Genomic DNA, 114,468 nt, shown 5'->3' with positions numbered 1-114,468 from the left:
CCGCACCAATTCGCGCATCGAAGACCTGTCCACCCGCGTGGAGGTGATAGGGGAGGAGGAGCTGGTGGAAGAAAACGGCATCAAGCCCGGCAACATTGCCTCGCTGCTCGGCGACATTGCCGGCACCCAGATTCAGCCTACCTCGCCCACCACCGGCAACGCCGACCTGCGCATTCAGGGCCTGCCAGGGCGCTATTCGCAGATTCTGCGCGACGGGCTGCCGCTACTTGGCGGCTACTCCGGCTCCTTCGGCATCCTGCAAATTCCGCCGCTCGACCTGCGCCAGATTGAGCTTATCAAGGGCTCTAGCTCCACCCTTTACGGCGGCGGCGCCATTGCCGGCCTGGTCAACCTGGTGAGCAAGTCGCCGGTGCTGAACGACCCGCAGCTCACCATCACCGCCAACCAATCGACCCTTAAGGAAAGCAACCTCAACGGTTTTGCCAGCGCCCGTAATCAGCGGGTGGGCTACTCGCTGTTTGCGGGCGGCACCCGCCAGCAAAGCACTGACGTAGACGGCGACGGCTTCGTGGACGTGCCCCGGCTGCGCAACTTTACAGTGCACCCGCGCTTGTTTTATTACCCCAAAAACGGCCAGCTGGCCCTTGGCTACACCGGCACCGTGGAAGACCGCCAGGGCGGCGACGCCCGCGTGGTGCAGGACCTCAGCCGCACCCCCGCCGACCGGTTTTTCGTCACCAATCGCACCCAGCGCCACTCCGCTGACCTCATCTATACCCAGGACAGCCTGGCCGGCGGCAGCCTCACCGTGAAAGGCACCGCCAGCTGGTTCCGCCGCGGCGTGAGTACCAACACCGTGGCCTACGTCGGTCGCCAGCTTTCCTACTATTCCGAAGTGAGCTACCTGCACCGCTACGGTTCGCACACGTTGGTAGGAGGACTAAACGTGCTGGGTGAGGACTTCCAGCCCCGCTACGCCGAAAGCCGGACGCGCATGCAAAACGACTACACTTACGCCACCGTGGGCGGCTTTGTGCAGGATGACTGGCAGCTCACCCCCGCCCTGAGCGTGCAGGGTGGCCTGCGCTTCGACCACCATAACACCTACGGCAATTTTGTGCTGCCCCGCGCCGCCGTGCTCTTCAAAGCCAGCCCCGACTTCACGCTGCGCCTGAACGGCGGCTACGGCTACCGCGTGCCCGTGCCCTACGTGAACGAGCTTGATGAGCGGGAAATCCCCCAGGTGCTGCCTCTCCAGCTGCTCAACCCCGAAGCCGAGCGCAGTCAGGGCCTCAACGGCGACGTGAACTACCAGCACCGCTTCGCTTCGGGGCTCAGCCTCAACCTGAACCAGGGCTTCTTCTATACCCGCTTGCAAGACCCGCTCATCTTCCGCCCGGTAAGATTCCCGATCGGGCCCAGTGCTACCGGCGTCGGCCTGGGATGGCTCAATGCCGGGGCTCCCACCGTCAGCCAAGGGCTGGAGAGCTACGCCCGCCTGCGTTACGAAGGTACCGAGTTCTATCTCGGCTACCTCTACACCTACGCCCGCCGCCGCTACGATGCCGCCAACCCGAACGTGCCCCTGGCCGCCCGCCACAAGCTGGCTACCGTGGCCACCCAGGAAATCGGCGAGCACCTGGCCTTGGGCATTGAGGCCAGCTACACCGGACGTCAGTACCTCGACAACGGTTCCTCCCGCCCCGACTACCCCATTGTGGCGGCCCTGGCCCGCTACCACATCGGCCCGTGGACCTTCATTCTCAACGGCGAAAACCTGTTTGACTACCGCCAGACGCGGCGCGAAGCTGTGGTGCTGGGCGACCGCACCAACCCAGCTTTTCCCGAGCTGTGGGCCCCGGTGGAGGGCCGGGTCATCAACGTATCGGTGAATTGGAAATGGCTGCGGTAGGGGAGGGCGTACCGCTTTGCAATGATTTCGAGCGAGAAATATCTTGTCAGGATAACCACCCCCAACGCTGTCCCCAATGCTGAACGCGCCCCCCGAAGACCTGTTACGCCTGCGCCAGCACATTGCCCGGTTCGTGACGCTCAGCGACGACGATTGGAACTTGCTGCTACCGCATGTGCGGCTGGTTACCATCAAAAAGCACGGCCTGATTGCGCCGGAGGGGCGGGTGGCAAACGAGGTGGCCTTTGTGCTGGAGGGCATGTTCCGGCAGTTCTACACCAAAGATGGCGAGGAGCGCACTACCTATTTCTTCTTCGAAAACCACTTGATGAGCGCGTACATGAGCTGTCTGACCGGCCGGCCCTCGCTCGTCACCATCGAGGCGCTGAGCGAAGGGCGCTACCTCAGCTTTCCCTACGCGGTGCTGGTTGGGCTGTTTGAGCAGCGCATGGCCTGGCAGAAATTCGGGCGGGTATTGGCCGAATACCTCACTCTAGGCCTCGAAGAACGCATGGTGGGCCTGCTGATGCTCAGCCCTGAAGAGCGCTACCGCGACCTGCTGGCCAGCAACAAAAAGAAAATCCTGGAACGGGTGCCGCAGCACTACATCGCCAATTACCTGGGCATCACGCCCGTCAGCCTAAGCCGCATCCGCAACCGGGTTGCTCGCGGGGCGTAGCGCAGCATTCGGGATGCACTTCGTTGATTTCTTATCTTTTGTTATCGTACGAGCCTGGCCAGCGGGCGGAATTTTGGGTCATTAATCACCTCCCAAAAACCTCTGTGTCATGAACGTACTCATCAATGCCAGCGCCCCGGTCAAAACCCACCAACGCATCGTTATCGAGGCCAGCCCCGCCCAAGTGTGGGCCGTGCTGACAGACATTAACCAGTGGTCAGCCTGGCAGCCCGATATTCAGCGGCCCCAGCTCAACGGCGCCCTGCAGCCTGGTACCAGCTTCGATTGGAAATCCAATGGGGCGGGCATTCACTCCACGCTGCACACCGTCGCGCCCGCCACTAAGCTGGGCTGGACCGGCAAGTCCCTTGGCGTGTACGCCATTCACAACTGGACCCTGACGGCCGTACCCAACGGTACCGAAGTCGTCGTCGATGAAAGCATGGAAGGGATACTGGCCAGCCTGTTCCAAGGGCCGCTCAACCGCGGTCTGGCCAAGGGCACGCTGCTCTGGCTGGAGCGGCTGAAAGCCGAAGCTGAGAAGCTGCCGGTTCTTGCCGCCGTCTAGTGGCGAAGACTGCTATGCGGCTACTCCCGCCCGTCCGGTGTAGAGACGCTACCCTTGGCGTCTCCTCGTTGAACGATGACGTTCAGACGACATCCGAACGGCGCGGACGACGAGCGGCCAAGTGTCGCACTCTTGCAGCATTCTGGCTAATGCAACTCGCTTCTGAGCATTGTCTCACGCTTCGAGCGGCAGCTCCGTGGCAATGGCAATGCGGTTCCAGGCATTGATGGTAGCAATGGCAATGATAATCTGCGCCAAGTACTGCTCGTCGAACACCGCCGCGGCTTGCTGGTAGGTAGCCTCCGAAACGCGCTGGCCGATGCGCGTCACTTCCTCGGTGAGGGCGAGCAGGGCACGTTCCTCGGGCGTGAAGAGGGTAGTTTCCTGCCACACCGGCAGCAGATAAAGGCGCTGTTCGGTTTCGCCGCGCTGGCGGGCTTCGCGGGTGTGCAGGTTGATGCAGTAGGCGCAGCCATTGACCTGCGAAGCGCGCAGCTTAATCAGGTCGCGGTGGGTGGGGCTGAGGCGCGAGCCGTTCAGGTATTTCTCCAAGCCGAACATGGCTTTGTAGGCTTCGGGCTCGGTTTTCTGGATGTTGGTGCGCATCTTCTCAGTTGATTATTGGGTGAGTGATGCGACAAAATTCCGGCTCAGCCTTCCGGGAAAACTTAATCTAGTTCAAGAAACGCTTTTGCCTACGTCTACCCCACCCGGGCCCGGATTTTACTCAAGAACTCGGGCGTAAACCCCAGGTACGAAGCCAGCATGTACTGCGGCACCCGCTGCACAAACTCCGGAAACAAGGCATTGAAATGGTGGTAGCGCTGCTCCCCCGACAAGCTGAACATCAGCTTCACCCGAAACTGTGATGCAGCTACCGCCCGCTGCAAAATGAGGCGAAAATACCGCTCCAGCTGCGGCAGCCGCCCGAATACCTCTTCCTGCACTTGCTGGTCGAATACCACCACTTCCGTATCCTCCACCGCCTGAATAAAGAATTCCGACGCCCTGCGCGAATCGAGGCTGGCATAGTCCGTCAGCCACCAGCCCTCAATGCCGAACTGAATAGTTTGTTCGGTGCCCTTTTCGGTGGTGAGGTAGGTGCGCAGGCAGCCCCGCAGCACGAAATAGTTGGCGGGGCACACCTGGCCCTGCGCCAGCAGAAGTTCTTTGCGGGCAACCGGCTGCCGCCGCAGGTAGCCGATGAGCAGGTCGGCTTCGGCCGCGGTCAACGTCACGTAGCGAGCAATGTGAGCAAGCAGCGGCGCGTACATGGGGTCGGTTGGCTAAGGAACTGTCTACGTAAGCTTGGATGGTGCAGGGGCGTAGCCGGCGGGGCCGTACTTGGTAAGGCTGTATCCCAAGGGGCACGATTCCGCACCATCCACAGCCGTTTAGGCTGTGATTCGTGTGAACTGACGCGTACTTCTCTACAAGCGTTTTGGGGTACCAACCGACTCAGAACGCGCTAGTTCTTGGTGCCGCATTCGCCGCAGAACTTCTGCTCGGGCTTCAGGCCCTCGCCGCAACCGGTGCAGAACCGCTCCTGAGCTTTGGCGGCGGGGTTGGGGGTGCCGCAGCTGGGGCAAAACTTCTGGCCGGCAGTCAGCCTGGCCTGGCAGTTGGGGCACTGGAGCAGCGCGTCCCGATTGAGGAAATCGAGGCTTTTGGTGTAGTCCTGCTCGCGGGTTTTGGTGCGGATTTGCTCGCTGGTGGCCTGGGCCTGCTGGGCGCGCAGCTCTTCCTGCTCATCCGGGGCGCAGTCTTCGCACAGGCCGGCGCTGTGGTTCCAGCAGGCGTCGGGGCACACCCAGTGGCCGCAGCGCGTGCACTGCTTAAACTGCTGCTTGCCCTCGCCCACGGCCGTTTCCAGGGCCGAGTCGTGGGCCTTGCCACCCACGGCGCGCTGGATATGGTAGGCCGCGCGCTCCGCCCCACCAAAGCTACCAAACAGGCTGCTGGCCGCCTGCAAGAGGCTTCCGGCAATGCCGATGGCATTGGGCTGAAACCGTGACATATACCCGTTGCGGCACCGGTCGCAATGAAACTTGAACTGGAAACCCCTTATCGGTGGAAAGGTCGTCGTAGTTGGCAACGAATTGAATCAGCGAGCTCATTGGAAGCGGGGGCTTGGAAGATTATGAGGTAAAAGTAAGGCCAGATAGTAGGATGGGATGATGAAGTGCTTCGCCCAACAACTCTGGGCCAAGTGCTCAGGTTTGCACAACTGCCGGCTCCCGGTACGCTTGTGAAGGAACAGGAGCGTGGGCGGTTCGGGAGATTGGGCTACTGAGTCATTTGATTTAGGTAATTTCGACCATGCTCAAAATTCAGACACTCGAAGACTTTTACCGCCTCAAAGCAGACTGGATGCCCGAAAACCTGCGTCAGGACATCGGCCATTTCAACGTTTTTCGCCTCGATGACTTCGTAGGACCCGCCGCACAGTGCCTACCCTACAGCCGGAAGGACTTCTACAAAATTAACTTCGTAGTAGGCCAAAGCACCTACCACTACGCCGATAAAAGCGTGGTTATTAATGACAACGCCCTCTTGTTCGCCAACCCCCTGGTGCCCTACGAGTGGGAACCGCTCAATGAGCAGCAGACCGGCTTTTTCTGCATTTTCACCGAGCATTTCCTACAGCAGAACACCAGCATGAAGCTGGCTGATTTCTCGGTGTTTCAACCCGATGGGCAGCCCATTTACTTTCTGAGTGAAGCTCAGCAGGCCCACGTGCGGCAGCTGTTCCAGAAAATGTTCGCGGAGCTGGATTCGGACTATGCCTACAAGTACGACTTGCTGCGGGGCTACGTGTTGGAGCTCATTCACAGCGCCATGAAGCTGCAGCCGGCCACTACGCTCTACCGCGAGAGCACCGCCGCCACCCGCATTGCCTCGCTCTTCACCGAACTGCTGGCCCGGCAGTTTCCCATTGAGGTACCGGGGCAGCGCGTGAAGCTGCGTACCGCCCAGGACTTCGCCAAGCAGCTGGCCGTGCACACCAATCACCTCAACCGCGCCCTCAAGGACGTGACCGGCAAAACCACCACCCAGCTTCTGGCCGAGCGCTTGGTGCAGGAGGCGCAGGCCCTGCTCAAGCACACCGACTGGCCAGTGGGCCTCATCGCCTACAGCCTCGGCTTCGAAGTGCCGGCTCATTTCAACAACTTCTTCAAGAAGCACACCGGGCACACCCCCACGGCAGCACGGGTTGTTTGATTTTCGTAAGTACTGGTTTGAATGGGGTAAATAGGCCGGCATGGGTCTATTCTACTTTTGTGCTGTACAAAAAGCACTCATTATGACTACCTCAAAAACCTGGTTTATTACCGGCGCCTCGCAAGGCCTGGGCCTCATTCTGGCCAATCAGCTGCTGGCCGCTGGGCATCGGGTGGCGGCCACCTCGCGCCACCTCACCGGCCTCACCCAAGCCATACCGGCGGATGCCGCCACTTTCCTCCCCCTCCAAGTCGACCTGACCGATGAGGCCAGCGTGGCCCAGGCCGTGCAGGCCACCATCAGTACCTTCGGCCGCATTGATGTGGTAGTGAATAATGCGGGCTATGGCCAGTTTGGCAGCATCGAAGAATTGTCGGATCAAGAAACTCGGCAGAATTTCGATATCAATGTATTCGGGCTGCTCAACGTGCTGCGGCACGTCTCACCGCATCTGCGGGCCCAGCAGTCGGGGCAGGTGTTTAATATTTCCTCCATTGGTGGCTTCTTCGGCAATTTTCCCGGGTGGGGGATATACTGCGCCACCAAGTTTGCCGTCGAAGGCCTGACCGAGGCCTACGCCGCCGAAATGGCTGGCTTTGGCGTGAAGGTAACCGCCGTTATGCCCGGTTATTTCCGCACCAATTTTCTCTCGGCTGGCTCCTTGGCCACGCCCCACACGTCCATTGCGGCTTATCAGGACGTGCGCGATTCCCTGACCACGCACCAGGAGCAAATCAACGGTCAGCAGCCCGGCGACCCCGCCAAAGCCGTGGCGCTACTCATCGCCATGAGTGAGGCCCCGCAGCCCCCGCTCTACCTCTTTCTTGGGGCCGATGCCTATCAGCTGGCCGCGCAAAAAATAACCGCCGTGCAGCGCGACATGCAGCAGTGGCAGTCCCAGGCCACGGCTACTGATTTTGCCGCTGAAGCGATTTAACGCAGCTCTGAGAAGGAGGCCACGGGAAAGCGTCTCCAATCAGGCCCGCGTCAACTCATTAGATTCGTGCACCCGCACGCCGCCGCCATCGTCTGCTGCGGCGTGCAGCATGGCGGCGGCCACGGTAGCGGCCGTCACGGGCCGGTATTTCTGGAGGGGGCCACGCAACAGCGGCCGGAACATCCGCAGCACTATCGCGCTCAGCCGCTCGCCTATGCGCGGCTGCTCCCGCTCGCCCAGCAGCAGCGACGGCCGGAAAATATGGATGGCCCGGAACGCCGTCTGCCGCACCGCGGCCTCCATTTCTCCCTTTACTCGACTGTAGTATATCCGCGACTCAGCATCGGCCCCCAGGCTGGAAATAACCAGGAACTGCGATGCGAAATTGCTGGCTGTGATTGCCGCCAGCGTCACCACGTACAGGAAATCGACCTTGTAAAAAGCCTCCTTGGAGCCGGCTTGCCGCATGGTAGTGCCCAGGCAACAAAATATGTCGTCGGCAATGAGTTGCAGGCGCACGTCTTCCAGCCGGTCGAGGTCTGTTACCACCTGCGTCAGCTTGGGGTGCAGCATGGGCAGCGATTTCCGGCCTACCACAATCACCTTCGAATAGCGCTCCGATTGCAACAGCAGCGGCAGGAGGTGCGAGCCAATAAGGCCCGTGGCCCCGGCGAGTAAAGCAGTTTTGCTCATAGAAGAAGGTAAAAGAGACCGTCAAACTCCCCTCCTTACCAAGGAGGGGATGTTCGCGCGCCAGCGCGAACGGGGATGGTTAGGGCGTTGAACGGGGATAGAACGACTATTTCAGGCCGAGGTTGAAGCAAACGTAAAAAGACTGCCAGCCACAACACCGCTGGCCGCATTCCAGCGGAGAAAGCTACGAGCACGTTGTAGAGACGCCACCCTTGGCGTCTCGTCTTCCGCGCCGTTTGCCTTTCGTTCTTCAGCGAGGAGATGCCAGGGGTGGCGTCTCTACAACGTGCTGGTTAATGCAAGTAGCCTGTTGGCTTCGTTGGTTTCCGATTCAACGCCCACAACCACCCCGGTTCGCGCTGACGCGCGAACATCCCCTCCTTACTAAGGAGGGGAGTTTGCTGTTCTACTACTTCAGCTGCGTTGCTTCGGGCTCCAGGACTACCAGGCCTTGTTTAAAAAGGGACCCCAGGGCCTTTTTAAACACCTTTTTGCTCATGCCTACCCGCCGGTACACGTCTTCGGCCAGGCTCTTGTCGCCCAGCGGCAGGCGGCCTCCGGGCGCGGCGCGCAGGGCAGCGAGCAGCGTATCCGTAGCCGATTCCACTTCGCTGTAGCCCTCGCGCTGCAGGCGCACATCGAGTTTACCGTCCTCGCGGACCTGGCGGAGGAAACCAGGGAGGGCCTCGCCCAGGCGCAGGGGCCGGAATACTTCGTTATGAAACAGCAGCCCCTGGTGCGTGTCGTTCACGATGACGGGGTAGCCCAGCTCGGTTTCGTCGGCCACGAGCAGGCGCACCGCGTCGCCGGGCTCGCCCCGGAACGGCTCGTTGCTCAAAAACTGCTTCCACTTGGCAGAGGCCACCAGCCGGTCGCTTTCCTCGTCGAGGTATACGTACACGAATACCCGCTCGCCCACGCGCAGGTCGCGGCGCTGGTTGCGGTAGGGTAGGAGCAGGTCTTTTTCGAGGCCCCAGTCGAGGAAGGCGCCGGCCGGGCCATGGTCCCGCACGGTGAGGGCGGTAAAAGAGTTGACCAGCGCCAGCGGCCGCAGGGTGGTGGCAATGAGCCGGTCTTCGGAGTCGCGGTAGACGAACACGCGTAGGATGTCGCCCACGCGGGTTCCCACGGGCACGTACTTTTCGGGCAGCAGCAGGTCGCCGTCGTCGGAGGTGAGGTAGAGGCCAATGCTGGTTTCGCGGGCTACTTCGAGGTCGTTGTAATCGCCGAGGTTCATAGTAAGATGGTGTAATAGGGGGCGCTACGCCGCTACAGTCAGCAGTGGGTGCGGAGGAAATCGGAAAAACGTTTGGCGTGAGGCGAGCGTTGCCGCGTATTGGTAGCTACTGAGGTGGCTTCCTTAGGTTGCTCCGCCATGGTATCTTCTGGTTTAGCTGGTGGGAGGGTAGTTACAGCTTGAGGGCCGGGCAAAACTACGCCGGCGGCCGTTGGCTGTAGAGACGCAACCCTTCGCGTCTCGTCGTTGAACGATTGGCAACGGGTGCAGTTCTGGAGACGCGAAGGGTCGCGTCTCTACCTCATTCAGTTTTGCTCCAGCACCAACTACTTCCCCTCCGACCCCAATCAGTTGCCGAAAAAGCACAACCAGTTTCGGTCAGGCCCCAACCGGTTGCCCAAAAAAAGCAACTGGTTGGAGTTTTTGGTTAAGCCTTTGCTATTTTCTCCTTGCGCTCGCCCTGGTCAGCGAAACGGGGTTTCAACTCGGTCACTGCCGTCTGGGCACCGGGCTGGTTCAGCTCGGCGGCCGTTTTGAGGGCGCTGTAGGCTACTAGTGCGGACGTGTAGCCCTCGGAGCCAGCTTCTATTCGAGTGCTGTCCACGTCAATTATGAAGGTGTTGATTTTCAGTTAGAAATGCGATAGGTTGCTATTCACACTAGAATCAATCAAGAAGGCCACCACGTCGAGGTACTGTGGCATGAGGGTGCCGAGGCTTTGGGCATACTCGGCCGCTTTGGCCGCAAGAAACTGCGACTTGTCACCCATTTTGGGTAGGGCGGCGCGCTCCTCGGGTGTGAGCGAAATGAGGTGGGGGCCAGGACCGCACGGGCATCACGAATGTGTTTGAGGCTTCGGCGATGACCGTGGCCGGGATAGCCTCCGTAATGAGGTTTGCCATTGGGTAGAAATGATTGGGAAGCCCCGCACCTGCCGGGCCCGCGTGCTCCGTTGCCAAGAGGATGTCGGTAGCCGCAGTCGGTTCACAAGATATAGAAATTAGTTAGTTACAACGCTTATCACTCCAGCTTCTTTTAGCAGCGCCAGCACCTGCCGCTCCACCAGGTCGCGCACCTGCCGGAACTCGGCGGGTGCGAGGTGTTTGGGGTCGGGAATCTGCCAGTCGCGCCGGTGGCGGGCGACAATAAACGGGCAGGCATCGCCGCAGCCCATGGTCACCACGTAGTCGAAGGATTGGTCACGCACCTCATCAAGCGACTTGCTGGCGTGGGTGCGCAGGTCGTAGCCCAGCTCGGCCATGGCTGCCACCGCCTTGGGGTTAATCATCCCCGCCGGCCGCGAGCCCGCGCTAAAGGCCTCCACCCGTCCGCCCCCGTGCAGGGTCGCGAAAGCGTGGGCCATCTGGCTGCGGTTGGCGTTTTCGATGCACACAAAGAGTAAGCTTATCATATTAAGAGGAGGGAAGTTGCTCGGGTGAGAAGGGTGGTTTAGGTGGGTATTATGTAGTGTATCAATTTGTTGTAATGGAAGAGCCTCGCGCTGAAAGAATGCCCTGGTCATCTGGCAGCCGCGGAGCCTAAGCATCACATGTGCCATTATTTAGTTACAGCCATTGCCAAGTTGGTATAATGACTTTTCAGCTCCCTTCTCCTTGGGAGAGAGGCCGGGGGGAGGTTCCCTCGGTCGCGCCAAGTACATCAACTCCAAACCTCTTTAGTGCACCTGCTCGCCGGTCAGGAGTCGGTCGGCTGCCACAGCTAATAGTGCGCCGGCCAGCGGCCCCACCACGTACACCCAGGCCTCCGCCAGGTGCCCGCTCACTAGCGCAGGCGCTAATGAGCGGGCTGGGTTCATGGATGCCCCACTGAGCGGGCCAGCCACCAGCGCCTCTAGCCCCACAGTAGCGCTGATAGCCAAGCCGGCCAGAATCCCTTCTTCCTTCGCGCCGGCCGTGACGCGCAAAATCACCAGCATCAGCCAGAAAGTGAGTACCGTTTCGATGACCAGCGCCGCTACCGCCGAGCGCGCAGGCAGCGTGGCCCCCAACGTAGAGCCCGGCGTGGCCAGGCACCACACCAGCCCGCTTCCCACCAGCGCGCCCACTAGCTGGGCCAGTACGTAGGGTAGCACCCGCCGCCCTGGAAAGCGCCCCGACGCCCAAAAGCCGATGGTCACGGCCGGATTTACGTGGGCACCACTCACGGGCCCCAAGCTCTGAATCAGCATAAATACCACCAGCCCAAACGCCGCGGCCACGCCGCCGTGCCCCAGGCTGTGGGTTTGCTCATCTACCACCACCGCCCCGGTGCCGAAGAGCAGCAGCCCGGTCGTGCCCAGGACTTCGGTCAGCAGGCATCGTCGTAAGGATGAGCTCATGTAGTGCTCGGTGTTGCCCCCACGATGGCACTCCGCCGCTCCAACAGTAGGGTATCGCGCCACTGCCCACCCAGCTGGCCGATCCGCTCGCGGCGCCCCACCAGCCGGAAGCCCGCCGCCTCATGCAAGCGTACGCTGGCCCCATTTTCCGGAAAGATGCCGGCTTGCAGCATCCACAAGCCGTGCTGCTCCGATTCGGTAACCAAGGCGGCCAGCAGGACCCTGCCCATACCCTGCCCCCGGGCAGCTGCCGCTACGTACACGCTTACTTCGGCCACTCCGCCGTACACGCAACGGCTTGATACTGGCGAAAGGGCAGCCCAGCCCAGCACGGTGGCCGGCGCGGCGGGCGGCAGCGCTACCAGCCGGGCAATGGCCAGGTGGCTCGCATCCCAATCGGCCCAAGTGGGTGCATCAGTGACGAAAGTAGCGTTGCCCGTGGCAATGCCCGCCGCGTAAATGGCGCGCACATCGGGCCAGTGCGCGGCCGTCATCGGTTCAATAATCATGAGCAGAAGCGAGTCAAGCTGGTATAACTGGGTGGGCTGGCGGACTGCATTAGCCTGCGAGCGACTCCGAAAATTGCGCTAGCAGCACCCACCGTCTGGCGCGCAAGCTGCGGCTGCGGGGGCCGAAGTATCTACCAGTGTGAAGGCCATGGGAGCGGTGGTCAACACTATTTCCGCCGCTGCCGGGGCAATGCAGCACTGGCTGCTGGCCGAGTCGTATTCTTCCTGGTAGCGCGGGTCGTTGAACTCGGCGTCGGCGTGGAAGTAGTACACTTCCCACTCCACGCCGTCGGGGTCGTTCACCCAAAACTTGTCCTGCTTGGCATAGCAGCAGTTGGTACCCATTTCTTCCCGGCTCACCAGGCCGGCTTTGTGGGCCAGGGCTAGTCGCTCGTCCAACTCCTTCACCGTTTCCACCTGGAAGCCAAGGTGGCCGAAGTGACTCTGCACCCGCTCGGGGTTCTCCACGAACGAGATGATGAGCGAAGGCTTATCCAGCACGTATTTGGCGTAGCCGCGCTTGATTTTGGTGGCTGGCTGCCCAAAGAAAGCCGTGTAGAAATTGACCGTTGCGGTCAAATCGGATACGTATAGCGAGACGTGCATCCGGGGGAAATTAGCAGATTCCATAAATACGATATAGGAAAAGTGGGGATGAGGAATTGAAAAGAGAAGAAAGGTAAATGCAGCAGCAGTTTTATCGCCTGACTAAATCAGCAGGCGCATCCGGTAGTGGGCACCGGTAGCTCGGCCAGCAAGTCGCCGAGGAGCTGGCGGGCCCGGGCCCAGCCGGCCGGGTCGATACAGTAGCACACGCGTGGACCGTCGACCTCGCCTTGCACGAGACCCGCCGTTTTTAACCCCTTTAAGTGCTGCGACACGGTGCTCTGCGAAATCGGAAGTTCCAGCACCAGCTCGCCGCACACGCAGGCTCGGCGCTGGGTCAGCAGCCGCAGGATAGCCACCCGCGCCGGGTGCCCCAGCGCCTTAGCGATGACGGCGAGCTCTTGCTCAGCGGTAGTAAAATGTTCGCGCTTGTGGGTTGCCATTTGGTTAGTTTTTCGTTTATCGTCGATTTACGATTATAAAAGTATGAATGACTGAACGGACGAGCAATAGAATCTAAGGGTACTATTAGTATTATTAAATAAAACCCTCAAGATTATCGTTGAGTAAAGGGACTAGTAAGTACAAATCAACAAATAGATAAGACATATAAAGGGCCTTTTTATGAGCTATATTGCGCCATCAATGAGTTTTTGCTGAATTGCAGAGTGTATTTAACGCTATTGATCAATATGGTATTGGTATTTAAATATTATTAAAAAAGAACAATTTAACAAAACCTGCTTGCTGAATAATATCTGTTATTTGCCTAGGAAATTTCTCGCGCTACTAATCTTCTTCTACTACCCTCTAATCTTTCATCTTACGCTCTTTTTAAAGTGCTCCATTCATTACGCCTGCATGCGTTGCTCGCGTCCCTTCTTCTAATGGGGGCGGCAGCCAATGGCCAAAGCCTCTTGCAAGCCGACCAAAGTATCACGCCCGCCGACACAAGTGTCACCACCGCGCCCGCTCATCCGCTTAGCGCAGCCTCTCTGCCTGCACTCCTTGTGAAGCCGGATTCGGTGTATATCAACCCCGAAGTACTTCCGCATTTTGTGGGCGGCGACAAAGCCTTTATGGCCTACCTGAGTAAGTCCATTCGCTATCCGCAGCGGGCCTTGCAACAGCGCGTCTCCGGGAAAGTGTTCGTCAACTTCATACTCGACGCCACCGGCAAGGTGCAGGATGCGCACGTCGTCAGTGGTCCCGGCAGTGGGCTCAACGACGAAGCCCTGCGCCTCGTGTGGCTAATGCCGCCCTGGGAGCCCGGCCGCGTAAACGGCCAGCCAGTCCGCGTATCCTGCACCGTACCCATCTCCTTCACTATAGAGCGGTAGCGCAGCCTTTCTTTTTGCTCCGTGAGCATTGAGTGCAACGTAGGGTTATAGCGTAAAGCTTAGCTCCGCGAGGCATCGTACACAACGGTAGTCTGTAGCGCGGAGCCTTTGCTCCGTAAGGCATTGAGCGCTTCCAGCGCAGTAAAACGCTTTACGCGCTACCTCACTGGTACACTCCCGTGCCAGGCTGGCCCAGCCCAAAATCATTAAAGGTGACCGTTTCCCGGCTCGATTCAAACAAGCGTACGCCATTGGCAGCGTTCAGGCCGCGCGGGTAGTAGCCAACCAGTATCTGGAAAGTGCGCAGAGCCGTGAACTCGTTGCGGAAGCGCAGACCCAGTCCGAACCCGGTGTAGGGCGAGTTGCGAAAGGGAGGGCCGCCACGGGGCTTGTCGCTCACCCAGGCGGCATCGGCAAAGGCGATGCCCGCCAAGCGGAAGCCTAGCAGCGATAAGGGCGTGAAAAGAGTGGTTTCGTAGTTGAGTGTGAAGCGGCTGGTTGCCAAAATAGGCTGAGCCGGAGAGAAGCCCCGCAGGCCCCGGTCGTTGGTAATGCCCTGGAGCAAATCGCCCGGCCGGCGTTTTAGGCCAATGGTGCCCTTGCTGCTAAGAAAGTGCCGGTACTGCCAGTTGCCAAAGTGGTAAAGCTTGGTAAACGAGGTCAGTTCGGTAGTAAGCAGCCCCTGCTCCCACCTGCGCTTCTTGTTCATCAATTGATACGAGCCCAGAGCGACTGCAGCGTATAAGTACCCGCTGCGCGTGCTGAAATTGGCTGTCGCCAGGCGCACATCAAAGTAACGGCGCGGCATGGCACTATTCGTCTCATAGCCGCCCGTGAAGCTAACCAGTGTACCGGTAGGGATGTCCTCGGTGCGGCCAAAGCCGAACAGGTACCGGTCCTTGTAGTAACGGCGCACGGAGTAGCCCACTGTGCCCAGTAGCAGCATGCCGTTGCGGTACTCGTTTTTATAATCGGGTATGGTGATGGGGCTGGGATTGGGAATGGCACCGTAGGCGGTATTGAGAACGCGGGCAGATACGATAATGCGCCCGGGGTTTTCATAGCCTAAGTCGTAGGAGCGTAGGCGTAGAGCCCTCCCCACCCAAACGTCCTGCACCGTGTACCTCAGCGGATAATAGATGTAGGGCTCCCCCTCCGGCGGGGCTTTCAGCGTCACGTTCAAGTCATAGCTGTTCAGGTTGAGTGCCCCCGCGTAGTGGGCGCTGGGTGAGTAAAAGTCCCGCTGCACCGACACTCCCCCCGACCGGTAGTTGTATTCGTTGCGGTAACGGGCCTGGGCATACACAAAATGACGAAACGGAGCCGTGTATCTGCCTTCGTATGACCATTGTTGGGGCCTCTCGTTAGAATTTGAGCTCAAATTCCGTCCGTATCGGTAAGAGTTTCGCAACTGGTGACCCTGGCCGAGAAAGTTGTCGTCGCCAAATGAGATACGGCCCGCCGTAGCCGACCCCACCTCATAGCCGCCCCTAATGCTGAACACGTCGGTAGTGAGCACCTCAATATCCACGCTGTCGCGGGTGGTCGTAACTTCGTTTACCAGCACACGAGCATCCAGAATTTCAGGGGTTTGACGCAACAGGCGTTCCGATTCGGCCAGGGCCTGGGGCTCCAGGGCCCGGCCCGGCCGGAACAGCAGCACCTGCCGAATGCGCGAGCGGGTCGTCTTAATGTGCAGTGCGTTACCCGACTTTTCCAGGAAGGTGCGCGGCCGTCGGGTCGAGTCGGTGAGGCTGTAGCCAAAAGCGTCCAACCTACGGATTTCGATTCGACGCACGATTTTAAAGTTGTGCCGGTCAAACTGCCGGTCCAGCAACACGGCATCAAGGCCAGCCTGCTCGTCTTGACGCTGCGTGAACCTGAACAGTGCCGAGGCCGCCCGTCCAACAATGGTTTTACGCCGCGAGTAAGCCTTGAGCCGGGTTATCAGGCGGGCTTCATCGAAGCGCTGGCGTAGTGAGTCGGGGCGCTGGGGCAGCGTTTCCAGGTTCGCGTTCAGAGAATCTGGTGGTACCGCCAGGCGCGGGTCAAACGTCTGCGCCCGCACTGGCCAGACCAGCGGGACAAGCGAAACAATCACTAACAGTAACCAACCACGAAAGCTCATATCAGGGCGCAACGCTGCAAATTACAAAAAGGAGCCTGCAAAAAACACACTCGCCGCGGTTTAGCACGGAGCGCGTGAGGACCGGCTGAGCAGTGAGGTGTATCTGCCACTCACCGCGGCGCAGCCATCCGGCAAAACTGCGTTAGCGCCCTAGTTTATGGCTGGGGCTAATTACCGCACTGCGGCCATGGGTTGCGAACTCACCTTACCACTTGGCCGGCCCTTACACGCTCCACGCTAAACTACGGCCAGGAGAAACTATTTCTAAAAAAATTAGCTTAATACATTGCGCCTATTTGGCCGCTGTTCATTACTTTTAAGCCCGAAAGCAAGCCCTTCCTCATGAACGAGCGCATTCAAGAGAAACTAAGCATATTAGCCGATGCCGCGAAGTACGATGCTTCGTGCAGCAGCAGCGGCGGCAAGCGCAAAAATGAAAACAAAGGCCTCGGCAATGCTGAGGGCATGGGCATCTGCCATAGCTATACCGAAGACGGTCGTTGCGTGAGCCTGCTGAAAATTTTGTTGACTAACCACTGCATTTTTGACTGTGCCTACTGTGTCTCGCGCCGCTCGAACGACGTGAAGCGTGCCGCTTTCACCGTGGACGAGGTGGTAGACCTGACTATCAACTTCTACCGTCGTAACTACATCGAGGGTCTGTTTCTGAGTTCCGGCATCTTTTCCAGTCCGGATTATACCATGGAGCGGCTGGTGCGTATTGTGAAAAAGCTGCGCACCGAGCACAAATTCAACGGTTACATCCACGTCAAAACCATTCCCGGGGCCTCTGAGGAGCTTATTCAGGAAGCTGGCCTCTACGCCGACCGTCTCAGTGTAAACATTGAGCTGCCTTCGGAGCTGGCCCTGACCACGCTGGCCCCGGAAAAAAACTACCAGGAAATTCTGACCCCGATGAGCCAGATTCGGGACAATATTATTCAAAATAAAGAAGAGAAGGCGCTGTTCAAAAAAGTGCCCGCCTTCGCAACGGCCGGGCAGACTACCCAGCTCATTGTGGGGGCCAGCGCCGAGACGGACCTACAGATTATCAAGCTCACCGACTCGCTCTATCAAGGCTACGGGCTGAAACGGGTTTACTACTCCGGCTACATCCCCGTGACGGACGACGCCCGCCTGCCGCAGGTCACGCAGCCGCCCGTCATTCGAGAGCACCGCTTGTACCAAACCGATTGGCTGATGCGCTTCTACGGCTTCCAGGCCGATGAAATTCTCGACCCCGCGCACCCGCACCTCGACCTTGAAATCGACCCCAAACTAGCCTGGGCTTTGCGTAATCGCCACGTATTTCCGGTGGACGTGAACACGGCCGATTACGAAATGATACTGCGTATTCCCGGCGTGGGTGCCCGCTCGGCCAAGCGCATTGTAGCCGCCCGCCGCTTCGCCAGCCTCAACATGGAAACCCTGCGCCAACTGGGTGTGGTGCTGAAGCGGGCCAAATATTTCCTCACCTGCCAGGGCGAGTACCAGCCCGCCCTCGGGGAGCTGAGCGAGCAGCAGGTGCGCCGTCAGATTCTTTTCGGAGCCGGTTCGGTGCGCTCGGCCCTCGTTACCCAGCAACTCGATTTATTTGCCCAAGCCTCTTAATCAAATGTTTCACGAGTCCTTTTTCTCGAATGGCCAACCTTCGCTGCGGAAGAGCAGCCTGGGCGGTGTGCAAGAAGAAATTTTCTTTTCCGTCATGAAAATCATTCACCGTCAAGCCCAGCCGTTGCGCCCGGCCCAGTCTGATAAAGTAGCCCGTCTCTCGTGCTGCTGCCGCATCAGCGAACTAATGCCGTTGGTGCGCCAGCTGCACGACGATGCCCGCGCCCAGGCCCGCGCCAGCCAGGATACCCAGCAGGCAGCATAAGGGGATCTGGCCCAGGTACTGAGGCGTCCGTTTAATTGTTCTGCCTTTTACCTCGTGCGCAACTTCTGCGCGGCCTGGCCGATACAGCCAGGTATGTCCTATGCTCTCGAACACCACCGCGTGCCTACCAACGGCCTGCACCTGCACGTGGTGCAATGCGGGCCCCTTGATGGCCCGCTGGTAATTCTACTACACGGCTTCCCGGAGTTTTGGTACGGCTGGCGGCACCAGATTTCGGCATTGGCCGATGCCGGATTTCGCGTCTGGGTGCCCGACCAGCGCGGCTACAACCTCAGCGATAAGCCCCGGCGCGTGCGCGACTACACCATCGACCACCTCGCCGCGGACATTATTGGGCTGATTGACGCCGCCGGCCACGCGACGGCCGCCGTAGTTGGCCACGACTGGGGCGCTGCGGTGACTTGGCACTTAGCCGCGCATTATCCCGGCCGCATCCGGCAAGCTGCCGTTCTGAACGTGCCGCACCCCCAGGTATTTGGTCCGGCGCTACTTCGCAAGCCAGGTCAGTTGCTGCGGAGCTGGTATGTTTTCTTCTTTCAGCTACCATGGCTGCCCGAGGTGCTGGTTCGCCTGCGTGGGTGGTGGCTGGGCCGGCGGTTGCTGCGCGGCACCAGCCGCAAGGGTACATTTAGCGATGCTGATTTAGCTCGGTATAAAGAGGCATGGACGCAGCCGCGGGCCATGCGCAGCATGATAAACTGGTACCGGGCGGCGGTTCGCTTTGGAAGGCGGCTGGGGGCAACGGGCCGGATAAAGATTCCTATCCATATCATTTGGGGCGAAAACGATGCCTTCTTAAAACGTGAGCTAGCCCGCGAAAGCCTAGCTTATTGCGATGGCGGCCAGCTTACCTATCTGCCGACTACGCACTGGGTCCAGCATGAAGCAGCGGCGGCTGTAAATAAGTTGTTGCTGGCGTTTTTGTCCTAAGCTTTTATGAGCAAGCTCACCCCAACTCGTTATGCTACTGCGGTGACTGCTGCGGCACCCGCTGCTCGTCGGCCCGCACCGGAACTTACGGCCGCACGCCGCGACTACACGTACGATGGCACGTTTGAGGGCTTACTCACGGTCCTGTTCACCGTTTATGATTGGCGGGCGGCGCCCAACAGTATTCAGCCCGAGGCTACCGCCCAGACTGGCCTTTTCGCTCAGTCTGCCCACTGCGAAACCAACGAAGCCTTAGCTGCCCGCGTGTGGGAAGGCCTGCTGCGCACGATGGACCAGGAGGCCCGTACCCGCCTCTACCACGTTTTTCTCAGCGAGGATGCGGAACGGGAACTGCTGATTTTCCGCTACGTGGACTTGGCCCTGCGCACCGACCGCGACATCTCCGAAAACTACGCCAATGCGGACGTGCGCCGCATCCAGCGTCTGGCTCAGCAGATGTTCCGCGAAAAGCACCGCATGGAAGCCTTCGTGCGCTTCGAGAAAACCACCGATGAGCTGTTTCACGCCACCATTTCCCCCGATTTCGACGTCCTGCCGCTCATTGCCGCGCATTTTACCAAGCGCTACGCCGACCAACGCTGGCTGATTTATGACCGGCGGCGCCATTACGGCCTATACTACGACCTTACGCGTACCGACTTAGTACAGTTTGAGGCGGACCAGGCTCAGAATGCCAATAGGTTATCGGCCACGGTGCTTGATGAGCGGGAGCCACTGTTCAAGCTGTTGTGGCAGGCTTATTTTGACCACGTCAACATCCCCGAGCGCAAAAACCTGAAGCTGCACCGCCGCCACATGCCCCTGCGCTACTGGAAATACCTGAGCGAAAAACAGCCCCGGGAGATGCGTTTTGAGCCCATTAAGAACAAGCGCCCGCCAGCAGAGCCTAACTTGCGGCTCGAATAACACAACCGCAGCATACTTTATGGGTACCGTACTGGTTTTTGGCGCCTCCGGGCAATTGGGACAATGCTTGGCGCATGTGGCGCGGGAAAGAGGCACCACGGGATTAGAGTTTCTACCCGAGGAGCAGGCGAACATTCTGGACCTAAGCGGACTCAAGTCCCTTTTTGAGCAATATCAGCCAGCGTATTGCATCAACTGCGCTGCCTACACAGCCGTTGATAAAGCAGAAGACGAGTTGGAACTGGCTCGCAAAATCAACCGGGATGGAGTGGAAAACCTGGCCCGCCTCTGCGGCGAATACGGCACAACTCTCATTCAAATTTCGACTGACTTCGTCTTTGCCGGCACCGGCAACGAGCCATTGCTCGAAACCGATGAGGCGGCGCCCATCAGCGCCTACGGCCTCACCAAGCTGGAAGGCGAGCAGGTGATAGCAGCCCACACCAAGCAGTTTTTTATTCTGCGCACGAGCTGGCTGTATTCTGAATATGCCAATAACTTCGTAAAAACCATGCTCAAGCTGGGCCATGAGCGCGATGAATTGCGCATCATCTGGGACCAATTGGGTACGCCCACCTACGCCATCGATTTGGCAGGCTGCATTCTCACCATCATCGAAACCCAAAGCCAGGAGTTTGGCCTCTACCACTACAGCAATGAAGGCGTGACTTCCTGGTATGATTTCGCCACGGCCATCTTCGAGCTAAGCCAGACTAGTGTAAGAACCGTGCCCATTCGCACGGCCGAGTACCCCACTAAGGCCACCCGCCCGGCCTACTCCGTGATGGACAAAACCAAAGCCAAAACTCAATTGGGCGTGGCCATTCCGCACTGGCGCGTCAGCCTGCAAGTATGCCTCAGTCGGCTGGCTGAAGCGCGGTAGAGGGCTCACTAGTTAGCGCCGTTTTCGCGTGGACCCGTCCCCCGGCCCCTTTCTAGGACGAGGGGGGCGGGTCCACGCGAAAACGACGCTATGTATCTTGTATGAATGGACTGTCTACATCCGGTAGAAGCGACTAATCAGGTAAGCGAGCCCGGTTAGGCTTGCGCCCAGCAGGCACACGCCGGGCCAGCCGCCGTGCGTCCAGGCCAGCCCGCCCAGCACGGAGCCCAATGAGCCGCCCGTGAAGTAGGCCGTCATGTATACCGTGTTCAGTCGGCTGCGGGCCCCGGGTACCAAAGCAAATACCATCGATTGATTGGAGATATGTGTGGCCTGCACGCCCACATCCAGCAAGATGACGCCCACAACCAGCCCCGCCATGTAGGTGCCGCCGAAACCCAAGATGGCATAGGCTACCAGCGCCAGCCCGATGCTCAGTCCGATGGTGTAGTCCGGCCCTTTCGTATCAACAGTTTTGCCGGCTAGCGGCGCGGCCAAAGCCCCGGAAGCGCCAATCAACCCAAAGAAACCAGCTATATCACTGCCATAGTGGTAGGGCGCTCCTTCGAGGTAAAATGTCAGAGTAGTCCAGAATACGCTAAACGCGGCAAACAGGCTCGCTCCTACTAAAGCCGCCCGCTGTAGCGGCACTTGCTCACGGGTGAGGGTCAGCAAAGACTTCATGAGTGAGCCGTAGGAGCCGGTAAAGGTGGGCTGGTCGGTGGGCAGTTTCCAGATGAGCAGGCCCACAAGCAGTACCATCAGCCCGGCTCCGATTTCGAACATGGCCCGCCAGCCCAGGTGTAGCCCCACGTAGCCACTCACCGTGCGCGAGAGCAGAATACCGATGAGCAGCCCGCTCATCACTCTCCCCACGATGCGGCCGCGACTTTCCTCCGGCGCCAGGTGCGCGGCCATGGGTACCAACAGTTGCGGCACTGCCGACAGGATGCCAAGGAGCACGCTGGCGCTCGCTAGCACCGCAAAGCTGGGGGCCCAGGCCGCCAGCGCCATGCAGCCGGCCGCACCTAGCAGCATGGACATTATCAGCCGCTTGCGTTCCAGCTTGTCGCCCAATGGCACCACCAGCAGCATGCCCAGCGTGTAGCCCACCTGGGTGGCAGTAGCCACCAGGCTGGCACTGCTATCCGGCAGGTGAAACGTGCGGCCGATGGCGGCGAGCAGTGGCTGGTTGTAATAAATGTTGGCCACTACCAGCCCGCAGGTAATGGCCATCAGCCACACTAGGGCAGCATCTAGCTGATGCGGAGCCGCAGTTTCGTTGGGAGGAATAGTAGAGGATGATAATGGCGGATTTCCAACGAGAGACGGTTTCATAAAAGCTAACAGAACGATGCTACAAGCCGCGTAAGACGCAGCCTGGTCTAACAGCTGAACCCCCGTGATGGTTACACCCACCGGATACCCCACGAACTTAAGAAGTAGTAAGTCTGTGATAGGTACCGTCTGGGCCGACGGGTTGAGCGTCAGGAGTTGGAGTAAAATAGAGCCCTTTCCACGCTATATGCATCATTTTAACATACAAATTGTGGCCGTCGCCTGCGTCAGCGCGTAACTTGGGCTGCCGTGCTACCAAATCTGGCGCTGGCTGCTTCACATGATTCTGTATAAATCAACTGATTGGTGGGAAGCCCTGCGCCATTTGGGCTCATCCCCCATTATCCGCAGGCTGCTAAAACGCGTGTTGTGGGTGGGGCTGTATGCCACCATTATCACGGCTGTTGCCGTCCATTTTACGAAGTTTAATATTGCCGTTGACAAGGAGTTTTTCTCCTTTATGGGAATTTTGCTCGGCCTGTTGCTGGCCTTCCGTACCAACACTGCCTACGACCGGTTTTACGAAGGTCGTCGCCTCTGGGGGCAACTCGTCAATAACTGCCGCAACCTGGCTGGGCTCCTTCATGCTCGCCTGCCCGTTCACGACCAACCTAACCGCACCTATCTGGCTGGGCTTCTCTCCAACTTCCCCATTGCCCTAGATGGCCACCTACGCAAAGGCGTGCGGTTCGAAAAGCTGGAGGAAGTCGAAGTTGGCTTTATCGAGCAGCTGCAAAATCTCGACCACGTGCCCTCGCGCCTGGCAACCCAGCTGCAGGAGTTTTATGAGCGGCTGCTGCACCAGGAGCTTATTTTACCTACCCACCTCATCACCATTCAGCGGCACCACGAAGCTCTACTTGATGTGGCCGGTGCCTGCGAGCGCATCAAGGCGACCCCCATCCCGTTCTCCTACAGCTACTTTATCAAGGGATTTATTACGGTATTTATTCTCATCATGCCGTTCAACCTGCTCGATACCTACCAATACCTAACGGTTCCCATTACCATGTTTGGGGCCTACGCTCTGCTCGGCGTTGAGATGATAGGCGACGAAATAGAAGACCCGTTTGGCAAGGACAGCAACGACCTGCCTCTGACACAGATTTCCAACCGCATTCGAGCCAATGTGCACGAAATCCTGGGTGTGGACCTACACGAGGATATCCGAGCGCTGGCCGACACGCCGTATACCGTAGTATTTTAGAACTTTACTCTTCAACCCCCTCTCCTGCGGGGAGGGGAATTGGCTCTGATCTGAGGAGTGCACGAACAAAAGCCCGCTACTCGGCGGGCTTTTGTTCGTGAGAAAAAGTACGGCTTGCGCTTGCGCTTGCGCTGAGCTGGTGCCCCTCTTCGCAAGAGAAGGGGTCAGGGGGTGAGATGGAGCCTCTTATACGTCCCTGGCGTGATGCCCTCATACCTCTTAAACAGCGCCTGGAAATACGATAAGTTATTGAAGCCCGCTCGCAAGCACACTTCCGCCACGCTTGCTAAGGGCTGACGCAACAAGCGCTTCGCCTCGCCCAGCCGCTCGCGGATAATGAACTCGACTGGTGTAATCCCAAACTCGCGCTTGAAAACGCGGAAGAATGTGGCCTTGCTCATGCAAGCCAGCGCGCTCAGCTTGTCAATGGAAAGGTTTTCCGCCAAGTGCTGCTTGATGTAATCGACCACGGCGGCGAAGCGGTGGGTGGTCAGGTAGCGGGCGTAATCGTGGAAAATGAGCTGGCGGGCCTGGGTCTGCATCAGGCGCACCAGTAATTCTTGCAGAGTGAAGCTGGCTAGCACGTCCTTATTGATATCGGAAGTGCGCGACACAGCCATTAGGCGGCCCAGCGTATCGGTCAGCTCCGGGGTGTTGGTGAGGTGGGCATAGTCCGGCGCCCTGATGGCCCAGGGTTGGTGTGCTTCGGCCTTGGGGTACCGCTCATTTAGCAAATCCACGGTGTGGCGGATGGTATCGGGCGCTATTGCTACGGCCAGGCACTGCGTGGGCTGGCAGAGGCAGGCCTCCGGAAAGTCGATTTCCATCAGCTCGTCCTTATCCACGACCACCGACTCGCCGGGAAGGTAGTCAAAGGCTGCGCGGCCGGGCAGATGCATCACTTTTTTGCCGCGCAGCATGGTGGTCAGGGCCAAGCCATCAAGGCGCAGGGGCACGCGGTGGGCGGCGTGGTGGGTTTCGAACACGTTCAATTCAAAGGCATCCAGGGCGTACACCGTTCGGTTTTCGACCAGGGAGTGCAGGCGCTCGACGGCGAGCGGAGCTACGGCAGCAGGCAAATGGACGCGCGAGGACATGGTGAGAACTGGCTGGGTGAGGAAGTACCCACTCATAACAGGGGCGGTGGGCAGGACTGTTTAGCAAGTTGCGACAATTCTCGCACTCTTTGCGATAATACCACACCCGGCCGGCCGGTTACAGAAGAGACCTTTACAGTCTCTCTATTTCACCTAATTCCCATCCTCAAAAAGCCATGGCTGAAATCTTAGAAGAAACCACTACCGTAGTGGCCCGCCCGCAGTTCAAAAACCATTACGACAATTTCATCGGCGGCAAATGGGTAGCGCCCGTGAAAGGCCAATACTTCGACAATCCGTCGCCCATCGATGGCAAGGCCTTCTGTAAAGTAGCCCGTAGCACCAGGGAAGACATTGACCTGGCGCTCGATGCTGCCCATGAAGCCTTCAAAACCTGGAGCAAAACCTCGGCCACGGAGCGCAGCAATATCCTCAACAAAATTGCCAACCGCATTGAGGAAAACCTCGCTCATCTCGCCGCCGTGGAATGCGTCGAGAACGGCAAGGCCATCCGCGAAACCACCTACGCCGACATGCCGCTGGTCATCGACCATTTTCGGTACTTTGCCAGCGTAATTCGGGCTGAGGAGGGCAGCGCCACCGAGCTGAATGCCACCACAGTATCACTAAATATCTCGGAGCCCCTGGGTGTCATCGGCCAGATTATCCCCTGGAACTTCCCCCTCCTGATGGCCACCTGGAAGCTGGCCCCCGCCATTGCAGCTGGCTGCACCGTGGTGATGAAGCCCGCCGAACAAACTCCCGCCAGCATCATGGTACTCATGGAACTGATACAGGACTTGGTGCCCGCCGGCGTAATCAACGTCGTGAACGGCTTTGGTTTGGAAGCTGGTAAGCCACTGGCCTCCTCCTCCCGCGTGCAGAAAGTGAGTTTCACCGGCGAAACCACCACCGGCCGGCTCATCATGCAATACGCCTCCGAAAACCTGATTCCGGTGACTATGGAGTTGGGTGGTAAGTCGCCGAATATCTTCTTCAAGTCGGTGATGGATGCCGATGACGACTTTCTCGACAAAGCCATCGAAGGTGCCGTGATGTTTGCCTTGAATCAAGGCGAAATCTGTACCTGTCCCTCGCGGATGCTCATTCAGCAAGATATTTACGACGAGTTTATTGCCCGCGTCATTGCGCGCGTAAAGGCCATCAAACTCGGCAATCCGCTCGATATGGAAACCATGATGGGTGCCCAGGCCTCAAACGACCAGTTCGAGAAAATCCTGAGCTACCTCGAAATCGGTAAGACCGAAGGGGCCGAAGTGCTGGTCGGCGGCGACGCTTATCATCAGGAAGACGGCGCACTGGCCGAGGGCTACTACATCCAGCCCACCATGTTCCGGGGCCACAATAAGATGCGCATCTTTCAGGAGGAAATTTTTGGCCCGGTAGTATCGGTCACCACTTTCAAAACCGTGGAGGAAGCCATCGAAATTGCCAACGACACGCTCTACGGTCTCGGTGCCGGCGTCTGGACCCGTGATGCCCACGAGTTGTACGAAGTGCCTCGCGCCATCCAGGCCGGCCGCGTCTGGGTGAACTGTTATCACGATTATCCCGCCGGTGCGCCCTTCGGCGGCTACAAAGCTTCTGGTTTTGGCCGCGAGAACCACAAGATGATGCTCTCGCACTACCGCCAGACCAAGAACATGCTCATTAGCTACAGCCAGCAGAAACTGGGCTTCTTCTAGGCTATCTGGACCGGTGCAGTACTTTGCGGACAAACGCAGAGTACTGCACTCGGGCGGCCGCGCTTCGGCGTTCCGCGTCATGAAGGCGTTGGTAAGTAAAACGCATGATACTTCCTGAAAATCGAGAAAAATTTGGACTTGCTGGCCGTTGCGACACCTCACTTCAGGTAGTCGGGTTGGTTCGAAACGAAAGCAAAAATCGAAAAAGCGCCGCGGCTTTTGGAATGGCGCTCTGTGCTGCAAACGTTGCCAAAGCAAACGAAGAGAGTTACTACTACAATAGCATTCGTCTGCTCGACGAGTTAGCCCGCGCCAAAGCTGAATTAGATATTGCCGGTTGGCACCTGCTGGAAGTGTCACAAACCACTGCCGCGATTCTGATGGCTGTCCAGGTTTATTTTGAGGAGGAGGTTATTCCTTGTACGGAATGGCCAACCCCTCCTGAACTTGCCGGTTTCGTCCTTAACTCGGAGTGTGAGCAGGGGCTAATTTCCTGATCAAGGTCTGATTGAAAAAATGGAATAAGTTGAATACAAAATTGTTTCATTGAGGCATTGGTAAAATGAGGTACTGTTATCGCATGTTGCCTCAAAACAAGTAGAGACTCATGGCCACACCCCGCGTTCTAGTTACCCAAGCTGCCGAAGCCACCATTGACCTTTTGCGCGATGAGCACGGCCCACTCATGTTTCACCAAAGCGGCGGATGCTGCGATGGCTCCTCGCCCATGTGCTTCGCCAAGGGCGAGTTCCGGGTAGGTGGCAGCGACGTCTGGCTGGGCCAAATTCATGGCTGCGACTTTTTCATAAGTAGAAGTCAATTTGAATACTGGAAACACACGCAGCTTACAGTGGATGTAGTGAAAGGCCGGGGCGCCAGCTTTTCGCTGGAAATTCCCCTCGGTGTACGTTTCCTAATTCGCTCACGTCTGTTTACAGAGGAAGAATCCCAGCATCTGGAGCCCGTGCAGGAAGGCGATGATTATCTGCTCCTACAGGCGGAGAAGGCCTAGAAAGGTTGTCACATTATCTGACCTGTGGTCAACTATCAGAAACGAAGATTTATCGGGAGACGAGGTATCTCGATACCTCCCTTCTCAAACTAACTAGATGAAAGACAATGTTTAACTGGCTGATAAATTTTGTAAGGGAATAGCCCTTACGCCGCCCTTTATAGGAGGCCCAGAGTAATAGAGTGGCTTGTACGACGGTTAAACAGTAATTATTTAATTTTTATTATTAATATGATTTTAATAATCAGATTGAATGCCATAATCGAGTTGAATAATAGAGGGGGAGCGACGACGTGAAAAATGGCTTGGCTCGTTGGGAATATCTTGCTAGAATAGCTGACAAGTTAATTTATCAATGAAAAATGTAACTAAAATACAAATAATTTAGTTGTATTTAGTTGAGTTCAACACTATGCTGTAGTTTGGATTAATGCTTTAATTTTAACAGGTAATCTTAAAAAAAACGCGACATTGTAATTATGAACTTATTGGCTATGTTGATCTTGTATGAGATATTGGAAAGAAATGTAAAGATTAGGAAAAGGTGACGTCACCGTAGGGAAATGCTTTTGAAGTCGGTATTCTATGCTTCATCTATTTTGGATTAGACACAGAGGTTTGAGCGTCAGTAGTTAAAAGAGGATTTTCCGTGGCTGGTGAATAAGAACATCCGTCTAACAGCAGGTGCCTAATGATTGAGCTCCTATTCAGCCGCCTCGCCCAGCAAGCCGTTCTGAATTTACCTATCAGCGTCTGTAGGTTGATACTCGATATCACGCCCTGACAGGCATATTCGCTGCCATTCAAGGGCAGGAGCAAGTTCATGCCATCGGTCCGGGTGTTTGCTGCATGCACTTGTGGCAATAGCGCAAACTAGGAAGGTGTGTCGAGATATCGAGCAACAGTAACGAGTGAAGATAGTCCGGGTTTTGCCGTGCGAGCAGGTGGAGTTTGATGACTGACAAACCGGGCTTAAAATCGCTGCTAGTCCCTGGTCAATTCTAAATTAATTCTTCACGTGCAAATAAAGAATCCGTTGTTGTTATACCGCTTAATGCAACCTAATTTTGTAGATTATTAGCCATTAACTTTTGTTTCTCACCTTATTGATGTACACTTTTCGCTTTACTGCATGAAAAAAATCCTACCTCACATTCTTTTTCTGCTTCTGTCTTTAGGGTTGCTGGCGCGAGTATCCGCTCAAGCTCAAAGCCGCAGCGTTACTGGTCGCGTTACAGACCGGCAAACGGGCTTAGCTATCCCTGGCGTGACGGTACTGCTCAAAGGTACCAGCAATGGCATTTCGACCAACTCGGAAGGGGAGTATGCACTTGATATTCCCGAGACAGAGGGCACACTGGTCTTCAGCTCCATCGGCTACGTAACCTTGGAGCGAGCCGTCGGTAGTGCTTCGCGGCTCGACATGAGCATGTCGCCTGACAGCAAGCAACTCAGTCAGGTCGTAGTAACGGCTCTCGGCATTGAGCGCCAGCGTAAGTCGCTGGGCTACTCGGTAGAAACGGTAGAAAACCGTGATTTTTCGCGGGCCAGTGAGCCGAACTTGATTCGGTCGTTACAGGGCCGTCTAGCCGGGGTGCAAATCATGGGTGCCACAGGAGCGGCTGGTGGTGCCACGCGGGTGGTTATCCGCGGGGCACAGTCGTTTACTGGTGACAACCAACCGATTTACGTGGTGGACGGCAACGTTATCAGCAACGCTGCCCTGAATACCTACTCTACTACCGGTGGCGACCTCAACAACGGCGTAGACATTACCAACCGGGCCGGCGACATCGATCCGAACATTGTGGAATCGTTAACCGTACTGAAAGGCCCGGCCGCGGCGGCACTATATGGCGCGCGCGCCGCATCAGGAGCCATCATCATCACTACCAAGAAGGGGCAGAGCCTGCAAGGCAAGCCACAAATCTCGGTGAGCAGCGCCGTGATGTTCGAGCGTGTGAACCGCCTTCCCGATTTTCAAAATACGTTTGGAGCTGGCTTCACGGCGACCCTGGGGCCGCGAGTTGGCCAGCAGCTGTACGCACCATTCTTCAATCAAAGCTGGGGTCCGCGCATCAATGGGCAAAATGTGGCCGACTGGCGCACTGCCCGGTTGCGGCTAGCCGAAGGCAACCCTGCCGACTCAGTGGCCTTGACTGCGCACCCCAACAATGTGCGCGACTTTTTTGAGACCGGAGTAACGTATAATAATGCCGTGTCAATGGCGGGGTCTAACAACGTATCGAACTACTACGTTTCGGTGGCTGACGCCCGCACCAAATCCTTCATCCCCAATACAGACTACACCCGGACAACCGTGAGCCTGAATGGTGGTACCCGCTTGTTTGATAAGGTAACGGTAAATGGTACGGTAAACTACATCAAATCGGGCGGTGACCGGGGTATTCAGGGGCAGTCGACAGCTGGGATTATTCAGAGTATCGTCAATATTCCTCGTAACAATCAGCTTACCGATGCTAAAGACTATAACGACCCACGCTACAACCTGACTGGATATCATTTGGGTAATTTCCGTAATAACCCCTACTTCCTGCTCGATAGAAACCGTCTCACCGATAATGTGGACCGGGTCCTGAGCACGGCTGAGGCTAGCTACACCCCTATTTCGTGGCTGACGCTGACTTTCCGCCAGGGGCTCGACTTCTACTCTGACCGTCGTCGTCAGCAAATCGTGCCGGGCACAATTAATAACGCCGCCGGCCGCTACATGGAAGATATCATCTACAGCCGCAACACCACTACCGATTTTCTGGTCAACGTTACCAAGCAACTGGGAACCGATTTCGCGGTTAAAGGCATTCTGGGTACCGATTACCAGGACCAGTCGCTTGAGCGCAACGTTGCCGACGGCACGGGCTTAGCAGTGCCCGACTTCTACGACATTAGCAATACGCTCAACGTATTGAATACGAAGGCGACAAACCGTACCCGCCTGTTCGGCACATTCGCTGACGTGCAGCTGGCCTACAAAAACTACCTGTTTCTGGGTATGACGGGCCGCAACGACTGGACCTCGACGCTGCCCGTTGGCCAGCGCTCTTTCTTTTACCCCAGCGCCAACGTGGGCTTCGTGTTCACGGATGCCTTCAACTTACAGAGCAGCGTTCTGAATTTCGGCAAGCTACGCGCCAACGCGGCGCAGGTGGGTAAGCCTGCTGTAGCCTATGCTCTGACTAACGTGTTTTCGCGGGCCGGTATTGACGATGGCTTTAAGGCGCAGTATCAGTTTCCGCTAGCTGGAGTGCCAGCGTTCAACGTAGGCAATATTTTGGGCAACAATGGCCTACGCTCGGAGAAAACCCGGGCTTATGAAGTAGGTACGGAGCTGCACTTTTTTGAGAACCGCATAGGTTTCGATGTTACTTACTATCAATCGGAGAGCAAAGACATCATTGTCAACGTGCCGCTGTCGAGCACGATAGGCTATACCTCTCAGACTGTCAACACCGGGGCAATGAAGAACCAGGGCGTGGAACTGGCCTTGAGCGCTATTCCCGTGCGCACCAAAAGCGGTTTTATCTGGGACCTGAGCTTAAACTACACCCGTAACCGCAATGAGGTAACGTCCGTGACGAGCACGACTTCCAACATCATTACTGGAGGTTTGGGCAGTGTGACACTTGATGCTCAAGTGGGCCAACCCTACGGCACCTTCTTCGGCACCAAGATGTTGCGTGACCCCGAAGGGCGCATAGTGGTGAATCCGGCTACGGGCTTTCCGAGAGTGGACCCCAAGCGTCAGGCGCTGGGCAGCATTCAGCCCGACTACTTGGCTGGTCTTTCCACCACCTTTTCTTTTAAAGGCTTGGCTCTGAACGTACTGTTTGACGCTAAACAGGGTGGTAAATTTTATTCGCAAACCATTGCTGCTGGCTACTTTGCGGGCACCCTGAAGGAAACTGCCGCCAACGACCGTCAACCCTTCGTCATACCGAACTCAGTGGTGCAGAACTCAGACGGTTCGTATGCGCCTAACACTCAAATTGCCAATGGTGGTACCAAAAAACCGAATGGTGAAGATTTGTGGGATAATGGGGCCCTGTACTGGCAGCAGGTAGAAACCATCGGCGAGAACCTACTGTTCGACGCCTCTTACGTGAAGCTGCGCGAAGCCAGCCTGAGCTACACCCTGCCTGCGAGCTTGGTGAGCCGGCTCCGCCTCACGGGTATCCAGTTCTCGCTCATTGGTCGTAACCTGGGACTATGGACGCCTAAGTCGCAGCCCCACCTAGACCCCGAGGTTAGTTCCTTTGGTACGGGCAATAATCAGGGGTTCGAGTATTTCTCCTTTCCCACCACCCGCTCATATGGTGCCAGCCTGCGGCTGACGCTATAATCGCGTTGTTCTTCTCATTCGATATTACTGTATGAAACTATATACTCTACGCTGGCTGACGGCCGCGGGCTTATTGCTGGGCTTGGGTGCCTGCAAAAAGGATTTTCTGGACATCAATACGGACCCCAACAATCCCCCAAGCGCCGACATTAGCCTAGTGCTGCCGTCGGGTCAGGCTAATGTGAGCTTTGTTGTGGGCGGGCAGTACAACATCCTGGGCGGAATTCTAGCCCAGCACATGGGAGCTGGTACCGCACAGTTCCTCAACTACGACCAATACAACATCACTTCGAATACTCTCGATTCGCGGCAGTTTCAGGCTTTATATGCTGGTGCGCTCCAAGACTACGAATATGTAATTCAGGAAGGTACCAAGAACGGTGAGTTCCGAATGGTTGGCATTGCCAAAATTCTCAAGGCGCACACTTACCAGATTCTGACGGACCTGTACGGCGATTTGCCCTTCTCGGAAGCCCTGCAACCGGAACTGACCACTACGCCCATTTACGACCGACAGCAGGCTATTTACGCTGGCCTGCACGCGCTGCTGATTGATGGGGTGAAGGATATTCGCCGACAGCAAGGACGCTTTCCTGGTGCCGCCGACCTGAACTACAAAGCCAGCTCGACTATCGATATGGATAGGTGGATACGTCTGGCTAATACCTTGCAGCTTAAGTTATACATTCGTACCAGTCAGGTCGATGAGGCCGGCTCGAAAAAGGGTGTAGAGGAATTAATCACAAGTATGGCGGCGACAGGGTCAACTTTTATGCGTGCGGGAGAGGATCTTCAATTTGCCAACGGCGTCGTGGCTAATTCGGAAAATCCTTTCTACCAAGCCAATTTTCAACTGCCTGCCTCGTTAGTAGCCAGTCAGACGTTTGTTCAATTTTTCATCGATATTCCTTTCGACCCCCGCTTTAGGGCTTATTTCGTAGATAATGATCTGCAAAACACCGGCCAGTTTGGGCACATATTTAGAATATATGGCAAGGCGCCGGGGGCCAACATCAACGACGTCTGGTCTTACCCAGGAACGTATTTTATTGGCCAGCACTTCAACCTGAACGGTCGCCCGGGAAGCAGTTTTCCTGGTGTCATTGCCACCGACGAGCCCGCTAAGGCCCGACCCACATTGCTGCTCACGTATGAAGAAAGCCTGTTTTTACGTGCGGAGGCTGCCGTCCGCGGTTGGTCAACAGAAAATGCTCAGATGCGATACAATGAGGGCGTATTGGCGTCGATGGGCCGCTATGGCGTCATCCCATCCTTCTCCTCCTTCTACTTGTCACGCCCGGAAATCTCCTTAAACGGCATTTCCACGGAAGGGAGAATTGCCCGTATTGCCCGCCAAAAGTGGATGGCGCTGTATGGCACGAACGGGATTGAAGCTTGGATTGAGGCGCGTCGCACGGATGGCTACCGGACCAATGGTCGGCCCGGAATTCCGCTGGAACTGCCACAGGTCAATGCTCAGGGCAGAAGTTTCGTCAAACGCCTACCGTATCCAGATTCAGAACTACAGCGGAACCCAAATGTGGCTGCGACCGGCTTAGTCCCTGGCGACGTTACTACCCCCGTGTGGTGGGATGTTCCCTAAGCTAGCTCTAGCTTGAAGAAAGGCTTGGTGTCAGCTGACACAGTTTTTCATAAAAAGAAGCCCTGGCTCTTGAGCCAGGGCTTCTTTTTATGAAAACATTGGCATAATAGAAAATGGTGCCGCGTTGATGAGTGAAACTAGTCAGCCGAATGTAGCGAGCTTGGCTTTAAGGGCAGCGTCATAATTCATTCAGCTTCGAGCTCATTTCAAGGCTGCGCTGGTGTTTTAATATCTACTTCACGCAATAGCCGCGGAATATCCCCGATAAGTCGTTGCACTTCCGCCTGGTCCAGCCCATTATATAGGCCCCGGATATGCCCTTGTGGGTCCACGAGGGCAAACGTGCCGCTGTGGGCAAAGCCACCGGGTGCGTTGACATCCTGCTGAGCGCCGGTCATATAGCTGCGGGCCAGAGTAAAAACGGTATCGCGGCTAGTGCGGGCAAAGTGCCAGCGCGTAGCATTTGGCACGCCCAGGCGTTGCGCGTAATCGCGCAGTACCGGCAACGAGTCGTGGGCGGGGTCGATGGTGTGCGAGAGGAAACTCACCCGCGGTTCCTTGGCAAACCGCGTGAACACGGTGAGCAGATGGTGCTGCATTGGCGGGCAGATGCTGGGGCAGGTGGCGAAGAAGAAGTTAGCCACGTAGACCTTGCCCGCAAAGGTGGCGTTTGTAACGAGCTGACCGTCTTGGTTGAATAGCCGGAACGGCGGCACCACGGCCGGTACCGTGTCGGGCGCGGCCTGACCAGGGCGGTCTACCACTTGTGGAAAACCCAGAAAAGGTAAGCGGGGCGGACTCGCGGCCGCAGGTTTGTTGGGTGAGGAACAGGCAGCTAGGGCCAGCCAGCTGCCCAGGAGAATTACTATCGAAGCTTTCATTCTGATGAACAGGAATTAGCGGATGGTGCGGCTTGAGTCTAAGGCAGCGCTGGTCTTGGTATAAATCTGTCGGAGATACCGCTGTTGCATGGCCCAGAAGTCGGCGTACTGGTGAGCCGACAGGCCCACGGTATCTACTTTCTGAAAGTCGTGCATCCAGGTCATCATGGCATCGTCGGCGTAGTGTAGGCTGTTGGCGAAGCGCCGCAGCCGGGCGGCTTGCCGCTGGCCTGTCGCCGTCGTGGTGTCGAGGCGGGCAGTGTACTGGTGCAGGCGCTGGTCTTCGCTCATCAGGCTATCCATGCGGCCCATTAAGGTATCGTGCAGGCGCATGGTTTCTGCTTTTTCTGCATCAGGGGCGGCTGTTGGGGCTGTTGAGGTCACTCCGGCTTGCTGGGTTACTTGGGCCGATTCGCTAGCTGTTGGTTCCTGGCAGCTAACTAAAAAAAGTAGGAGAGGCAAAAGTCGAAAAATCTTAGACATGGTGAAAAGAGGCCGAGCACACGCTGGCCATTAGCGGCTTGCGCCGGTTTAGGAATGTTGACCAATAAATCTGGGAATGAGTACGCTGGCTAGCAGTCAAGTCTGGCCGGACCGTAGGTATCAGCTCGCCCTCGTAGTTGAACTAGCATGGGAGTGGGTTGACGATGATACCGCTGGGGTACCTATGCTAATCATCGCGTTGAGAAGCGAGAGCATGCCTACCTCTGCGCCCAGCTATGCTGCTGGGACATGCAAAACGCACCCGAAAAGAAACTTACGCCACTTGCGGCGGATGAAAGATGCTCCTAAGTCCCAGCAGGGGAATGCCCGGTACTGCTCCCTTTCGGTAGCGAATGGCTATTGGATAGCCAATGACCGGGAGCGGCACCAAGGAGTGATAAGCAGCGGGCAGCATCTCCAGCTTATCCCTCAGCGAGTCAGGAGCTTTTTGCTCACGCTCCTGCTGCTTGTTTAGCTGCTTGGCAACGTAGCAGCTGCCGCCGCACTGCATTTGCGGCTGGTCCTTGTTCACACAATAGCGGGCCGTAATCTCCTCCTGATGCAGCGCGAAATTCACCAGCAGCAACTCACGGCTGAACGTTTGCAGCAGCACTAGTGCAATAAGCAGGCAGGAGAATAACGACTTCACGAGGGCAACCAGTGGGTCAGGTCGCAAAGTTACCACCCATTGGCGGCGTATGATTCGCGGCAGCAACGGCGACAACTCTCGTGTAGATGAAAAGTATGCTATCTACTGCTCCGTGAAATGGTAGAGAAACGTAACTACGCCGGTGTAGGCTGGCTTTTTTATGTCCTCAATCTCCAGCGTCACGCCGACGCGGGCTTTGGCGATGCCGCGTAGGTTGGCCACGGAGAGCAGGTTGGCGCGGAGGCGTACCTGGCTGTTGACGGTCACGGCTTGGTTGAAGCGTAGGCTCTCAATTTCGTAGTTAACCTGCATTTTCAGGTTTTCGATGACCACGATTTGCTGCCACAGGTAGGGGAGAAGCGCCACGGTGAGGTAGCCATGAGCGATGGTGGATTGGAACGGCGACTCCGCCTGCGCCCGCTCAGCATCTACGTGAATCCACTGGTGGTCGAGGGTGGCAGCGGCAAACTGATTGATTTGCCCCTGAGTGATGGTATGGAGCGTGGACGCACCTAGTTCCAGACCTACGCAGGCCTCTAGCTCGGCGAGGCTGCGAATGGTTAATTTACTCATGCGTGGTTGTTGGCAAGCGACTAAGGGGCCGCAAACATACGCCGCTAAGTCGCAAACTTTCCCCCCACGATGCTATTAGCTATTGCCTCGCCCAAATACCCGGCGCAGCAACTCGGTGGTACGAGCCACGGGGTTTTCGCGAATATTGGCTTCTTCCTGAGCAATGAGCGTGAATAAGCCATCGACGGCTTTGCTGGTGGCGTACTGGTTCAGGTCGGTTTGCACGGGAGTTACCAGCGGAATCTGGTTGTATTGGGTAGCAAGCTGCGAATAATAGCGCGTGGCGCCCACTTTATCCAGGCTTTGCTGCATGATGGGCGCGAAGGCCGTAGTAAGCTGTGTGCTGGTAGTACGCTTGAGGTATTGCGTGGCCGCATCTTTTTGGCCCGTCAGGATGTTCCAAACATCCGAAAAGGTGAGGCTTTTGATAGCGGCTATGAAAATAGGCTTGGCACTCTTCGCGGCGTCTTCGGCCCCTCGGTTCAGCGAGAGTTCAAACTTCTCGACCTGACTGCCCAGGCCAATGGTGCGCAGGGTGGTGGCCACGCGCTGGGCATCGGGCGGGAAAGGGATGCGAATGAGGCGGTTGAGGTAGAATCCATCGGTCTGGGCAGCCTGGTCAGCACCCTTGCCGATGCCTTGCAGCAACGCCTCCTTGAGGCCACTAGCCGCTTCAGTACTTGTGAGGCCACTACTGCTTTTGGTGCGGCCACTGTTGGTATTCCCAGTTGGCAATTGCATGCCGCCGGGCAATTTGATGCCCTTAATGCTAGGCAGACGAAAGATTTGTGCGGATGCGCCGGAGCTAACTAACAGGAGCAGTAGAGTGGCAAAAGCGTACTTTTTCATGCGTGAAAGAGCCGGGCAGAGTGAGAATGGGCCGGCAATTTGCCCATTGCAAGGCCCGTGCCGGAGGGTTGCTCGATGCGTCTGTTCCCGCAAGTTCTGACCGTATCCTAAAAGTGAGGGAGCGGTTGAGGATTGACTCAGCCGCCCTCAGCGTCATTGTTATAAGCGGCTTAGCCGACCGCCGTCTATGCGTACTTCAGCGCCTTGCACGAAGGCTGCATCATCGGAAGCCAGGTAGGCGATGATGGCGGCCACGTCTTCGGGGCGGCCGATGTCGGCTTTGTCGAGGACTTCGGCGCCACTTCTTATGTTGGGATTTTCCCAGAGCATGGGCGTGTCGATGGCCCCGGGCAGGATGACGTTGGTCCGGATGCCCTTGGCTCTGCCTTCCAATGCTGAGGAGCGGGTGAGGGAGAGCATGGCGGCTTTCGCTGCGGCGTAGGGTGCCACCAAGGGGCTGGTTTCGACGGCATGAATGCTGGCTACATTCACGATGGCACCACCGGGCTTCATATTCAGAAAGGCCTGTTTTGTGAAGTAAAAGGCACCCAGCAAATCCACGTTCAGGACGCGCAGCCAGTCATCACCAGTCAACTGTTCCAGGGGCTTAAACTGCATCAGACCCGCATTATTCACCACTACATCGAGGCGGCCGAAGAACTCCAGCGTGCCGGCCACGGTGTTTTGCACCTGGTTTTCGATGGATACATTGCAGAGACTGGGCCACACATCGGGGGCACCAGCGGCGTGTACCTCCGGCACGGCGGCGTTGAGGCTGGCCAGGTTATAGTCGACCAACACGATACGGGCGCCTTCGGATGCGAGGCGCTTGGCCGCGGCCAGCCCAATGCCACTGGCTCCGCCGGTGATGATGGCTACTTTGTCTTTAAAGCGGTTATTCATGAACGGAAAGGCTTTTTTTGAATGGGCAAACTACAATGAAAACGTCATGCCGGGCAGAACAGAACATTATTTTTGAAATAAGGTGACCCACGTTGCGGCGGCCAGTTAGGAGCAGCACAGCAATACCAGCCCTGTAGCGATGACAGCTAATTTCAGCCGTTTCTGTCACGGCTATGTGAATCGGTCCGCGCCTTGGCAAGTGCCCCTTCGACTCTGCTGTCCTATTCCTATCAGGTACGACCGCTACTCCCCAACGTGAATTCACTATGCAAGTCTTCAGGGAGCATCAACCGCCTGCGCGCGGAGACACAGTTGACCAGCATTATTGGTAAGAATATTGGGCATGTTTAAGTCGGTTCGCCGTGTCGGACGAGCGCAAACAAATCTGGCGGTGGTCTAAGTGGGTGTGATTACCGTAAGAAGGGAATGATAGTCACAACTCAGTTATACGGACGGTGCGCCAGTGAGCAGGTGCGCAAGAACGGCAGCAGCAACGGGCGGGCCAAGTACCAGTGCACCGCGTGCGGGTACCAGGGCTACTTGCGCCCGGCGGGCCCGGAACGGGCCGCACGCTACGCCCAGGTGGAAAAGCTCCTGGTCGAGCGCAACTCGCAGCGCAGCATCGTGCGGGCCACTGGCGTTTCGCGCATGACGGTGGCCAAGCTGGCAAAAAAAAGCGCAAGCGGCCAGCCCCCCGCTGCCGCGCTTGCGGCCGAAAAAGGCCCAACGTCGCACCTGGGAGGCGCTTGAACTCGATGAGATGTGGACGTTCGTGGGCCGTCGGCGGCGCAAGGTCTGGCTCTGGCTGGCGGTTGAGCGCGCCAGCCGGCGCGTCGTGGCCTGGGTCACGGGCCGGCGCGACGCGGCCACGGCCCGGCGCTTGTGGCAAGCTTTGCCCAAGCGCTACCGTCGCCATTGCTGGTACTTCACCGACCTGTGGGAGGCTTACGTCGGCGTCCTGCCCCGCTGGCAGCACCGGCGCTGCCCCAAAGGAAACGGCGGCACCAGCATCGTCGAAGCCGTGAACTGCTCCTTCAGCAAGTCCCTGCTCATGCATACGGCGCGAATTAAAATTGTCATCGACAATTACAACTTCACCCTCATTTAGACCACTGCCACAAATCTATAATCCACTGCCGTTAGAAATACTGCCGCTTAAACTGCATTCACGGTTCTACGTTGCCAAGAACCCGCAACGATGCGCGTCAACTCCTGAAGCAACAATGAATGTTCTGTCGCATATTCTTGAACATAAGGTGGTCGCCATCGTGCGTGGGGCCGACCCCAAGAGCCTGCTGCGCATTGCCCAGGCGCTGCATGCTGGCGGCATCTGGATGATGGAAATCACGCTGAATTCGCCGGGTGCGGCCGGGCGCATAAAACCATGGCGAAGGTGCTGGCCAAAGAGCTGGAGCCCTACCGGCCCATGTTTATCGAAGAGCCAGTGCGGCCTCAAAACAATGAGGCCCTGCGCGAAATTGCTCGGTATACCAACATCCCCATTGCTACTGGTGAACGCATGTTTTCGCGCTGGAATTTCAACAACTGCTCATTGATATTTGGCCACCAAAGCCATTGCTTCGACTACCGATTTTAAACACTCCACACTGCTCATTTCCGGCGTGAAAAGTGAAGAGGACGTGATGCGCGGTGAAGAAACCCAACTCGTCGGCTGTCTCTTTCCAAATACAGCGGAAGAGCAGCTTTTCCTGCATCCCGGCACGCACGCCAAGCACGTGCTGGTGAAAAACGGCCAAGCCATTTCGCTGAAAACCTACATGACCGGGGAGCTTTTTTCGCTGCTATCAACCAAAGGAATTCTAGCCGCCTCGGTGGAAGCAGGTGGCAAGCTGGAAGAAGGTAGCAACCAGCAGTGGTTTGCGCGAGGGGTGCGTGACAGCCGGAAGGCCAGTCTGTTGCACAATGCTTTCCGAGTGCGCACCAACGACTTATTCAAAAAGGCCAGCAAGCAGGAAAACTATTTCTACCTGAGCGGCTTGCTGATTGGCAGCGAATGCTCCGACTTGGTAGACAGCAGCCCGGCCAGCATTATGCTAGCTGGCGAGCCGGTGTTGGTGGACTATTACAGCACTGCATTGCGCGTATTGGAAGTCACAGACAATTGCCCGGTGCAGACGAAAACTGCCGAGGAAGTAACTCTCAATGGACAAATGGCTGTTTTGCAGCACAGTCATCTCGAGCGCTAGCAATTTTCCGCTATTGCCCGCTACGGTACATCGGCCCCAAAACCGCGTCAAGCTCTTCATCGCCAACGGCAGGCAACTACCGCTTCGCATCTGGCCCGCCGGGTGGGGTGCTGGGCCCTTCCGGTGGCGTGGTGGGGTCGTCGGGGTCAGCGGCGTGGCTATGGCCGGATTGGTCGTGGTCCTCGGGCCGGTAGTTGGCTTGCAACTCGGCTAGTTTCTTTTTGCCATAGGCCAGTTTGGTGATGCCGACGAACAGCACCGGCACGGCGAAAATGGCCAGGAACGTAGCCGCCAGCATGCCACCCGTTACCGTCCAGCCTATTGTTTGGCGCGACACGGCACCAGCACCGGAGGAGAAAGCCAGCGGCAACACCCCGAGTATGAAGGCCAGTGAGGTCATGATGATGGGGCGCAGGCGCAACGTGACGGCGGCCAGCGTGGCCTCGACCACGTCCATGCCCCAGTCAACTCGCTCTTTGGCGAACTCTACAATCAGGATGGCGTTTTTGGCAGCCAGGCCAATGAGGGTGATGAGGCCAATCTGGGCGTAGACGTTGTTGGTGAGCTTGGGCAGAAAGGTGAGGGCCACGATGGCGCCAAAGGCCCCCAGGGGCACCGCCAGCAGCACCGAGAATGGCACCGACCAACTCTCGTACAAAGCGGCCAGCAGCAGGAATACGAACACGATGCTGAGGCCAAAGATGATGATGGTGCTATTGCCAGAGTTGATTTCCTCACGGCTCAGGCCCGAGAAGTCAAAGCCATAGTCGGCGGGCAGGGTTTGGGCGGCCACTTCCTGCAGGGCCGCAATGGCTTGACCAGAGCTGTAGCCGGGCTTGGCGTCGCCGTTAATTTCGGCGGCCCGGAACAGGTTGTAGTGCGAAATCAGCGGGGCGTTTTCCGTCACCTTGGTCGTAATGAGTGACCCCAGGGGAATGTTCTGGCCCTGCTGGTTTTGCACGTAGTAGGTATTCAGGTCGCTGATGTCTTTGCGGTAGAAAGTATCGGCCTGGGCCACCACGCGGAAGTTGCGACCGTAGCGGGTGAAGTCGTTGATGTACGCCGAACCCATGTAGGTCGACATGGTGGTGAAGATATTGGTGAGCGGCACGCCCAGCTTCTTGGCCTTGTCGCGGTCGACGGTGACCTGGTAGCCGGGCGTTTTGGCGGTGAAGAAGGTGAAGGCGCGGCCAATTTCGGGGCGTTGGTTGGCAGCGGCTACGAACTTGTTGACGGTAGCTTCAAAGGTTTTGATGTCGCTGGCCTGCTCGCGCTGCTCCAGTTGGAAGCTGAATCCGCCGGTGTTGCCCAGGCCGGGAATGGCCGGCGGCGGCACCACCACGATGTTGGCCCCCTTGATGACCGTAAACTCCTTCTGCAGGCGGGCAATGATACCTTGTAGCTGGTCCTCTTCCTTCTTGCGCTCTTCCCAGGGCTTCATCTGAAGGAAGAAGGTGCCACTGTTGGACTTGAAAGAAAAGTTGAGCGCGTTGAGGCCGCCCACGCCAGTGTAGTTCTTGATGGCCGGTACTTTCTGGCCGATGATTTTCGCCATCTGGTCCATGACGGCCTGCGTGCGCGAGCTGGAGGCACCCTGCGGTAGCTCCACGGCAATAAACAGGCGGCCTTCGTCCTCAGTTGGGATAAAGCCCGAGGGCTTGCCCCGAAATAGCAGGAAGGTGCCCACATAGACGCACACCAGCAAAATCAGCACGAACGGCGTGGCCTTGAGCGACCTTTTTACCCCGTTGGAATACCGCTCGGTGGTGCGCTCAAACCACTTATTGAACTTGTAAAACAGCTTGTTCAGGCCCTTCGCTTCCTCTTTCTGCTCGGAGGGCCGTAGCATCAGCGCGCACAGGGCAGGCGTGAGCGACAAGGCAATGAAGGCCGACAACACCACCGAAATGGCAATGGTGATGGCAAACTGTTGATAAAGCTTGCCCACGATGCCCGGAATGAAGCCCACGGGCACGAACACCGCCGCTAGAATCAGGGCAATGGCAATAACCGGCGCTGTAATATCCTTCATGGCCTTGGCCGTCGCCTCCGGGGCCGGCAGCTGCTCGGCGTCGATGTAATGCTGCACGGCTTCGACCACCACAATAGCGTCGTCGACCACGATGCCGATGGCCAGCACGAAACCAAACAGCGTGAGCGTGTTAATCGTGAATCCCAGCGGAATAAATAGGATGAACGTACCGATAATGGCCACCGGAATAGCCAATATCGGGATGAGCGTGGCCCGCCAGCTTTGCAGGAAGATGAATACCACCACCGTCACTAGGGCGAGGGCTTCAAGCAGGGTTTCAATAACTTCCTTGATGGAAACCTGCACCACCGTCACGGACTCGAAAACGGCCTTGTACACCACATCCGGCGGGAATTTCTTCTGCAGTGCATCCATGGTTTTGTAGATGCCGGTGGCGGTTTGCAGAGCGTTGCCGCCGGGCGTCTGGTTGATGAGCAGTAGGGTGGTGGGCGTGCCGTTGGTGGTGTTGTAGCGCGAGTAGTCGAACTGGCCGAGCTGCACGCGGGCCACATCCTTGAGATACACGATGGAGCCGTCTTCGGGCTTGGTGCGGACCACGATGTTCTCAAATTCCTCCACCTTACTCAGCCGCCCGTTCACGAACACGTTGAACTGGAAAGCCTGCGACGAGTACTGCGGCGCCGTGCCCACCGCGCCGGCCGCCACCTGCACATTCTGCTCGCGCAGAGCATTGGTCACGTCGTTCACATTAAGGCCAAGCTGCGCCATGCGGTCGGGCTTGAGCCAGATGCGCATCGAAAAGTCCTGGCCCAGGGCCGTCACGTCGCCCACGCCGGGCACGCGCAGCAGGGCGTCGCGCACAAACACGTTGGTATAGTTATCGAGGAAGGCGATGCTGTGACTGCGCTTGGGCGAGTAAATGGCCAGCACCATGAGAGTGGTGGGGTTGCGCTTACGCACGGTCAGGCCCAGGCGCTGCACTTCTTGGGGCAGGCTGGGCTGAGCCACGCTCACGCGGTTCTGCACGTCGAGGGTAGCAATGTCGATGTTGGTGCCGATGTCGAAGGTGACGTTGGTTGACACGCGGCCGTCGCTCGTAGCGTTCGATTGCAGGTAGGCCATGCCGGGCGTGCCATTCACTTGCGTTTCGATGGGCGTCATCACGGTTTGCTCCACCGTCTGGGCATCGGCCCCCGTGAAGCTGCCTGATATCTGCACCACCGGCGGCGAAATATTGGGATACTGGCTCACCGGCAGGTTGAGGACCGCAATGGTCCCCACCAGCACAATCACAATCGAAATGACGATGGCCGTAACCGGTCGCCGAATAAAAACATCTGAAATCATAGCATGTAGGGCGCAGCCTTCGCTGCGTCAATCGTTAGAAGTAGGACGCAGCCTTTGCTGCGTCTGTCGTGGAACGAGAAGAATTACTGACGACCACCACGCGCAGCAAAGGCTGCGCGCCACCCGGCCTACTTCGCCGCCGTGGGCGGGCCCGCTGGGGCAGCCGGCGCGTTTGAGTCGCCCACTTTCACCACAGCACCGGGGCGCAGGTTCTGCACGCCTTCACTCACAACGGTTTCGTTGACTTTCAGACCCTCACGCACTACCACTTTATCCTGCACGCGGGTGCCCAGGGTCACTTTGCGCTGATCTACTTTACTGCTGTCGCCCACCACGTACACGAAGAATTCACCCATCTGCTCAGTCACCGCCTTGTAGGGAATGGTGAGCTGGCGGCCAGTGTCCTCGTTGCGCACGCGCAGGGTGGTGTTCATGCCGGCCAGCAGCAGGCGTTTCGGGTTGGGGAACTGCACGCGCACCTTCACGGTGCCGGTTTGCGGGTCCACAGCCCGGTCGATGGTTGTGATTTTGCCCGGCGCTGTGTATTCCTGCTGGCCAGGCAAAACCAACGTATACGCCGAGTCGGCGGCCGTGGTGGGGCGTTGCTGCAAATTTCGGAAACGCGGGAGTTGCTGCTCACTCACAGCCACATCTACGGCGATGGGGTCGTCGGAAGAAATGGTGTTCAGCAGCGTGCTGCCCTGAGTGGCGAGCGAGCCCAGCCGCACCGGTGAAATACCGATGGTGCCCGAAAATGGCGCCACCACGATAGACCGCTTCAGGTCCTGCGCCACGTTGGTAACGGCGGCTTGGGCAGCCGTCACCTGGGAAGCTGCGTTAGCCACGTCGGTTTGGGCGTAGTCCACGCGCTGCCGGGCAATGGCATCCTGCTCGGCCAGACGGTTATAGCGCTCGGCGTCCTTGGCGGCTTTGGCGTAGTTGGAGCGCGCCACGGTCAGCTGGGCCTGGGCCTGCCGGTAATCAGCCAGATAGCGAGTCTGGTCCAGTTCGTAGAGGCGCTGGCCTTTCGTCACATGCTGCCCGTCCTTAATAAAAATTCGGGTGACGTAGCCGCCTACTTCGGCGCGCAGCTCCACTTCGTTCAGCGGCACCACCGTGCCGGGGTAGCTGTCGAAGCTAACCACTGGTTCCTGGTCAACTTTGTACACCGCCACCGAGATGGGTGGCGGGGGCGCATTTTTCTTAGCCTCGTCTTCCTCTTTATTGCCGCAGGAAGTGATGGCCAAGGCGCCAAGGAACACAGAAAAAAGCCGGAGGGAATGGGTGTTCATAGTCGGGGTGAAGTGGATAAAGAACGTCCTGCATGAGAGCGCATTCTGCTGAGAAGAACGTCCGGTTGAGCGAAGTCGGGGAGCCTCATTCCCAGCATCTTTCTCAAAAAGAGGAGTATGCTCCTAACAAAATTGTTAGGCTCCCCTCTCTTTTGGAGAGGGGCCGGGGGTGAGGTTCCCGCGGGCAGAATGTTGCGCTTGGCCTAATGTGCTTTCCCATGAGACGTTACGTACGGCAAGTCAATCTATTAAAAAGTGATGTCGCCCAAAGCCCGCTGCACGTCCAGCTTGCTGGCCAATACTTTATACAGCGAGTTGTAGTAGTTGAACTGGGAGTTGCGCAAGTCATTCTCGGCAGTGATGACTTCCAGGTAAGCCCGCAGGCCTTCATCGTATTGCAGCTTGATGACCTTGTAGACCTCGCGGGCGTCGGCCACGTTGTCGCGCTGGGTATTCAGGTCGTTCAGCGAGCTTTTGTAGTTGGCGATAGCGCTCTGGTACTCTGTGTTCACTTGGTTACGGGTGCCTACCATGTCAAGGGCGAGCCGGTCTTGCTGCAACTCGGCAATGCGCAGATTTTGCAGGCGGCGGGTGCCCGTGAAAATCGGTACGGCCAGCTGCAGGCCTATCTGCGAATTGGGAAAAGCCGTGTTGTAAAGCTGGCTAAACTCGTTGTTCTGGAACACCCGGTTGTAGTTGCCATAGGCCGAGAGCGAAGGTAGGAACCCGTAGCGGTAGTAGTCGATGTTGAGCCGCTGCAGTTTCTGCTGGGTCTGGAGCTGCTGGATTTCCACGCGCCGCTCGTAGGCCAGCTGCTCGGTGGTGTCGAGCAGCACTTCCTGCACCAGTTGCAAGGTGTCGTAGGTCAGGGCTAGTGAGTTCTGCGCATCCAGGCCCATAAGCTGCTTGAGCAAAGCGTCCTTGGCCTTCAGCGACTCCACGGTGGTCTTGCGGTCGGCGTAAGCGTTTCGTACGCTGATTTGCGACCTTTTGTAGTCTGTTTTGTCCACAATGCCGACATCGTACTGCGATTTGGCGTCGCGCAACTGCTTTTCCTGCCGTCGGATAGCCTCATCGAGCACTTTAATTTGCTCGCGTGTGAGCAGGATGTCGTAGAATGCCTTGCTCACATTGGTCACCACATCAATCTTGAAGCTGGTGGTGTTCAGTCCGGTTTGCTGGCGGATGAAGCGCACCGAGCGGGCCGCCCGCAGCACGTCGTTGTTGTAGAGGAGCTGCGTGCCCTGTAAGCCCAGCGTGGAAGTATTGCGCAGGCCTATTCGCAAAATCTGCGGTCCCGCCGATGGGTCCGTGAAATTCGGGAGCACGGAAACCGGCAGCTGGATGTTGTGTGCCAGCGTGGCCGTTCCCTGCACCTGGGGCAGCCAACCGCTGAGGCCAATACGAAGGTTGCGCTCGCCGATTTCCTGGTCAATCAGCGCCTGTCGCACGGCAGGCTGATTTTTCAGTGCGAAGTCTATGCACTCCTGCCGTGAAAGCGGCTTGGTTGGCGGCGTGGTGGGCTGTGAAAAAGCAAGAAATGGCGCAAATAAGACCAGTTGAAGCAAGGGCTTCAAGGCCTTTCGTAGTTGTTTCATAGCGAGTAAGCGGGAACAGCTAGCCGATACGCACAGGAGGTCAAAATGATGCTGCCACCCACCAATTATGGTGGCATCACAGCTGTCGCACCATTTAAAAGCAACGTTTGCGTAGTTGGCCGTAGTAAGGGTAACGGGGCTTTGCGGACACGTAGTCAGGCGGAACCGCAGTCGACTCGTTCTGTCTCCGTGTCTTCCGTTCTTGATTCCTGGTGCGCGACCCCAAGCTTGGTCAACCGCGAACTTCTTTAAAAGTTGGTTATTGCGAAGGTGTTAGGTGACACTTCTATAGCTCAGCTACTTGCAGCTCAATATCCACGTTGTGGCCGTGGTCGTCGGCGCAGGATATTTTTATGGTACCGCTGGGCGGCCGGAAAAACACCCGCTCCGTCGCCGACGCAGCTCGCAGAAACCGGTCGTTCACGTACCAGAATACTTGGCGCACCTCACTGCCGGCCGCGCAGCTAAGCAGTAGTTGCTGCTTTTCGCCGCGATTCAGCACGTATTCGGCATGGTCGAGCGGCGAGGTGATGGCCAGGGCCGCGCCCGCGCCATCCTCGGTGCCGCGTACCAGCCGGCAGGCGGGGTTGTGCAGCGGCAGACGGGTAGCCAGCAGCCCCTGTGCCTCGCGGAAAGCCAGCACTTCGGGCAAGGGGTTGGCAAACAACTGCCGCTTGAAGCCAGCTGCCGGTACGCAGGCCCGGCAGTAGGAAATCGCGCCATCGGCCGATACCAGCGCTTCTCTCTGGTGCTCGCAGCGCCGGGCCAGGGAAACTCCCGGCAGGTAGTAGTCAATCAACTGGTTGGGGCAATGTTCGCCGGGCACGAAGCCCGTTTCGGCGCACACTAGCCGAAAATCCAGGCTAGCCGGCGGCGTAGTCCACTTGTTAGGGGAATTGTAAGCCAGTACGTTAAATAAATCAAACAGCAGGGGCGAGGCTACATCGGCCCCGGTCAGAGCCGGGCTGCCCTGCCCACTGAAATTGCCCACCCACACGCCAATGGTGTAATCCTTATTGTAGCCAATGCTCCAGGCGTCGCGGCGGCCATAGCTGGTCCCGGTTTTCCAGGCAATTTTGGGAAGGTGACGGCTGTTTTCGTAGCCCATCGGCAAGTCAGGCCGGGTCCGCTGGGCAAGGATGTCGCTGATAAGGAAGGCTGCGGCGGGGGAGAAGAGGGCAGTACCCGCCGGCACTCCACCCCCTGACCCCTGCTGGGCATGGTGCCTCTTCAAAAGAGAAGGGGAACCGGTCTTGCTTTTGCTTAAATTACTTGGCTCTTCCTTCTTTTTTGGTGAGAGGTGCCAGGGGGCGGTGCCGGCAGGAGGTAAGATCAGCGCCAAGCCCCTATACTGCCCGCCATTTGCCAGCGCTACGTACAGTCCGGTCAGCTCCTCCAGCGTGGCGCCACAGCCGCCCAAAATCGTGCTCAGGCCCAGGCGGGGAGCGGCGCGCGCCACGCTCTGGAAGCCCGCCATTCGCAACTTATCGGTGAAGTTGCTCACGCCTACATCGGCCAGCACGCGCACGGCGGGGATGTTGAGAGAGTAGGTCAGGGCGCGTTCTACGGTCACTTCGCCAGCGCAGCTTTTGTCGAAATTCTCGGGCCGGAAACCGTTGAAGTTAGTGGGTACGTCAGGCAGCTTCAGCTTCGGGGTGATGATACCGCGGTCTACCGCTAGGGCGTACAGAAACGGCTTTAGCGTACTGCCTGGCGAGCGAATGGCCCGCACACCATCGACCTGCCCCGCGCTGGCCGCATCCTGAAAATTGGCGGAGCCCACGTAGGCCTCCACAGCATGGGTGTGGTTGTTCACCACCAGCACGGCCGCTTGCGAAATGCCCAGTTCATGCAGGCGGCGCACGTAGTTGCGGGTCAAATCCTCGGCCTTGGCCTGGGGGCCGCGCCGCAGCGTGGAATGAATAATAGCCTGGCCAGGAAACCGCGTTACGAGCCGTCGGGCCAGGTGTGGGGCCAGTGTGGGCGCCCCGTGGCGCTGCGCGTCCAACGGTTCGGCTACGGCATCCTCAATGTTCTGGTCGGGGAACAAGTGCTGCTGCTGAAACTGTCGCAGCCAGCGGTTTCGCTCCGCCAGAATCTTCGCGTTATTCTTCCCCAAAACCATTACCCGTGGTTGGTTAGGAATAATGGCCAGCGTCACGGTTTGGGCCAGGGACAAATAATCGGGCGGCTGCTGAAAGTACAGCAGGGCCGCCGATTTCACCCCTTCAATATTGCTGCCGTACGGTACCAGGTTTAAATACAGTTGCAATATTTCCGCCTTACTGTAACGAGCCTCTAACTGCATGGCGCGCAGCATTTCCAGTAGCTTGTTGCTAATGGTGCGCTCCTTGGGCTCCAGCAGCCGGGCTACCTGCATGGTGATGGTGCTGGCCCCCGTGGTGCGGCCTTTTCTGAAAATATTCCGCCCTGTCGCCTGCATTATCGCCAGCGGATTAACCCCAAAGTGATAGTGAAAATACCGGTCTTCCTTGTTGATAATGGCCTCTTGCAGCGCTGGCGTTATTTCCGCCAACTCGGTCTTCATTCGCCACTTCTGCGTGGGGTTCAGGTAGGCGTGCAGCACCGTGCCATCGGCTGCTAATACGATGGGCGAATACTGCGGTGCGGGGGGCAGGGGAAAGCACCAATCCAGCCCAACCAGCATCAGCATGCCCGTGGCCAGGGCTCCCGCAAGGCGCAGGTAGGTTCGCAGATTCATGGGTGCGCAGGGTTAGGCTTCGGTGCCGGCGTATACGATTTCCCGGGGCGGAAACAGGCGGTCGACCAAGTGGTGCAGGCGCCAGCGGGTATTTTTCAGCATCTTCTTCACTGGGGCCACACGGAAATCAAAGCTGGCGAGGGCAGCCAATTCGTCAGCCACGGTGCGCTGCTGTAAGTGCGATTCCAGCAGGAATGCAGCAATGTGCTCGTTCCACTCATCTTTGGTGCTCCAGTAGTGGCCGATGTAGGGCCGGGCGGCGTGCAGCGGATAGGTTTCGGCCAGCGCCACCGACAGTGCAAACTGTTCGATGAGCCGGGGCGTTACCTGTTGCCGGTTGAAATCGTCGCAGATATTCAGGGCCAGAGCAATGGTCTCGGTGGCTTTTTCGGCCGGAATACCCACCACGCCCGCGTTCCACATGGCGTGGCGCTCGTGGAGGCGCACCCCGCCAAAAGACTGTCCCTTGATTTGCTGCCACATGCGCTGTTCGGTTTTGGAACGGGCCTCGGCCAAGGTGCCCTCGGACTCGTGCATGAAGGCCCGGCCCGCCTCCAACTCGGCCGAGAGCTGCGGCAGCGAGCCGTGCAAAAACGTGTCGGAATCGAGGTAGAGTAGGGTCTGATCGGGCTGCTGCCGGGCCACGTGCTCCAGCGCCTTGATTTTGATTCGCCAGAAAAAGTCGAACTCTCCTTTCCACTTCCGTATGGTGGCCTCATCAATGGGTAGCACCGTGACGTGCCCTGCCAGATGCTGGTAAAAGCCGGGCGCATCGGTCACCACCGTGATGCCACTCAATGCCTCCCCCTGCCGCAAAAAGGAAAGAATAGAGAAATTAGCTTGGAAATGATTCTTGACGTTGGCGCCAAAAACGAGATATAGCAACTGCATGAACGGACGCAAGATGAGAAATGGGAGCCAAAATAAACACCTGCGCGGCGGGCACCGGCCATAGGCTGCGGACAACCAAGGCTGATGTGCCAGTATTCAGGACGAGGCCAAGTCTATTATTTCACACTCACCACTCCAGACCCGTTGTAGGAATGGTACTCCGCGTTATACATCGCGTCGGCATTCACGGGGCCGAGCTTGAAAGTGCCCTTCGACACCGCACGACAGAGGTAGTAAAACGATTTCGGTGAGCCCGTAGCAGTGGTGAAGAGGTTAATCCGGTCGTCGCGCACATCCAGGTAATCGGGTTGGGTGGCATCGGTGGCCCAGTTCAGCTCCCGGAGGGCGCCGATGCGCGGGTTCTCAATCTCCAACCCCGCTGGCAGCAGGTCGGTAATGGCCACGTTTTTGATTTCGCCCGCTGCGTCACCGGCTTCGAGGGTAATTTTCACCACGACTAAATCATTCTGCTGGAAGGTGGGGGAGCCCAGCGGCTGGCCGTCGCGGTTGAGGAAAAAGCGCCGCACTTTCAGGTAAGCATCTTCCTCCCGAACCTGCCCGCTGGCCGAGATGCCCTCGGTTTCCCAGAAGTAGTAGAGGCTGCCTTTGCCGGCGGTGCGGATGCTCACGTTGCGGTTGGCCACGTTGGTTATCGTCAAGTCTTTGCCGGTGAAGTTGCCCGCTGGCTTGCCGTTGATAGTGAGCGTGGCGGTGGCAGTGCTCCGGGCATTTTGGCGGGCTATTTTGCCGAGGGCCAGCAGGGCGAAGGCGCTTTCCTGCGTATTGAGCCAGCTGGCCTGTCTCAGCTGGCGGCTGAGCTGGCGGGCCAGGATGGGCACCTGCGGGTTATTTGGGTCGGTCGTGACGAGGGCATTCAGCACTAGGCCTTCGTCGCGGATGGGCGAATAGAAGGAGCCATCGAGCGCCCGCCCGGCGGCGGTTTCGCCCCCAAACCGGGTCGGTAGCAGCTCGCGGAACTGGCGTTGGTTGCCGAGCAGGCCCTGGGTGCAGGCCAGCAGGAACCTAGAGTCTTCGGCCAGCAGCGGGCGGTTGGCGCGGTAGTAGTTTAGGGCCACGGGGTCTTGCCGGCCAGCCAGGGCTAGCACGTAGAGCGAGTAGGCAATTTCCTTTTTGGCGATGGTGCGCTGCCGGGCAATGTGGCTGACGTCGAAGTACTGATAGTCTTCGGTTTCGCGCTTTTTGAGGCGGAAAGCCAGGTATTTCAACACTTTGTCGAGAACCGATTTATTCACTGCGAAGCCTGCCTGCTGAGCTTCTTGCAGGAAATGCGCCGCGTAGGCCGTGGCCCACCAGTTGTCGTAGTCGCCACCCGGCCAGTAGCTGAGGCTGCCGTTGTAGAGCTGCATGGCCTCAATCTTCCGGATGGCCTCCTGTACGTGGTAATTGGGATTGTAACGCTGAGCCTTGGCCGCGGCCCCCGTTTTCTGCTGCAAAGTGGACGCCAAATCCCCATAGTACAGCTGCGGGAAGGCGGCCGACACCGTTTGCTCCAGGCAGCCGTAGGGGTATTGCAGCAAGTAGCGCAGGTCCTTGCTGAACTCCGTCAGCGGCGAGCGACTCACCACCAGCCGGCTGGTCAGCGAGGAGGGCAGGAAGTCGGTTTGCAGATTGAGCGGGAGCGTGGCTCCACCAGCAATTATGCCGCTGCCAGTGCGCTTTTCGAGCGAGGCGGCGGGGCGAATCGGGAGTTCGGTTATTTCGGTAAATTCCTCGATTACGGTTGCATTATCTGTGTGGTCATTCCTGTATTTCACAATAGCAGCCTTCACTGTAATTGCTGCCTCCCCAATACCAGTAGCCACGTAGCGAAACCGCACCCGTTCTTCCGCGTTCGGTGCTAGAGTACGAGAGTGATAAATGTCCTCTGATTCTACATAGCTAGTGCCTTTTTTAGGAGCACGTAATACAGGGCCTTTTGAGATGCATCCGACGCTGATTTCGAGTTTCTTATTCGTTGTATTCGTCAGCGTTACCGGCACGTCAATCGTGTCGTCGGGGCTCATAAACCGCGGCAGCGCCGTCGAAATCACCACCGGGTCGGCCACCTTCATCGTGAATTCGGCCGAGCCGAAGCCGTCGTCTTTATAAGCAACTGCCATGATGCGGAGCGCCCCACTGAACTGCGGCACGCGGACTTTGTAGCGCACTTTGCCGTCGCCGTCGGCGGTGAGCACGCCGCTCCATTTAGCCACCAGCTTCACGCGGCGGTTGGGCACGGGGTTGGTGCGGCGGGCCATGTCAGCAGCGTCGCCACCGCTGCTGCTGGTACCCAGCTCCGGCAGGATGAACGGGTACACGTCAAATGCCGATACTTCCAGGGCGCGCTTCTGGTAGAAGTAGGCGTGGGGGTCGGGCGTCTGGTAGTTTTTGAGCTGAAGAATGCCTTCATCCACTAGGGCCAGGGTGACCTGGGCGCGGGGCGCGGTGTTGACTTCCACGGTCTGCCACCTCTGGGAGCGACTGGTGGCGGGCGCGGCAATGGCTACGGCCAGGCGCGAATCGGCCTTCTCAACGGTGAGCGGCAGGAAGCCGCGGGCCACGGTGAGGGGCAGGCGGTCGGTGCCATTGAGGGCGCGCACGGCCGTCGCTGTCACGTACACGTTGGGCACGTGTTCAGCTTTGATCGGAATTTCTACCTCGGCCGCTTTGCCGTCGGTGTTTACGTAGAAATGGTTGAGCACATTGGCCCGCTCTACCGTCACCAGAATGCGGCCCGCGAAGGGCGTTTTCAGCAATAGCTTGGCCGTTTCGCCGGGCTCGTACTTGGGCTTGTCGGCCTCAATGGTTACCTCGCCCTCGGTGTTTACCTCGAAGGCATTAGCCTGTGTGTCGCCGTAGCCGTAGGCGTAAAACTGCTGCGTGACGAAGCTGCTGGCGCCCGGCCGGCTGATGCGTACCTCGTATTCGCCCGAATAAATGGGCGTGAAGCTGAAGCTGGTTTCGGCGCCCACGGTGCGGGTTTGGTTCAGAATGGTTTGGGCCCGGCGCTGCGAATTATAAACGTAGCGGCCGCCTTGGCGCTCCAACACGGTTTCCCAGAGCATGCGCACCACTTTCACTTCGGCCTGGGCCGTAGTAGGCCGCTCAGTGGGGGTAAGGGCTAGCAGCTTCACCGTCAGCGGCTGCCGGGTGCCAACAAGGCTGGGCAGATTCTCAATGCCGAACATTGTGGCTTGGGTTTGTACCTCGAAGCTGGCGAGGCGATTCACGGGCCGGCCGGTTTCGTCGAATACCGTGGCGAAGGCCACACCTTCCAGCGTACCAAAATCGGTGTAGTTGGGTACGGTGTAGGTGGCCGTGCCGTGGCCGGCGGCATCGGTGGTGCCTGCGCGCACGGTTTTGCCAATGCGTTCAGGTGAGCTGCTAGCCCAGCCATGGCTGTCAATATCGCCGAGGCTGGTGCTGCTACTTATATCGAAGCTATAATTCGGGTATTTTTTGGGGCTAAAGCTCTTCTGCTTCAAGGAGAATTCGACCTCAAATTTGCGGTCAGCGGCGGGCGGGCCAAATAGGTTCACAGCCGTGATATTGGCCGTCGCCTCTTGCTCCGGTTTCAGTACCTTGGGCGTGGTGGTTACGGTCACCTTCATGCGGTCCGGAATGAATTCTTCCACGCTGATTTGGCGCGAAGTCAGCAGCACGTCATTGCCGGTGAGCACCTCCATGGTGTATAGGCCCGTCATGATGGTCGGCGGCAGGATAAAGCGGCTCTCAAACGAGCCGGCCGCGCTCAGCTTCTGCTGCAAGCTGCTGTATTCCTTACCCGAGGGTAGCAGCAGCCGGATTTTTAGCGGTAGGCCCGTGGGTGGGGTTTTCCAGTCCTCAGTCCGAATCACGGTGTTAGTCCGCACTGTGTCGCCGGGCCGGTACAAGTTGCGGTCGCCGTACAAAAACGCCTGGTAATGGGCCGCGTTGGAAGTCATACCACCCACCTCAAACCGCGAGGTTTCGACCCGGCTTTGGGTCAGGTCCAGAAATGAAAAGTCGGCATCCGTCACCGCCGTAACCATGCCCAGCGAGAAGCGCTTCATCGACGCGGCCGAATCGAACTGCGCCACGCCCGATTTGTCGGTGGTAGTGGTGCCAATCACCTGATTGTTGGAGCTGACCAGATTCACCGTCACGCCGCTCATCGGCTCGGCCGTCCGGATAGAGTTGGCAAATACCACCGTACCGCCGGTCGCGCCCTGCTTCACAATCAGGCCCACGTCGGTCACGGCCACCAGCTTGCTTACTTGCAGCCACTGGCGTTCGGTGTCCTGCACCCGCACCACATACAGGCCCTTCATTGGCCCCTGAAACTCCAGCTCTTTCAGGTTGAGGTTGAGCAGGCGCAGGCCCGCCTCCTTGGGCAGGCCATCCACCGAAATCGTGCGCTCCGACAGGATGTTGCCCACGGTTTCGGTGTCGTAATACCGGAAGCTGCGGTCCACGTAGTCGCCATTTTCGTCGGTATTCGATTCGCGGGGCTCGTCCTCGTCATACTCAGGATAGCCGTACTGCTTTTCGCCCCGCAAAAATTGCTGGATGTTGTTGGCGTACACCTTGGCAATGGTCACCTTCACTTTCTGCACCGCGTTGATGCGCAGGCCCAGGTTGCGGGCCCCCAGCGCATCGAGGTACATGGCCTTGTCGGTGCTGGTGAAGCTCAGGCTCGGGTGCTCGTCGCCAAACGATACGGCCTGACTAAAATTTTCGCTCAACGAGCCGCCCAGCAGGCCGCGCGTACCCGCCGATAAGCTTATCTGATAGGTTTTGCCCACCTCAAACCCGCCGCGCAGGGCAAAGCCGCTCTCCAGCGCTTCCGCCGAAAAAGCCACCGTGGGCGTCACTTTCAGGTTGGCCTGGATGTCGGAGGCGGTCACGGGTTGGTTCAGTAGCACCGTTACCACGGGTTGGCCGTTGAGCAGCGAGCCAGTCAACTCCCGCACTTGCAGCTCGCTTTGGTCGGGCACTTCGGCTTGGGTGGTGAGGGTTTGTTCGGTGGCCTTGGTGCCGGCGGCGGGGCGCAGTCCCGGGGCAATGTCTATTTGCAAAGGTGAGCCTTGGCGCACGTCCTGCATGAAGCTCACCGCGACGAGCTTATCAGGCTCCGCCGAATTGATTTCGACCGCCACTGGGTTGCCATCCTGGGTCACCTTCAGCCGCGACCTCAAATCGGAGGGCCGCACGGGGTAGTTGAACACGAGGTTGGCGCGCAGCTCGGCCGTGCCAGCGGCCCGCTTCGAGCTGCCGTAGAACACCTGCGGCGCGCTCATATCCAGGTACGGCGTGTGGAATTTGGCCCGGTTCAGCGCCAGCTTTTGTTTGTCGCTGGGCAGGGTTTCGGGCCGCAAAGCGGCCTTGAACACCGTGCTGGGCCGGAACGGCTCCAGCGGTGAAAACGTCAGCTCCCGGTCACCCGTCCACTTAAATTTGCCGCGCACGGCCGGCGAGAAGCTGACGTAGCGCGTGGTGTCCCAGCGGTTCTGCTGGGCCTCGTCAACCACCTTCTCGTCGAAGGTGAACACGAGGTTAGAGTAGGGGTCGATTTCGTCGCCATCCGTTTGTAGCTGAGCGGCGGCTTGCTCCTGGGCGGTCTTTTTGGAGCACGATGACGCGGCGAACAACGCCAGAAAAAGCAGCAGCGGGAGCCGCCGCAGAGAGTTGGAAAGCATAAATTGCGAAGCTGAAGCGTAATAGTTCGGAAAGGTAGAAAAAACCCGATGTTACTTAGCATCGCCCCAGGAATTAGTAATCATTATCCGCCCCAGGGCCCAGAAAACCGTATAGACTTCGCCTATTCTTCCCGCCTCTCCATGCAAGCAGACCAGACTCGCCTCCACGCCGATGTACAGTTTTTAACCACCCTGCACCCCGCTCGCAATTGCCACAACCTCGGCTCGCTCAACAAAGCCGCCGACTACATCAAGGCCGCTTTTCAAAAGCTCGAATGCAGCGTTACGGAGCAGAATTTCTACGCCGAAGGCCGACCCTACCGCAACATTATTGCCTCCTTTGGGCCGCCCGATGCCGAGCGTATCATCATCGGCGCGCACTATGATGTGTGCGGCGACCAGCCCGGCGCCGACGATAACGCCAGTGCCGTAGCCGGCCTGCTCGAAACCGCCCGCCTTGTGCACGAGCACCGTCCTCTGCTCCGCCACCGTCTCGATTTTGTGGCGTATCCCAATGAGGAGCCGCCCTATTTTGCCACCGAGCACATGGGCAGTGCCGTGCACGCCAAAGCCCTGCACACAGCCAAAGTGCCCGTGCGCGCCATGCTCTGCTATGAGATGATTGGTTACTTCAGCGATGAACCCAAGTCGCAGAACTTTCCCAACGAAGCCTTGGCCGCCCAGTACCCCAGCACCGGCAATTTCATTGTGGTAGTGGGCAAAACCGGCCAGGAGCAGTTCACCCAGCAAGTGCAGGCCCTCATGCAGCCCCACACTGGCAAGCTCGACGTGCAGCGGATCAACCTGCCCGAAGCCATGGGCCTTGCCGGCCTTTCCGACCACCGCAACTACTGGCGCCACGGCTATGATGCCGTCATGATTAACGACACCTCCTTCCTGCGCAACCCCAACTACCATCAAAAAACCGACACCATTGACACACTGGATTTCCCGCGCATGGCCCAGGTCGTGAATGGCGTGTTCGGGGTCTTGCTGGGGTTGTAGAGAGCCGGTTACACCAGAGCTACGGCTATGCTCAGCAGGACGGGCTGTTTGACCACTTAGTAATTAGTAGCTATTCCGGAAGAGCAACGAGTATGATCAGAACGGCTGCTAATTGTCAACCGGCACTCGCTTATTCATCACCCGAAACCAGAGGGGCGGCACGGTGGCTAGCAGCATCATGCCGGGGTAGCCAGTGGGCATCTGGGGGCTAGCCGGCTGGTGGCGGAGCGTCTGATAGGGCCGGGACGCCTGGTAATGGTGGTCGGAGTGGCGGGTCAGCTCGTAGAGTAGAATGCGGCCTAGGGCGTGTTCAGAGTTCCAGGAATGGTGGGGCTGCACCCGCTCATATTGGCCCGGCCGCGTTTGGCGGCGCAGCAGGCCATAATGCTCAACGTAGTTGACCAGCTGAAACAGCACGTAGCCCACCACTGCTGCTCCCAACCAGGCCAATAAGCCTGCCAGCCCAAACCACCCCACTACCAGCCCCGCCAGTAGTACCTGTACCATCTGAAATTGCAGCATCTGATTGCCTACTGACCACAGCGCCCGATCCTGCCGCCGCAGCCGCTCAACCTCCAGGTCCCAGGCCGAACGGAACTCACCGAGCACCGCCCGGGGCAGAAAGCGCCAGAATGCCTCATCCAGACGGGCAGTAACCGGGTCGAGGGGCGTGGCCACGTGGCGGTGATGGCCGCGGTTGTGCTCAATGAAAAAGTGTGGGTACCACGTGCTCAGCAGCAACGCCTGCGCCAAGCGCTGCTCCCAGCCGCGGGAGCGGTGCCCCAGCTCGTGCGCCACGTTGATGCCCAGTGCGCCGCAACAAATACCAACGCTGAATATCGCCCCCGCAATTTCGAAGGCCGAGAAGTTCTGATTCTGAAGCGAGTATAGAAAAAACGCCAACAACCCGTATTGCAAAGGCACATTTAGGTACAGCAGCCCGTCGAAGAAAATATGTCGCTTGGTTTCGGTGGCGGCTGCTACGCCGGCCTCGACCCGTACGGGTGGCCGCAACCACTCTACCAAGGGCACCAGTCCAAAAGTGTATGCGAGGGTAAGCCAGGTAAAAGCGCCACCTAGCACCAGGCCCAAGGCGGCCGTAAGCGGCAACGTATAAGCAAATAAATAGCGTAAGTCACGGAAGCGGGAAAGCATAACCAGTAGATTTTGAAGTAGTGTATAAACTAACAGTGGTTAACTGTCTAAATATACCCAATCTCCGCCTGAAATTTCATGATTTCGCTCATGGGGCACTTATTCCGCTTGATATCGAGCCAATATTGCTCTCAACCGGGCCTCGTCTATGTCGGCTAGCGCCACCTTCTTAAAAGGGGCCGTGTGGCCACTCAGCAACTGCACGCGGCTTCTGCTGGTGTCGAACACCTCCGCTAAGAAGGCCAGGAGCACGGCATTTGCTTGCCCTTCCTGGGGCGGCGCTTTCAAGCGTATGGTCACGCCGCCATCGGCCGTCACTAGTAGCTGGTTGGCCCGGGCATTGGGCTTGGCGCGCAGGTGCAGGATGGCCATTGGGGCGTGCTGAACGGTTTTTAAGCCTGCCCCAACCGTTGCTGCCCAAACGGGCACTGGTCGAGCACCACGCAGCGGTGACAGGCCGGCGCGCTAAAGTAGCAGCATTTCTGGCCGTGAAACATGAGGGCCTCGTGGTGGTCATACACTTGCTGAGCGTCCCAGCCAGGTGGGAGCAAGGCTTCGAGCAGCTTATGAGCGGGCCCTTCGCCCACCTTGGGGCCAATGAGGGCGAGACGCTGGGCCACGCGGTGATGGTGACTGTCTACGGGCATGGCCGGAATGCGCAAGGTGCTGAAAAGGAGTGTGGCCGCGCTGGTTTTCGGCCCCACTCCGCTGATGCTTTCCAGCCAGGCCCGCGCTTCGGGAATAGGCATTTCAGCCAGAAAATCCAGCGAGCAAGGAGCATCGGTGCCGCAGCGCTGGCTTATTTCGCGCAATACGGCCTGGATGCGCGGCGCTTTCTGCTCGGGCCAGGTGCAGGACCGAATGGCGTGCTGCACGCCCTCCGTCGGCGCATCGCGCACCGCTTCCCAAGTCGGAAAAGTAGCCCGCAACTCCTGATACGCTCTGTGCGAGTCGGCATTCTTCGTGCGGTGCGAGAGCAAAGCACTGACCAGCTCGCTCAATGGGTCTTTGGTGCTGAAAAACGGAAATGGGGCACCGTATTCAGCACACAACCGCGCGTGCACCAACAGCGCCTTAGCTTGGCAGGCGGCAAAATCTGTGGCACGGGCTTCGGCAGTAGTGGGTGCGGCGTTCGGTTTCATGCCTGACCTACGCGGGCTCTTAGGGTAGAGGTTGCCCAACGCGGCGTTTATCTACGTTTATTGAGGAACAAAGCAGCCTACCTGGTTCCCTGCTCAAGGAGCAGGTGCGTAGGCGCACGCCATATTCTAAAGTCGTCCTGTCATCGCACCGCGTTGTACAATGCAATTGCTTGGCGCTGGTTATTAGCTTGCTTGCCTTGAAGGACAATAGGCACGATGAACACCGGGATAGCGGCGTACACGAGGGGAGAAATAGACGTGCCGCCACCATCGTTACGCACCGACTGCAGCAAGCCCGCTACCAGCAGGCCCCCACCTAAGACATAGCTGGCCACAGTAGCCTGTTGATAGCGCCGCGATTCCAGCAGCAGTTGCTGCGCGCCGGCATTGTCGCGGGTGGCTAGCAGCAAGTTCTTGGCCGTCAGGTTCTGAATCGGGCCGTTGTCTTTAGAAAAATATTCGGTTTTGATGGTGCGGTAGCCACCGTAAGGGTAGCCACCAAAGCCGCCGTACCCGTACCCTCCGTAGCCGGGGTAGCCAAAACCCCCCGGCCCCGAGCTGTATTGCGAAGTAGTGATGGAATACAAGCTAATGCGCCCCGTCTTTTCGCGCCGCAAAGTGCTTTCTCGCGAGGAATTAGGCAGCGTCGTACGCACGTAGTGGCCGCTCTCATCCTCGTAAAAACCAACTTCTGCCAACTCAAATCTGCGCTGCCCGTCCAGCAGCAGGTAGGAACGGCCAAACAGTGGACTTTTGGTTTCTACATCATTGGCGGAGTACACCATACCATTTTTCAAGCCTACCTGGAAGCGAGCAGGACGGGAATTATTGCCTGGTAACTGGCCCGCCGGCGTAGGTGCATACATCGGCGCGGGGGCTGTCATGGGGCCCGGTAGTGGCGTCGTTACGGTGGTGCGCCGACTGCTGTCTGGTGGTGCCACCGGCACGGTCTCTAACTGGCGTGGAGCGGGGGCCGTGCTGGGGCGTGCCGGGGCCGGCAGGGCAGGTGGCGCCCCCAATTGACGCGGGCCATCATCTTGGGCCTGAACGGGGTGCCCAAATGATAACCCCAGCAATACAGCCGGCAAAAAAGCAGGAACTCTCATAGAAGTAAGGGCAGCAGTAAAGGCAATCGCGCTGAACAAGGTAGCAATACCCGGCAAATAATTCAGGCACACCCCAAAAGTCAAGGCTCAGCCACCAAACCGGCGAAAAAATCAAACGAGAGGGAGTGATTCTAAATTCCGCCGGCTCACCGCAAAACTGGCCGCTATTTCAGCTCAGCATACATCTAACGTTCGCTCTTCAGCGGATAGGGCATAGGTGGATGAAGTGTGGTGTTGGCGCACGTCGGTGATGCGGGCAACGCCACACTTCGCAATATATTCTAACAGCGAGTCGCCCCTCTTGCATGGCTATTCCAGACCTTCCGGGAAATCTAATTCTGCTACCAACTCCAAAATTTCGCCGCTACTTCAGTAGCCGCTCCAGGAGGCTCAGGCTGTCGGCTAGGTCGGGGCTACTTTCAAAATCCAATGGCTTGATGATGTAGCCACTCACGCCCAGATTTTCCGCGTTCAGCCGGTCTACATCCATGTTGGATGTGGTCGTGATGAACACGGGAATGTGTTGAAAGTCAGGATTACCTCGCAACTCGGCCAGAAACTCGTGCCCGTTCATGCGGGGCATGTTCAAGTCGAGCAAAATTACCTCCGGCAGGGGCCGGATGGCTTCGGCGCCGTTGCGGCCCAGCAATAAATCCAGGCCTTCCTCACCGTTGAAGGCCGTGTAGAGCCGGTGGGGAATGTTGAATTTGGCGAAAGACTTCTCCGCCGTCATTGTGTCAAAAATATCGTCTTCGACTAGTAGAACTGAACGCATAGAATGAGGAAAAAATAGGTCTGGGGCAAAATAGGTTCTTCATAAAAACTGCCGGCGTGCATAAGCTCAAAACCGGTCAGACTAGTTCCGATTAGTTGAGTTTACTTTGGCCAGGTAAAGATAAAGCCGGCGCCCAGACCCAGGGCCGATTCGACACGAATAGTGCCCTGATGCTCGTCAATGATTTTCTGTACAATACTTAAGCCAATGCCCGTGCTTTCGGCTGTGTGCCGGTCGCGCAGCGTTTGGAAAAGTAGAAAAATTTTCTGGTGGTATTCCGGCGCAATGCCTGGCCCGTCGTCCTGCACTCGAAACTCGTAGTAAGCGCCGCTTTCCTGGCACGTCACTTCCAGGTGCCCGGCCCCGCGCTGATGGTACTTCACGGCGTTGCTGAGTAGGTTGGTAAATACCTGCTGCAAACCCAGCCGGTCGGTGGTGAAGGCCGGCATACCGGGGCCGATGCGCAGGGTGAAATCAGTTGGTACTACCAATTCCGCTACCTCACCCAGCAGTTGGGCTACGTCGACGGTTTCGGGCGTCTGAGCGGTGCGACCCACGCGGGCATACGCCAGCAGGCCGTTTATCAGGTCTTCGAGGCGGCTGAGGCGGCCCTTCATCTGGTCGAGATAGGTGCGGAGCTGGGGCGAGAGCTCGGCCGCCAACTCATCTTCAATCCATTTCACAATAGTTGTTACGCCGCGCAGCGGCGCCTTTAGATCGTGCGAGGCTACGTAGGCAAATTGGTCCAGCTCCAGGTTGCGCTTTTCTAGGGCGCTGAAGCTGGCGTCCAGCGTCTGGGTCATGCGGTTGAGCGATGTGGCCAGTCCGCCCAGGTTGTCTTCGGCCGTGTCAGTAATCTTCACCGTGTAGTCGCCTTGTACTACCTGTTCCGCCAACGCCCGAATTTGAGCGATGCGCCGGCTGACTTGGGCGTTGATGTCGGCCAACTCAGTCTGCAAGCGGCGATTATCGGCCAGTTCTTTTACAATCTTTGTTATCAGCCACACTACAATCAGTACCGCCAGCACCGCCGATACCAGCACCACGATGGGCGTAGCCTTTTCGAATATATTTTGCAATGCGCTGCGTTGGGCCAGCATCGCCATTTCCTGTGCCTGAATCCGTTCGTAAAGCACGCGCACTTGGCGCAACGTTTGGCGGTCGGTATCGAGCAGAGTTTCCATCGCCGACTTGCTCATTGACTTGTTAATCTGAGTTAGCGGGCGCAGGATGCGGAATTCCTGCTCCACCAGCCCCCGTAGCGAGTCGAACCGGGCCTTTTGGATTGAATTATCAGCCGTCAGCTCAGTCAGCCGGTTCAGGCTGGCTGGGAGCAGTCCGGTGGCTGTGCTGTAGGGGCGTAGGTACACCGTGTCGCCGGTAAGGAGGTAGCCGCGGGTACCAGCTTGCGCGTCCTTGAGTACGGCAGTCACGTTGGCGACTTCCTGCATTACCTTGTAGGTGTGCTCCACCCGGTCCGTTTGCACGCTCAAGCCCCGAATACTCCAGAACGAAGCGGCTGCCGTGAACAGCAGCACGCCCACCGCAAAGGCTAGGCCGACAATAATTTTAGGGTCAATTCTTGATTTCATTGGTTGCGAAGGTAATGGCCCGCCCTACGCCTGTGTTGGGGTTAAGGTTGGGGCCGCCGCGCCGCCGGGTATCTTTGCGCCTATGCCGTTTGTCCCCTCCGACCGCCTCAGTAGCCCCCAAAACCCGCGCATCAAGCAGTTGCTGCGCCTCCAGCAAAAGTCCGCCGAGCGCCGTGCTCTGGGCCTTACGCTAGTGGAAGGCCTACGCGAATTAACAATTGCCGTTGAAGCCGGTGTAGCCATTGCTGCCGTGTATTCCTGCCCCGAGCTGGTCGGTGATGCGGGCTCCCAAGAACTGCAAGCCCTGTTTGCGGGCAGCAATTCGGCCCCCGAGTGGTTTGAAGTCACGCGTCCCGTCTTCGAGAAAGTCGCTTATCGCGAAGGCTCCGACGGCCTGCTGGCCGTCCTCCGTACCCCCGCCCGCACCCTTGCCGACCTGCGCCTGCCCCCGAACCCACTCGTCATCGTGCTCGAAGCCGTGGAGAAGCCCGGCAACCTCGGCGCCATCCTCCGCACCGCCGACGCCGCCCCCGTCGACGCCGTTCTCATCGGCGACCCGCGCACCGACTTGTTCAACCCCAACGTCATCCGGGCCAGCATCGGCTGCGTGTTCACCGTGCCCACCGTAGCCGCGCCAGTAGCTGATATTCTGACTTTTCTACAAGAAAAGGGTATTCGCACCCACGCCGCTGCCCTTGCACCCAATGCCCGAAACTACACTGAGCACGACTTCCGTGGCCCCACTGCCTTGGTCATGGGCACCGAAGCCGATGGCCTGACCCCCCAAATGCGCGAAGCCTGCGACGAAACCATTATCATCCCCATGCGCGGCCGCATCGACTCGCTAAACGTGAGCGTAGCCACTGCCGTGCTCACATTCGAGGCCGTGCGGCAGCGCGGGTAGGAGAGGTGCTAATATACCGTCATGCCAAAGCCCAGCTCTTTAGCCATTTTTCGGGCCTCATCGGCCTGCGCATCGGCTACTATGCTCAAGGCATAAGAGTCGCTATCCAGCGTAAATAACACCAGTGCCAGGCCAAGGGGCTCTAGCAGGTCTTGCACAATGTCGAGCGCTTCGGGACCAGTTACGGTAGCTCGCCTCCAAGCCGGCTCATCCAGTCGCACGGCCCGGCGCTGCTGCGCCAGGGTTTCGTTAAGGCCATAAACTAAGTCGGCTGCTGGGTCTTTCCAGTCGCTTTCCCAAAGCAACTCCTCGCTCAATAGTGCATCAATTAGGGCTAGGTCGCGCATTTCTTGCGCTGGTAACTCGGCCTCAACACCACGCTCTTCCAACTCTTCCGCAAACTGCTCCTGGTAAGCTGCTGGGTCGCGGAGAACAAGCGTCAGTCGCTCACTTACGCGCTGGGTAGCAGCGGCATCATTGAGTGTGAAGAGCTGCACAAACTGCTGTAAGTTCAGTTGATTCATGAAAGTGAAATTGCTTGAAAAGTTAAACGGCATCCAAAGAAAAAGGGCGCGACCAAAGCCGCGCCCTTCTCAACAAGTAATCCGTCAAATCAGTCGAATCCGACCAAATCCGTGATTATTCGGCCTGCTTGGCGTAGCGCAGACGCTCGTTTTCGTCGAGCAGAATCTTACGCATCCGCACCGACTTCGGCGTTACCTCCAGGTACTCATCCTTCTGGATGTATTCCATAGCTTCTTCCAGCGAAAACTGGCGCTTAGGCACAATCTTGGCATTTTCGTCCGAGCCCGAAGCACGCATGTTAGTCAGCTTCTTACCTTTCTGAATGTTAATAGTCAAGTCGTTCGGACGGGTGTGCTCGCCGATAACCTGACCCGCGTACACTTCCTCGCCCGGGTCCACGAAGAAGGAGCCACGGTCCTGCATCTTGTCGATGGTGTACGCGGTGCCGGGGCCCGTTTCCAGTGAAATCAGCGAACCCGCGATGCGGCCCGGAATCGGACCCTTGTGCTCTTCGAAGTCAATGAAGCGGTGGTTCATGATGGCCTCGCCGCCGGTAGCCGTCAACACGTTGTTACGCAGGCCAATGAGGCCCCGCGACGGAATGCGGAATTCCAAGTGCTGCAAGTCGCCCTTGGGCTCCATGATGGTCATTTCGCCTTTGCGCATGCTCACCAGCTCAATCACCTTGCCGGCGGTCTCCTCGGGTACGTCCACCACGAGCAATTCCATCGGCTCGAGGCGCTTGCCGTTTTCGTCTTCCTTGTAGATAACCTGGGGCTGGCCCACTTGTAACTCATAGCCCTCCCGACGCATGGTTTCGATGAGTACCGACAAGTGCAGAATGCCACGGCCAAACACCAGGAAGGTGTCTTCCTTATCGGTCACCTGCACGCGTAGCGCGAGGTTCTTCTCAGTTTCCTTGAACAAACGGTCCCGCAAGTGGCGCGAGGTCACAAACTTGCCTTCCTTGCCGAAGAACGGCGAGTTATTGATGGTGAACAGCATGTTCATCGTCGGCTCGTCGATGCTGATACGCTCCAGCGCCTCGGGGTTTTCAAAGTCAGCCAGCGTATCACCAATGTCAAAGCCCTCTATGCCCGACACGGCGCAGATTTCGCCACTGTTTACTTCGCTCACCTTGTTCCGCCCCAGGCCTTCGAACACGTGCAACTCACGGATTTTCACTTTTTTGATGGTGCCATCGGCCTTCATCAGGCTCATGTTGGCACCCTCTTTCAGGGTGCCGCGGTGCACGCGGCCGATGGCGATACGACCCACGAACGACGAGTAGTCGAGCGAGGTAATTTGCATCTGGGGCGTGCCTTCCAGGGTTGGTGCCGGCGGAATCGAAGCCAGTACAGCGTCCAGCAGCGGGGTGATATTGTCGGTTTTAACTTTCCAGTCAGTGCTCATCCAGCCCTGCTTCGAAGAGCCGTACAGCGTCACGAAATCCAACTGGTCCTCGGTAGCGCCGAGGTTAAACATCAAGTCGAATACCTGCTCGTGCACCTCGTCGGGCCGGCAGTTTTCTTTGTCTACTTTGTTCACCACCACAATAGGCTTCAGGCCCAGGTCAATGGCTTTTCCGAGCACGAAACGGGTCTGCGGCATGGCGCCTTCAAAGGCGTCCACGAGCAGCAGCACGCCGTCGGCCAGCTTCAACACCCGCTCTACCTCACCGCCGAAGTCGGCGTGACCAGGAGTGTCGATAATGTTGATTTTTACGTCTTTATAGCGAACCGATACGTTCTTCGAAACGATGGTAATGCCGCGCTCCCGCTCCAGGTCGTTGTTGTCGAGGATGAGGTCGTCGAACTGCTGGTGAGCGTCGAAAATCTTAGATGCGTGGATAATTTTATCCACCAGGGTGGTCTTGCCGTGGTCAACGTGAGCGATGATGGCAATATTCCGAATGTTCTGGGCCATGTGTTGTGTTTTTGCGGGTGCAAAGGTACGGATAAAAAGGTGCAAAGCCTTGTGTTACTCAAGTATTAAGAGGCAGGCAGCGGAGACAAGTGGCCGCGCCAGCCGCAACGCGCCAAGCCTGTCGCCCTAAATCCGTTAGCCGGGGTGTAAGGTTCCCAACTGGTTTGCGTCTACCTCGCCGACCAAACTCGGGCTTGCCGTCGTATGTTGGTCATTCAACAATCCACTCATTCTCAACCATGCGCTTCTCTTTGCTGTTGCTATTTGTCTCTGTGCTCTCTCTCAATGTGGCCTGTTCGCAAAAACGCGATGTGGCAGTCAATACGTCCCACTCCGCCCGCCCCGTAGCGGGCAAAACCTATTTCAAGCCTAAGCCCGTTACGGGGAAGCCCGACGAGTTTCCAGTGCGCAAGACGGCGGCAGAATGGCGCAAAGTGCTGACTCCCGACCAGTTTTATATTCTGCGCGAAAAGGGCACTGAGCGGCCATTTACTGGTAAATACCACGACAACCATGCCGTCGGCAACTACTACTGCGCCGCCGACCACAACTTACTTTTTTCCTCTGATACCAAGTTTGAGTCGGGTACGGGTTGGCCTAGCTTCTTCGCACCTGCTACCGAAAACAGCGTGAAAGTTGCTTCCGATAATACCTTTGGCATGAGCCGCGATGAGATTGTGTGCGCGAAGTGTGGCGGTCACCTCGGCCATGTTTTTGATGACGGACCTAAACCTACGGGGCAGCGCTATTGCATGGACGGGAATGCGCTGGTCTTTGAGAAAAAATAGCGTACCCTGGATTTTCCTAGGAAAATTCATAAATAGCGCCCTTCTGGCAATCCGTGTCAGGGGGCTTTTTCGTATCTAAAACAGCCTAAAATCAACAATTTAAGAGATGGGGAATTATTCTATTTTATTAGAAAATTTATATAAAAGCAAGCTTTGTCTATGTGCAACGTCTTAGATCCCATCGAGTACCTGCAACGGGAAGTGGCACCTACTCGCCGTCTATTGCTCAATAACGGGTTGTATTACCGGCTCCAAACTTTGCCCGATTTGCGGCGATTTATGGAGCATCATGTCTTCGCCGTTTGGGACTTTATGTCACTGCTTAAGTCGTTGCAGCGGGATTTGACCTGTGTGCAGGTGCCTTGGGTACCCACAGCTAATGCCGCCACCCGGCGCCTCATCAACGAAATCGTGCTGGGAGAAGAAAGCGACATTGACCCCGAGGGCCGGCCAACCAGCCATTTTGAGCTCTACGTGCGAGCCATGGAGGAATGTGGTGCCGATACCGCCCCGATTCATCGACTGGTAGCCGCGGTGGCAGCGGGGCGCACCATCTCACAAGCACTAGACGCGGCTCGGATGCCTGATTCAGTGCGTCAGTTTGTTGAAACTACATTTGCCATCATCCAGTCTGATAAACCGCACGTGGTGGCGGCAGCTTTCACTTTCGGCCGTGAGGACCTGATTCCGGCCATGTTTCGCCAGCTGGTGGGCGAGTTACGCGACCGGTTTCCGAGTCAGCTCGATACGTTTACCTATTATCTCGACCGCCACATTGAGCTTGATGAGGAAGTGCACGCTCCTCTGGCCCAGCAAATGGTGCGCGAGTTGTGCGCCGAAGACCCCGAACGCTGGCTGGAGTGCCAGCAGGTTGTCATTCGTTGCCTCGAAGCACGCATGGCGCTTTGGGATGGTATTAAGCCCCAAAAAATTAATTGCGTACAGGCCTAGCTTCGCCAACCACAACACCACAAGCCGCGTTTGAAGCAGGCGGCCTACTCTGGCCCGCATTTTCATGCGTTGGCAATGATGAACTTTCGTCTTTTCACAAACTCCGCACGAGTGGCTTTGAGTACGGTACTGCTATCGGCCTGCACCGCTTCCGAGCAAACGGCCGAAACTGCCACGCCCACCTCGGTGCCCACCCAAGTCCAAACCGATGCCGACCGACGCGCTATTTACAACAGCAGTGGCAACGGCAATAATGCTGCCGTGCCCGATGCTACTCCCAATCGCGTCCGTTTGGGTGAGCAGGCAGCCGACATAAACCGCCTAAAGCGCATCGAGAACGTCAATACCAACGACCCCAATACCACCACGCCCGAAACCCGTCTACAGCGTCTTAAGTACGATCCGCCCGTCGATACGACCCGCCGTCGACCTTAGACCCTAGTTGCAGTTTACGACCCACTCCCGCATGCAAAAGCCCGATCCAATTTTAATTAGGACCGGGCTTTTGCATGCGGGAGTGGGTTGCCGAGGAAGAAAAGCTATGCGCTTACTTCGTTGGTGCTAGCGCTATCAGCAGGATTCAGTATCGTATTGCTTTCTAGTGTCGGGGTGGCTTGAATGCGCGGTTTGGGCCCGCGGCGGGCGCCAGTGGCGGGCGTGCCAGGTTTGGGCCCGCGCCGGGCCCCCGTAGCGGTAGCTTTAGTCTTGGTGGCTGCGGAGCCGGGCTTGCGCCCACGGGTTTTGGGGGCTGGCGTCTCGGTTGTGGTATCGGTAGCAGCATCCGTTGCGGCGTCAGTAGTGTCGGCTTGGGATGCACGCAACTTGCGAGAGCCACCATCTTTACTTAGCGCTTGTCCTTTTTTACGGCCGCGTTTGGCTTTGCCGCTGTCGTCGTCACTGCCATTATCGGCGGCGCCGTTGCTGCCCGATACCGAATCGTAGTGCCGGACGATGGTGTGCAGAGCCTGCTCAAACATTCGCTCCGTGTCGCTATCTAGGCGGCGTGTGGCCTCCTTAACTACTTCCTTCAGCTTGGCCTTCGTTTCTTTGCGGATGCGAGCCACCACTTCGTTCATGCGGTTATTCAACTCTTTTTGCAATTGCTTAGCCGCCGATTTGAGCGATTTTTTCTGGCTGGCCTTTTTATCGGCCCGGTCATCGTTCAGAACAGATGCAGCGTTGCCAGCATCTTTTGCTGATTTGCGCGCTGTCTTTTCTTCCAATGTGTATTTGGCGCGTTTTTCCGTTTTAATTGGAGCAGCAGGCTTTTTCATTTGAATGGTTAATGAAGGGTGAGAAGAGGGGGCGGTGCCTATTTAAGCTTCAATTTAAAATTAGCCGCGCTCAAATATAAAATGAATTAATTGTCAAACGGCCTGCCTGTTTTTTTGTTGATTTAATTTCTGCGCTTTTTTTCATCGTTCTCTTGCATCGTGTGAATAAGTGCTAACTCTTTTATTTAAAGACTTAGCACTTAGTTGCTACGCTTTTCCTTGTTTGTTTTATGTCAGTTCTTCCTAAGCGTTACACGGTTACCGCTGCTTTGCCCTATGCCAATGGCCCGGTGCATATTGGCCATTTGGCCGGAGTTTACTTGCCCGCCGACATTTATGTGCGTTATCTGCGTTCGGCTGGTCGCGATGTTAAGTTTATTTGTGGCTCCGATGAGCATGGTGTTCCAATTACCATTCGGGCTCAAAAAGAGGGGGTGACGCCGCAGCAGGTAGTCGATAAGTACCACACCCTGATTCGTGATTCGTTCCGAGATTTCAATGTGTCGTTCGATGTGTATTCCCGCACTTCCTCAAGCACCCACGCCGAGGTTTCCAGCAGTTTTTTTACCAAGCTGAACGACGCTGGTCAATTTATCGAACAAACGACGCAGCAGTACTTCGACGAGCAGGCCCAACAATTTCTAGCCGACCGCTACATTGTGGGAACTTGCCCTAATTGCGGTAATGAAAATGCCTACGGCGACCAGTGCGAGCGCTGCGGCACGTCGCTTAGTCCAACAGAATTAATTAATCCGCGCAGTATGCTCAGCGGTGCGCAACCCGTGTTGCGCGATACTAAGCATTGGTTTCTGCCTCTCGACCAGTACGAGCCCTGGCTGCGCGAATGGATAGTTGAAGGCCACAAAAACGATTGGAAAGCCAACGTGTACGGCCAGTGTAAATCCTGGATTGATCAAGGCCTGCATCCCCGCGCCGTAACGCGCGACCTCGACTGGGGCGTGCCGGTGCCAGTGCCCGGCGCCGAAGGTAAAGTGCTCTATGTCTGGTTCGATGCTCCCATTGGTTATATCTCTGCTACCAAAGAAGCGTTTCCGGATGAATGGGAATTGTATTGGAAAGATGCCGATTCCAAGCTCGTGCACTTTATTGGTAAGGATAATATTGTTTTTCACTGCATTATTTTTCCGGTAATGCTGAAGGCGCACGGGGAATTTATTCTACCGGATAACGTACCCGCCAATGAGTTTCTCAATCTGGAAGGTGATAAAATCAGCACCTCGCGCAACTGGGCCGTGTGGCTGCACGAATACCTGGCTGATTTCCCCGGCCAGGCCGACGTATTGCGCTACGTGCTGTGCGCCAATGCTCCTGAGACGAAGGACAACGATTTTACCTGGAAGGATTTTCAGGCGCGCAACAACAACGAATTAGTTGCTACTCTTGGAAACTTCGTGAACCGGGCTACCGTGCTCACGCATAAATTCTTCGAAGGAAAAGTGCCCGCCTTGGGTGAATTAACGGCCATTGACCAAGATGCTTTTGCGCAACTGGCAGAGTTTCCCGCTAAGATTGGGGAGCTAATTGAAAATTACCGTTTCCGGGATGCATTGGCTGAAGTGATAAACTTAGCCCGTTTAGGAAATAAATATTTGGCTGAAACCCAGCCCTGGCATCTCATCAAAACGGATGCAGCCCGCACGGGTACCGTGTTGCACGTGGCGCTGCAAATAGCAGCGGCACTGGCTCCCGTGCTGGAGCCGTTTCTGCCTGAATCGGCCCGCAAACTGGCTGCCATGCTCAACCTGGAGTTGGGTAACTGGGCCAGCGCCGGCCGTCCCGACGCCCTGGCTGCTGGCCATGAGCTGCGAGAGGCTGCCCTGCTGTTTGCCAAAATCGAAGACGCCGTTGTGGAAACGCAGGTGCAAAAGCTCCTTGATACTAAAAAGGAAAATCAGCTCGCCAGCACGCCCGTAACGCCCGCCAAAGCGGATATATCATTTGATGCTTTTGGCCAAATGGATTTGCGTATCGGCACGGTCGTAGCTGCCGAGAAAGTAGCGAAGACCAAAAAGCTGCTGAAGCTAACCATAGACCTCGGCCTTGAGCAGCGCACCATTGTGAGCGGTATTGCCGAGCATTTCATTCCCGAGGCCCTGATTGGCCAGCAAGTACAGGTACTCCTCAACTTGGCGCCCCGCGAAATCAAAGGCATCCAAAGCCAGGGCATGCTGCTGATGGCTGAAAACGCGGATGGCAGCCTGGCCCTGATGCAGCCGAGCAAACCGGTACGCAACGGCAGTAGCGTGGCGTAAGCAAAACAGCTATTACATGAAAAAGGCGCGGCCCATGGGCCGCGCCTTTTTCATGTAATAGCTATAAAGCCAGGCCGACAGTACCTCAAGAAAGCTACGGTGCTCGTGGGCATTATTTCACGTTTACCAAGTTCATGGCCCTTTCTAATCCCAACGCGCCGAATGCCAGAACGGCATCACCCGCTTTTTCAATGCGGGTTGGCAGCTCAATTAATTCGTCGGCCGAAAATGGATTGAGCACGTAATCTACTTGCCTACCCTTGGGGAAATTAGCGTCTACACCAAATCGCAGCCGCGCATAAACATCGGTGCCGAGCGTGGCTTGAATGTCTTTCAGACCATTGTGCCCCCCGGCGGAGCCTTGCCCCTTCAGGCGCAGCTTGCCGAAGGGGAGGGCGAGGTCGTCGGTTACAACCACCATATTTTCCACTGGAATTTTGAGCGTGGCCAGCCAGTGGGCAGCCGCTTTGCCGCTCAGGTTCATATAGGTGGTGGGCTTCACCAGCGCGTAGGTGTGGCCCTTATGCTTGATTTCAGTAGTAAAGGCATGGCGGCCAATTTCAAACCGTGGCGCGTCAAATTTGGCGGCCAGATAATCGGCCACCATGAAGCCGATGTTGTGGCGAGTATCAGCGTACTCTAGGCCAATATTGCCCAGGCAAAGAACCAGAAACTTCATATCACGGATTTAGTCGGATTTCATGGATTACCAGTTGGCCTGCGGTGCATTCGCAGGAGTAAGCCCTTGTATTAAAAAAGCCGCCCCAAAATTGGAGCGGCTTTTTTTAATGTATCGGAAGTTGGTCAGGAGAATCCGTGAAATCCGAATAATCCGACTACATCCGTGATACTTATTTGTTGCCGGCCATTTCGCCTTTCAGTGCACGCGGTATGGTGATGGTGGCAATGGGAGCTTCCGCGCTGGTCAGAATAGTGTAGTTGGTGGGCTGCACGGCACCTACCTTGATGGACTTACCGAGCTCCAGGGCACCGATGTTCACTTCAACGTAGTCGGGGAGGTTTTCCATGGTGGCGCGCACGCGCACTTTGCGCAGCTTGCTTACCAGCTTACCACCGGCCAGTACGCCGGGCGACACGCCCACGTATTTCACGGGGATGTCCATTTTCACCTCTTTGCCTTCCTCCAATTCCAGGAAGTCAACGTGGAGGAGCATTTCGTTCACGGGGTGAAACTGGGCGTCCTGCACGATGGCGCGGTACAGGGTGCCTTCCACGTTCAGGTCCACGATGTGAGCCTCGGGCGTGTACAACAACTCGCGGAACAGGATAGCGGGCACAGAGAAGTGCACGGTGTCCTTGCCGCCATATAACACGCACGGTACTTGAGCGTCGAGGCGCAATGCCTTGGCGTCCGTTTTACCGAGATTCGCTCTTTTAAACCCTACAATCTCGAGGCTTTTCATAAAAAGAATTGGTTTGGAATGAATTAACCGCCCGACAGCCTTTGTCGAAACGGGCCGCAAAGGTACATCTGCCGCGCGGCTAAACCAATCCGATTCTCATTTTTCGACCGGTAGGCTCTTCAACTGCTCTTCAATCAGGGCGTATTCCTGCTGGCGGAATTGCAGCGCACGCAAATAGCTGCGGGCGGGGCGGTTGTTGCAGGTGTAAGCCGATTTCTTGGCCCATTCAATGGCCTCGGGCAGGTTGCCACGGACTTCGCTGGCCACCGCGAGGTTGAAAAAGGCACGGCCGGCAATTTTGGGATTTAAATTTTTCGCAGCCTGTTGCCAGATAGTAGCGGCTCCTTGCCAGTCGGCAGCGCCAGCGCGCACGCTGGCCTGGCGCATGAGTTCATTCTTTTTAGCGCTGGTGAAATAGGTGCGTTGAAGATTGACGTAAGACGGTGCGATGCGGCGTGCATACTTATCGCCGGCTAACTGAGCCACGCGCCGGATGCAATCGGCCGGAGGTGGCAGATGGCGCAAGGCCTCCTGGTAGGTATCGCCTTCGCCCACGAAAGCCAAGTGGTCCTCCTGCTTGGCTTGGTCGACGATGAAGCCCTGGGCCGCGCTGTACGTCCGAAAGCCCGTCACTACCTTCATTATCATATCGACGTGCACCGTCGGTACTTTGTGTTCCTTGCCTTCTCTGTCTTTGTAGGTTCGCTCGCCGTTGGTGCGGGTCAGGCCCATGTCCGAATCAAAGGCTTCGAGCACCACAAGACCATCAACATTAGTTTGGCGGCAGAGGCTTTTGATGTAGCGGGGCTCCAGTGGTGGCAGAAAAAACTCCCGGGAGCGCCCCATCAGTTGCAATTGCGCCTGCGTCACTTTGAAGCGGAAACTGTTGTTAGCCAGGGCTTGCCCCACCACGTTCACGCATTCATCAGCCCCGGCCCGGTCTACCCCAATGCCTTCGCCCGTGAAAGCGCCTTCAAGCACATCGAAGAACTTGGTGCGGCTGGAGGCTGGAATAATACGGTTGGCCGTGGCAATGCTTTGCACATTATCAGGCATTTGCACAGCAGCCGGAGCCAGGGCGCGGATTTGAATGGTAGAGGCGCAGGCGCTCAAGAGCAGTGCCGTTAGCGCACCCAGGGTAGGGTAAATGAATTTGGTCATAGCATTGGCAGAAATACGGTTATGCAAGTATTCTGCAAAATTGTGCCAAAGTTGACCGAAAGACGAGATAAAATTTCCGTTCAGGCTGCTGCTTGCGAGGGAAGAAACAAGGCAGTCCCGCATTGTTGGCAATGCAGGACTGCTCAAAATATTTGCTTGCCAGTGGGTTACTTGCCAGCAATGTGCCTGGCGCCGGTTGGTTAAAAGTAGGTGTGGCGTTGCTGCAAATTGCTACACAAACAGCGAGCTGATGCTCTCGTGCGTCACCACGTTGCGAATGGCCGCTGCAAATAGCGGGGCCAGTGAAATCACGCGAATTTTATCGTTTTCCTGCTGTAGCGGAATAGTATCAGTCGTAATCATTTCGGTGAGGGTTGAGGCACGGATGCGGTCGTGGGCGGGGCCGCTCAGCAGCGGGTGCGTCACCACGGCGCGCACCGATTTGGCCCCGCGCTCCATCACCAGTTCGGCAGCTTTGCAGATAGTGCCAGCCGTGTCCACCATGTCGTCAACAAACACCACATCCATCCCTTTTACGTCCCCAATAACTTGCATAGAGGCAATTTCATTGGCCCGCACGCGCATCTTGTCGCACACCACAATCTCGGCCCCAAACTTTTTGGCAAAGGCCCGGGTACGAACCACACCGCCCACGTCGGGTGAGGCAAAAATCAGGTTTTCCAGGTTCAGCGACTTGATGTAGGGCGCCAGCACGGTGGCCCCGTCGAGGTGGTCAACAGGAATATCGAAGAAGCCCTGAATCTGGCCGGCGTGCAGGTCGCAGGTCATTAGGCGGTCGGTGCCCACGCTCTGCACAATATTGGCTACCACCTTGGCACCAATGCTTACGCGAGGCTTGTCTTTGCGGTCTTGCCGGGCGTAGCCCATGTAGGGCATCAGGATATTGACTTTGTAGGCCGAGGCGCGCTTGGCAGCATCCACCATCAGCATCAGCTCCATGAGGTGTTCGGCGGGCGGGCAGGTGCTCTGGATGAGGAAAACCTCGCAGCCACGCACGCTTTCGTTGAAGCTCGGGCCCATTTCGGTGTCAGCAAAGCGCTGCAGGGTGAGGTCGCCGAGCGTAGTGCCATAGGCGGCAGCAATATTTTCGGCGAGGGCGCGGGAAGCGCTACCAGCGAATATTTTGACCTGTTTCATTGGGGAAGGTGCTGAATAATTAGTTGATGCGCAGGCGGCTCGTACGGTCGAGGTTATCGAAGAGGCCAAATGGAAAAAGCGAAAGGCGCTGACTACTCCGAAAGTTGGAGAAGCCAGCGCCTTGCGTTCACTAGAGCTTTGTCGTTGTCCGACCAGGGCTCGAACCTGGACTTTCTTGAATCAAAATCAAGCGTGTTGCCAGTTACACCATCGGACAGTTTCCCGGCGGGCTACGTGCCGTTTGGGAGTGCAAATGTACTACTGGAAAAATTCGGAGCAAGTTTTTATGGAAAAATTTTCTGAAGAAAATCAGGCCGACTGGAGCAGCGAAGCGGCTCGGTGCCCATTCTGACTTGAATTTCATCACCTAAAGTGGCTCCCTGTTCCCGCCGCCTGACCCCGAGTCTTATGAGCCACCGGATTGGAAAAGCGGCACTTCTGGCGTAATTTTGCGGCCTGAAAACGCATCATCTTCATTATAAATAAAACGCAATGGCGAATACCGGCAAAATCACCCAGGTCATCGGGCCCGTAGTGGACGTGAGCTTCACGGGTGAAAACACGAAGCTGCCTAACATCCTCGACGCGCTCGAAGTCACGAAAGACAACGGCCAAGTGGTGGTGTTGGAGTGCCAGCAGCACTTGGGCGAAGACCGGGTCCGGACCATTGCCATGGACTCGACCGAAGGCCTGACCCGTGGCGCCGAAGTACGTGACCTGGGCGCCCCCATTTCGATGCCCACCGGCGACGGCGTGAAAGGCCGCCTCTTCAACGTAATCGGCGAAGCCATCGACGGCATCGCGCAGCCCAAAAGCACCGGCGGCCTGCCCATTCACCGCAATGCCCCAGCTTTTGAAGACCTCGCCACGACGTCGGAGGTATTCTTCACCGGTATCAAGGTTATCGACTTGCTCGCTCCTTATGTAAAGGGCGGCAAAATTGGTTTGTTCGGGGGCGCCGGTGTAGGCAAAACTGTACTGATTCAGGAGCTTATCAACAACGTGGCCAAGGCCTACGAAGGTTTGTCGGTGTTTGCTGGCGTAGGTGAGCGGACCCGTGAAGGCAACGACTTGCTGCGTGAATTCATCGAAGCCAATATCATCCGCTACGGCGATGCCTTCAAGCACTCGATGGAAGAGGGCGGCTGGGATTTGAGCAAGGTGGACATGGCCGAGATGGAAAAGTCGCAGGCTACCCTCGTGTTCGGGCAGATGAACGAGCCCCCCGGAGCCCGCGCCCGCGTGGCCCTGTCGGGTCTGACCATCGCCGAGAGCTTCCGCGACGGCGACGGTACCGGTGCCGGTCGCGACATCCTGTTCTTTATCGACAACATCTTCCGCTTCACCCAGGCGGGTTCGGAAGTATCGGCGCTGTTGGGCCGGATGCCTTCGGCCGTAGGGTACCAGCCCACGCTGGCCACCGAAATGGGTGCTATGCAGGAGCGCATCACCTCCACGAAGCGCGGCTCTATCACCTCGGTGCAGGCCGTGTATGTGCCAGCCGATGACTTGACTGACCCGGCCCCGGCCAACACCTTTGCCCACTTGGACGCCACGACGGTACTGAGCCGCAAAATCGCCGAGTTGGGTATCTACCCGGCCGTTGACCCGCTGGACTCGACCTCGCGCATCCTATCGGCCGATGTGCTCGGCGCCGAGCATTACAACACGGCTCAGCGCGTGAAAGAGTTGCTCCAGCGCTATAAGGAGCTGCAAGACATTATCGCCATTCTGGGTATGGACGAGCTTTCCGAAGAGGATAAGCAGGTAGTAAACCGCGCCCGTCGCGTGCAGCGCTTCCTGTCGCAGCCCTTCTTCGTGGCTGAGCAGTTCACCGGTCTGCAAGGCGTGCTTGTTGACATTAAGGACACCATCAAAGGCTTCAACGAAATCATCGACGGCAAGTACGACCACCTGCCCGAGGCGGCGTTCAACCTCGTGGGCACCATCGAGGATGCCGTAGCGAAGGGTGAGAAGCTGATTGCTGAAGCGAAGTAATTCAGAACGTCAAGCGGAACGTCATGCTGAGCTTGCCGAAGCACCTCTACCGCAATACTAAAATTGATTAGTGCTGCGGTAGAGGTGCTTCGGCAAGCTCAGCATGACGTTCTTTTATCTTGACTTTTAATCCTATAAGAAATGCATTTAGAAATCATCACCCCCGACCGTAAGGTATTCGAAGGCGAAGTGACGTCGGCCCAGTTTCCGGGGACCGATGGCTTATTTGAAGTGCTGAACAACCACGCCCCGCTGATTGCGGCCCTGAAGGCCGGTCAGGTCACGTTGACCAGCGCGACCGGCCGCGAAGCCATCCGCATTGAAGGCGGTGTGGTAGAAGTGCTCCGCAATAATGTAATTGTACTGGCCGAAGGTGCAGTAGCTTAGGTTCCAGCTAATCTTTCTATTCGGCTAACTAGAAAGCCGCTCCTGTCAAGCAAGAGCGGCTTTTTTGTGTTCGGGTCGGCCAAAAGTTGGGGGAAACGTATAGAAAAAAACGAATGCCTCTTGAGTAACCGACCTTATGCCAATACCTCCCAAATCGCTTGAATCTATTGAAAATATTTACACGCCGCGCCAGCGACATGTGCTGCTGATTTCCGCGCTTCTGGGCTTAGCGGGCTTGATAGTGGTGGGACTGGCGAAGTATCTGACGGCTTTTCTGGCGGCTGGAATTCTATTCATGATGTTTCGGCCGTGGTGGGTGGCACTGGTGCATAAGAGGAACTGGAACCGGCGGCTGGTGACCATTCTGCTGCTGCTGGTGACGGTGGTAGTACTCGTGATTCCGTTTTATGCGCTGAGCTCGTTGCTGATTGACCGACTGGTAGCGTTTGCGCGGCAGCCCGACGAGATTCTCAACGTATTGCACCGCCTGGAAAAAGCTACCGGGTTTCAAATAACAACTCAGCAAAACGTGCGGCAGCTGCTTCAGCAGGGCGCGGTGCAGGTGAGTCGCTGGTTGCCGACGCTGGCGGGCAGTGCGCTCAATTTCCTGGTTATCGTGGGCCTGATGCTGTTCACGATGTACTACATGTTTATGCAGGAAGATGGCTTTCTGCGGGGGCTGCACCGCTACTTGCCGTTCCGGAACGAGACGCTGGAAGAGCTGGGCGAGTCATTGAAAAACAACGTAAATGCCAACGTGCTGGGCCAAGTGCTGGTGGCGCTGATACAGGCCCTTTTGACGGGCCTCACGCTGTGGATTTTTGGTGTGCCCGACGCACTGTTCTGGACAGTGGTGGCGTTTTTCATGGCTTTTCTGCCAGTACTGGGCACGCCCCTGGTGTGGGGGCCAGCGGCGCTGTATCAGTTTTCGCAAGGGGCTAATCCGCAGGGAATCGGGATTTTGCTGGTTGGATTCATCGTGATTATCAACGTGGATAACCTGCTGCGCATCGTGCTGGCGAAGCGCATGGGCGACATTCACCCCTTGGTGACGCTTGTGGGGCTGGTGCTGGGCGTGGAGATTTTCGGTATTATCGGACTGGTAGTCGGGCCACTGCTGGTGTCGTACCTGCTGGTGCTGATGCAAGTATTCCGCCGAGAAAACCGGCTGGGACGCGAAGGGTCAGTGTAAAGGGAGAAGCCGGATGCCGACCTTTGCCGGGACAACGCTCACTTGCTGCCTTCATGAACCAATCGGACATCCATCCCAAAATAACTCCTATCTACCAAACCTCCGTTTTCAAGTTTGAAGACTTGGATGCGGTGCAGCAGTATTTCGACGAGCCGGGCAGCCGCTATATGTACTCGCGCCAAGGCAACCCGAACAGCGACGAACTGGCCAATGCCGTGAGCCGCTGGGAAGGCGGCGTGGGCGCGGTAGCTACGGGCTCTGGCATGGCAGCCATTTTTGCGGCGCTGCTGACGTACTGCCAGGCTGGCGACCATGTGCTGTGCTCGGCCGACATCTACGGCGGCTCGGCAGCTTTGCTGAATACGGAGCTGTCGCGACTGGGAATAACAGTGAGCTACGTGCCATTTGATGAGCTGTATGACCTCAAGCCCTATATACAAAACACTACCAAGCTGCTGCTTTGCGAAACGATGAGCAATCCGCTGCTGCGCGTGGTAGACCTGCGCCGCATAGCCGGCGAGTGCCAGCAGCACGGACTGAAATTAGTGGTTGATAACACGTTTTCCACACCGGTGCTAACCCGGCCGCTGGCCTACGGCGCCGATTTGGTACTGCATAGCGTGACCAAATACCTGGCGGGCCACTCCGATGTGACCGCCGGTGTGGTGGTGGCCCGCGTCGCCGAGGATGCCGCTCGGCTGAGCCAAATCGGTACCGTATTCGGCCTGACGCTGAGTCCGATGGAAAGCTGGCTGAGCGTGCGCGGCCTGAAAACCATGCGCCTGCGAGTGGCCGCGCACAGTGACAACGCCTGGCTGGTGGCTGAGTTTCTGGATGAGCACCCGGCCGTGGAAGCTGTGTATTATCCTGGTCTGCCCACGCACCCGCAGCATGGGCTGGCCCTGGCGCAGGGCGGCGGCCGGTTCGGCGGAATGCTCTCGTTCCGGCTACCCGACGATGCGGCCGCAGTCAATGCTTTTATGCGTCGCAGCCAGCGGTTTCCATTCGCACCCTCGTTAGCGGGAGTTGATTCGTCGTGCTCGCACCCGCTCTACACCTCGCACCGGGCCCTAACCGACGCACAGCGCGCCGAACTGGGTATCACCGTGGGACTGGTGCGGCTGAGTGTGGGCATTGAGCCGGTGGAGGAACTGCTGGCTGATTTGGCTCAGGCATTGGATTTCTCCTCGCAGTAAGGGACCCAGCAGCGCCGTTAGCAGCCAGAAGCTACGGATGTTTACTTCAGCGTGACCTCTCCATTAGGGAGAAACCGGGCGCATAAACATGGGGATGAAAGCCGTAATGATACCTGTAAAGACATCGGCTAAAGTCTGATTATGACGTTCACAAATTATTCATAATTAACGAGCTGGGATTAGACTGCAGAGACGCTAAAAATCCCTGGAGGGAATATTTTGTGGAGGTAGTTGGCGCGGGGATACCGTATTTCGCAGTAGTTCCGACTACTGCCGCGTGGCTTTGGGTCGGACTGCCACTTACGTTTCCTTATTTCCAACTCGTATGACTCCTACATCGTCCCGCTTACCGCTCGCGCTCAAGCTCCTGTTCACCGCCTTTGTGGCCGTGATGGTGCCGGTGTACTATGTCAACTACGGGCCTACCAATTTTCTGTATTTCTGTGACATTTCGCTGCTGCTGTGCCTCATTGCTTTGTGGACGGAGCGGGCGCTGCCGGCTTCGATGGCCGCGGTAGGTATTTTGCTGCCTCAAGCGCTGTGGTGCCTCGACTTTCTGGGCGAACTGGTGGGAGTGCACCTGGTGGGCCTGACGGCATATATGTTCGACCCAAACCGTTCGCTCTTTCTGCGTGGGTTGTCGTTTTTCCACGGTTGGCTGCCGTTTCTGCTGGTCTTCCTAACCCAGCGCCTCGGCTACGACCGCCGGGCTCTGTGGGCCTGGACTGCTTTGGGTTGGAGCCTGTGCCTGGTGGCCTATTTCCTGCTGCCAGCCGCTGGTACTGTGATGGCCGACCCTAAAATTCCCGTCAATATCAACTACGTGTTTGGCTTTGATGATGCCAAGGCCCAAACCTGGCTGCCCGGCCCGGTATACCTGCTGGTTTGGATGGCGGTGCTGTTCATCGTGTGCTACCTGCCCACTCATTTGGTGTTGCGCAGGCTGTTCCGCTCCGCTCAGATAGCACCAGCTTCTGGTATTGAAGAGACAAGTATTGGTGTGGACCTGCGCCCAGCGTAAGTCGAAATCAAATAGTGTAAATTACTGTACAGAAGAAAATGAATGGTCCCGGCGAGTATGCTTCACTTACTCGCCGGGACCATTCATTTTCTCAGAGCTTGTCCGATACCTGGTCTGACAGCTGGCGGGCGGTGCGGAGGGTCTGAAACTCGGCTTGCTGGGAGCGGATGGTTAACTTGTCGTCCAGACTAAGACTGGAGCGCAGCTGGTCGTAGCGCCCGTTGAGGCTGCTGAGGATGGCCGCCGCCGCGGTCCAGTCGCTGGCTTTCCAGCTGTGGCGGTCGGTGCGCACCCGCTCAATAAATTGCTGGTAGGCAGCGAGGAGGGCAGGGGCGGTGAGAGTAGCAATGGCCGTTTTCTTCCGCAGGAAGGTGCTGACCTGAGCATCGGTAGCGGTCGAGGTTGCCACGTCGGAGGAGGTGGTGGGAGCCGTGGTTTTGGACGCAGTGGAAGGGGCCGGGGTGCCCATCGGCACGTAGATGGTGCGGGTGGTGCGGCGAATAACCTTGCCCGTGGCCGGGTCCAAGTCTTCCGTTACTTCGGTTTGCGGCTGCATTCCGGCGGGAGAGGTGCTGGCCGGGGCGGGCGTGGTGGTCGTGCTTTTAGAGGCGGGGTTGGTGGTGGTGGTGGTTTGGGCTGCGGCGGCAACGGGGAGGGCCAGCAGCGGGGCGACGAAAAGGCGAAGAAGGTTTTTCATGAGAAATGAAAGATGGATGTGCCTTTAACGGCAAACATCGTGCTACGGTGTGCGCTAGGTTGGGAAGGGAAAAAGCGGTACACTTACGTCGCCGCTGATGGTCAGCGCGTGGCCTGATTAGTGGCCGACCTTTTGCTCCTCACTTTTTATCCCATGCCAGGCGCGTACGCTACCTATTTCGACAACCCTTTTCTGGCCTTGCGCATGGCGCGGCCGGCCTACAAGGCCCAGGCCGAATACGCCCTGCGGTCCGGCCGCGAAGCCGCCCTCGGTGCCGCGTTTGCGCCGCTGCTGGCCGAGCTGGAAACCGCCATCGCCGGCTTCGACGAAAACCTGACCGATTCGCGCCAGTCCACGGCCGGGGGCACCGACGCTTTCCGCCAGGCTCGTACCGAATGGCTCGAATTTGTGGACGACGCCATGAAGGACTACGTGACGCCCAAGCTCCGCAAGTTGCCCATCTACGCTGATTTCAAGAAGTTTGGCAAAAGCAAGCTGGCCGCTCTGCCGCAGCCCGAGCTGCTCACTACTTCCAAGGCCCTCGTGGCCCTCTACCTAGCCCAACAAGCCGCCCTAGGTACCGACCTAGCCACCGGCGCCCAGGCCAAGTACGCGGCCCTGGTGGCCGCCGACGACTCCCGCGACACCCAGGACGCGAACATCGCCGACGCCCGGCTGGACCTGACCGACGACCGCGCCGCCATTGCCCGCGCCCAGCGCCGCTTCAAGGCCCAGCTGGAACTCACCTTCGACAGCCCGGAGAAGGTGTACAGCTTCTTCGATTTCTCGGCCTCGAAAGAAGCGAAGAAGGCCCGCAAAAAAGCTGGGCCAACTGCTTGAGCCGGGCCAGACCCAGGTCCACTGTTCTTTCTGATTCTTAAAAGCCCACCGAACCTTGGTCCGGTGGGCTTTTGTCTATACCGAAGCGGTAGGGAGCAAGTTCCTCCGCTCTTCCGGCCTCGCCGCAGGGCAGAGGAACAAGGTCCGATGGGCTTCGCGGGTTATGGAAGCAGCGGGGAGCAAGGCATGCAGCATTTCGGGCAGGTGCGGAAGCCCACCGGACCTCGCTACGGCCTATTTGCGCCGGCCCAACCAAGGGAATCATTATGGCCGTTCATTGCGCGAAACAGTGTCTGGAAGGCAATTGCGCGACTCTGCTCGGCCTCGTCGATATATAACGTTCTACTGAGCAACTGCCGTTACTCCCAGGTTTTCGACACGGAGCTACAGGCGAAATTACCCATCGCACCGCCCGCGCCTGAAGTGGTTGCTTAGGCCAGTGCCTCTGCCAGTGCCTCCTTTACCCGGCGCTGGTCCGCGTCGGTCATGGCGGTGCCGCTAGGCAGGCACAGGCCCCGGCCGAACAGGTCGGCGCACACGGCGCCGCCGTACATCGGGGCCGTGGCAAACAGCGGCTGCAGGTGCATGGGTTTCCAGAGCGGGCGGCTTTCGATGTTGCGCGTTTCAAGGTGCAGGCGCAAGGTTTCGGGCGTAGCGGCCGTCTCGGCGGGATTTAATAGGAGCGTGGTGAGCCAGCGGTTTGAGCGGCTGCCGGGGGGCTCGGGGGCCTGGGCCACGGTGAGGCCCGGCAGGCCGGCCAGGTGTTCCTGATACCAGGCGAAGATTTCGCGTCGGCGCTTCACCCGCTCCTCCAGCAGCTCCATCTGGCCGCGGCCGATGCCGGCCAGGATGTTGCTCAAGCGGTAGTTGTAGCCTACTTCGGAGTGCTGGTAGTGGGTTGCCTCGTCTTTGGCCTGGGTGGCCAGGAAGTGGGCTTTCCGGGCCAGCGTGGCGTCGTTGGTAACCAGGGCGCCCCCGCCGCTGGTGGTCAGAATCTTGTTGCCATTGAAGGAAAATACGCCTATCGTGCCGAAGCTACCCAGCGGCTGGCCGTTGAGGCGTGAGCCCAGCGCCTCGGCCGCGTCTTCGAGGATGGGCAAGCCATATTCCGCCGCGATGGCCAGAATTTCCGGTAGCCGGGCGGGCATGCCGTAGAGGTGCACCAGCAGCAGAGCCTTGGGCTTTTTGCCCCGCGCAATGCGGTCGGTTATGGCTTCGCGCAGGCGTTCGGGGCACAGGTTCCAGGTATCGGCTTCGCTGTCGATGAAGACTGGGGTGGCCCCGAGGTATACAATGGGGTTGGCCGTGGCCACGAAGGTGAATGAAGGGCACAGCACCTCATCGCCGGGCCCAACGCCGAGCAAAATCAGCCCCAAGTGAATGGCTGCCGTGCCCGACGACAATGCCACGCAGTGCGCTACGCCAGCCGCCTGGCAGATATCCGCCTCAAACCCCGTGATGTTTGGCCCCACCGGCGCTACCCAATTGTCTTCAATTGCCTTGTGCACATAGTTCAACTCATGCCGGCCGAGGTGGGGAGGAGATAAAAAGAGACGGTCGTGGTCTTGACTACGCATTAAAGAGGAACGAAAAACATAAGAAGAAGCTGCCAAAGTCGGCGACTATACTTGGTCGCCATCCCAGCACAGATGGCGGCCGACGTCAGGGCACTGCTCACATCATCCGGCACACATGGCGGTGCCTGCGGAGGGAGCCCCGCGGGGTGAAAGTGGCCTCCAGGGCTGGCAAGCCGCTGGTGGAGCACCTGAAAATGAGTTGCGGGTTTCAATGGCGCGAGTCCTGTTTAATTACCCTCGCCGGCACGCCGACGGCGGTGACATTGCCCGGCAAGTCGCGTACGGCGACCGCGCCGGCCCCCAGAATAGTGTGCTCGCCAACGCGCACGCCCTGAATAACGGTGACATTGGTGCCCAGGTACGTGCCCGCCCCCAGCTGCGCCGCGCCGCTCACGTTGGCATGCGGCATCAGCGAGCAAAAGTCGCCCAACACAGCATCGTGGCCCACGGTGCAGCCCAGGTTGAGCAGCACGAAGCGGCCCAGCGTAATGTCGCAGGTCAGGACGCAGCCCTGCTGAATGATGCAGCCCTTGCCCAACGTAATGCGCTGCTGCGGCGCCAGTACCACCCGCGGGTGCACCAGCGCCGGAAACGACAGCTGCGGCGAAGTAAGCCGGCCCACCACGGCGGCGCGGCCGGCGGGGCTGCCCACGGCCACGGCCACCGCCAGCGGCTCGGTGGTGGCGTTCAGGTCGGCGCTGGTGCCGAGGTAGGGGAGGCCAGCGACGGTAGTCGAGGCGGGCAGTTGGTCGTCGTAAAAGCCCCGGATGGTCCAGGCGGGCTGGATTTCGTTGAGCTGCTGCACCAGCACCAGCACCTCACGGCCCAGGCCGCCCGCGCCAACAATAACGAGCGGCGGGGCGGCATCCGGTTGCTCGTAGTCAGAAAAGAAAAGCTGGGTCATGCAATAACAGTAGGGGTGGCCGAGCCGGTGAAGCGCGGGGCAGGGGCGTCGGCCCCCGGCTGGCGGCGGTGGCCCAGCAGGTGGGTTAGCGTCCGGAAGAGAATGCGGACATCGAGCGCCCAGCCCCGGTGCGCCACGTACCAATTATCGAGCGCAAACTTCTCTTCCCAGCTGCGGGCGTTACGGCCATTTACCTGGGCCCAGCCCGTGATGCCCGGCCGCACCCGAAACCGCTGCTTCTGCGCCGCCGAATACAGCGGCAGGTAGTCGTGAATAAAGGGCCGCGGGCCCACCAGGCTCAGCTCGCCGCGCAGCACGTTCCACAGCTGGGGCAGCTCGTCGAGGCTCGTGCGCCGGAGCCAGCGGCCGAGGCTGGTGAGGCGCTCGGCGTCGGGCAAGAGCTGGCCGCTGGCGTCGGTGCGCTGGGTCATGGTCCGGAATTTCAGCACGAAAAACGGCTGTTCGCCGTAGCCTGTGCGCTGCTGCCGGAACAGCACCGGCCGCAACCCGCCCAGCCAGGCCACGCCCGCCACTCCGGCCAACAGCGGCGCCAGCAACACCAGACCCACGGCGGCGGCCGTCAGGTCGAACAAGCGCTTGGAAACCTCATACATTGGCCGTCAGCCTGAAGCCGCTTTTGAGGAGAAACCGGTCGTTGGTGGCCTCCGCCCGGAAGGCCCGGCGACCGTGCAGCACCTGGTCGTCCCACCAGGCTACGGCCTCGCCCGGCGTCAGCTGAATGGCCGTTTCGGCGGGGGTATTACTGATATGGTCAAGCAGGAATTGCCGGAACTCCTGCGCCAGCGCATGGTTCTCGGGGCTTTCGGCGGGGTCCACGCAGTGGTAGTTCCAGTTCAGGCGGAGGCCGGCCGGGGTTTGGGCAATGATGGGTAAGTGGCGGAAGTCGCCGGCTTTGGCAAAGCGCACGGGCCGGTTGAGCAGGCGGGTGGCCAGGGCCGGATTCTGGGTTTGCAGTACCTGCCAGAGCACGTCGGCGTCTACAAAGGTGGTTTCGCCCCCGGCCGGCGCCTGCACCAGGCAGTGCATAAACATCACCTCGGCCGGGTCGCTGAGGTAGGACTCGTCGGTGTGCAGCGGTTGGGCGTTTTTACTGAATCGGTAGGCCGCGTCGTCGGGAATGTCGGCATCGTAGCGTACCTCAATCCACTTGTGGCCGGTACGGGCGCTGCCCTGGGCAAAGTCCTCATCGAGGCGCAGGCAGTGGCCGGTACCTTCAGTCAGGGTCTCGTAGAACGAGGGCCATTCCGCCGCCGGGAGCCACTCCGCCAAGCCTCGTAGGTGCACTACTTTTGCCAAACCCAATTCTGCCCGTAGCTCCCCGGCCAACTGGTCCGTCGAGCGATGAGACTTTAAAACAAGGGTATTCAGAAAAGGCATAATGTGGGCAATGCGTACGGCATGAAGTATCTGAAAGCACCGCAGCAGGCTGATAAACGATATAAGCTAGGGTAGGGGATGTGCTTTCACGCCCACAACTCGCCATTTCTTCAACATTCGTTTCAGCTGCGCCCCAAAAATACACGTTGATATGCTCACCTTCCCCAACGCCAAGCTCAACCTCGGCCTCTACGTCACCGAACGCCGTGCCGATGGCTTCCACAGCCTTCAGTCAGTGTTTTTGCCACTGCCCTGGACGGATGTGCTAGAGCTGCTACCTGCTCCCGTCGGCCAACCCACGAGCATCACCCTCACCGGCCGCCCCATCCCCGGCGACCCGGCCACCAATCTCTGCGTGCGCGCCTACGAGCTTTTGCAGGCCGATTTTCCGCAGCTGCCGCCGGTCCAGCTCTACCTGCACAAAATCGTGCCCATCGGCGCGGGCCTGGGCGGTGGCTCTGCCGATGCGGCCTTTGCCCTGAAGGCTGCCAACGAGGTTTTTAGTCTGAATCTTTCGGCTGAAACGCTGGAAAGCTACGCTCGCCGGTTGGGCTCCGACTGTGCTTTTTTCATCCAGAACAAGCCCGTGCTGGCCGTAGAGAAAGGCGACGTTTTCGAAGATATTGACTTGAGCCTGACCGGTACCGGCTGCGTGGTAGTTTACCCCAACCTACACATCAGCACCGCCGAGGCGTACGCCCGCATCGTGCCCAAGCAGCCAGCGCACGGGCTGCGCGAAGCCCTGGCCCAGCCAATGGAAACCTGGCGTGCCACTGTCAGCAACGACTTTGAGACGGCTCTCACGCCTAACTACCCCGTGCTGGCCGACCTCAAACAACAACTTTATGCCGCCGGCGCCGCCTACGCCAGCTTATCCGGCTCGGGCTCGGCCGTATATGGCCTCTGGCCCGGCACCCAGCTGCCGACCATACAGTGGCCCGCCGGATTTACCGCGTGGCAAGGTGTACTTTGAAAACCTAATATTTTCAGCTAAAAGCCGTTAGGATTGCACTCAAACCGGAATTGGCGGCGTAGGCTCGGGGTTTTTATCCTTTATGAGGCGCGCTACCAACGGGTGAATAAGCACACTGAACACGATGAGCAGCGTGCCCCAGTAAAACCCTGCGGCCATCCGCTCCTTACTGCCGAACACCAACACCGCCAGCACGATGCCATACACCGGCTCCAGGTTGATGGTTAGGTTCACGGCAAATGGCGAAAGGCGCTTCATCAGCTCCACCGAAGTCGAAAAGGCATACACCGTGCACACGCCCGCTAAAAGGCCCAGCCACAGCCAGTCGTAGCCGTGCCAGCTCAACTGCAACCCTTGGCCCTGCGTGAAGTAGCGGCTGTAAATCGGGAAGAACAGCCCAATGCTCAGGCAAGCCCCCAGCATTTCATAAAACGTGAGCCGTAGCGGCGGATGCGTCTTAATCAGCTTCGCATTCAGCACGCTGAACAAGGCCGAAAGCCCCGCCGAAACGATGGCCACGCCCAGCCCCAGCAACTGGTCAAGCTCGGCCTGGCTTACCAGGTAAAGACCAATCATCGTAATCAGTCCCAGGCCCACTTCGTAGCCCCGCACCCGTCGCCAGAGCAGCAGTGGCTCCAGCAGCGAAGTCCAGAGCGCGAGCGTGGCCAGGCCCGCCAGGCACACGCTCACCGACGACAGCCGCGCCGCCAGAAAAAAGGTAATCCAATGCGCGGCGACCAGTGCGCCCACCGCCAGCAGCCGCACCGCCTGCCCCGCCGGGATGCGCCAAACCGCCCCGCGCGCCACCAGCAACACCGCCAGGCCCGTAGCCGCCAGCACCGTCCGCCAAAACACCAGCTCCACCGGTGGCACCGTCAGCAGCTTGCCCAGAATGGCCGTGAAGCCCCAGAGGAGCACAATGAAATGAAGCTTAAGGTAGTCGCGAAACATAGGCCGTGGCGCGCAGCCTTCGCTGCGCGTCTCGCCGCAAAGCGGCGAATGAGAACAAGAGGCAAAATAGCTTGGTGGTTCTTTACTCGCCACACAGCGGCGAAACGCGCAGCGAAGGCTGCGCGCCACGTGTGCTATTTGGGCACGAAGCGGTACAAAGCCAGCCCGATAATGGAGAATACCGCACTCGGCACCCAGGCGGCAATAAGTGGCGAAAGGCTACCCACCTGCGCCAGATTTCGGCTCAGCATCACGAAAATGATGAAGACGAAGGCCAGCACGAACCCCAGCGCAATCTGCCCGCCCACGCCGGCCCTGGACTTCCGGGCACTCAAAATCACGCCAATCAGGGTGAGGATAACAATGGCGAACGGGTACGAATACCGCTCGTATTTCTCGCTTAGATAAATCTGCGTGTCGTCGGCACCCCGCTCTATCTTCGTCCGAATGAAAGCGTTTAGCTCGGGTAGCGTGAGGGTTTCGGCTACTTTATAGTTACTCGCAAAATCTTTGGGGAAGAGGTTTAGCGTCGTGTCGCGGGCCGGTACGGTTTGCAGTTTCTCGTCCTGTGCCCCGCTGAAGGTGCGAATTAATTGCGGCGATAAATGCCACATTTGCTTAGTAGAATCCCAACTAATGGCATCGGCCGTGAGCCGGCGGCGCAAGATGGTACTGTCTACGGTTTCGAGCGCAAAATGAAAGCCAATGTTGCTGGTATTATCGTAGCTCTCCATGTACACGTAGCTACGTGGGCCAATCTTAATGTGCACGTTGCGCCCCTGAAAGCGGTAGGGTAATTTAATATACGCCCGCTCAAAAGCAACCCGGGCCTTATTACCCACCGGCAACACCCAGCCAATCAACCCAAATATCAGCAGCCCCACCACCGCGCCGCCCATCGCATAGGGCAACATCAACCGCCGAAAACTCACTCCACTGGCCAGAATCGCCACAATTTCGGTGCGTGCGGCCAGCTGCGCCGTCACAAAAACGACGGCAATAAAAATGGTAATGGGCGAAAGTAGATTGGCGAAATAGGGGAATAAATAAATGTAATAGCCGAAAATGACTTTCGACATCGACAAATTATGCTGAATAAAATCGTCATTTTTCTCAGTGAAGTCAATGACGCAAATGACCGACACGAGAATAACCACCGAGAAAAAAAACGCGGCGAGGAACTTCTTGATAATGTACTTGTCGAGGATATTCACGTTGAGAGAATGATGAGTTTTGAATGATGAGTTATGAATTGAGCAGCATCCGTCTTTAGTCAAATACCACTCATAATTCACTACTTATCATTCATAATTCGCCTAAAGGCGCGTCATTACCTGCTTCACCATCCGGTCTTTCCAAGGACCAAACGTGCCGGCCACGATTTGCTTGCGTGCTTCCGTCACCAGCCACAGATAAAAAGCCAGGTTGTGCGCTGAAGCAATTTGCGGGCCCAGCATTTCCTGGCCCTGAAAGAGGTGCCGCAGGTACGCCCGCGAGTAAAACGTGCTGGCGTGACCACCTAGTTCAGCATCGATGGGCGTAAAATCCGTGGCCCACTTCTTATTCGTCACGTTCATAATGCCCTGCGTGGTGAACAGCATGCCGTTGCGGGCGTTGCGGGTGGGCATCACGCAGTCGAACATATCTACCCCGAGGGCAATGTTCTCCAGAATGTTAGCCGGAGTGCCCACACCCATCAGGTAGCGGGGCTTGTCCTTGGGCAGAATGTCGCAGACTAGTTCCGTCATTTCATACATCAGCTCGGCCGGCTCGCCCACGCTCAGCCCGCCGATAGCGTTGCCCTCGCGGCCCTGGGCGGCGATAAACTCCGCTGACTTGATGCGTAAGTCCTTGAAGGTACTGCCCTGCACAATGGGGAAAAGCGTCTGTTGATAGCCGTAAAGCCCCTCTGTACTATCGAAACGCTGGATGCAGCGTTGCAGCCAGCGGTGCGTCATGTCGAGCGAGCGAGCGGCGTAGTCGTACTCGCACGGCCAAGGCGTGCACTCATCGAAGGCCATGATGATGTCGGCCCCGATGACACGCTGAATATCCATCACACCCTCGGGCGAAAACAGATGTTGGCTGCCATCAATATGCGAGCGGAATTTTACCCCTTCCTCTTTGATTTTACGGGTATCACTGAGCGAGTACACCTGGTAGCCGCCGCTGTCGGTGAGAATGGGCCGGTCCCAGCCATTGAACTGGTGCAGGCCGCCGGCCGCGCGGAGCACGTCGAGGCCCGGCCGCAGGTAGAGGTGGTAGGTGTTACCGAGGATAATCTGGGCTTTCACATCCTCCTTGAGGGTGTGCTGCGATACTGCTTTCACGGTGCCAGCCGTGCCCACGGGCATAAAAATGGGCGTTTCGATGGCTCCGTGGGCTGTTTCAAGGCGGCCAGCGCGGGCTTTGGTTGTAGGGTCTTGGGCGAGAAGGTCGAAGGTCATTCGGGGAGCAGGGAGCAGAAAGTAAAGAGCGAAAAGAACGTCATGCTTGGCTATGCGCGGCTCGACGTTCCGGGTGAATCCGCAGTTCTACCGCCCACAAAGATACCTGCCCGGCCCGCGCCCCGTACTTTTGCCGGCTCATTCGTACTCTTACCTTGTTGCTCCCACCCGTACCCACGTCCCCGGTTTTCTGGCTTCTGCTTGCGTGCGTGCTGGTGCAGTTTGTTTACGCCGCCTATTTTTTCTGGCCGTTTGCCCGCCGTCCCTCCGAAGCTGGTGCTGAGGAGCCCGGTTCGTATCCAGCAGGGCCTGATGCCGAGCCGGTTTCCATCGTTGTCTGCGCGCGCAACGAGCTTGACAACCTGCGCCGCCTGCTACCCCTGCTGCTCCGGCAGGACTATCCGGCCGACTTCGAAATAGTCCTCATCGACGACCGCAGCGACGACGAGACCTTCCTCTACGCTCAGCAGCTCGCCCAGTATTACCCCGAAAAAGTGCGTCTGGTCACCATCACTAATACGCCAGACGGCTTCGCACCGAAAAAATACGCCCTCACCCTCGGTATCAAAGCTACCCGGTACAACCACTTGCTCTTCACCGATGCCGATTGCATTCCCGCCACCGACCAGTGGCTGCGCCTGATGCAGCGGGGTTTTTCCCAGCAGCACGGAGCCGACCTCGTGTTGGGGTTCTCAGCCTACACCGAAGCGCCAGGTTTTCTCAACCAACTCATTCGCTACGAAACCCTGCTCACCGCGGTCCAGTATTTGAGCTTTGCCTGGCGGGGCTGGCCCTACATGGGCGTGGGCCGCAATCTGGCATATACCCGCGCCTGCTTCACCGCAACTAAAGGATTTGCCTCGCATATCCGTCAATTAAGCGGTGACGACGATTTGCTGGTGCAGGACGCCGTGCGCTACGGCCAACGCGTGGCCGTGGTCGCCGACCCCTCGGCTCATACCCTCAGCGAACCCGCCGCCACGTGGGCCGTATGGTGGCATCAAAAGCGTCGGCATTTGTCGGCCGGCCGGGCCTACCGGTTAGCTGACCGCTTACGAGTAGGCACCTTTATGATGGCCAACCTGTTGTTTCACTGGAGTACCGTTTTGCTATTATTTTCCTTAAACAATTGGATACCTTTGGCAGTGGTATACCTTCTCCGAACTTTGTTTGTGAGCGCTGTGTATGCCCGTCTTAGCCGCCGCCTCCACCAGCCCGTAGTAGTCGGACTGCTGCCCGTGCTCGACGCGGTTTATTTTTTTCAATACCTGGCCTTAGGAATCTCGTTATTCCTTAACCGCAACCTTCGATGGAAGTAACTAATCAAGACATTCAAAAGCAATTTTCAGCTAAAGCCAAACATGACTTTAAGCTGATTCGTGCTGCCGTGGACAACGGTGATGAGAAAGCGTATGCCGAACTGATGCACATCTATAAAAAACCCGTTTACCACGTGGTTCTCAAAATGGTTCGCAATCAGGACGACGCCGAAGACCTTACCATCGAGGCCTTTGCCAAGGCCTTCCGTAACCTGCACAAGTTCAATCCGGAGTATGCTTTTAGCACATGGCTGTTTCGCATTGCTACCAACAACTGCATAGATTTTATTCGCAAGAATAAAATCAAAACCATGTCGATTGACTCCGCTATTAAAGTGGATAACGGCGATGAAATTACCATCGATTTCCGTGACAACGACCTGAATCCGGCTGAGCACGCCGTGCGCAATCAGAAAATCGAAATTATGCGCCACGTGGTGTCTCGCCTGCCCGATAAATACCAGCGGCTCGTGTCGCTGCGCTATTTCGACGAGCTTAGCTACGAAGAAATTGCCACCGAGTTAAAAGCTCCCCTCGGTACCGTGAAAGCCCAGCTGCACCGCGCCCGCGAATTGCTCTATGACATGGTGAAGCACACCAAGCAAATAATATAATCAGCGCTTTTCTTTGTCATTCTGAATGCAGCGAAGCGGAGTGAAGAATCTTAACCCTGAGAGTAACTAATTACTTTCGGGGCGGATTCTTCACTCCGCTTCGCTGCATTCAGCTTATCCAGCTTTCACCAATTGCCCATCATGAACCTTTTGCAGCACTACTTCCCCGAACTCACACCTCAGCAGCTTCAGCTTTTCCGGCAGCTGGAAACCGAGTTTCGGGCTACCAATGAAGCCATCAACCTTGTGTCGCGCACCGACATGGAAAACTTCGTGGAGCGCCATTTGCTGCACTCGCTGGGCATTGCCAAGATCATTCGATTTCCCAAGGGCAGCGCCGTGCTCGACGTAGGCACCGGTGGCGGCCTGCCTGGTCTGCCGCTGGCTATTATGTTCCCCGAAGTACATTTTCACCTAGTCGATAGCATTGGCAAGAAAATCCGGGCCGTGCAGTTCATGGCCGCCGCCCTGGGCCTCTCCAACGTTACGGCCGAGCAAACCCGCGCTGAGCAAGTGCGCACCAAGTACGATTTCGTGGTAAGCCGGGCCGTGGCGCGCCTTGCCACCTTTCACCCCTGGATAGCCCACCGGTTTAAATCTCAGGGCCAGGCCGGTTTCGGGCTGTATTATCTGAAAGGAGGTGACCTAACCGAGGAAATAGCCGAATCTGGTTTGAAGGCTAAAGTGACGGATTTGAGCAATTATTTCAGCGAGGAATTTTTCGAGACCAAGAAGGTCGTTTTCGTGGCGGCGAAGTAATAGCCAGCCGCTATTACCTCATCCTTCCGTCCCGAGAATCATGGGCTAAGCTGGCATTTCCGCCGTTAAAAACTCTACCGCTCGCCGCTCTGAATAATATTCGCCATCCGGGCTGCCCTCAGCAAAGCCCACGTGTCCACCCGCGGGTGGAGTCTCCAAAAATACGTAAGGGGATTTTGCGGCCACCTCGCGGGGGAAGCAAGAGGCGGGTAAAAACGGGTCGTTCTGCGCGTTTACCAACAGTGTAGGCACCTGAATGCCACCCAAGTAATACCCCGAGCTGGCGTGCTGATAATAGGCATCGGCCGAATCAAAGCCGTGCATCGGGGCGGTGTAGCGGCTATCGAACTCCTGAAAGTCCCGCAGCTCTTCAATACCCGACAAATCAATTTGGCCTGGCAGCAATTCTGCTTTGGCCCGCACCTTTAGCCGCAGAGATTTCAGGAAGCGCCGCATATAAACCTGGTTCTGCGGGCGCCCAATGTGCACAGAGCTAGCCCGCAAATCAGTAGGCACCGAAAACACGGCTGCCCGCTGCACCTGGGCCGGCACGCGGGCCTGGTCTTCGCCCAAGTATTTGAGTGTCACATTGCCCCCGGCACTAAAACCCACAAGGAACACCCGCTGGTAGCTACCGGTAACTAGCGCGTGGCGCACTACCACGTCCAAATCATCGGTATCGCCGAGGTGATAGGAGCGGAGCAGGCGGTTCATTTCGCCCCCGCAGCTGCGGTAGTTCCACGCTAGGGCATCAAGGCCGGCGCGGTTGAGCGCACGCACCATACCCCGCACGTAGGGCCGCGAGGCGTCGCCTTCGAGACCATGCGAGACGATAGCAAGGTCAGTAGTGGTACGCATTTCGGGCAGGCGGCTCCAGTCCAGGTTCAGGAAGTCACCATCGGGCAGTTCCAGCCGTTCGCGTTGGTAGGCTACGTCGGGCACAGTGCGCCACAAGCTAGGTATAATAGTCTGTAAATGGCCGTTAAATAAATAAAAGGGCGGTTGATAGCGGGATTCGGCGACGATGGGCATAATAGGCGCGAATAGAATTTAAGAGATAAAGATTGCGCGCTGGGTGGGATAAGATAGTAGGTAAAGTTCGCGCGAAACCGGTATGCATGCTAATTCCGGGCCGTTAAAACCGGGATTTATAGTATATGAGAGGGCTTTAACTCAATATTTTTGCTAACATGGTTTGAAATTATCAGCTAGGCTCGTACCTTTGCCCTCCCAAACACAGAACTCAAGCATAACGCTCCCATATATTCCTGCTCATGGCAAACCATAAGTCGGCCCTCAAACGCATCCGCAGCAACGAAGCCAAGCGCGTGTTGAACCGTTACCAGCACAAATCCACCCGCACGGCCATCAAACGCCTGCGCGAAGCCACCGATAAAACGGCTGCTCAAGAGTTGCTGAAGAAAGTGTCGTCGATGTTGGACCGTTTGGCCAAAAAGAACATCATCCACAAAAACAAAGCTGCTAACAATAAAAGCAAGCTGACAAAACTCGTCAATGCGCTTTAGCGCGTAACGAGTTTAGTAGGACCAGACTGCGCCGCCCCAAGGTCTGGTTCTACGCTCCTTACAGAAGCCCCGCTCGGAAACGAGCGGGGCTTCTTGCGTTTAGGCTCGTTAAAGAGCTATAATGCCTCAGCAAAATGAGATTAGGCGCCGCGTGGATGAGATTTACAGCCATTCTCCCATTGGGGAATTGAAGCAGGCTCCCCTCTTTTTGGGAGAGGAGCGGGGGAAATTCAATAGTCGCGCCGCATATCACGAAGAACCACTCTAATTGTCAACCATCTATGCTACCCAGACGCCAAGAGGCGGGGCTAGCACAAGGAGGCTGGCCACAGCAGAATATGTTACATCTGTTTCACGCAAACAGCAACACTCGCTACCCTTATCCAAAATGGCTACGGTTACCTTATGTAGCTGCGCGCTGGATAGATGCCTTGTATTTGAGTTGTGCTAAGCTTCTACGTCCCGAAACGGATGCGCTTGGCTAAAACAATGATTCGAGGACGTTGGCGGGCAACGATTATATAAGTGATAATTGAGGGTTCCCGCTGTTGCATAAGGCGGTTATTGCCTTTGCAAATTACCCGTTTAGAAAAGTAAAAAGGAAGCCCCGGTGCCTGTCGAGGAACGGGGGCTTCCTTTTTATTATAATCCTGCAAAGCAGTAATTAGGCGATGCTCACCTTTACCATATTGGCTTTGCCTTGGTCCTGAATGGGCATCGAGCCGGTGTTGATAAATACGTCGCCGGGCTCCAGGTGGCCAGTTGTGGTGAGGACGTAGCGGATGTCCGTAATGGTGCTGTCGGTACTGATGAGGCGGTCGTAGTAGAAGCTGCGGACGCCCCACACCAAGCTCAGCGCTGTGAGCAGTGGGCGGTTATCAGTGAAGATGAAAATATTGGCTTTGGGGCGATATTTGGCGAGTTGGAAAGCCGTGTAGCCTAGGTGCGTCATACCGGTGAGGGCCTTGGCACCCGTGTTCTTGGCCAAGTGACAGGCTGCTGATAATACACTGTCAGCCATAAAGTTGGCACCGGAAGGGTCGATGGGCCACCATTTGTGGAAGAGCTGGGGGCTGCGGCTTTCCACGCTCAGAATCGTGCCCACCATGGAGCGAATTACCTCGGCAGGGTAGGCACCCACGGCGGTTTCGGCGGAGAGCATCACCGCGTCGGCCCCGTCGAGCACGGCGTTGGCTACGTCACTGGTTTCGGCACGAGTGGGGCGGGGCGCTGTAATCATGCTTTCCATCATCTGGGTAGCTACGATAACGGGCTTGCCGGCCGCGTTGCACTTGGCAATAATCATTTTCTGGGCCATCGGCACCTCTTCCATCTTCACTTCCACGCCAAGGTCGCCGCGGGCCACCATCACGGCATCGGTAATAGCAATGATTTCGTCGATGTTGCGCAGGCCGTCAGGTGTCTCAATTTTGGCCACTACGCGGGTGGTTTTGCCGGCTTCGGCAATGAGCTTTTTGATGAAGCGGATGTCGTCGGCCTTGCGGGCAAAGCTTAGGGCTACCCAATCCACGTCATGCTCGAGGCCAAATTGCAGGTCTTCGATGTCCTTCTCGGTCATCGACGGAGCCGACACTTCGGAATCGGGCAGGTTGATGCCTTTGCGGGGCTTCACCAGGCCACCGTACACCACTTCCACATCCACTTCCTGGTCGCGGTCGGTAGCCAGTACTTTCAGTTCGATTTTGCCGTCGTCAATCAGAATCATGTCGCCAGCTTTCACGTCGCGGGCCAGGCCCAGGTAAATAGTGCTCAGGCGCGTGGCCGTGCTGATTTCCTTCTCGCCGCACACGAGCTTGATTTTATCACCGGCCTTTATTTCGACTCCGCCGCCTTCTACTTCGCCAAGGCGAATCTTCGGTCCCTGCAAGTCCTGAAGCAAGCCCACGGAGGTGCGCATATCCTTATTCAACCGCCGCACAGTATTGATGACCGACAGGTGGTCTTCGTAGGAGCCGTGGGAGAAGTTGAGCCGGAATACGTCGACGCCCTCGCGGATAAGCGTGCCGAGGCGCTCGTAGGTGTTGGATGCGGGGCCAACGGTGGCCACAATTTTGGTTTTATTGAACGTGGGGCGGTTTTCCATATGATTGGGAAATGTCAGAACAAAAAAACTCCCCGCCTTAAATAAGGAGGGGATGTTTCAGCAAAGCTGAAACGGGAGTGGTTGGATTCGTTGAACGATGGCCGAACGAAGAGGCCGTGGGTCATTCAACACCCACAGCCACTCCCGTCCGAGCCATCGGCTCGAACACCCCCCCTTCGGTAAGGCGGGAGTTTATGGTTACGCTACAAAATCAAATTCTCCTTGTATTTAAGGGTATTAGGGTCAAATTGGCATACGTACTGCACCGCATCCAGGGCCGTGAGCCGTTGTAGCAGTTCATCGTCGGCGAGGGCTCCGCTGCCGTTGCTCACAGCCAGCAAGTAGTCGTACTCCTTGATATCGGGAGCTAAGAACGGCTTTTTTAAATTAGAGGGGGCAATGGAGCGGTTACGCAGCAGGCGAAACGTTAGGGTTTCGGTGGCGTGGAGGTAGTGGGTAAACACTAGCCGGCCCCGACTGAGCAGGTTGAGCAGCAGCTCCGGTTGCTTGATGAGGCGCAGGCGCAGGGCCCGGTTCAGGGTCCAGGCCAGGGTATAATCGCGGGTGCTACTGACCAGCCCAAACAGGGTGAAGTCGCACTCGTACTCAACGTCTAAGGTGAAAGTCTTCATAACAGCCACGTGGGGGGCACCCGCGAGCGGGCAAGGGCAAAGCTACGGCCTGAGGCGGGCCGCTGCCAGAGTCGCCGCCATAATCTTGTACTGGCAATTCAGAAGCACGGCCATGGGTTAGTTGGAAAATCTCTCGTTACTTTGCGCCGTAGTTTTCCTTAAACCCCCACGGAAATGTCTGAAATCGCAGAAAAAGTAAAGGCCATTATTATTGATAAATTGGGCGTCGAAGCCTCGGAAGTTACCCCCGAAGCTAGCTTCACTAATGACCTGGGTGCCGACTCGCTGGATACTGTCGAGCTGATTATGGAGTTCGAAAAGGAATTTAACGTGAGCATCCCCGACGACCAAGCTGAGAATATCGGCACCGTGGGCCAAGCCATCAGCTACCTCGAAGAGCACGCTAAATAGTTTTTGTTACACCTGAGCGAAGCAGCTATTTGAGCGGAATATTTTACCTGGCTTCGTTGTTTCGCCCAGAGTGAACACCTTGTTCTGCGCATACCGGCCGGCCCGCCGCCGGCCGGTTTTGCTGTTTTATCTCGTTTCATCTTTCGCGCCAGTGGCGCTTGCTTATGTCGTCCATCCGACGGGTTGTCGTTACCGGCCTTGGGGCCATTACACCGCTGGGCAACACTGCCCCGGCTTACTGGGAAGGCCTGCGCGCGGGTACTAGCGGCGCCGCCATCATCACCCGCTTCGATCCCGCCAAGTTCAAAACCCGTTTCGCCTGTGAAGTGAAAGGCTATGACGCTGACAATTTCTTCGACCGCAAAGAGGGGCGTAAAATGGACCTCTTCACGCAGTTTGGCGTAGTAGCGGCCGATGAGGCTATTGCCGACTCAGGACTGCTGGAAAGCAACATCGACAAAGACCGGGTGGGCGTGATTTGGGGCTCCGGCATTGGGGGACTGAAATCTTTGCAGGAAGAATGCTTTCAGTTTGAGCGGGGTGACGGTACGCCGCGCTACTCGCCCTTCTTCATTCCGCGCATGATTGCCGACTCGGCATCGGGCAACATTTCCATCAAGAACGGCTTCCGTGGGCCGAACTTCGTGACGACGTCAGCCTGCGCTTCATCAAATGACTCCATCATTGCTGCGTTCAATAATATTCGTCTTGGCTTGGCCGATGTGATGGTTACCGGTGGCTCCGAAGCCGCTATCACCGAATCGGGCGTCGGGGGCTTCAACGCTCTTAAAGCTATGAGCGAGCGTAACGATGACCCGGCCGGTGCTTCGCGGCCGTACGACAAGGACCGCGACGGTTTTGTACTGGGCGAGGGAGCCGGTGCGCTGGTGCTCGAAGAATACGAGCACGCCAAAGCCCGTGGCGCCAAAATCTACGCCGAGCTGATTGGTGGCGGCATGTCGTCGGACGCTTACCACATCACCGCGCCCGACCCGACTGGCAGCGGCGTGGTCTTGGTGATGAAAAACGCCCTGCGCGACGCCGGTATTATGGCCGCCGAAGTAGATTACATCAACACCCACGGCACCAGCACGCCCTTGGGCGACGGGGCGGAAATTAAGGCCATCGAACAAGTATTTGGTGAGCACGCCGAAAAGCTTAATATTTCCTCGACCAAAAGCATGACTGGCCACTTGTTGGGCGGCGCCGGAGGCGTAGAAGCCGTGGCGTGTCTGATGGCCATGCAGCACGGCCAGGTGCCGCCCACCATCAATCTGCACACGCCCGACCCGGAAATTAATCAGGCGCTGAACTTCACGCCGAACGTAGCCCAGACGCGCGACGTGCGCGTGGCTATGAGCAACACCTTCGGGTTTGGCGGCCACAACACTTCAGTCGTGTTCCGTAAATTATAGGTTAGTATTGCGTTGCACAAAATAGAACGTCATGCTGAGCTTGCCGAAGCATCTCGTGTGTGGTAGCCAATTGATTGAGTTACTATTGCACGCGAGACGCTTCGGCAAGCTCAGCATGACGTTCTACATTTAGTCAAGTTCCCTATTATCAATTAGCTTCTACCGTTTTGTTCGGCTTCGTTTCCCGGTTTTTTGGTTCTGATAAGGCTTTTCGGCAAGCGGTGGCCACGGTCACGGGCCTTACGCCAATCAACGTGAAGTTGTATCGGCTGGCCTTTACCCACTCGTCGGCGGTGCGGCAGCAGCCCACCATCGGCCGCCACCAGACCAATGAGCGGCTGGAATTCCTCGGGGATGCCGTGTTGGGCACGGTGGTTGCCGAGTATCTTTTCAAGAAGTACCCGTACGAGCAGGAGGGGTTTCTGACAGAGGTGCGCTCGCGCATTGTAAATCGGGAAAGCCTCAACAACATCGCGCTCAAGCTGGGGCTTGACAAGCTGGTACAACTGGATGTCGCGCAGGGCCGTGCCGCCCGTTCGCGTTCTGTAAATGGCAACGCACTCGAAGCCCTAGTGGGAGCCGTGTATCTGGATTTGGGGTACAAGGCGGCCCGGAAATTTGTGCTGACCCGCCTCGTGAAGGGTTTTGTGGATGTGCACGCCCTGACCACCACCACAGCTAACTTCAAAAGCAAGCTGGTGGAGTGGGCGCAGCGCCAGGGCAAAGTGCTGCGCTACGACATCAGCGGGGAGGCCCGGCCCGGCGGCATGATGGAATTTACGGCCACGGTGCTACTGGACGAGGAAGTGGTGGCTACCGGTATGGGATTGAGCAAGAAACAAGCGGAGCAGCTGGCAGCTGACCGGGCCCTGACGGCACTGGGAGTGGCTTGAAATCTTGACTGAATGAGTGAGGAACAGTATTGAAGCCGCCTGGGACTGCATCCGCATGGCGGGCTGATGCCTTTCGTGAATTTCGAATCAGCGTCGTTGCTACGAAGCGGAATGATGGCTCCGGAAAAAACAGGACGGTATATCAGCCGTTATTATAGCGTAGCCTTTTAGCCTTTATTTAACATTCAATTCCTAAACACCTCCCATGCGTATTGCCGGCGCCGCCCTCAACCAAGTCCCCATCGACTGGGAGCATAACCTTCAAAATATCCGCACTGCTATTGAGATGGCGAAGGAAAGCGGGGTGGAGTTGCTGTGCTTGCCCGAATTGTGCCTGAGCGGCTACGGCTGCGAAGATTTATTTCTGAGCGACTGGATGCCGCAGGCGGCGCTGGCGCACTTGCAGCGAGTGCGCGAGTGGACCCAGGGGATTTGCGTGGTGGTGGGCCTGCCGATACGCCTTGACCGCCGCACGTATAACACGGCCGCCGTGCTGCGCGACGGTCAGATTCTGGGCTTCGTGGCCAAGCAGTTTTTGGCCAACGACGGGGTGCACTACGAGACCCGGTTTTTTACACCCTGGCTGGCGGGCGAAACGACGACCGTGAGCTGGGAAGGGGAGACGTGGCCGCTGGGCGACCTTATTTTTGAGCACCAAGGCGTGCGCTTCGGCTTCGAGATTTGCGAGGATGCCTGGCGGGCCGACGACGTGCGGCCGGCGTGCCGGCTGGTGGGCAAGGTCGATTTGATTGTGAACCCTTCGGCCAGTCACTTCGCCATGAGCAAGACCGACGTGCGCTACCAGCTGGTGATGAAGGCTTCGCGCACGTTCGACTGCACCTACCTCTACGCCAATTTGCTGGGCAATGAGGCAGGCCGCATTATTTACGACGGTGAGATTCTGGTGGCGCGCAATGGCCATTTGCTGCGGCGCAACCAGTTGCTGAGCTTCAAGGAAGTTGATTTGGAGTGGCTGGATGTGGATTTCACGACCAAGCCAGAGCCGGCGGCCGAAATCGTGCCGCTGGCCGTACCGGATGAATACAAGGAGCTGAACCAGGCCATGAGTCTGGGCTTATTCGACTACCTGCGCAAGGCGCGCACCCGTGGGTTCGTGCTCAGCCTAAGCGGCGGGGCCGACTCCTGCTTCTGCGCCGTGGGTGTGGCCGAAATGGTGCGGCTAGGCGTGGAAGAGCTGGGTGTAGAAGAGTTTAAGCGCCGCAGCGGCTGCTTTCCGGAGGCTGAGACGGTGGTGCAGCAGGAGGGAGCCGGCGGCAAAGCCACGCAAGTGGTGCAAAATGAAACGCCAAGCACCGAGCACCGAGCGCCGAGCACCAACCAGGAACTGGTGCGGCAGCTATTGACTTGCGCCTACCAGGGCACGGTAAATTCTTCGGACGACACCTTCAACTCGGCTAAGGAGCTGGCTGACAGCATTGGCGCCCGCTTCTATCATTGGGGCATCGACGATGAAGTGAACGGCTACGTGGGTAAAATCCAGGGCGCGCTGGAACGGGAGTTGACCTGGAAAACCGACGACCTGGCCCTGCAAAATATTCAGGCGCGGGTGCGGGCCCCGGCCATTTGGCTGCTGGCCAACGTGCAAAACTGCCTGCTCATCACCACCTCCAACCGCTCCGAGGCCAGTGTGGGCTACTGCACCATGGACGGCGACACGGCCGGCAGCATTTCGCCCATTGCGGGCGTCGACAAGGATTTCGTAAAGAAGTGGTTGCGCTGGGCCGAAACCGAACTGGGCTACGCCGCTCTGCGCCACGTAAACGCCCTGCAACCCACCGCCGAGCTACGCCCCCTGGAAGAAAAGCAGACCGACGAGCGCGACCTCATGCCCTACGCCCTGCTCAACCGCATCGAGCGGCTGGCGTTCTACGACCGTCTCAGCCCGCGCCAGGTGCTGGCCGCGCTTGATACCGAGGAAACAGGCTTCGACCACGAGCAGCTACGAACCTACGTGCGGCGCTTTTACTCGCTCTGGAGCCGCAACCAGTGGAAGCGTGAGCGTTACGCCCCCAGCTTCCACCTCGACGATTACAACGTGGACCCGCGCTCCTGGCTGCGGTTCCCCATTCTCAGCGGCGGCTTTGCCGAGGAGTTGGCGGGGCTGTAGCACCCGTTGGGATGGGGATAAGCTTGAGGCTGGACCGGCGAGTTTTGCGCTCCCGACCAGCCTCGTGTTGCCGCTGCCTAAGCTTGGGAAACGTGGGGCTATAAAGTATTGCTTCGCAGCGTATTTGTAAAAAAGCGCGCAGCCTGGCGCAAGTTTCCGTAGCGAATAGTACCTAATGTCTGGAAATCATGGTGCGGCGGGTAAAGAACCAATGCTGCATCGGTACTTCATCTAACTTTAGGTCATTTCCTGTGGATTGTACGTTCCCGCTGCTTTTGGCTAATGACCCACCAACCCGTGCTCAACTGCCTAGCTCTGCTGCTGACGCCGACCTGATAGCGCAGTTACAACTGGGCTACGAATCAGCCTTTCGCACCTTGGTTGAGCGTTACCAGGACCGTACCAAAGAAGGTGTCAAAAGATGTCTCCACGCGTGTGATGATTTGGCTGACGGCCTAATACGCGCACCTCGCTATGTAAAACGGAGACGTCGGTAGTCATCTCGTCATCGTCTCAAAACCATCAAGCCCCGTGCCCTGAGTACCTTTGGGCCATATCTAATTTCCACGCCGCATGCTGCCTTTCCTCGCCGCCATTTACTGGAACGTCGACCCTATTATCCACAAATTTGGCCCCTGGTCGGTGATGGGCCATGAGCTCGGCCCGATAGTGCTACGCTGGTACGGGCTGTTTTTCATGCTGCCCTTCGTGCTGGGCACGTTCATCCTGACCCACATCTATCGTTCGGAGCGCACATCGCCGCAGTGGGTCGACGTGATTACGATTTACATGCTGGTAGGCACTATCGTGGGTGCGCGCCTGGGGCACATGCTGTTTTATGACTTCGACGCGCTGATGGCCGACCCCATGGTGGTGTTCCGCATCTGGCAGGGCGGGCTGGCCAGCCACGGCGCTACGATTGGTATCTTATTCGCGTGCTGGCTGTTTGCCCGAAATAATAAGTTTGATTACCTGTGGGTGCTCGACCGGATTGTTATCGTGGTGGCGCTGGGTGGGGCCTGTATTCGGACGGGGAATCTAATGAACTCCGAAATCGTGGGCAAGCCGACGGACGTGCCGTGGGCTTTCCTGTTTCCGCGCGATACTGAGCACCTGATTCAGGGAGCAGCCGTGCCGCGGCACCCCACCCAGATTTACGAGGCGCTGTTCTGCATTTTCCTGCTGGTATTGCTTTACTCGATGTGGAACCGGACGAAGGAGTGCACGCCGCGTGGCAGGCTGTTTGGGCTGTTCGTGGTGCTGCTGTTCATTCAGCGGTTTTTAGGTGAATTCCTGAAGGAGAACCAGGTAGCTTTTGAGAACGGCAAGCTGCTCAATCAAGGCCAGCTGCTGAGCATTCCACTGATAATTATTGGAATTTGGGTGCTGTGGCGGGCTGGTAAGGACCCGAAGAATCCATATGGCTACGCGCCACGGGACTTGGAAGAGTCGGGCGTGGCTGTGCCTCGTGCCGTGAAATGAGGGAACGGACCTGTAGCGCTGGTTGATGCCGGAGGCTGGCAAGTGCCCCACGGGTTCACTTTCCGCAAAAGTTGGGGAGATAAATAGGTGATAATAAACGGCTGCAAATCGCCCTAAGGTTGGTGCACCTGCAAATCTGAAACCTCAACGGCTACGTAGGGAATGGTTGCTGCCAGCGCGCCGCCCCTGGCCGACGTGAGTACCTTACCCTGGGCACATTGCCGCTCTTCATTGAATTCAATCTGCTCCCCCGTTGCCATCCTGTTGTTTACGCGCTCTGCCGGCGCGGAAGCAGCTCATAAGCAGTGGGTGAGCCAAGGTGACCGGGCCAGCAACGCGGCAGTGGCCGTGCAGCTAATTGAGCAGACAACGGCTGTGGCCCGCCGGGTGGGGGCAGACTTTTTATGTGTAGACTCGGCCCGGCAGGTGGGCCGTACGTTTGGCGAACGCCTCACGGCGGCGCTCACGCAAGGGTTTGCCCTGGGCTACGAGCAACTGATTGTTATCGGCAACGACTGCCCACACTTGAGCGTGGCACTTCTGCGCCAAGCCATGCGCCTGCTGGCTTCGACGGATGCTGTGCTCGGCCCGGCTACCGATGGGGGCGTGTATTTACTGGGGGTAAAGCGGGCTTTTTTCGACGCCGATGTCTGGACCGCGTTGCCCTGGCAAACCAACAAGCTGGGCCAATGCCTCGCCTCCTGCCTGCGGGGGAGCGGTGCGGAATTACGCATCTTACGCACTCTGACCGATGTGGATGACGCCCATGACCTGGCCCGCTTGCTCCCGCAGCTGCCCGCCGGGCCGCTACGCACCCGATTGCACCGCCTGCTACGGGCCCGGCGGCCAGCCGGGGTGTCGGTGCCACTTGTCTACCATGCGGCATTCGTGGGGGCGCCGCTCTCGCAGCGGGGGCCCCCCGTTCACTAGCTAACTCGGGTATAATTCAGCTCCCGTGGAGCACGGGGCCTTGCGTGAGGCCTAGTAGCCCACGGGTGCGTCAGTGTTTTCTCTTTTGACTCGTTGCCTTCGCTCTATTTATGAAAAAACTTGCCTCCTATTGGCTGCTATTATTCCTGCTGGCCCCTTTTTCTCACGCTTTCGCCCAGGTTGATTTGGTGGTGTCGGTGCTGGATAATGCTCGCAAGCCCGTCATGGGTTTGCCCGTGCACCTCGACAATGCCGCCATCGGCTTCAGCAGTGAGCAGGCCACCAACGCCCAGGGGCAGGTCCGTTTCCGGGGCCTCTCTACAGCCGGCAGCTATGCCGTTAGCACCACCGCGAACGACCAATACCAGGCCGTGCGCGAGGCCAACCTCACGCTCCGCGCCAATTCCAGCCCCAGTGTCACGCTGGTGCTGCCCCAGCTCAGCAGCCAGACCCTGGAAGGGGTGACGGTGCGCGCGCCCAACAATGGTACCACCATCAATACCCAGAACGCGGAAGTGGCGGCCGAGTTATCAGCCCGTGAACTGCGCGAGATTCCCATTGAGGCCCGCGATATCACCCGCGCCCTGTACCGGCTGCCGAACGTGACGCTGGCCACGGGCTTCTTCTCTGAAGCCCCCAACGTGAGCATTAACGGGGCCAATGGCCTTTACACTAACTACCTCATTGACGGGCTCGATAACAACGAGAACTTCCTCGGTGGCCAGCGCTTTGCCATTCCAGTGGGCTTTGCCCAGAACGTGAACGTGCTGACCAACAACTTCTCCACCGAGTTTGGTAACTCGGCCAACGGTATTGTGAACGTGACCACCAAGTCGGGCTCCAATGACCTGACGGCAGAGGTCTTCTACCTCACCCGCCCCGGGCCTAGCATTGATGGCAAGACGGATTTCGCGCAGCGCGACTTGTCAGGCAACCAGGTGAAAAGCGGCTTCCAGCGCCAGCAGTTTGGCTTCGGGGTGGGCGGGGCGCTGGTGAAGGACAAAACGTTCTTCTACCTGAACGCCGAGCAAACCTTCGACTTCAAAGACAACGTGCTGACCTCGCCCGCCCTGGGTGTAAACGCCACGGTGCGGGGCGAGAACCGCTTCACCTACCTTTCGGGCAAGCTCGACCAGCGCTGGACAGAGCGGTTCCGCTCTTCGCTGCGGGCCAACGTGGGCCTGGTGAACATCGAGCGCCAGGGCGGCGGGCTCGACGGCGGCGTAGCCTTCCCCTCCACCGGCAACCGGCAAGACCGTAACTCCCTCAATATCGCCTCGCAGAACGTGTACGTCGGCCAGCGCTTCACTTCCCAAACCGACGTGCAGTACGCCCGCTTCCGCTGGAACTACGCCCGCGCCGATAACCCCGACAGCCCCGATGTGACCGTAAGCGGCCCCAACGGCCAAGCCATCGCCGTGCTCGGCCACCCTGGCTACCTCTTCGATTCGCACCAGAACACTTGGCAGGCCCAGCAGAAGTTCACGCTCCTGAGCGGCCGCAACACCTTCAAGGGCGGCTTCGGCATCATCAGTACCGAACATTCCCTCTTTGGCGGCGGCAACCCCAACGGTAGCTACAGCGTGCAGCTGACCCAGGCTCAGCTCGATGCGTTGCGCACCCGAAACATCGGCGCCGGGCTGAGCATCAACGATATTCCTGATGATGTGAAAGTGAATAACTACAGTGTGGAGCTGCGGCCGGCCTCCTTCGGCACCACTCAGAACCTCTACAACATCTACCTCGAAGACCTCGTGGCCGTGACCGACCGCCTGAACGTGACGCTGGGCGTGCGCTATGACTACGACAACCTTTCGAAGGGCGGGGCCGAAAACGGCGACCGCAACAACATCGCGCCCCGTGCCAACTTCAACCTGCGCCTAAGCGAGCGTAGCAGCCTGCGCGGGGGCTACGGCCTGTTTTACGACAAGATTTTGTACACGGTGTACAGTGATGCCCTGGGCGCCAACACCAATTCGGCTGACTACAAGGCCCAGCTCCGTGAACTGGTGCGGGTGGGCGCCCTGCCGGCCAATACCAACGTGGACCGCATCACGTTCGACGGCAACCAGAGCGGCAGCGCCAGCAATGTGCCCTACCTGCAAGGGCCCTCGGCGGCGAGCTTGCAGGGCCAGCGCGCTACCGTATTCGGCGGCGAGCGCCGCATTCTGAACCCCAACGGCTACCAGAACCCGTACTCGCACCAGTCTACGCTGGGCTACCAATACCAGGTGAACCGCAAAACGCTGTTCTACGTGGACCTGATGTATAACCGCTCCTACGATTTGTTCCGGCTGCGGAACGTGAACGGCGTATCGGAATACCCCCAAAACGACCCCAACAACGTGGTGGTGCGCACCGAAACGCAGGCCGATGCCACCCGCCCGGTGCCCATCGTGACCGATGCCACGGGGACCTACGCCATCATCAACGGCCAGAAAGTGACGGGCGTGGCCCGCAGCGTGGTCATGACCGAGTCGGCGGGCCGCTCGCGCTACATGGCCGCCAGCTTCAACGTGCAGAAGGACGCCGCCGAGGACAAGTACGGCTACCGTGTGTCGTACACCCTCCCGAACTTGAAAAACAATACCGAAGACGTGAATTTCCGGGCCGCCGATGGCAACAACTACGGCAAGGAGTTCGCTAACTCCATCAACGACCGCACGCACGTCATCAACGCCATTGGCAGTTACTATCCCATTAGCAGCCTGCGTCTTACCATGGCGGCTCTGTTGCAAAGCGGCCAGCCCGTCAACCGCGTCACGGGCGCCTACCTCGTGCCGGGCACCACCAACGTGTTCACCAACGACCTGAATGGCGACGGCAGCTCCTTCAGCACGGCCTACCTCGGCAACGCCGACCGCTACCCCGGCGAAGGGCGCAACTCCGACCGGCTGCCCTGGTCCAAGACGTTCGACGTGGGCGCGCAGTACACCTTCCGCTTTGGTGAGAAAACCAGCCGCCTGGAGCTGACGGCCGACGTGTTCAACGTGCTCAATACCCAAAACCTGAGCGGCTACGCCAACAACGCCACCCAAAGCAACCAGATTCAGACGGGTGCGGCGGGCTCGGGCATCATTCGGCGCAACGCCAGCGCGCCCCGCCAGTTCCAGTTTGGGCTGCGGTATGCGCTGTAGTAACCTCACCCCCTGACCTCTCTCCAAAAAAGAGAGGTCACTGGTTCAGCCCAGACGTGAAAGGGGTTGAAAGTCGGGTTGATTTAAAAGTGAAGAGTTAAAAATCAACTGCCTTTTAACTTCTCACTTTTAGCTCTTAACTCAGAGCAAGCCCGGTGCCCCCTCTTTTTTGGAGAGGGGGTCAGGGGGTGAGGTGACGCGGCTGTGCACCGCCTGACGTTCTTTAGATTACCCAAATCCTATGAAAAAATTCTTCCTTTCGCTCCTCGCCCTGCTCGCCGGCTGCGGCTCCGATAAGCCCCGCGAACCCCAGCAGATACTTGCCCAAACCTGGCCGCAAATCGAAGCCAAGGGCCGCAGCCAAACGGTGAGCATGGTGATGTGGCAGGGCGACCCGCTCATCAACCGCTACATGAATGGCTATGTGCGGCCTGAACTGAAGCGCCGTTATGGCATCGACCTGCAAATTTCCGCTGGTCAGGGGGCGGGACTGGTGCAGACGCTGGCCGCCGAGCAACAGGCCGACCAGCCCAGCGAAGCCGACTTGCTGTGGATTAACGGCGAAACCTTCTACCAGCTCCGGCAGATAAACGGGCTGCTCGGGCCTTTCGTGGCCCAACTGCCCAATGCCGGCTTTCTCGATTTGCAAAATCCCTTCATCAATACCGACTTTCAGCAGCCGGTGGCGGGCATGGAGTGCCCCTGGGGCAACGTGCAGTTCACCTTTATCTACGATTCGAGCAAGGTGACCCGCCCGCCCCAGTCCTTTGCCGAGCTGCCGGCCTTCCTGAAAGCGCACCCTGGTCAATTTACCATCCCGAACGAGTTTACCGGCATGACCCTACTGAAATCGTGGATGATAGCCCTATCGGGCGACCCGAAGCTGTTCCAGGGTAAGTTCGACGAGGCCGTGTATCAGAAGTGGTCGGGGGCACTGTGGCGGCAGTTGAACGAGAGCCGGCCCTACTTCTGGAAACAGGGCCGGACCTTTCCCGAGCAGTTGGCGCCGCTGCACCAGCTCTTTGCCAACGGCGAGGTGGCCTTCACCTTCTCCAACAACGACGCCGAGGTCGACAATAAGGTGAACCAAAAGGTATTCCCGGCCACCGCCCGCGCCTACGTGCCGGCGCCCGGCACCATTCGGAACTCGCACTACCTGGGCATCGTGCGGCGCGCCCAGCACCCCGAAGCGGCCCTGCTGGTCATCAACTTCCTGATTTCGCCCGAAGCCCAGCTCAAAAAGATGGACCCGAACGTGTGGGGCGACCATACCGTGCTCAATTTGCAGGCCCTGCCCGCGGCCCAGCGCGAGCAGTTTGAGCAGCTGCCGTCGCGCCGCTACGCCCCCCGGCGCGAGGCCATCCAGGGCCTGGCCCTTCCCGAGCCCGACCCGGAGTACATGACCCGGCTATTCAAGGATTTCCGGACGTACGTCATTGAAAAGTAGAATTGGTGCTGACGAATAAATAGCATTTTCTGAAGCCCGTCCGCCCGCTGCCCAACCGCACTGTGTCCGACGTTCCTTCGATGCTCCTTCGAGCATCCTTTGAGAAGAGACATCTGCGGCGCGGCACTGAATAAAAAGCTTAAAATAGGACTTTTACAAATTTCACGCTAGCTGTCGGATGCCCGGAACCGTTGCCACGCTGTCACCTGCGCGTTTGCTACTTTGGCTCTACGGCCTGCTGGTGGTAGGGCTACCCGTGGCGGGGCTGGCCTACGCCTTGCTGGGCAGCGTGGGGCTGGCGGGGCCGCTGGCAGCCGGCTTCACCGGGCGCTACTGGCGGGCGCTGGGGGCTGATACCGGCCTGCTCTACGCGGCCTTGTACAGCGCCTGGGTGGCCGTGGCCTCGGTGGGAATATCCACGGGGCTGGCGCTGCTGCTAGTGCTGTGGGCACAGCCCACCCTGCGGCGGCCCCCCCTGCCCGCGCTGCTCTACGTACCCCTGCTGATGCCCTCGCTGGTGGTCGCCTTCTACCTGTTTCAGCTACTGAGCCGGGCCGGATGGCTGTCACGCCTCAGCTTTCGCTTCGGGCTCACGGCCAACCTGGAGGACTTCCCGGAGCTGGTGCAGGACGGGCCCGGCGTGGGCATCATCCTGGCGCAGGTGCTGCTCTCATTCCCGTTTCTCACCCTGCTGTTCCAGGCCATTTACCAGGAAAGCCGGTTGGCTGAATACTATCAGCTTACGCTCACACTCGGGGCCAGCGCCGCGCAGTTTCGGCGGCGGGTGGCGGTGCCGGTGCTGCTGCGCCAGGCCGCGCCTACGCTGCTGCTCAGCTTCATTGCCACGCTCGGGGCCTACGATATTCCGCTCCTCTTGGGCCGCCCTTACCCCCAGATGCTGTCCGTATACATTGCCACCCGCCTCCAGCGCTTCGACCTGCGGGAGCTGCCCAGCGCCTACCTGGCCGGCTTCCTGGTCGCCGCCGGGTTATTGGGGTTGATAGGCCTGCTGCGCCTCACGGGCCGGGCCCGCGACACCGCCTCCGTTCCGTAGTGTGGACTTTTAGTCCGCGTCCCCGCGTCAGTAGCTCGTTCTCGGACGCGGACTAAAAGTCCGCGCTACGTTACCCTAACTCCAGAAACCGCTCTCCCCATGCGTTCCCGGCTCCTCACGCTCTTCCTCGCCTTGCTGTTTGGGCTGCCTTTTGTGCTGCTCGGGCTGCTGGCGGTGGGGGAGGACTGGCGGTTCCCGGCGGCACTGCCCATGCGCTATTCCCTCGCTGCCGTGCGCAGCCTCCTGGCCGCCGACAACGACCTGCTGGCTGGCCTGGGGCGCAGCCTGCTGCTGGCCGGCACGGTGGCAGTGGGAGCCACGGCAAGTGGCTTCGCGCTGGCGCGGGCCATTGCCCGCAGCCGCCGCGCCGCGCAGTGGGAGGCCGCCAGCTACCTGCCCTACGCCCTGCCACCGGTGCTCCTGGCCGTGCTCATCCAGCCGTTTATTATCCGGCTGCACTTGTCGGGCTCGGTGGGCGGGGTGCTGCTGGGGCTGGGGCTGGTAGCGTTGCCGTTTGCCACCCTGCTGCTGCGCAGCTTCTGGTCGCCGCAGGTTCGGGAGTATGAGCACTTGGCCCGCACGCTGGGCTGCACGGCGGGGCAGGCCTTGCGGCAGGTGCTGTTGCCGCTGGCCTGGCCCCTGTTGCGCACCACCCTGGTGCAAACGTTCCTGCTCACCTGGTTCGATTTCGGCCTGACCAACGTACTGAGTGTAGGCAAGGTGCGCACCCTCACCGTTCAAGTATTTACCTACGTAGGCGAAGCCAATGCCCAGCTAGCCGCCGTTGCCTCGTTGCTAGTATTGCTGCCCCCAGCTCTGCTGCTACTGGTCAATAAATCTGCCCTGCTACGCAAACCGTAACTGTTGTTTAGCAGGGGTGCCTTCCCCCCGGCCCCTCTCTTGAGGAGAAGGGGAGGCTGATGATCTGAAAAAGATTCTGAAACTGCGCTAGTTATCAATTGTTAGTCGAACACTGCATCACTACCATAGACTACCATGGCGGCTCAGTAGCCAGCATACCACATCGTCCGGCTCCCCTCTCCTGGGGAGAAGGGCCGGGGGGAGGTCCCCCCGTTCGCGTCGTCCACTACTATCCCAAACAACTTAAAATGCTGCAAGCCCTGCTCATCTCCAACGGCCTTGTCGGGCTGGAAAAGTATTACGTCTCAAATGAGCTGGTGCAGTACACCACTTGCTTCATCACCAAAGACTTCAACCCCGACCTGACACCCTACGACCTGCTGGTGGTGCCCAACGGCTCCGACCACGTGGCTATGCTGAAAATAAAGGATAAGGTGCGGGACTTTTTGGATGCCGGCAAGGCTCTGGTGTGCTGCGACGGCTTCTTTACCGCCTGGGTGCCCGGCAACCAGTGGGTGATGGACAACTCCCGTCCCACGTTGGAGGTGCGCTACGCCCCCGGTACCGACCGCTACGACCTGCTGCGCGGCTTCGACCTCGACGAGCTGAACTTCTCGCACGGCATGAGCGGTTGGTGGGCCTGCGGCTACATTGCAGCCGCTCCGGCTGCCGATGTGGTACTGGCCGATACCTGGCAGCGCCCCGTCGTAGTGCTCGATGAGGTGAGTACCGCCGGCCGGATGCTGCTCACCGCCAGTGGCCCCCTAGCCGACGTGACCTATGCCGGCCGCACCGAAAGCGCGCTGGTCACGATATATCGCAATTTTCTTCAACTCGTTTCCTCTTCAACCGTTCCCGCTCATGGCTAAGATAGGCTTGCTTTTCAACGGGGTGTGGTCGCACTACGCCCTGGCTACGGCCCCCAAGTACCGCGACCTCTACCAGTTGCTCTATGTGCACGACCTCGACGCCGCGGCCGTGCACGACCTGGACGCGCTGGCCATTCCCTTCCAATCGAACCAGGCGGTGCTGACGGAGAAAAAGGACCTCATCTACGATTTCCTACGGGCCGGTAAAAAGGTCTTCCTCGAAGGCGACTCGTCCACCGCCTGGCTGGACGCGCAATGGGAAGACCGCCCCGTGAACAACTACTGGTGGGTGACGGACCCCACCAACCCGCCCGTGTCGGCCACGAACTACGACCACCCCGTGTACCAGGGCCTCACCCCGCGCCAAGCCTGCTGGCACACCCACGGCGTGTACACCCACGTGCCGGAATCCGCCGAAATCATCCAAACCAATGCTGAGGGCGAGGTCATCACCTGGCAAACCCACGCCTACGGGGGCACGCTGCTTGCCACTACCCTCGACCCCATCGTAGAGCATGGCGTGCAGCAAATCACCCACCTCGATAACTACATGGACCGCCTCACCCAGTGGCTCTGCGGCGTGCGTCCCGCCCCTGAGCGCCTGACCATCGATGCGGCCGCGTACGGGGCAGGAGCTTTGGTATAACGGCCCTGCTGAGCACCATTAGTGCGTTTCGTTATGCTGAGCACTATCAAAACGGTCATGCTGAGCGCAGCCGAAGCATCTCGCGTGCTACCACTAATTCAATCGATTGGTTTACTTCCCCGAGCGAGATACTTCGGCTACGCTCAGCATGACCGTTTTGATAGCACTCAGTGTGAGCGTTCTAACAGCACCTAGCCCGGAGCCCATTATATTTCCTTAACTATAAATCAGTGTAATGCTCACCGTAGCTAATCTTTCGAAGCAGTTTGGCGGGCAGCCGGTGCTGCGCAATGTTTCGTTGGTGCTGAACCAGGGCGAGGTGCTGGCCGTGCTGGGCCGCTCGGGCGGGGGCAAAACCACGCTGCTAAAAATCCTGGCTGGCCTGGAGGCGCCCGATGCGGGCACCCTGCACCTGCGGGGCCAGGACCTGGGCCCCGTGCCGCCCAACGAGCGCCAAATGGTGTACCTCTACCAGGAGCCGCTGCTGTTTCCGCACCTCACGGTGTTCGAGAACGTGGCCTTTGGCCTGCGGATCCGGCGGGTGGCCCAGGTCGAAATCACCGCGCAAGTAACGGCCTTGCTTGATGAGCTGGACCTGCGCGAGCAGGCCCAAAAAGCGCCGTATCAGCTCTCGGGTGGGCAGCGGCAGCGTGTATCATTTGGGCGCGCCCTCATTATCCGGCCGCGCCTTCTGCTGCTCGATGAGCCCTTCGGCAACCTCGACGCCCAGACCCGGGCCGATATGCAGCAGCTGTTTCTGCGCGTGAGCCGGCAGCACCAGATTACTTCCTTATTCGTGACCCACGACAGCCGCGAAGCCCTCACCGTGGGCACCCGGTTTGCCTACCTCGACGAGGGCCAACTCACCAGCTTCGCCTCGGTGGCAGCGTTCGTGGAGGATGCCCGCACCGCCATTGGCAGCGAGCTGGCTTTTTGGGAAAGTGTTCAGCAGAAAAGAAATATGATAATCTGAATATTTATAGTATAAACGCTATCAGTCAGTCATGCTTCGGCTCCGCTCATCATGACTGACTGATAGCGCGGAGCCCGACGTTCGTACGAATTCGTACCGCTACATTACATGAAAACTGATTTCAACCACTGCGAGTCCGTGTACTGGGTCTTCACCCAGCTCTGCAACGACAAGTGCGACCATTGCTACAACACGTCGGGGCCGCAGGGTGCGCGCATTAGTGCCCAAGACTGCCTACGCATCGTACGCAACCTGCCCGACCAGGTCGACCGGCTCATCCTCTCAGGCGGCGAGCCCATTGCCGACCGCGCCAAGCTCTACCTCATTCTCGATGCCGTGCAGGAGAAATACCAGGGCCGCACCCAGGTCATGCTGCAAACCAACGGCGACCTGCTCACCGGCGATATCCTGGACTTGCTCATCGCCAAGGGTGTCACGCGTTTCGACATTGCCAGCATCGACCGCTACCATAAGATGGCCGGCTCCCGGCTGATGACCCTGGCCGACCTCTTCGAGAGCCGGGGCGTGAACGGCGACGACCACGACCCGCTCATCGACAAGGACCATTACCTCACCCAAAATCCCCTGAGCTGGGGCTACTGGGGCGCCACCGAAGACATGTGGCTGGGCGGCAACTGGGCCCGCGGCCGTGCCCTCGAAAAAGACATCTGGCTCAAAGACCCCGGCCATAACTTCTGCGCCATCCTCTCCGGGGCCAAGGGCTTCTTGGGCGGCACGGAACTGCCCCAGGAAATCAGCATTCAACTTTGGAAAATCAACCCCTGCTGTCCCGGCACCCGGTTTCCGCTGGGCGACGCCCGTACCGAGAAAGTGGCCGACGTACTGCTGCGCGCTTCCAAATCCGAAATCATGCAGCGCCTCAACCAAGGCGAGCCGTGGAAGATGGGCGAATCCATTGGCGTAACCGAGGCCCACGCCCACGCCCGCACCGCAGACCTGCAGAACGTGTGCCGCTGGTGCGACGAGTTTTTCGAGCAGCACCTGACAACCGAACTGTCGCCGCCAAACAGCTAGCGCAACTTTACTTTGAGTATTTAGAGCGCGCCAAATCAGGTAAGTGCTGGTGCAGAGGAACTCAAACTAATGGCACACAAAAAAGGCTGCCCGCTTTCTGCGGGCAGCCTTTTTTCGGCGTGGGGAGGGGCTTGTGCTACTCCTTGGTCAGTCGCAGGACCTGGCGCAGGGGGGCGCCGTCGGCAAGCTTCCCGGTGACCAGGAGCTGGTACGTGCCCGTGGCCAGGCTGGTCACGTTGAGGGGGTGGCGCTGGCCGCCCGGCAGCGTGGTTTGCAGCACCTGCCGGCCCGCGGCATCGTGCACCAGCACCTGGTAGCGGGCCGCCGCGGGCAGCCG

General features: G+C 57.9%; 105 protein-coding genes and 1 tRNA gene (1 of these 106 only partly in view). 52 read left to right on the top strand and 54 right to left on the bottom strand.

Annotated features, from left to right (window positions below):
- The 3 genes from WX88_RS18420 to WX88_RS18410 form a co-directional block, all read left to right on the top strand.
- Positions 1-1,873: the 3' portion of a TonB-dependent receptor gene (locus WX88_RS18420; RefSeq protein WP_082116139.1), read on the top strand. Its footprint begins 434 nt before the window's first position; only the last 1,873 of its 2,307 coding nucleotides appear in the window; the start codon falls outside the window, past its left edge; it ends in the stop codon at positions 1,871-1,873.
- Positions 1,874-1,949: 76 nt separating this feature from the next.
- Entirely contained in the window at positions 1,950-2,552 is a 603-nt protein-coding gene (locus WX88_RS18415; protein ID WP_156176256.1) for a Crp/Fnr family transcriptional regulator, read from the top strand.
- A gap of 109 nt (positions 2,553-2,661) precedes the next feature.
- Positions 2,662-3,120: an SRPBCC family protein gene (locus WX88_RS18410; protein ID WP_046245862.1), complete on the top strand. Its 459-nt coding sequence runs from the start codon at positions 2,662-2,664 to the stop codon at positions 3,118-3,120.
- Between the two features lie 174 nt (positions 3,121-3,294).
- Here WX88_RS18410 and WX88_RS18405 read toward each other — a convergent pair whose 3' ends face one another.
- The 3 genes from WX88_RS18405 to WX88_RS18395 all read right to left on the bottom strand — a co-directional run bounded on the left by WX88_RS18405 (position 3,295) and on the right by WX88_RS18395 (position 5,137).
- Positions 3,295-3,726: a carboxymuconolactone decarboxylase family protein gene (locus WX88_RS18405; RefSeq protein ID WP_046245861.1), complete on the bottom strand. Its 432-nt coding sequence runs from the start codon at positions 3,724-3,726 to the stop codon at positions 3,295-3,297.
- 95 nt (positions 3,727-3,821) lie between these two features.
- On the bottom strand, positions 3,822-4,394 hold the full coding sequence (locus WX88_RS18400; RefSeq protein ID WP_046245860.1) for a Crp/Fnr family transcriptional regulator: 573 nt from the start codon (positions 4,392-4,394) through the stop codon (positions 3,822-3,824).
- A 194-nt stretch (positions 4,395-4,588) separates the two neighbouring features.
- Entirely contained in the window at positions 4,589-5,137 is a 549-nt protein-coding gene (locus WX88_RS18395) for a zinc ribbon domain-containing protein (protein ID WP_052732842.1), read from the bottom strand.
- A gap of 302 nt (positions 5,138-5,439) precedes the next feature.
- On the opposite strand from WX88_RS18395, the gene WX88_RS18390 reads away from it, so the two are divergent.
- Together WX88_RS18390 and WX88_RS18385 are read left to right on the top strand one after the other, a co-directional pair.
- Positions 5,440-6,342 (top strand): helix-turn-helix domain-containing protein, encoded by a 903-nt coding sequence (locus tag WX88_RS18390; RefSeq protein WP_046245858.1) that lies wholly within the window; start codon positions 5,440-5,442, stop codon positions 6,340-6,342.
- 82 nt (positions 6,343-6,424) lie between these two features.
- Entirely contained in the window at positions 6,425-7,279 is an 855-nt protein-coding gene (locus WX88_RS18385) for an oxidoreductase (RefSeq protein WP_046245857.1), read from the top strand.
- 39 nt (positions 7,280-7,318) lie between these two features.
- On the opposite strand, the gene WX88_RS18380 is transcribed toward WX88_RS18385, so the two are convergent.
- From WX88_RS18380 to WX88_RS18350, 10 genes are all read right to left on the bottom strand, one after another.
- On the bottom strand, positions 7,319-7,972 hold the full coding sequence (locus WX88_RS18380; RefSeq protein ID WP_046245856.1) for an NAD-dependent epimerase/dehydratase family protein: 654 nt from the start codon (positions 7,970-7,972) through the stop codon (positions 7,319-7,321).
- A gap of 409 nt (positions 7,973-8,381) precedes the next feature.
- Positions 8,382-9,209 carry a CvfB family protein gene (locus WX88_RS18375; protein ID WP_046245855.1) on the bottom strand — a complete coding sequence of 276 codons (828 nt, stop codon included), beginning with the start codon at positions 9,207-9,209 and terminating at the stop codon, positions 8,382-8,384.
- Between the two features lie 427 nt (positions 9,210-9,636).
- Positions 9,637-9,813, bottom strand: a complete 177-nt coding sequence (locus WX88_RS30245; RefSeq protein ID WP_156176255.1) for a hypothetical protein — start codon at positions 9,811-9,813, stop codon at positions 9,637-9,639.
- Between the two features lie 27 nt (positions 9,814-9,840).
- A complete protein-coding gene (locus tag WX88_RS30240) occupies positions 9,841-9,978 on the bottom strand; it encodes a hypothetical protein (protein ID WP_156176254.1) in 138 nt (45 codons plus the stop codon).
- Positions 9,971-10,111, bottom strand: a complete 141-nt coding sequence (locus WX88_RS30910) for a hypothetical protein (RefSeq protein ID WP_197076839.1) — start codon at positions 10,109-10,111, stop codon at positions 9,971-9,973. The genes WX88_RS30240 and WX88_RS30910 overlap by 8 nt, the downstream gene beginning before the upstream one ends.
- 98 nt (positions 10,112-10,209) lie before the next feature.
- Entirely contained in the window at positions 10,210-10,620 is a 411-nt protein-coding gene (locus tag WX88_RS18370; RefSeq protein WP_046245854.1) for an arsenate reductase ArsC, read from the bottom strand.
- Positions 10,621-10,884: 264 nt separating this feature from the next.
- Positions 10,885-11,547 (bottom strand): MIP/aquaporin family protein, encoded by a 663-nt coding sequence (locus WX88_RS18365; protein ID WP_046245853.1) that lies wholly within the window; start codon positions 11,545-11,547, stop codon positions 10,885-10,887.
- Positions 11,544-12,056: a GNAT family N-acetyltransferase gene (locus WX88_RS18360; protein ID WP_046245852.1), complete on the bottom strand. Its 513-nt coding sequence runs from the start codon at positions 12,054-12,056 to the stop codon at positions 11,544-11,546. Before WX88_RS18360 ends, WX88_RS18365 begins: the two co-directional genes overlap by 4 nt.
- A 78-nt stretch (positions 12,057-12,134) precedes the next feature.
- Entirely contained in the window at positions 12,135-12,686 is a 552-nt protein-coding gene (locus WX88_RS18355; RefSeq protein WP_082116138.1) for an ArsI/CadI family heavy metal resistance metalloenzyme, read from the bottom strand.
- A gap of 83 nt (positions 12,687-12,769) precedes the next feature.
- A complete protein-coding gene (locus tag WX88_RS18350; protein ID WP_046245851.1) occupies positions 12,770-13,105 on the bottom strand; it encodes an ArsR/SmtB family transcription factor in 336 nt (111 codons plus the stop codon).
- Between the two features lie 396 nt (positions 13,106-13,501).
- Between WX88_RS18350 and WX88_RS18345 the strand changes: the two genes are divergently transcribed.
- Positions 13,502-14,002, top strand: coding sequence for an energy transducer TonB (locus WX88_RS18345; protein WP_156176253.1), 501 nt, complete (start codon positions 13,502-13,504; stop codon positions 14,000-14,002).
- Positions 14,003-14,165: 163 nt separating this feature from the next.
- On the opposite strand, the gene WX88_RS18340 is transcribed toward WX88_RS18345, so the two are convergent.
- The gene (locus tag WX88_RS18340; RefSeq protein ID WP_156176252.1) at positions 14,166-16,103 is read right to left on the bottom strand and encodes a BamA/TamA family outer membrane protein; all 1,938 of its coding nucleotides are present in this window, start codon (positions 16,101-16,103) and stop codon (positions 14,166-14,168) included.
- Positions 16,104-16,472: 369 nt separating this feature from the next.
- Here WX88_RS18340 and WX88_RS18335 point away from each other — a divergent pair, with 369 nt between their 5' ends.
- From WX88_RS18335 to rfbD, 5 genes are all read left to right on the top strand, one after another.
- A complete protein-coding gene (locus tag WX88_RS18335; RefSeq protein WP_046245850.1) occupies positions 16,473-17,741 on the top strand; it encodes a putative DNA modification/repair radical SAM protein in 1,269 nt (422 codons plus the stop codon).
- A 94-nt stretch (positions 17,742-17,835) separates the two neighbouring features.
- Entirely contained in the window at positions 17,836-18,006 is a 171-nt protein-coding gene (locus WX88_RS18330; RefSeq protein ID WP_156176251.1) for a hypothetical protein, read from the top strand.
- 93 nt (positions 18,007-18,099) lie between these two features.
- Complete coding sequence (locus WX88_RS18325) at positions 18,100-18,957, top strand: alpha/beta fold hydrolase (protein WP_046245848.1); 858 nt, start codon at positions 18,100-18,102, stop codon at positions 18,955-18,957.
- Between the two features lie 6 nt (positions 18,958-18,963).
- On the top strand, positions 18,964-19,884 hold the full coding sequence (locus tag WX88_RS18320) for a TIGR03915 family putative DNA repair protein (protein WP_052732838.1): 921 nt from the start codon (positions 18,964-18,966) through the stop codon (positions 19,882-19,884).
- Between the two features lie 19 nt (positions 19,885-19,903).
- The gene (rfbD, locus tag WX88_RS18315) at positions 19,904-20,767 is read left to right on the top strand and encodes a dTDP-4-dehydrorhamnose reductase (protein ID WP_046245847.1); all 864 of its coding nucleotides are present in this window, start codon (positions 19,904-19,906) and stop codon (positions 20,765-20,767) included.
- A 114-nt stretch (positions 20,768-20,881) separates the two neighbouring features.
- Here the strand turns inward: rfbD and WX88_RS18310 are convergent, their stop codons facing one another.
- Positions 20,882-22,105 (bottom strand): MFS transporter, encoded by a 1,224-nt coding sequence (locus tag WX88_RS18310; protein WP_197076838.1) that lies wholly within the window; start codon positions 22,103-22,105, stop codon positions 20,882-20,884.
- Between the two features lie 280 nt (positions 22,106-22,385).
- On the opposite strand from WX88_RS18310, the gene WX88_RS18305 reads away from it, so the two are divergent.
- Positions 22,386-23,312, top strand: coding sequence for a bestrophin family protein (locus tag WX88_RS18305; protein ID WP_046245845.1), 927 nt, complete (start codon positions 22,386-22,388; stop codon positions 23,310-23,312).
- Positions 23,313-23,476: 164 nt separating this feature from the next.
- Here WX88_RS18305 and WX88_RS18300 read toward each other — a convergent pair whose 3' ends face one another.
- On the bottom strand, positions 23,477-24,445 hold the full coding sequence (locus WX88_RS18300; RefSeq protein ID WP_231590741.1) for an AraC family transcriptional regulator: 969 nt from the start codon (positions 24,443-24,445) through the stop codon (positions 23,477-23,479).
- A 140-nt stretch (positions 24,446-24,585) separates the two neighbouring features.
- Here WX88_RS18300 and WX88_RS18295 point away from each other — a divergent pair, with 140 nt between their 5' ends.
- The 5 genes from WX88_RS18295 (at position 24,586) to WX88_RS18275 (ending at position 33,090) form a co-directional block, all read left to right on the top strand.
- Positions 24,586-26,115 carry an aldehyde dehydrogenase family protein gene (locus tag WX88_RS18295; RefSeq protein WP_046245843.1) on the top strand — a complete coding sequence of 510 codons (1,530 nt, stop codon included), beginning with the start codon at positions 24,586-24,588 and terminating at the stop codon, positions 26,113-26,115.
- A gap of 104 nt (positions 26,116-26,219) precedes the next feature.
- Positions 26,220-26,612 (top strand): hypothetical protein, encoded by a 393-nt coding sequence (locus tag WX88_RS18290; protein ID WP_156176250.1) that lies wholly within the window; start codon positions 26,220-26,222, stop codon positions 26,610-26,612.
- A 110-nt stretch (positions 26,613-26,722) separates the two neighbouring features.
- Positions 26,723-27,127, top strand: a complete 405-nt coding sequence (locus WX88_RS18285) for a DUF779 domain-containing protein (RefSeq protein WP_046245842.1) — start codon at positions 26,723-26,725, stop codon at positions 27,125-27,127.
- Between the two features lie 1,132 nt (positions 27,128-28,259).
- Positions 28,260-31,487 (top strand): SusC/RagA family TonB-linked outer membrane protein, encoded by a 3,228-nt coding sequence (locus WX88_RS18280; RefSeq protein WP_046245841.1) that lies wholly within the window; start codon positions 28,260-28,262, stop codon positions 31,485-31,487.
- Positions 31,488-31,518: 31 nt separating this feature from the next.
- The gene (locus WX88_RS18275; RefSeq protein ID WP_046245840.1) at positions 31,519-33,090 is read left to right on the top strand and encodes a SusD/RagB family nutrient-binding outer membrane lipoprotein; all 1,572 of its coding nucleotides are present in this window, start codon (positions 31,519-31,521) and stop codon (positions 33,088-33,090) included.
- A 206-nt stretch (positions 33,091-33,296) separates the two neighbouring features.
- Here the strand turns inward: WX88_RS18275 and WX88_RS18270 are convergent, their stop codons facing one another.
- From WX88_RS18270 to WX88_RS18245, 6 genes are all read right to left on the bottom strand, one after another.
- Positions 33,297-33,971, bottom strand: a complete 675-nt coding sequence (locus WX88_RS18270; RefSeq protein ID WP_046245839.1) for an SCO family protein — start codon at positions 33,969-33,971, stop codon at positions 33,297-33,299.
- A gap of 15 nt (positions 33,972-33,986) precedes the next feature.
- The gene (locus tag WX88_RS18265; RefSeq protein WP_156176248.1) at positions 33,987-34,304 is read right to left on the bottom strand and encodes a hypothetical protein; all 318 of its coding nucleotides are present in this window, start codon (positions 34,302-34,304) and stop codon (positions 33,987-33,989) included.
- 424 nt (positions 34,305-34,728) lie between these two features.
- A complete protein-coding gene (locus WX88_RS27965) occupies positions 34,729-35,103 on the bottom strand; it encodes a hypothetical protein (protein WP_197076837.1) in 375 nt (124 codons plus the stop codon).
- A 102-nt stretch (positions 35,104-35,205) separates the two neighbouring features.
- Positions 35,206-35,676, bottom strand: coding sequence for a MaoC family dehydratase (locus WX88_RS18255; RefSeq protein ID WP_046245837.1), 471 nt, complete (start codon positions 35,674-35,676; stop codon positions 35,206-35,208).
- A gap of 75 nt (positions 35,677-35,751) precedes the next feature.
- On the bottom strand, positions 35,752-36,525 hold the full coding sequence (locus WX88_RS18250) for a DUF4197 domain-containing protein (RefSeq protein WP_082116137.1): 774 nt from the start codon (positions 36,523-36,525) through the stop codon (positions 35,752-35,754).
- Between the two features lie 159 nt (positions 36,526-36,684).
- A complete protein-coding gene (locus WX88_RS18245) occupies positions 36,685-37,428 on the bottom strand; it encodes an SDR family NAD(P)-dependent oxidoreductase (protein ID WP_046245836.1) in 744 nt (247 codons plus the stop codon).
- A 426-nt stretch (positions 37,429-37,854) separates the two neighbouring features.
- On the opposite strand from WX88_RS18245, the gene WX88_RS18240 reads away from it, so the two are divergent.
- From WX88_RS18240 to WX88_RS18225, 4 genes are all read left to right on the top strand, one after another.
- Positions 37,855-38,178, top strand: coding sequence for a transposase-like zinc-binding domain-containing protein (locus WX88_RS18240; RefSeq protein WP_156176246.1), 324 nt, complete (start codon positions 37,855-37,857; stop codon positions 38,176-38,178).
- Positions 38,135-38,536, top strand: a complete 402-nt coding sequence (locus WX88_RS18235) for an IS1 family transposase (protein WP_197076836.1) — start codon at positions 38,135-38,137, stop codon at positions 38,534-38,536. Before WX88_RS18240 ends, WX88_RS18235 begins: the two co-directional genes overlap by 44 nt.
- A gap of 222 nt (positions 38,537-38,758) precedes the next feature.
- The gene (locus tag WX88_RS18230; RefSeq protein ID WP_262489851.1) at positions 38,759-39,025 is read left to right on the top strand and encodes an enolase C-terminal domain-like protein; all 267 of its coding nucleotides are present in this window, start codon (positions 38,759-38,761) and stop codon (positions 39,023-39,025) included.
- Positions 38,988-39,635, top strand: coding sequence for a 2-dehydro-3-deoxygalactonokinase (locus WX88_RS18225; RefSeq protein WP_052732835.1), 648 nt, complete (start codon positions 38,988-38,990; stop codon positions 39,633-39,635). The genes WX88_RS18230 and WX88_RS18225 overlap by 38 nt, the downstream gene beginning before the upstream one ends.
- A gap of 76 nt (positions 39,636-39,711) precedes the next feature.
- Here the strand turns inward: WX88_RS18225 and WX88_RS18220 are convergent, their stop codons facing one another.
- The 6 genes from WX88_RS18220 to WX88_RS18195 form a co-directional block, all read right to left on the bottom strand.
- Positions 39,712-42,975, bottom strand: coding sequence for an efflux RND transporter permease subunit (locus tag WX88_RS18220; RefSeq protein ID WP_082116136.1), 3,264 nt, complete (start codon positions 42,973-42,975; stop codon positions 39,712-39,714).
- Positions 42,976-43,103: 128 nt separating this feature from the next.
- A complete protein-coding gene (locus WX88_RS18215) occupies positions 43,104-44,267 on the bottom strand; it encodes an efflux RND transporter periplasmic adaptor subunit (RefSeq protein WP_046245832.1) in 1,164 nt (387 codons plus the stop codon).
- Between the two features lie 248 nt (positions 44,268-44,515).
- A complete protein-coding gene (locus WX88_RS18210; protein ID WP_046245831.1) occupies positions 44,516-45,865 on the bottom strand; it encodes a TolC family protein in 1,350 nt (449 codons plus the stop codon).
- Positions 45,866-46,151: 286 nt separating this feature from the next.
- On the bottom strand, positions 46,152-48,587 hold the full coding sequence (pbpC, locus tag WX88_RS18205; protein WP_046245830.1) for a penicillin-binding protein 1C: 2,436 nt from the start codon (positions 48,585-48,587) through the stop codon (positions 46,152-46,154).
- 12 nt (positions 48,588-48,599) lie between these two features.
- Positions 48,600-49,478: a hypothetical protein gene (locus tag WX88_RS18200; protein ID WP_046245829.1), complete on the bottom strand. Its 879-nt coding sequence runs from the start codon at positions 49,476-49,478 to the stop codon at positions 48,600-48,602.
- 116 nt (positions 49,479-49,594) lie between these two features.
- Positions 49,595-55,156, bottom strand: a complete 5,562-nt coding sequence (locus tag WX88_RS18195) for an alpha-2-macroglobulin family protein (RefSeq protein WP_046245828.1) — start codon at positions 55,154-55,156, stop codon at positions 49,595-49,597.
- 141 nt (positions 55,157-55,297) lie between these two features.
- On the opposite strand from WX88_RS18195, the gene WX88_RS18190 reads away from it, so the two are divergent.
- Positions 55,298-56,161 (top strand): M28 family peptidase, encoded by an 864-nt coding sequence (locus WX88_RS18190; RefSeq protein ID WP_046245827.1) that lies wholly within the window; start codon positions 55,298-55,300, stop codon positions 56,159-56,161.
- Positions 56,162-56,269: 108 nt separating this feature from the next.
- Here WX88_RS18190 and WX88_RS18185 read toward each other — a convergent pair whose 3' ends face one another.
- The 6 genes from WX88_RS18185 to WX88_RS27960 all read right to left on the bottom strand — a co-directional run bounded on the left by WX88_RS18185 (position 56,270) and on the right by WX88_RS27960 (position 61,931).
- Positions 56,270-57,316, bottom strand: a complete 1,047-nt coding sequence (locus tag WX88_RS18185) for an alkane 1-monooxygenase (protein ID WP_046245826.1) — start codon at positions 57,314-57,316, stop codon at positions 56,270-56,272.
- A gap of 99 nt (positions 57,317-57,415) precedes the next feature.
- The gene (locus WX88_RS18180) at positions 57,416-57,688 is read right to left on the bottom strand and encodes a DUF167 domain-containing protein (protein ID WP_046245825.1); all 273 of its coding nucleotides are present in this window, start codon (positions 57,686-57,688) and stop codon (positions 57,416-57,418) included.
- A gap of 20 nt (positions 57,689-57,708) precedes the next feature.
- Complete coding sequence (locus WX88_RS18175; protein WP_046245877.1) at positions 57,709-58,458, bottom strand: endonuclease III domain-containing protein; 750 nt, start codon at positions 58,456-58,458, stop codon at positions 57,709-57,711.
- 140 nt (positions 58,459-58,598) lie between these two features.
- Entirely contained in the window at positions 58,599-59,564 is a 966-nt protein-coding gene (locus WX88_RS18170) for a hypothetical protein (RefSeq protein WP_156176245.1), read from the bottom strand.
- A gap of 364 nt (positions 59,565-59,928) precedes the next feature.
- Positions 59,929-60,339, bottom strand: coding sequence for a response regulator (locus tag WX88_RS18165; protein WP_046245823.1), 411 nt, complete (start codon positions 60,337-60,339; stop codon positions 59,929-59,931).
- A gap of 101 nt (positions 60,340-60,440) precedes the next feature.
- Entirely contained in the window at positions 60,441-61,931 is a 1,491-nt protein-coding gene (locus WX88_RS27960; RefSeq protein WP_052732834.1) for a sensor histidine kinase, read from the bottom strand.
- 82 nt (positions 61,932-62,013) lie between these two features.
- Here WX88_RS27960 and WX88_RS18155 point away from each other — a divergent pair, with 82 nt between their 5' ends.
- Complete coding sequence (locus tag WX88_RS18155; RefSeq protein WP_046245822.1) at positions 62,014-62,835, top strand: TrmH family RNA methyltransferase; 822 nt, start codon at positions 62,014-62,016, stop codon at positions 62,833-62,835.
- Positions 62,836-62,843: 8 nt separating this feature from the next.
- Here WX88_RS18155 and WX88_RS18150 read toward each other — a convergent pair whose 3' ends face one another.
- On the bottom strand, positions 62,844-63,359 hold the full coding sequence (locus WX88_RS18150; protein ID WP_156176244.1) for a DUF6630 family protein: 516 nt from the start codon (positions 63,357-63,359) through the stop codon (positions 62,844-62,846).
- A 115-nt stretch (positions 63,360-63,474) separates the two neighbouring features.
- On the bottom strand, positions 63,475-65,286 hold the full coding sequence (gene typA / locus WX88_RS18145; RefSeq protein WP_046245820.1) for a translational GTPase TypA: 1,812 nt from the start codon (positions 65,284-65,286) through the stop codon (positions 63,475-63,477).
- A 239-nt stretch (positions 65,287-65,525) separates the two neighbouring features.
- On the opposite strand from typA, the gene msrB reads away from it, so the two are divergent.
- From msrB to WX88_RS18130, 3 genes are all read left to right on the top strand, one after another.
- Complete coding sequence (msrB, locus tag WX88_RS18140; protein ID WP_082116135.1) at positions 65,526-66,074, top strand: peptide-methionine (R)-S-oxide reductase MsrB; 549 nt, start codon at positions 65,526-65,528, stop codon at positions 66,072-66,074.
- 159 nt (positions 66,075-66,233) lie between these two features.
- Positions 66,234-67,025, top strand: a complete 792-nt coding sequence (locus WX88_RS18135; RefSeq protein WP_046245819.1) for a DUF3050 domain-containing protein — start codon at positions 66,234-66,236, stop codon at positions 67,023-67,025.
- Between the two features lie 117 nt (positions 67,026-67,142).
- The gene (locus WX88_RS18130; protein WP_156176243.1) at positions 67,143-67,460 is read left to right on the top strand and encodes a hypothetical protein; all 318 of its coding nucleotides are present in this window, start codon (positions 67,143-67,145) and stop codon (positions 67,458-67,460) included.
- A 104-nt stretch (positions 67,461-67,564) separates the two neighbouring features.
- Here WX88_RS18130 and WX88_RS18125 read toward each other — a convergent pair whose 3' ends face one another.
- Positions 67,565-68,299 (bottom strand): hypothetical protein, encoded by a 735-nt coding sequence (locus WX88_RS18125; RefSeq protein ID WP_046245817.1) that lies wholly within the window; start codon positions 68,297-68,299, stop codon positions 67,565-67,567.
- A 230-nt stretch (positions 68,300-68,529) separates the two neighbouring features.
- Between WX88_RS18125 and metG the strand changes: the two genes are divergently transcribed.
- Positions 68,530-70,572 carry a methionine--tRNA ligase gene (metG, locus tag WX88_RS18120; protein WP_046245816.1) on the top strand — a complete coding sequence of 681 codons (2,043 nt, stop codon included), beginning with the start codon at positions 68,530-68,532 and terminating at the stop codon, positions 70,570-70,572.
- A gap of 112 nt (positions 70,573-70,684) precedes the next feature.
- Here the strand turns inward: metG and pth are convergent, their stop codons facing one another.
- From pth to WX88_RS18095, 5 genes are all read right to left on the bottom strand, one after another.
- The gene (pth, locus tag WX88_RS18115) at positions 70,685-71,251 is read right to left on the bottom strand and encodes an aminoacyl-tRNA hydrolase (RefSeq protein WP_046245815.1); all 567 of its coding nucleotides are present in this window, start codon (positions 71,249-71,251) and stop codon (positions 70,685-70,687) included.
- 172 nt (positions 71,252-71,423) lie between these two features.
- Positions 71,424-71,996, bottom strand: coding sequence for a 50S ribosomal protein L25/general stress protein Ctc (locus WX88_RS18110; RefSeq protein WP_046245814.1), 573 nt, complete (start codon positions 71,994-71,996; stop codon positions 71,424-71,426).
- 96 nt (positions 71,997-72,092) lie between these two features.
- A complete protein-coding gene (locus WX88_RS18105) occupies positions 72,093-73,157 on the bottom strand; it encodes a DUF6340 family protein (protein ID WP_156176242.1) in 1,065 nt (354 codons plus the stop codon).
- Between the two features lie 231 nt (positions 73,158-73,388).
- Positions 73,389-74,315: a ribose-phosphate pyrophosphokinase gene (locus tag WX88_RS18100; RefSeq protein ID WP_046245812.1), complete on the bottom strand. Its 927-nt coding sequence runs from the start codon at positions 74,313-74,315 to the stop codon at positions 73,389-73,391.
- A gap of 144 nt (positions 74,316-74,459) precedes the next feature.
- A tRNA-Gln gene (locus WX88_RS18095) sits at positions 74,460-74,532 on the bottom strand.
- 275 nt (positions 74,533-74,807) lie between these two features.
- On the opposite strand from WX88_RS18095, the gene atpD reads away from it, so the two are divergent.
- From atpD to WX88_RS18070, 5 genes are all read left to right on the top strand, one after another.
- A complete protein-coding gene (gene atpD, locus WX88_RS18090; protein WP_046245811.1) occupies positions 74,808-76,313 on the top strand; it encodes a F0F1 ATP synthase subunit beta in 1,506 nt (501 codons plus the stop codon).
- Between the two features lie 141 nt (positions 76,314-76,454).
- Positions 76,455-76,700 carry an ATP synthase F1 subunit epsilon gene (gene atpC, locus WX88_RS18085; protein ID WP_046245810.1) on the top strand — a complete coding sequence of 82 codons (246 nt, stop codon included), beginning with the start codon at positions 76,455-76,457 and terminating at the stop codon, positions 76,698-76,700.
- A 136-nt stretch (positions 76,701-76,836) separates the two neighbouring features.
- Positions 76,837-77,892, top strand: coding sequence for an AI-2E family transporter (locus tag WX88_RS18080; protein ID WP_231590740.1), 1,056 nt, complete (start codon positions 76,837-76,839; stop codon positions 77,890-77,892).
- A gap of 53 nt (positions 77,893-77,945) precedes the next feature.
- A complete protein-coding gene (locus tag WX88_RS18075; protein ID WP_046245809.1) occupies positions 77,946-79,088 on the top strand; it encodes a trans-sulfuration enzyme family protein in 1,143 nt (380 codons plus the stop codon).
- A gap of 325 nt (positions 79,089-79,413) precedes the next feature.
- The gene (locus WX88_RS18070) at positions 79,414-80,109 is read left to right on the top strand and encodes a hypothetical protein (protein ID WP_046245808.1); all 696 of its coding nucleotides are present in this window, start codon (positions 79,414-79,416) and stop codon (positions 80,107-80,109) included.
- A 91-nt stretch (positions 80,110-80,200) separates the two neighbouring features.
- On the opposite strand, the gene WX88_RS27955 is transcribed toward WX88_RS18070, so the two are convergent.
- Positions 80,201-80,806, bottom strand: a complete 606-nt coding sequence (locus tag WX88_RS27955) for a hypothetical protein (RefSeq protein ID WP_052732833.1) — start codon at positions 80,804-80,806, stop codon at positions 80,201-80,203.
- Positions 80,807-80,959: 153 nt separating this feature from the next.
- Here WX88_RS27955 and WX88_RS18055 point away from each other — a divergent pair, with 153 nt between their 5' ends.
- Complete coding sequence (locus WX88_RS18055) at positions 80,960-81,646, top strand: hypothetical protein (RefSeq protein WP_046245806.1); 687 nt, start codon at positions 80,960-80,962, stop codon at positions 81,644-81,646.
- A gap of 431 nt (positions 81,647-82,077) precedes the next feature.
- Here the strand turns inward: WX88_RS18055 and WX88_RS18045 are convergent, their stop codons facing one another.
- From WX88_RS18045 to WX88_RS18030, 4 genes are all read right to left on the bottom strand, one after another.
- Positions 82,078-83,223, bottom strand: coding sequence for a DegT/DnrJ/EryC1/StrS family aminotransferase (locus tag WX88_RS18045; RefSeq protein ID WP_046245804.1), 1,146 nt, complete (start codon positions 83,221-83,223; stop codon positions 82,078-82,080).
- Positions 83,224-83,431: 208 nt separating this feature from the next.
- Positions 83,432-84,127, bottom strand: a complete 696-nt coding sequence (locus tag WX88_RS18040; protein WP_046245803.1) for an acetyltransferase — start codon at positions 84,125-84,127, stop codon at positions 83,432-83,434.
- On the bottom strand, positions 84,124-84,741 hold the full coding sequence (locus WX88_RS18035; RefSeq protein ID WP_046245802.1) for a sugar transferase: 618 nt from the start codon (positions 84,739-84,741) through the stop codon (positions 84,124-84,126). The genes WX88_RS18040 and WX88_RS18035 overlap by 4 nt, the downstream gene beginning before the upstream one ends.
- Positions 84,734-85,525 (bottom strand): TauD/TfdA family dioxygenase, encoded by a 792-nt coding sequence (locus tag WX88_RS18030; protein WP_052732832.1) that lies wholly within the window; start codon positions 85,523-85,525, stop codon positions 84,734-84,736. The genes WX88_RS18035 and WX88_RS18030 overlap by 8 nt, the downstream gene beginning before the upstream one ends.
- 151 nt (positions 85,526-85,676) lie before the next feature.
- Between WX88_RS18030 and ispE the strand changes: the two genes are divergently transcribed.
- Complete coding sequence (gene ispE / locus WX88_RS18025) at positions 85,677-86,498, top strand: 4-(cytidine 5'-diphospho)-2-C-methyl-D-erythritol kinase (protein ID WP_046245801.1); 822 nt, start codon at positions 85,677-85,679, stop codon at positions 86,496-86,498.
- Positions 86,499-86,537: 39 nt separating this feature from the next.
- On the opposite strand, the gene WX88_RS18020 is transcribed toward ispE, so the two are convergent.
- The 3 genes from WX88_RS18020 to tgt all read right to left on the bottom strand — a co-directional run bounded on the left by WX88_RS18020 (position 86,538) and on the right by tgt (position 89,896).
- Entirely contained in the window at positions 86,538-87,416 is an 879-nt protein-coding gene (locus WX88_RS18020) for a DMT family transporter (RefSeq protein WP_231590739.1), read from the bottom strand.
- A gap of 167 nt (positions 87,417-87,583) precedes the next feature.
- Positions 87,584-88,663 carry an LptF/LptG family permease gene (locus WX88_RS18015; RefSeq protein ID WP_046245799.1) on the bottom strand — a complete coding sequence of 360 codons (1,080 nt, stop codon included), beginning with the start codon at positions 88,661-88,663 and terminating at the stop codon, positions 87,584-87,586.
- A gap of 102 nt (positions 88,664-88,765) precedes the next feature.
- Positions 88,766-89,896 (bottom strand): tRNA guanosine(34) transglycosylase Tgt, encoded by a 1,131-nt coding sequence (tgt, locus tag WX88_RS18010; protein ID WP_046245798.1) that lies wholly within the window; start codon positions 89,894-89,896, stop codon positions 88,766-88,768.
- A gap of 215 nt (positions 89,897-90,111) precedes the next feature.
- On the opposite strand from tgt, the gene WX88_RS18005 reads away from it, so the two are divergent.
- The 3 genes from WX88_RS18005 (at position 90,112) to rsmG (ending at position 92,588) form a co-directional block, all read left to right on the top strand.
- Positions 90,112-91,215, top strand: a complete 1,104-nt coding sequence (locus WX88_RS18005; RefSeq protein WP_197076835.1) for a glycosyltransferase — start codon at positions 90,112-90,114, stop codon at positions 91,213-91,215.
- Positions 91,206-91,829 carry an RNA polymerase sigma factor gene (locus WX88_RS18000; RefSeq protein ID WP_046245797.1) on the top strand — a complete coding sequence of 208 codons (624 nt, stop codon included), beginning with the start codon at positions 91,206-91,208 and terminating at the stop codon, positions 91,827-91,829. Before WX88_RS18005 ends, WX88_RS18000 begins: the two co-directional genes overlap by 10 nt.
- 141 nt (positions 91,830-91,970) lie before the next feature.
- A complete protein-coding gene (gene rsmG, locus WX88_RS17995) occupies positions 91,971-92,588 on the top strand; it encodes a 16S rRNA (guanine(527)-N(7))-methyltransferase RsmG (RefSeq protein WP_046245796.1) in 618 nt (205 codons plus the stop codon).
- Between the two features lie 45 nt (positions 92,589-92,633).
- Here rsmG and WX88_RS17990 read toward each other — a convergent pair whose 3' ends face one another.
- Positions 92,634-93,620, bottom strand: coding sequence for a YheT family hydrolase (locus tag WX88_RS17990; RefSeq protein WP_046245795.1), 987 nt, complete (start codon positions 93,618-93,620; stop codon positions 92,634-92,636).
- A gap of 242 nt (positions 93,621-93,862) precedes the next feature.
- On the opposite strand from WX88_RS17990, the gene rpsT reads away from it, so the two are divergent.
- Positions 93,863-94,114, top strand: a complete 252-nt coding sequence (gene rpsT / locus WX88_RS17985) for a 30S ribosomal protein S20 (RefSeq protein ID WP_046245794.1) — start codon at positions 93,863-93,865, stop codon at positions 94,112-94,114.
- Positions 94,115-94,778: 664 nt separating this feature from the next.
- On the opposite strand, the gene pyk is transcribed toward rpsT, so the two are convergent.
- Together pyk and WX88_RS17975 are read right to left on the bottom strand one after the other, a co-directional pair.
- Positions 94,779-96,218 carry a pyruvate kinase gene (gene pyk / locus WX88_RS17980; RefSeq protein WP_046245793.1) on the bottom strand — a complete coding sequence of 480 codons (1,440 nt, stop codon included), beginning with the start codon at positions 96,216-96,218 and terminating at the stop codon, positions 94,779-94,781.
- Between the two features lie 203 nt (positions 96,219-96,421).
- Entirely contained in the window at positions 96,422-96,850 is a 429-nt protein-coding gene (locus WX88_RS17975) for an IPExxxVDY family protein (protein ID WP_046245870.1), read from the bottom strand.
- A 174-nt stretch (positions 96,851-97,024) separates the two neighbouring features.
- Here WX88_RS17975 and WX88_RS17970 point away from each other — a divergent pair, with 174 nt between their 5' ends.
- From WX88_RS17970 to WX88_RS17905, 14 genes are all read left to right on the top strand, one after another.
- A complete protein-coding gene (locus WX88_RS17970) occupies positions 97,025-97,261 on the top strand; it encodes an acyl carrier protein (protein ID WP_019948606.1) in 237 nt (78 codons plus the stop codon).
- 164 nt (positions 97,262-97,425) lie between these two features.
- Positions 97,426-98,676 (top strand): beta-ketoacyl-ACP synthase II, encoded by a 1,251-nt coding sequence (gene fabF / locus WX88_RS17965; protein WP_046245792.1) that lies wholly within the window; start codon positions 97,426-97,428, stop codon positions 98,674-98,676.
- Between the two features lie 167 nt (positions 98,677-98,843).
- Positions 98,844-99,569, top strand: coding sequence for a ribonuclease III (gene rnc / locus WX88_RS17960; RefSeq protein WP_046245791.1), 726 nt, complete (start codon positions 98,844-98,846; stop codon positions 99,567-99,569).
- A gap of 205 nt (positions 99,570-99,774) precedes the next feature.
- Complete coding sequence (gene nadE, locus WX88_RS17955) at positions 99,775-101,697, top strand: NAD(+) synthase (protein ID WP_046245790.1); 1,923 nt, start codon at positions 99,775-99,777, stop codon at positions 101,695-101,697.
- 573 nt (positions 101,698-102,270) lie between these two features.
- Positions 102,271-103,179, top strand: a complete 909-nt coding sequence (gene lgt / locus WX88_RS17950) for a prolipoprotein diacylglyceryl transferase (protein WP_072053047.1) — start codon at positions 102,271-102,273, stop codon at positions 103,177-103,179.
- Between the two features lie 264 nt (positions 103,180-103,443).
- A complete protein-coding gene (locus WX88_RS27950; protein ID WP_052732829.1) occupies positions 103,444-104,109 on the top strand; it encodes a TIGR04282 family arsenosugar biosynthesis glycosyltransferase in 666 nt (221 codons plus the stop codon).
- Positions 104,110-104,219: 110 nt separating this feature from the next.
- Positions 104,220-107,246 (top strand): TonB-dependent receptor, encoded by a 3,027-nt coding sequence (locus WX88_RS17940; RefSeq protein WP_046245789.1) that lies wholly within the window; start codon positions 104,220-104,222, stop codon positions 107,244-107,246.
- A 241-nt stretch (positions 107,247-107,487) separates the two neighbouring features.
- On the top strand, positions 107,488-108,693 hold the full coding sequence (locus WX88_RS17935; protein ID WP_046245788.1) for an ABC transporter substrate-binding protein: 1,206 nt from the start codon (positions 107,488-107,490) through the stop codon (positions 108,691-108,693).
- A 178-nt stretch (positions 108,694-108,871) separates the two neighbouring features.
- Positions 108,872-109,747: an ABC transporter permease subunit gene (locus WX88_RS17930; protein WP_046245787.1), complete on the top strand. Its 876-nt coding sequence runs from the start codon at positions 108,872-108,874 to the stop codon at positions 109,745-109,747.
- 99 nt (positions 109,748-109,846) lie between these two features.
- Positions 109,847-110,608: an ABC transporter permease gene (locus tag WX88_RS17925; RefSeq protein WP_046245786.1), complete on the top strand. Its 762-nt coding sequence runs from the start codon at positions 109,847-109,849 to the stop codon at positions 110,606-110,608.
- Between the two features lie 248 nt (positions 110,609-110,856).
- Entirely contained in the window at positions 110,857-111,477 is a 621-nt protein-coding gene (locus WX88_RS17920; protein WP_046245785.1) for a hypothetical protein, read from the top strand.
- Complete coding sequence (locus WX88_RS17915) at positions 111,470-112,123, top strand: hypothetical protein (RefSeq protein ID WP_046245784.1); 654 nt, start codon at positions 111,470-111,472, stop codon at positions 112,121-112,123. The genes WX88_RS17920 and WX88_RS17915 overlap by 8 nt, the downstream gene beginning before the upstream one ends.
- A 235-nt stretch (positions 112,124-112,358) precedes the next feature.
- Positions 112,359-113,096 carry an ABC transporter ATP-binding protein gene (locus tag WX88_RS17910; RefSeq protein ID WP_046245783.1) on the top strand — a complete coding sequence of 246 codons (738 nt, stop codon included), beginning with the start codon at positions 112,359-112,361 and terminating at the stop codon, positions 113,094-113,096.
- 108 nt (positions 113,097-113,204) lie between these two features.
- Positions 113,205-114,131, top strand: coding sequence for a radical SAM protein (locus WX88_RS17905; protein ID WP_046245782.1), 927 nt, complete (start codon positions 113,205-113,207; stop codon positions 114,129-114,131).
- 136 nt (positions 114,132-114,267) lie between these two features.
- Here the strand turns inward: WX88_RS17905 and WX88_RS30905 are convergent.
- On the bottom strand, positions 114,268-114,468 hold a 201-nt coding region (locus WX88_RS30905; protein ID WP_046245781.1), incomplete at its 5' end, for a hypothetical protein.

The sequence above is a fragment of the Hymenobacter terrenus genome (assembly GCF_000972495.1).
GTDB lineage: Bacteria > Bacteroidota > Bacteroidia > Cytophagales > Hymenobacteraceae > Hymenobacter > Hymenobacter terrenus.
The sequence above is the reverse complement of the archived record's forward strand: the minus strand, read 5'-3'. Positions and strand labels throughout refer to the sequence as shown.

What these genes read in the sequence shown, in the direction of transcription:
- WX88_RS18285 (WP_046245842.1), top strand. Translation starts at nt 26,723, where the DNA reads ATGGCCACACCCCGCGTTCTAGTTACCCAAGCTGCCGAAGCCACCATT.
- WX88_RS18035 (WP_046245802.1), bottom strand. Translation starts at nt 84,741, where the DNA reads ATGTATGAGGTTTCCAAGCGCTTGTTCGACCTGACGGCCGCCGCCGTG.
- WX88_RS18040 (WP_046245803.1), bottom strand. Translation starts at nt 84,127, where the DNA reads ATGACCCAGCTTTTCTTTTCTGACTACGAGCAACCGGATGCCGCCCCG.
- tgt (WP_046245798.1), bottom strand. Translation starts at nt 89,896, where the DNA reads ATGACCTTCGACCTTCTCGCCCAAGACCCTACAACCAAAGCCCGCGCT.
- WX88_RS17925 (WP_046245786.1), top strand. Translation starts at nt 109,847, where the DNA reads ATGCGTTCCCGGCTCCTCACGCTCTTCCTCGCCTTGCTGTTTGGGCTG.
- WX88_RS18080 (WP_231590740.1), top strand. Translation starts at nt 76,837, where the DNA reads ATGCCAATACCTCCCAAATCGCTTGAATCTATTGAAAATATTTACACG.
- atpC (WP_046245810.1), top strand. Translation starts at nt 76,455, where the DNA reads ATGCATTTAGAAATCATCACCCCCGACCGTAAGGTATTCGAAGGCGAA.
- WX88_RS18195 (WP_046245828.1), bottom strand. Translation starts at nt 55,156, where the DNA reads ATGCTTTCCAACTCTCTGCGGCGGCTCCCGCTGCTGCTTTTTCTGGCG.
- WX88_RS18325 (WP_046245848.1), top strand. Translation starts at nt 18,100, where the DNA reads ATGTCCTATGCTCTCGAACACCACCGCGTGCCTACCAACGGCCTGCAC.
- WX88_RS18275 (WP_046245840.1), top strand. Translation starts at nt 31,519, where the DNA reads ATGAAACTATATACTCTACGCTGGCTGACGGCCGCGGGCTTATTGCTG.
- rsmG (WP_046245796.1), top strand. Translation starts at nt 91,971, where the DNA reads ATGAACCTTTTGCAGCACTACTTCCCCGAACTCACACCTCAGCAGCTT.
- WX88_RS18075 (WP_046245809.1), top strand. Translation starts at nt 77,946, where the DNA reads ATGAACCAATCGGACATCCATCCCAAAATAACTCCTATCTACCAAACC.
- WX88_RS18405 (WP_046245861.1), bottom strand. Translation starts at nt 3,726, where the DNA reads ATGCGCACCAACATCCAGAAAACCGAGCCCGAAGCCTACAAAGCCATG.
- WX88_RS18350 (WP_046245851.1), bottom strand. Translation starts at nt 13,105, where the DNA reads ATGGCAACCCACAAGCGCGAACATTTTACTACCGCTGAGCAAGAGCTC.
- WX88_RS18150 (WP_156176244.1), bottom strand. Translation starts at nt 63,359, where the DNA reads ATGAATCAACTGAACTTACAGCAGTTTGTGCAGCTCTTCACACTCAAT.
- WX88_RS17935 (WP_046245788.1), top strand. Translation starts at nt 107,488, where the DNA reads ATGAAAAAATTCTTCCTTTCGCTCCTCGCCCTGCTCGCCGGCTGCGGC.
- nadE (WP_046245790.1), top strand. Translation starts at nt 99,775, where the DNA reads ATGCGTATTGCCGGCGCCGCCCTCAACCAAGTCCCCATCGACTGGGAG.
- WX88_RS18280 (WP_046245841.1), top strand. Translation starts at nt 28,260, where the DNA reads ATGAAAAAAATCCTACCTCACATTCTTTTTCTGCTTCTGTCTTTAGGG.
- WX88_RS18155 (WP_046245822.1), top strand. Translation starts at nt 62,014, where the DNA reads ATGCCGTTTGTCCCCTCCGACCGCCTCAGTAGCCCCCAAAACCCGCGC.
- WX88_RS18030 (WP_052732832.1), bottom strand. Translation starts at nt 85,525, where the DNA reads ATGCCTTTTCTGAATACCCTTGTTTTAAAGTCTCATCGCTCGACGGAC.
- WX88_RS18395 (WP_052732842.1), bottom strand. Translation starts at nt 5,137, where the DNA reads ATGTCACGGTTTCAGCCCAATGCCATCGGCATTGCCGGAAGCCTCTTG.
- WX88_RS18215 (WP_046245832.1), bottom strand. Translation starts at nt 44,267, where the DNA reads ATGAACACCCATTCCCTCCGGCTTTTTTCTGTGTTCCTTGGCGCCTTG.
- WX88_RS18380 (WP_046245856.1), bottom strand. Translation starts at nt 7,972, where the DNA reads ATGAGCAAAACTGCTTTACTCGCCGGGGCCACGGGCCTTATTGGCTCG.
- WX88_RS18100 (WP_046245812.1), bottom strand. Translation starts at nt 74,315, where the DNA reads ATGAAACAGGTCAAAATATTCGCTGGTAGCGCTTCCCGCGCCCTCGCC.
- WX88_RS17975 (WP_046245870.1), bottom strand. Translation starts at nt 96,850, where the DNA reads ATGAAGACTTTCACCTTAGACGTTGAGTACGAGTGCGACTTCACCCTG.
- WX88_RS18180 (WP_046245825.1), bottom strand. Translation starts at nt 57,688, where the DNA reads ATGGCCATCCTGCACCTGCGCGCCAAGCCCAATGCCCGGGCCAACCAG.
- WX88_RS18370 (WP_046245854.1), bottom strand. Translation starts at nt 10,620, where the DNA reads ATGATAAGCTTACTCTTTGTGTGCATCGAAAACGCCAACCGCAGCCAG.
- WX88_RS18070 (WP_046245808.1), top strand. Translation starts at nt 79,414, where the DNA reads ATGACTCCTACATCGTCCCGCTTACCGCTCGCGCTCAAGCTCCTGTTC.
- WX88_RS18270 (WP_046245839.1), bottom strand. Translation starts at nt 33,971, where the DNA reads ATGAAAGCTTCGATAGTAATTCTCCTGGGCAGCTGGCTGGCCCTAGCT.
- WX88_RS17990 (WP_046245795.1), bottom strand. Translation starts at nt 93,620, where the DNA reads ATGCCCATCGTCGCCGAATCCCGCTATCAACCGCCCTTTTATTTATTT.
- WX88_RS18200 (WP_046245829.1), bottom strand. Translation starts at nt 49,478, where the DNA reads ATGCAGTTGCTATATCTCGTTTTTGGCGCCAACGTCAAGAATCATTTC.
- WX88_RS18390 (WP_046245858.1), top strand. Translation starts at nt 5,440, where the DNA reads ATGCTCAAAATTCAGACACTCGAAGACTTTTACCGCCTCAAAGCAGAC.
- WX88_RS18385 (WP_046245857.1), top strand. Translation starts at nt 6,425, where the DNA reads ATGACTACCTCAAAAACCTGGTTTATTACCGGCGCCTCGCAAGGCCTG.
- WX88_RS18220 (WP_082116136.1), bottom strand. Translation starts at nt 42,975, where the DNA reads ATGATTTCAGATGTTTTTATTCGGCGACCGGTTACGGCCATCGTCATT.
- WX88_RS18055 (WP_046245806.1), top strand. Translation starts at nt 80,960, where the DNA reads ATGCCAGGCGCGTACGCTACCTATTTCGACAACCCTTTTCTGGCCTTG.
- WX88_RS18295 (WP_046245843.1), top strand. Translation starts at nt 24,586, where the DNA reads ATGGCTGAAATCTTAGAAGAAACCACTACCGTAGTGGCCCGCCCGCAG.
- WX88_RS18250 (WP_082116137.1), bottom strand. Translation starts at nt 36,525, where the DNA reads ATGAAAAAGTACGCTTTTGCCACTCTACTGCTCCTGTTAGTTAGCTCC.
- WX88_RS18305 (WP_046245845.1), top strand. Translation starts at nt 22,386, where the DNA reads ATGATTCTGTATAAATCAACTGATTGGTGGGAAGCCCTGCGCCATTTG.
- WX88_RS17905 (WP_046245782.1), top strand. Translation starts at nt 113,205, where the DNA reads ATGAAAACTGATTTCAACCACTGCGAGTCCGTGTACTGGGTCTTCACC.
- atpD (WP_046245811.1), top strand. Translation starts at nt 74,808, where the DNA reads ATGGCGAATACCGGCAAAATCACCCAGGTCATCGGGCCCGTAGTGGAC.
- WX88_RS18290 (WP_156176250.1), top strand. Translation starts at nt 26,220, where the DNA reads ATGATACTTCCTGAAAATCGAGAAAAATTTGGACTTGCTGGCCGTTGC.
- WX88_RS18310 (WP_197076838.1), bottom strand. Translation starts at nt 22,105, where the DNA reads ATGAAACCGTCTCTCGTTGGAAATCCGCCATTATCATCCTCTACTATT.
- WX88_RS18335 (WP_046245850.1), top strand. Translation starts at nt 16,473, where the DNA reads ATGAACGAGCGCATTCAAGAGAAACTAAGCATATTAGCCGATGCCGCG.
- WX88_RS18165 (WP_046245823.1), bottom strand. Translation starts at nt 60,339, where the DNA reads ATGCGTTCAGTTCTACTAGTCGAAGACGATATTTTTGACACAATGACG.
- pbpC (WP_046245830.1), bottom strand. Translation starts at nt 48,587, where the DNA reads ATGAATCTGCGAACCTACCTGCGCCTTGCGGGAGCCCTGGCCACGGGC.
- WX88_RS18240 (WP_156176246.1), top strand. Translation starts at nt 37,855, where the DNA reads ATGATAGTCACAACTCAGTTATACGGACGGTGCGCCAGTGAGCAGGTG.
- typA (WP_046245820.1), bottom strand. Translation starts at nt 65,286, where the DNA reads ATGGCCCAGAACATTCGGAATATTGCCATCATCGCTCACGTTGACCAC.
- WX88_RS17970 (WP_019948606.1), top strand. Translation starts at nt 97,025, where the DNA reads ATGTCTGAAATCGCAGAAAAAGTAAAGGCCATTATTATTGATAAATTG.
- WX88_RS30910 (WP_197076839.1), bottom strand. Translation starts at nt 10,111, where the DNA reads ATGGCAAACCTCATTACGGAGGCTATCCCGGCCACGGTCATCGCCGAA.
- WX88_RS17910 (WP_046245783.1), top strand. Translation starts at nt 112,359, where the DNA reads ATGCTCACCGTAGCTAATCTTTCGAAGCAGTTTGGCGGGCAGCCGGTG.
- WX88_RS18170 (WP_156176245.1), bottom strand. Translation starts at nt 59,564, where the DNA reads ATGAGAGTTCCTGCTTTTTTGCCGGCTGTATTGCTGGGGTTATCATTT.
- msrB (WP_082116135.1), top strand. Translation starts at nt 65,526, where the DNA reads ATGCGCTTCTCTTTGCTGTTGCTATTTGTCTCTGTGCTCTCTCTCAAT.
- WX88_RS18410 (WP_046245862.1), top strand. Translation starts at nt 2,662, where the DNA reads ATGAACGTACTCATCAATGCCAGCGCCCCGGTCAAAACCCACCAACGC.
- WX88_RS18300 (WP_231590741.1), bottom strand. Translation starts at nt 24,445, where the DNA reads ATGAGTGGGTACTTCCTCACCCAGCCAGTTCTCACCATGTCCTCGCGC.
- WX88_RS27960 (WP_052732834.1), bottom strand. Translation starts at nt 61,931, where the DNA reads ATGAAATCAAGAATTGACCCTAAAATTATTGTCGGCCTAGCCTTTGCG.
- fabF (WP_046245792.1), top strand. Translation starts at nt 97,426, where the DNA reads ATGTCGTCCATCCGACGGGTTGTCGTTACCGGCCTTGGGGCCATTACA.
- WX88_RS18135 (WP_046245819.1), top strand. Translation starts at nt 66,234, where the DNA reads ATGTGCAACGTCTTAGATCCCATCGAGTACCTGCAACGGGAAGTGGCA.
- metG (WP_046245816.1), top strand. Translation starts at nt 68,530, where the DNA reads ATGTCAGTTCTTCCTAAGCGTTACACGGTTACCGCTGCTTTGCCCTAT.
- WX88_RS18210 (WP_046245831.1), bottom strand. Translation starts at nt 45,865, where the DNA reads ATGAAACAACTACGAAAGGCCTTGAAGCCCTTGCTTCAACTGGTCTTA.
- WX88_RS18330 (WP_156176251.1), top strand. Translation starts at nt 17,836, where the DNA reads ATGAAAATCATTCACCGTCAAGCCCAGCCGTTGCGCCCGGCCCAGTCT.
- WX88_RS17930 (WP_046245787.1), top strand. Translation starts at nt 108,872, where the DNA reads ATGCCCGGAACCGTTGCCACGCTGTCACCTGCGCGTTTGCTACTTTGG.
- pyk (WP_046245793.1), bottom strand. Translation starts at nt 96,218, where the DNA reads ATGGAAAACCGCCCCACGTTCAATAAAACCAAAATTGTGGCCACCGTT.
- WX88_RS18360 (WP_046245852.1), bottom strand. Translation starts at nt 12,056, where the DNA reads ATGATTATTGAACCGATGACGGCCGCGCACTGGCCCGATGTGCGCGCC.
- WX88_RS18190 (WP_046245827.1), top strand. Translation starts at nt 55,298, where the DNA reads ATGCAAGCAGACCAGACTCGCCTCCACGCCGATGTACAGTTTTTAACC.
- rpsT (WP_046245794.1), top strand. Translation starts at nt 93,863, where the DNA reads ATGGCAAACCATAAGTCGGCCCTCAAACGCATCCGCAGCAACGAAGCC.
- WX88_RS18375 (WP_046245855.1), bottom strand. Translation starts at nt 9,209, where the DNA reads ATGAACCTCGGCGATTACAACGACCTCGAAGTAGCCCGCGAAACCAGC.
- WX88_RS18265 (WP_156176248.1), bottom strand. Translation starts at nt 34,304, where the DNA reads ATGCGCCTGCACGATACCTTAATGGGCCGCATGGATAGCCTGATGAGC.
- WX88_RS18175 (WP_046245877.1), bottom strand. Translation starts at nt 58,458, where the DNA reads ATGAAACCGAACGCCGCACCCACTACTGCCGAAGCCCGTGCCACAGAT.
- WX88_RS17940 (WP_046245789.1), top strand. Translation starts at nt 104,220, where the DNA reads ATGAAAAAACTTGCCTCCTATTGGCTGCTATTATTCCTGCTGGCCCCT.
- WX88_RS18400 (WP_046245860.1), bottom strand. Translation starts at nt 4,394, where the DNA reads ATGTACGCGCCGCTGCTTGCTCACATTGCTCGCTACGTGACGTTGACC.
- WX88_RS18110 (WP_046245814.1), bottom strand. Translation starts at nt 71,996, where the DNA reads ATGAAAAGCCTCGAGATTGTAGGGTTTAAAAGAGCGAATCTCGGTAAA.
- rfbD (WP_046245847.1), top strand. Translation starts at nt 19,904, where the DNA reads ATGGGTACCGTACTGGTTTTTGGCGCCTCCGGGCAATTGGGACAATGC.
- WX88_RS18185 (WP_046245826.1), bottom strand. Translation starts at nt 57,316, where the DNA reads ATGCTTTCCCGCTTCCGTGACTTACGCTATTTATTTGCTTATACGTTG.
- WX88_RS17920 (WP_046245785.1), top strand. Translation starts at nt 110,857, where the DNA reads ATGCTGCAAGCCCTGCTCATCTCCAACGGCCTTGTCGGGCTGGAAAAG.
- WX88_RS18045 (WP_046245804.1), bottom strand. Translation starts at nt 83,223, where the DNA reads ATGCGTAGTCAAGACCACGACCGTCTCTTTTTATCTCCTCCCCACCTC.
- WX88_RS18125 (WP_046245817.1), bottom strand. Translation starts at nt 68,299, where the DNA reads ATGAAAAAGCCTGCTGCTCCAATTAAAACGGAAAAACGCGCCAAATAC.
- pth (WP_046245815.1), bottom strand. Translation starts at nt 71,251, where the DNA reads ATGAAGTTTCTGGTTCTTTGCCTGGGCAATATTGGCCTAGAGTACGCT.
- WX88_RS18000 (WP_046245797.1), top strand. Translation starts at nt 91,206, where the DNA reads ATGGAAGTAACTAATCAAGACATTCAAAAGCAATTTTCAGCTAAAGCC.
- WX88_RS18320 (WP_052732838.1), top strand. Translation starts at nt 18,964, where the DNA reads ATGAGCAAGCTCACCCCAACTCGTTATGCTACTGCGGTGACTGCTGCG.
- ispE (WP_046245801.1), top strand. Translation starts at nt 85,677, where the DNA reads ATGCTCACCTTCCCCAACGCCAAGCTCAACCTCGGCCTCTACGTCACC.
- lgt (WP_072053047.1), top strand. Translation starts at nt 102,271, where the DNA reads ATGCTGCCTTTCCTCGCCGCCATTTACTGGAACGTCGACCCTATTATC.
- WX88_RS18245 (WP_046245836.1), bottom strand. Translation starts at nt 37,428, where the DNA reads ATGAATAACCGCTTTAAAGACAAAGTAGCCATCATCACCGGCGGAGCC.
- WX88_RS17915 (WP_046245784.1), top strand. Translation starts at nt 111,470, where the DNA reads ATGGCTAAGATAGGCTTGCTTTTCAACGGGGTGTGGTCGCACTACGCC.
- WX88_RS18415 (WP_156176256.1), top strand. Translation starts at nt 1,950, where the DNA reads ATGCTGAACGCGCCCCCCGAAGACCTGTTACGCCTGCGCCAGCACATT.
- WX88_RS18365 (WP_046245853.1), bottom strand. Translation starts at nt 11,547, where the DNA reads ATGAGCTCATCCTTACGACGATGCCTGCTGACCGAAGTCCTGGGCACG.
- WX88_RS30240 (WP_156176254.1), bottom strand. Translation starts at nt 9,978, where the DNA reads ATGGGTGACAAGTCGCAGTTTCTTGCGGCCAAAGCGGCCGAGTATGCC.
- WX88_RS18105 (WP_156176242.1), bottom strand. Translation starts at nt 73,157, where the DNA reads ATGACCAAATTCATTTACCCTACCCTGGGTGCGCTAACGGCACTGCTC.
- WX88_RS18355 (WP_082116138.1), bottom strand. Translation starts at nt 12,686, where the DNA reads ATGGAATCTGCTAATTTCCCCCGGATGCACGTCTCGCTATACGTATCC.
- WX88_RS27955 (WP_052732833.1), bottom strand. Translation starts at nt 80,806, where the DNA reads ATGAAAAACCTTCTTCGCCTTTTCGTCGCCCCGCTGCTGGCCCTCCCC.
- WX88_RS18255 (WP_046245837.1), bottom strand. Translation starts at nt 35,676, where the DNA reads ATGAGTAAATTAACCATTCGCAGCCTCGCCGAGCTAGAGGCCTGCGTA.